The 115343-nt window shown below is 64.3% G+C and carries 96 protein-coding genes and 1 tRNA gene (2 of these 97 running past the window's edge); 54 read left to right on the top strand and 43 right to left on the bottom strand.

The features are described from left to right. From raiA to ET21_RS0106850, 6 genes are all read right to left on the bottom strand, one after another. On the bottom strand, nucleotides 1-57 hold the start of the coding sequence (gene raiA / locus ET21_RS0106825) for a ribosome-associated translation inhibitor RaiA (RefSeq protein ID WP_021238572.1). The gene continues 537 nt to the left of window position 1, outside the view; the window shows 57 of its 594 coding nt (coding positions 1-57); its start codon is at nucleotides 55-57; its stop codon lies beyond the left edge, outside the window. An 81-nt stretch (nucleotides 58-138) separates the two neighbouring features. Beyond that, nucleotides 139-831, bottom strand: coding sequence for a DNA polymerase III subunit epsilon (gene dnaQ / locus ET21_RS0106830; RefSeq protein ID WP_030539058.1), 693 nt, complete (start codon nucleotides 829-831; stop codon nucleotides 139-141). Between the two features lie 33 nt (nucleotides 832-864). Beyond that, on the bottom strand, nucleotides 865-1458 hold the full coding sequence (coaE, locus tag ET21_RS0106835; RefSeq protein WP_030539059.1) for a dephospho-CoA kinase: 594 nt from the start codon (nucleotides 1456-1458) through the stop codon (nucleotides 865-867). A 3-nt stretch (nucleotides 1459-1461) separates the two neighbouring features. Further along, nucleotides 1462-2283, bottom strand: a complete 822-nt coding sequence (gene aroE, locus ET21_RS0106840; protein WP_030539060.1) for a shikimate dehydrogenase — start codon at nucleotides 2281-2283, stop codon at nucleotides 1462-1464. After that, nucleotides 2280-2873, bottom strand: coding sequence for a nucleoside triphosphate pyrophosphatase (locus tag ET21_RS0106845; protein WP_021238576.1), 594 nt, complete (start codon nucleotides 2871-2873; stop codon nucleotides 2280-2282). The genes aroE and ET21_RS0106845 overlap by 4 nt, the downstream gene beginning before the upstream one ends. After that, a complete protein-coding gene (locus ET21_RS0106850; RefSeq protein ID WP_021238577.1) occupies nucleotides 2870-3697 on the bottom strand; it encodes a pyruvate, water dikinase regulatory protein in 828 nt (275 codons plus the stop codon). The genes ET21_RS0106845 and ET21_RS0106850 overlap by 4 nt, the downstream gene beginning before the upstream one ends. Nucleotides 3698-3983: 286 nt before the next feature. Here ET21_RS0106850 and hemE point away from each other — a divergent pair, with 286 nt between their 5' ends. Continuing rightward, the gene (gene hemE, locus ET21_RS0106855) at nucleotides 3984-5045 is read left to right on the top strand and encodes a uroporphyrinogen decarboxylase (protein WP_030539061.1); all 1062 of its coding nucleotides are present in this window, start codon (nucleotides 3984-3986) and stop codon (nucleotides 5043-5045) included. Next, nucleotides 5045-5485 carry a CopD family protein gene (locus tag ET21_RS0106860; protein WP_030539062.1) on the top strand — a complete coding sequence of 147 codons (441 nt, stop codon included), beginning with the start codon at nucleotides 5045-5047 and terminating at the stop codon, nucleotides 5483-5485. Before hemE ends, ET21_RS0106860 begins: the two co-directional genes overlap by 1 nt. 15 nt (nucleotides 5486-5500) lie before the next feature. On the opposite strand, the gene panC is transcribed toward ET21_RS0106860, so the two are convergent. Beyond that, a complete protein-coding gene (gene panC, locus ET21_RS0106865) occupies nucleotides 5501-6349 on the bottom strand; it encodes a pantoate--beta-alanine ligase (protein WP_030539063.1) in 849 nt (282 codons plus the stop codon). Between the two features lie 112 nt (nucleotides 6350-6461). Here panC and ET21_RS0106870 point away from each other — a divergent pair, with 112 nt between their 5' ends. From ET21_RS0106870 to ET21_RS0106920, 11 genes are all read left to right on the top strand, one after another. Beyond that, nucleotides 6462-7268: a division plane positioning ATPase MipZ gene (locus ET21_RS0106870; RefSeq protein WP_021238581.1), complete on the top strand. Its 807-nt coding sequence runs from the start codon at nucleotides 6462-6464 to the stop codon at nucleotides 7266-7268. Next, nucleotides 7268-7717 carry a molecular chaperone DnaJ gene (locus ET21_RS0106875; protein ID WP_021238582.1) on the top strand — a complete coding sequence of 150 codons (450 nt, stop codon included), beginning with the start codon at nucleotides 7268-7270 and terminating at the stop codon, nucleotides 7715-7717. Before ET21_RS0106870 ends, ET21_RS0106875 begins: the two co-directional genes overlap by 1 nt. A gap of 20 nt (nucleotides 7718-7737) precedes the next feature. Further along, entirely contained in the window at nucleotides 7738-9108 is a 1371-nt protein-coding gene (pgmG, locus tag ET21_RS0106880; RefSeq protein ID WP_030539064.1) for a phosphoglucomutase/phosphomannomutase PgmG, read from the top strand. Between the two features lie 324 nt (nucleotides 9109-9432). Continuing rightward, nucleotides 9433-10731, top strand: coding sequence for an OmpP1/FadL family transporter (locus ET21_RS0106885; protein WP_030539065.1), 1299 nt, complete (start codon nucleotides 9433-9435; stop codon nucleotides 10729-10731). A 51-nt stretch (nucleotides 10732-10782) separates the two neighbouring features. Beyond that, nucleotides 10783-11943, top strand: a complete 1161-nt coding sequence (ispG, locus tag ET21_RS0106890; RefSeq protein ID WP_021238585.1) for a flavodoxin-dependent (E)-4-hydroxy-3-methylbut-2-enyl-diphosphate synthase — start codon at nucleotides 10783-10785, stop codon at nucleotides 11941-11943. Between the two features lie 21 nt (nucleotides 11944-11964). Further along, entirely contained in the window at nucleotides 11965-12915 is a 951-nt protein-coding gene (locus ET21_RS0106895; RefSeq protein WP_037470403.1) for a DMT family transporter, read from the top strand. A gap of 59 nt (nucleotides 12916-12974) precedes the next feature. Further along, nucleotides 12975-15296 (top strand): DNA translocase FtsK, encoded by a 2322-nt coding sequence (locus ET21_RS0106900; RefSeq protein ID WP_030539067.1) that lies wholly within the window; start codon nucleotides 12975-12977, stop codon nucleotides 15294-15296. Between the two features lie 322 nt (nucleotides 15297-15618). Beyond that, a complete protein-coding gene (locus ET21_RS0106905; RefSeq protein ID WP_021238588.1) occupies nucleotides 15619-16257 on the top strand; it encodes an outer-membrane lipoprotein carrier protein LolA in 639 nt (212 codons plus the stop codon). Between the two features lie 404 nt (nucleotides 16258-16661). Further along, the gene (xth, locus tag ET21_RS0106910) at nucleotides 16662-17459 is read left to right on the top strand and encodes an exodeoxyribonuclease III (RefSeq protein ID WP_021238589.1); all 798 of its coding nucleotides are present in this window, start codon (nucleotides 16662-16664) and stop codon (nucleotides 17457-17459) included. After that, nucleotides 17459-18517, top strand: coding sequence for a GTP cyclohydrolase II (ribA, locus tag ET21_RS0106915; RefSeq protein WP_030539068.1), 1059 nt, complete (start codon nucleotides 17459-17461; stop codon nucleotides 18515-18517). The genes xth and ribA overlap by 1 nt, the downstream gene beginning before the upstream one ends. Then, the gene (locus ET21_RS0106920) at nucleotides 18514-19014 is read left to right on the top strand and encodes a L,D-transpeptidase (RefSeq protein ID WP_030539069.1); all 501 of its coding nucleotides are present in this window, start codon (nucleotides 18514-18516) and stop codon (nucleotides 19012-19014) included. Before ribA ends, ET21_RS0106920 begins: the two co-directional genes overlap by 4 nt. 126 nt (nucleotides 19015-19140) lie before the next feature. Here the strand turns inward: ET21_RS0106920 and ET21_RS0106925 are convergent, their stop codons facing one another. After that, a complete protein-coding gene (locus ET21_RS0106925) occupies nucleotides 19141-21903 on the bottom strand; it encodes a [protein-PII] uridylyltransferase (protein ID WP_030539070.1) in 2763 nt (920 codons plus the stop codon). A gap of 9 nt (nucleotides 21904-21912) precedes the next feature. Further along, the gene (mutS, locus tag ET21_RS0106930) at nucleotides 21913-24564 is read right to left on the bottom strand and encodes a DNA mismatch repair protein MutS (protein WP_030539071.1); all 2652 of its coding nucleotides are present in this window, start codon (nucleotides 24562-24564) and stop codon (nucleotides 21913-21915) included. Between the two features lie 127 nt (nucleotides 24565-24691). On the opposite strand from mutS, the gene ET21_RS0106935 reads away from it, so the two are divergent. The 3 genes from ET21_RS0106935 (at nucleotide 24692) to ET21_RS0106945 (ending at nucleotide 28540) form a co-directional block, all read left to right on the top strand. After that, nucleotides 24692-26953: an NADP-dependent malic enzyme gene (locus tag ET21_RS0106935; protein ID WP_030539072.1), complete on the top strand. Its 2262-nt coding sequence runs from the start codon at nucleotides 24692-24694 to the stop codon at nucleotides 26951-26953. Between the two features lie 29 nt (nucleotides 26954-26982). Next, a complete protein-coding gene (locus ET21_RS0106940) occupies nucleotides 26983-27480 on the top strand; it encodes a flavin reductase family protein (protein ID WP_030539073.1) in 498 nt (165 codons plus the stop codon). Between the two features lie 61 nt (nucleotides 27481-27541). Beyond that, the gene (locus tag ET21_RS0106945; RefSeq protein ID WP_030539074.1) at nucleotides 27542-28540 is read left to right on the top strand and encodes a hypothetical protein; all 999 of its coding nucleotides are present in this window, start codon (nucleotides 27542-27544) and stop codon (nucleotides 28538-28540) included. Between the two features lie 74 nt (nucleotides 28541-28614). Here ET21_RS0106945 and ET21_RS26465 read toward each other — a convergent pair whose 3' ends face one another. Beyond that, nucleotides 28615-29262 carry a TetR/AcrR family transcriptional regulator gene (locus ET21_RS26465; protein ID WP_051768032.1) on the bottom strand — a complete coding sequence of 216 codons (648 nt, stop codon included), beginning with the start codon at nucleotides 29260-29262 and terminating at the stop codon, nucleotides 28615-28617. 172 nt (nucleotides 29263-29434) lie between these two features. On the opposite strand from ET21_RS26465, the gene ET21_RS0106955 reads away from it, so the two are divergent. The 4 genes from ET21_RS0106955 to ET21_RS0106970 all read left to right on the top strand — a co-directional run bounded on the left by ET21_RS0106955 (nucleotide 29435) and on the right by ET21_RS0106970 (nucleotide 34016). Next, nucleotides 29435-31990, top strand: a complete 2556-nt coding sequence (locus ET21_RS0106955; protein ID WP_030539076.1) for a TonB-dependent receptor — start codon at nucleotides 29435-29437, stop codon at nucleotides 31988-31990. 53 nt (nucleotides 31991-32043) lie between these two features. Next, a complete protein-coding gene (locus ET21_RS0106960; RefSeq protein WP_030539077.1) occupies nucleotides 32044-32811 on the top strand; it encodes an SDR family oxidoreductase in 768 nt (255 codons plus the stop codon). A 102-nt stretch (nucleotides 32812-32913) separates the two neighbouring features. Beyond that, complete coding sequence (locus tag ET21_RS0106965) at nucleotides 32914-33369, top strand: VOC family protein (protein ID WP_272945211.1); 456 nt, start codon at nucleotides 32914-32916, stop codon at nucleotides 33367-33369. A gap of 221 nt (nucleotides 33370-33590) precedes the next feature. After that, nucleotides 33591-34016: a DUF2147 domain-containing protein gene (locus ET21_RS0106970; RefSeq protein WP_030539079.1), complete on the top strand. Its 426-nt coding sequence runs from the start codon at nucleotides 33591-33593 to the stop codon at nucleotides 34014-34016. An 82-nt stretch (nucleotides 34017-34098) separates the two neighbouring features. Here the strand turns inward: ET21_RS0106970 and ET21_RS0106975 are convergent, their stop codons facing one another. Further along, nucleotides 34099-35367, bottom strand: coding sequence for an MFS transporter (locus ET21_RS0106975; RefSeq protein ID WP_237751509.1), 1269 nt, complete (start codon nucleotides 35365-35367; stop codon nucleotides 34099-34101). Continuing rightward, nucleotides 35262-36704, bottom strand: coding sequence for a TetR family transcriptional regulator (locus ET21_RS0106980; RefSeq protein WP_051768034.1), 1443 nt, complete (start codon nucleotides 36702-36704; stop codon nucleotides 35262-35264). The genes ET21_RS0106975 and ET21_RS0106980 overlap by 106 nt, the downstream gene beginning before the upstream one ends. Nucleotides 36705-36820: 116 nt before the next feature. On the opposite strand from ET21_RS0106980, the gene ET21_RS0106985 reads away from it, so the two are divergent. Together ET21_RS0106985 and ET21_RS0106990 are read left to right on the top strand one after the other, a co-directional pair. Continuing rightward, nucleotides 36821-39121 (top strand): TonB-dependent receptor, encoded by a 2301-nt coding sequence (locus tag ET21_RS0106985; RefSeq protein ID WP_237751502.1) that lies wholly within the window; start codon nucleotides 36821-36823, stop codon nucleotides 39119-39121. A 14-nt stretch (nucleotides 39122-39135) separates the two neighbouring features. Continuing rightward, a complete protein-coding gene (locus tag ET21_RS0106990; protein ID WP_030539083.1) occupies nucleotides 39136-39999 on the top strand; it encodes a tyrosine-protein phosphatase in 864 nt (287 codons plus the stop codon). Between the two features lie 198 nt (nucleotides 40000-40197). On the opposite strand, the gene ET21_RS0106995 is transcribed toward ET21_RS0106990, so the two are convergent. After that, nucleotides 40198-40290, bottom strand: a tRNA-Ser gene (locus ET21_RS0106995). Nucleotides 40291-40524: 234 nt separating this feature from the next. On the opposite strand from ET21_RS0106995, the gene ET21_RS0107000 reads away from it, so the two are divergent. Beyond that, nucleotides 40525-41325, top strand: a complete 801-nt coding sequence (locus ET21_RS0107000) for an EipA family protein (RefSeq protein WP_030539084.1) — start codon at nucleotides 40525-40527, stop codon at nucleotides 41323-41325. 4 nt (nucleotides 41326-41329) lie between these two features. Here the strand turns inward: ET21_RS0107000 and dinB are convergent, their stop codons facing one another. The 3 genes from dinB to ET21_RS0107015 form a co-directional block, all read right to left on the bottom strand. Next, nucleotides 41330-42418 (bottom strand): DNA polymerase IV, encoded by a 1089-nt coding sequence (gene dinB, locus ET21_RS0107005; RefSeq protein ID WP_030539085.1) that lies wholly within the window; start codon nucleotides 42416-42418, stop codon nucleotides 41330-41332. 65 nt (nucleotides 42419-42483) lie between these two features. Continuing rightward, nucleotides 42484-43014 carry a DUF177 domain-containing protein gene (locus ET21_RS0107010; protein ID WP_030539086.1) on the bottom strand — a complete coding sequence of 177 codons (531 nt, stop codon included), beginning with the start codon at nucleotides 43012-43014 and terminating at the stop codon, nucleotides 42484-42486. Beyond that, on the bottom strand, nucleotides 43011-43526 hold the full coding sequence (locus ET21_RS0107015) for a ubiquinol-cytochrome C chaperone family protein (RefSeq protein WP_030539087.1): 516 nt from the start codon (nucleotides 43524-43526) through the stop codon (nucleotides 43011-43013). The genes ET21_RS0107010 and ET21_RS0107015 overlap by 4 nt, the downstream gene beginning before the upstream one ends. A gap of 141 nt (nucleotides 43527-43667) precedes the next feature. Between ET21_RS0107015 and ET21_RS0107020 the strand changes: the two genes are divergently transcribed. Continuing rightward, nucleotides 43668-44189 (top strand): outer membrane protein assembly factor BamE, encoded by a 522-nt coding sequence (locus tag ET21_RS0107020; protein ID WP_030539088.1) that lies wholly within the window; start codon nucleotides 43668-43670, stop codon nucleotides 44187-44189. A 56-nt stretch (nucleotides 44190-44245) separates the two neighbouring features. On the opposite strand, the gene ET21_RS0107025 is transcribed toward ET21_RS0107020, so the two are convergent. The 11 genes from ET21_RS0107025 to ET21_RS0107075 all read right to left on the bottom strand — a co-directional run bounded on the left by ET21_RS0107025 (nucleotide 44246) and on the right by ET21_RS0107075 (nucleotide 56225). Further along, on the bottom strand, nucleotides 44246-44941 hold the full coding sequence (locus ET21_RS0107025) for an HAD family hydrolase (RefSeq protein ID WP_021238742.1): 696 nt from the start codon (nucleotides 44939-44941) through the stop codon (nucleotides 44246-44248). Continuing rightward, complete coding sequence (locus ET21_RS0107030) at nucleotides 44925-45962, bottom strand: ATP-grasp domain-containing protein (RefSeq protein ID WP_030539090.1); 1038 nt, start codon at nucleotides 45960-45962, stop codon at nucleotides 44925-44927. Before ET21_RS0107030 ends, ET21_RS0107025 begins: the two co-directional genes overlap by 17 nt. Before the next feature lies 1 nt (nucleotide 45963). Continuing rightward, nucleotides 45964-46647, bottom strand: coding sequence for a PIG-L deacetylase family protein (locus ET21_RS0107035; RefSeq protein WP_030539091.1), 684 nt, complete (start codon nucleotides 46645-46647; stop codon nucleotides 45964-45966). Further along, nucleotides 46644-47567 (bottom strand): methionyl-tRNA formyltransferase, encoded by a 924-nt coding sequence (locus ET21_RS0107040; protein ID WP_030539092.1) that lies wholly within the window; start codon nucleotides 47565-47567, stop codon nucleotides 46644-46646. The genes ET21_RS0107035 and ET21_RS0107040 overlap by 4 nt, the downstream gene beginning before the upstream one ends. Continuing rightward, nucleotides 47564-48709 carry a glycosyltransferase gene (locus ET21_RS0107045; protein WP_051768035.1) on the bottom strand — a complete coding sequence of 382 codons (1146 nt, stop codon included), beginning with the start codon at nucleotides 48707-48709 and terminating at the stop codon, nucleotides 47564-47566. The genes ET21_RS0107040 and ET21_RS0107045 overlap by 4 nt, the downstream gene beginning before the upstream one ends. 50 nt (nucleotides 48710-48759) lie before the next feature. Further along, nucleotides 48760-49896 carry a glycosyltransferase family 4 protein gene (locus tag ET21_RS0107050; RefSeq protein ID WP_030539094.1) on the bottom strand — a complete coding sequence of 379 codons (1137 nt, stop codon included), beginning with the start codon at nucleotides 49894-49896 and terminating at the stop codon, nucleotides 48760-48762. A gap of 119 nt (nucleotides 49897-50015) precedes the next feature. Then, complete coding sequence (locus tag ET21_RS0107055) at nucleotides 50016-51248, bottom strand: outer membrane beta-barrel protein (protein ID WP_051768036.1); 1233 nt, start codon at nucleotides 51246-51248, stop codon at nucleotides 50016-50018. Further along, the gene (locus tag ET21_RS0107060) at nucleotides 51248-51823 is read right to left on the bottom strand and encodes a polysaccharide biosynthesis/export family protein (RefSeq protein ID WP_021238735.1); all 576 of its coding nucleotides are present in this window, start codon (nucleotides 51821-51823) and stop codon (nucleotides 51248-51250) included. Before ET21_RS0107060 ends, ET21_RS0107055 begins: the two co-directional genes overlap by 1 nt. A 124-nt stretch (nucleotides 51824-51947) precedes the next feature. Then, nucleotides 51948-52790, bottom strand: coding sequence for a sulfotransferase (locus ET21_RS0107065; RefSeq protein ID WP_030539096.1), 843 nt, complete (start codon nucleotides 52788-52790; stop codon nucleotides 51948-51950). Nucleotides 52791-52810: 20 nt separating this feature from the next. Continuing rightward, nucleotides 52811-54055 carry a DegT/DnrJ/EryC1/StrS aminotransferase family protein gene (locus ET21_RS0107070; RefSeq protein WP_030539097.1) on the bottom strand — a complete coding sequence of 415 codons (1245 nt, stop codon included), beginning with the start codon at nucleotides 54053-54055 and terminating at the stop codon, nucleotides 52811-52813. A 19-nt stretch (nucleotides 54056-54074) separates the two neighbouring features. Next, on the bottom strand, nucleotides 54075-56225 hold the full coding sequence (locus ET21_RS0107075; protein WP_030539098.1) for a polysaccharide biosynthesis protein: 2151 nt from the start codon (nucleotides 56223-56225) through the stop codon (nucleotides 54075-54077). 370 nt (nucleotides 56226-56595) lie between these two features. Between ET21_RS0107075 and ET21_RS0107085 the strand changes: the two genes are divergently transcribed. From ET21_RS0107085 to ET21_RS0107100, 4 genes are all read left to right on the top strand, one after another. Beyond that, entirely contained in the window at nucleotides 56596-57786 is a 1191-nt protein-coding gene (locus ET21_RS0107085) for a glycosyltransferase family 4 protein (RefSeq protein WP_030539100.1), read from the top strand. Then, the gene (locus ET21_RS0107090; protein ID WP_030539101.1) at nucleotides 57783-58379 is read left to right on the top strand and encodes a sugar transferase; all 597 of its coding nucleotides are present in this window, start codon (nucleotides 57783-57785) and stop codon (nucleotides 58377-58379) included. The genes ET21_RS0107085 and ET21_RS0107090 overlap by 4 nt, the downstream gene beginning before the upstream one ends. A gap of 478 nt (nucleotides 58380-58857) precedes the next feature. Continuing rightward, complete coding sequence (locus ET21_RS0107095; RefSeq protein WP_051209666.1) at nucleotides 58858-59604, top strand: response regulator transcription factor; 747 nt, start codon at nucleotides 58858-58860, stop codon at nucleotides 59602-59604. A 35-nt stretch (nucleotides 59605-59639) separates the two neighbouring features. Next, nucleotides 59640-61019, top strand: coding sequence for a lipopolysaccharide biosynthesis protein (locus tag ET21_RS0107100; RefSeq protein ID WP_030539103.1), 1380 nt, complete (start codon nucleotides 59640-59642; stop codon nucleotides 61017-61019). Nucleotides 61020-61060: 41 nt separating this feature from the next. On the opposite strand, the gene ET21_RS0107105 is transcribed toward ET21_RS0107100, so the two are convergent. Then, nucleotides 61061-61774 carry a LuxR C-terminal-related transcriptional regulator gene (locus tag ET21_RS0107105; protein ID WP_021238727.1) on the bottom strand — a complete coding sequence of 238 codons (714 nt, stop codon included), beginning with the start codon at nucleotides 61772-61774 and terminating at the stop codon, nucleotides 61061-61063. Between the two features lie 13 nt (nucleotides 61775-61787). Then, the gene (locus ET21_RS0107110; protein ID WP_030539105.1) at nucleotides 61788-64073 is read right to left on the bottom strand and encodes a Wzz/FepE/Etk N-terminal domain-containing protein; all 2286 of its coding nucleotides are present in this window, start codon (nucleotides 64071-64073) and stop codon (nucleotides 61788-61790) included. A gap of 312 nt (nucleotides 64074-64385) precedes the next feature. Here ET21_RS0107110 and ET21_RS0107115 point away from each other — a divergent pair, with 312 nt between their 5' ends. Next, on the top strand, nucleotides 64386-65369 hold the full coding sequence (locus tag ET21_RS0107115) for a 2OG-Fe(II) oxygenase family protein (RefSeq protein ID WP_030539106.1): 984 nt from the start codon (nucleotides 64386-64388) through the stop codon (nucleotides 65367-65369). Nucleotides 65370-65380: 11 nt separating this feature from the next. On the opposite strand, the gene ET21_RS0107120 is transcribed toward ET21_RS0107115, so the two are convergent. Continuing rightward, on the bottom strand, nucleotides 65381-66703 hold the full coding sequence (locus tag ET21_RS0107120; RefSeq protein ID WP_021238724.1) for an O-antigen ligase: 1323 nt from the start codon (nucleotides 66701-66703) through the stop codon (nucleotides 65381-65383). A 286-nt stretch (nucleotides 66704-66989) separates the two neighbouring features. Here ET21_RS0107120 and ET21_RS0107125 point away from each other — a divergent pair, with 286 nt between their 5' ends. After that, nucleotides 66990-68426, top strand: a complete 1437-nt coding sequence (locus ET21_RS0107125) for a pectate lyase (RefSeq protein ID WP_337587952.1) — start codon at nucleotides 66990-66992, stop codon at nucleotides 68424-68426. Beyond that, nucleotides 68427-69629: a glycosyltransferase family 4 protein gene (locus ET21_RS0107130; RefSeq protein WP_237751503.1), complete on the top strand. Its 1203-nt coding sequence runs from the start codon at nucleotides 68427-68429 to the stop codon at nucleotides 69627-69629. 7 nt (nucleotides 69630-69636) lie between these two features. Here the strand turns inward: ET21_RS0107130 and ET21_RS0107135 are convergent, their stop codons facing one another. Genes ET21_RS0107135 through ET21_RS0107155 form a run of 5 tightly spaced genes read right to left on the bottom strand, consistent with a single transcriptional unit; the run spans nucleotide 69637 to nucleotide 74534 of the window. Beyond that, nucleotides 69637-70764 (bottom strand): Gfo/Idh/MocA family protein, encoded by a 1128-nt coding sequence (locus ET21_RS0107135; RefSeq protein ID WP_030539109.1) that lies wholly within the window; start codon nucleotides 70762-70764, stop codon nucleotides 69637-69639. Next, nucleotides 70757-71617 (bottom strand): sugar phosphate isomerase/epimerase, encoded by an 861-nt coding sequence (locus tag ET21_RS0107140; protein WP_030539110.1) that lies wholly within the window; start codon nucleotides 71615-71617, stop codon nucleotides 70757-70759. Before ET21_RS0107140 ends, ET21_RS0107135 begins: the two co-directional genes overlap by 8 nt. A gap of 3 nt (nucleotides 71618-71620) precedes the next feature. Then, nucleotides 71621-72028, bottom strand: coding sequence for a VOC family protein (locus ET21_RS0107145; protein ID WP_030539111.1), 408 nt, complete (start codon nucleotides 72026-72028; stop codon nucleotides 71621-71623). Nucleotides 72029-72031: 3 nt separating this feature from the next. After that, nucleotides 72032-73273 carry a DUF1214 domain-containing protein gene (locus ET21_RS0107150; protein WP_030539112.1) on the bottom strand — a complete coding sequence of 414 codons (1242 nt, stop codon included), beginning with the start codon at nucleotides 73271-73273 and terminating at the stop codon, nucleotides 72032-72034. Between the two features lies 1 nt (nucleotide 73274). Then, a complete protein-coding gene (locus ET21_RS0107155) occupies nucleotides 73275-74534 on the bottom strand; it encodes a sulfotransferase (protein WP_030539113.1) in 1260 nt (419 codons plus the stop codon). Nucleotides 74535-74685: 151 nt separating this feature from the next. Here ET21_RS0107155 and ET21_RS26470 point away from each other — a divergent pair, with 151 nt between their 5' ends. After that, on the top strand, nucleotides 74686-75609 hold the full coding sequence (locus ET21_RS26470; protein ID WP_021238715.1) for a helix-turn-helix domain-containing protein: 924 nt from the start codon (nucleotides 74686-74688) through the stop codon (nucleotides 75607-75609). Between the two features lie 478 nt (nucleotides 75610-76087). Next, entirely contained in the window at nucleotides 76088-76666 is a 579-nt protein-coding gene (locus ET21_RS0107165; protein WP_021238714.1) for a LuxR C-terminal-related transcriptional regulator, read from the top strand. A 149-nt stretch (nucleotides 76667-76815) separates the two neighbouring features. Here ET21_RS0107165 and ET21_RS0107170 read toward each other — a convergent pair whose 3' ends face one another. After that, the gene (locus ET21_RS0107170; protein WP_030539115.1) at nucleotides 76816-77166 is read right to left on the bottom strand and encodes a hypothetical protein; all 351 of its coding nucleotides are present in this window, start codon (nucleotides 77164-77166) and stop codon (nucleotides 76816-76818) included. 149 nt (nucleotides 77167-77315) lie between these two features. On the opposite strand from ET21_RS0107170, the gene ET21_RS0107180 reads away from it, so the two are divergent. Then, nucleotides 77316-78221: a site-specific integrase gene (locus ET21_RS0107180; RefSeq protein ID WP_030539116.1), complete on the top strand. Its 906-nt coding sequence runs from the start codon at nucleotides 77316-77318 to the stop codon at nucleotides 78219-78221. Between the two features lie 4 nt (nucleotides 78222-78225). Then, nucleotides 78226-79419, top strand: coding sequence for an IS91 family transposase (locus ET21_RS0107185; protein WP_030539117.1), 1194 nt, complete (start codon nucleotides 78226-78228; stop codon nucleotides 79417-79419). Between the two features lie 217 nt (nucleotides 79420-79636). Here the strand turns inward: ET21_RS0107185 and ET21_RS0107190 are convergent, their stop codons facing one another. The 4 genes from ET21_RS0107190 to ET21_RS0107205 form a co-directional block, all read right to left on the bottom strand. Continuing rightward, nucleotides 79637-80230: a M23 family metallopeptidase gene (locus ET21_RS0107190; RefSeq protein WP_051768037.1), complete on the bottom strand. Its 594-nt coding sequence runs from the start codon at nucleotides 80228-80230 to the stop codon at nucleotides 79637-79639. Further along, nucleotides 80208-83057, bottom strand: a complete 2850-nt coding sequence (locus tag ET21_RS28745; RefSeq protein WP_051768038.1) for a calcium-binding protein — start codon at nucleotides 83055-83057, stop codon at nucleotides 80208-80210. Before ET21_RS28745 ends, ET21_RS0107190 begins: the two co-directional genes overlap by 23 nt. A 286-nt stretch (nucleotides 83058-83343) precedes the next feature. Then, nucleotides 83344-85563: a calcium-binding protein gene (locus tag ET21_RS0107200; RefSeq protein WP_051768039.1), complete on the bottom strand. Its 2220-nt coding sequence runs from the start codon at nucleotides 85561-85563 to the stop codon at nucleotides 83344-83346. A gap of 261 nt (nucleotides 85564-85824) precedes the next feature. Beyond that, nucleotides 85825-87135, bottom strand: a complete 1311-nt coding sequence (locus ET21_RS0107205) for a TolC family outer membrane protein (protein ID WP_030539121.1) — start codon at nucleotides 87133-87135, stop codon at nucleotides 85825-85827. A 425-nt stretch (nucleotides 87136-87560) separates the two neighbouring features. Between ET21_RS0107205 and ET21_RS0107210 the strand changes: the two genes are divergently transcribed. Genes ET21_RS0107210 through ET21_RS0107220 form a run of 3 tightly spaced genes read left to right on the top strand, consistent with a single transcriptional unit; the run spans nucleotide 87561 to nucleotide 91887 of the window. Then, nucleotides 87561-88709 carry a helix-turn-helix transcriptional regulator gene (locus ET21_RS0107210; protein WP_156029028.1) on the top strand — a complete coding sequence of 383 codons (1149 nt, stop codon included), beginning with the start codon at nucleotides 87561-87563 and terminating at the stop codon, nucleotides 88707-88709. Between the two features lie 30 nt (nucleotides 88710-88739). Then, nucleotides 88740-90509 (top strand): type I secretion system permease/ATPase, encoded by a 1770-nt coding sequence (locus tag ET21_RS0107215; RefSeq protein ID WP_162180688.1) that lies wholly within the window; start codon nucleotides 88740-88742, stop codon nucleotides 90507-90509. 13 nt (nucleotides 90510-90522) lie between these two features. After that, nucleotides 90523-91887, top strand: coding sequence for an HlyD family type I secretion periplasmic adaptor subunit (locus ET21_RS0107220; RefSeq protein ID WP_051768041.1), 1365 nt, complete (start codon nucleotides 90523-90525; stop codon nucleotides 91885-91887). Nucleotides 91888-91984: 97 nt separating this feature from the next. On the opposite strand, the gene ET21_RS0107225 is transcribed toward ET21_RS0107220, so the two are convergent. Then, nucleotides 91985-92638 (bottom strand): LuxR C-terminal-related transcriptional regulator, encoded by a 654-nt coding sequence (locus ET21_RS0107225; protein WP_021238708.1) that lies wholly within the window; start codon nucleotides 92636-92638, stop codon nucleotides 91985-91987. A gap of 712 nt (nucleotides 92639-93350) precedes the next feature. Between ET21_RS0107225 and ET21_RS28750 the strand changes: the two genes are divergently transcribed. The 16 genes from ET21_RS28750 to ET21_RS26985 all read left to right on the top strand — a co-directional run bounded on the left by ET21_RS28750 (nucleotide 93351) and on the right by ET21_RS26985 (nucleotide 113708). Beyond that, on the top strand, nucleotides 93351-98816 hold the full coding sequence (locus tag ET21_RS28750) for a VCBS domain-containing protein (RefSeq protein WP_162180689.1): 5466 nt from the start codon (nucleotides 93351-93353) through the stop codon (nucleotides 98814-98816). A gap of 69 nt (nucleotides 98817-98885) precedes the next feature. Next, nucleotides 98886-99581, top strand: coding sequence for an OmpA family protein (locus ET21_RS0107235; RefSeq protein WP_030539126.1), 696 nt, complete (start codon nucleotides 98886-98888; stop codon nucleotides 99579-99581). A gap of 14 nt (nucleotides 99582-99595) precedes the next feature. Beyond that, nucleotides 99596-100990 carry a TolC family protein gene (locus ET21_RS0107240; RefSeq protein ID WP_030539127.1) on the top strand — a complete coding sequence of 465 codons (1395 nt, stop codon included), beginning with the start codon at nucleotides 99596-99598 and terminating at the stop codon, nucleotides 100988-100990. Nucleotides 100991-101044: 54 nt separating this feature from the next. Continuing rightward, nucleotides 101045-103201, top strand: a complete 2157-nt coding sequence (locus ET21_RS0107245; protein WP_030539128.1) for a type I secretion system permease/ATPase — start codon at nucleotides 101045-101047, stop codon at nucleotides 103199-103201. Between the two features lie 80 nt (nucleotides 103202-103281). Continuing rightward, on the top strand, nucleotides 103282-104247 hold the full coding sequence (locus ET21_RS0107250) for a cell wall hydrolase (RefSeq protein WP_051768055.1): 966 nt from the start codon (nucleotides 103282-103284) through the stop codon (nucleotides 104245-104247). After that, nucleotides 104244-105518 carry an HlyD family type I secretion periplasmic adaptor subunit gene (locus ET21_RS0107255; protein WP_030539130.1) on the top strand — a complete coding sequence of 425 codons (1275 nt, stop codon included), beginning with the start codon at nucleotides 104244-104246 and terminating at the stop codon, nucleotides 105516-105518. The genes ET21_RS0107250 and ET21_RS0107255 overlap by 4 nt, the downstream gene beginning before the upstream one ends. A 35-nt stretch (nucleotides 105519-105553) precedes the next feature. Beyond that, nucleotides 105554-105931 carry a hypothetical protein gene (locus ET21_RS27590; protein ID WP_156029030.1) on the top strand — a complete coding sequence of 126 codons (378 nt, stop codon included), beginning with the start codon at nucleotides 105554-105556 and terminating at the stop codon, nucleotides 105929-105931. 213 nt (nucleotides 105932-106144) lie between these two features. Continuing rightward, a complete protein-coding gene (locus ET21_RS0107260) occupies nucleotides 106145-106879 on the top strand; it encodes an SDR family oxidoreductase (protein WP_030539131.1) in 735 nt (244 codons plus the stop codon). Nucleotides 106880-106926: 47 nt separating this feature from the next. After that, nucleotides 106927-107382 (top strand): VOC family protein, encoded by a 456-nt coding sequence (locus tag ET21_RS0107265; RefSeq protein WP_030539132.1) that lies wholly within the window; start codon nucleotides 106927-106929, stop codon nucleotides 107380-107382. Nucleotides 107383-107404: 22 nt separating this feature from the next. Continuing rightward, the gene (locus ET21_RS27595; RefSeq protein ID WP_156029032.1) at nucleotides 107405-107548 is read left to right on the top strand and encodes a hypothetical protein; all 144 of its coding nucleotides are present in this window, start codon (nucleotides 107405-107407) and stop codon (nucleotides 107546-107548) included. 1 nt (nucleotide 107549) lies between these two features. Continuing rightward, on the top strand, nucleotides 107550-107762 hold the full coding sequence (locus ET21_RS0107275) for a hypothetical protein (RefSeq protein WP_030539133.1): 213 nt from the start codon (nucleotides 107550-107552) through the stop codon (nucleotides 107760-107762). Between the two features lie 298 nt (nucleotides 107763-108060). Next, nucleotides 108061-110307 carry a TonB-dependent receptor gene (locus ET21_RS0107280; protein ID WP_051585430.1) on the top strand — a complete coding sequence of 749 codons (2247 nt, stop codon included), beginning with the start codon at nucleotides 108061-108063 and terminating at the stop codon, nucleotides 110305-110307. A gap of 52 nt (nucleotides 110308-110359) precedes the next feature. Beyond that, nucleotides 110360-111439 (top strand): aromatic ring-hydroxylating dioxygenase subunit alpha, encoded by a 1080-nt coding sequence (locus ET21_RS0107285; RefSeq protein WP_051768042.1) that lies wholly within the window; start codon nucleotides 110360-110362, stop codon nucleotides 111437-111439. Continuing rightward, on the top strand, nucleotides 111436-111987 hold the full coding sequence (locus ET21_RS0107290) for a hypothetical protein (protein ID WP_030539136.1): 552 nt from the start codon (nucleotides 111436-111438) through the stop codon (nucleotides 111985-111987). The genes ET21_RS0107285 and ET21_RS0107290 overlap by 4 nt, the downstream gene beginning before the upstream one ends. Continuing rightward, entirely contained in the window at nucleotides 111987-112970 is a 984-nt protein-coding gene (locus ET21_RS25665; RefSeq protein ID WP_051768043.1) for an MBL fold metallo-hydrolase, read from the top strand. The genes ET21_RS0107290 and ET21_RS25665 overlap by 1 nt, the downstream gene beginning before the upstream one ends. 135 nt (nucleotides 112971-113105) lie before the next feature. Next, nucleotides 113106-113708, top strand: coding sequence for a cytochrome c family protein (locus ET21_RS26985; RefSeq protein WP_081856625.1), 603 nt, complete (start codon nucleotides 113106-113108; stop codon nucleotides 113706-113708). Nucleotides 113709-113767: 59 nt separating this feature from the next. On the opposite strand, the gene ET21_RS28755 is transcribed toward ET21_RS26985, so the two are convergent. Then, on the bottom strand, nucleotides 113768-114466 hold the full coding sequence (locus ET21_RS28755) for a TetR/AcrR family transcriptional regulator (protein ID WP_051768044.1): 699 nt from the start codon (nucleotides 114464-114466) through the stop codon (nucleotides 113768-113770). A 179-nt stretch (nucleotides 114467-114645) separates the two neighbouring features. Beyond that, nucleotides 114646-115343, bottom strand: the 3' portion of a protein-coding gene (locus ET21_RS0107310) for a fumarylacetoacetate hydrolase family protein (protein WP_030539140.1). Its footprint extends 328 nt past the window's final position; 698 of the gene's 1026 nt are visible here — the last part of the coding sequence; its start codon lies beyond the right edge, outside the window — the gene reads right to left on this strand; its stop codon occupies nucleotides 114646-114648.

Raw genomic sequence — 115343 nt, forward strand, 5'->3', positions numbered from 1 at the left:
ATGCTGCTTGAGCGCATCGCCCGTGTCGACCTGATGTCCGGAAACACGAATATCCATATGCCTTCTCCTTATTCTTGCGGGCCGCTGGACAGCGGCCCGGTGGCCGAAACTCAAAGGTTGGGCTTCACGGCCCCGCCTTCAAGCGTCCTCCAGCCAGAGCGGCTTTTCCAGCGTCGCGACGAACGCTGCATGCCTTTCCAGCTCCACCGCGCTCGCCTGAAAAACGCGCGCGGGACGAACAGGGCGAACCGCGACAATCGCCGCAAGTTCCACCTGAACCGTGTCTTTCTCCTCCTGCTGTGCAAGACCAAGGCCGATCTGACGCCCCCCGGTCAGTTCGATGTAAAGCTGGGCGAGCAGTTCGGCGTCGAGCAGCGCGCCATGCTTGATCCGGTGGCTGCGATCTATGCCATAGCGGCTGCACAAGGCGTCCAGGCTGTGCTTCGCGCCGGGATGAAGCTGCCGCGCTATGGCGACGGTGTCGATCATCCGGTGCATGCCCACTTCGGGCAAGCCGCACAGCCTCAATTCATGATTCAGAAAGCCGAAATCGAACCGGGCATTGTGCGCAACGAGATGACTGTCCTCCAGAAAGTCGAGCAGTTCCTCGACTCCGGCCGAAAAGAGCGGCTTGTCCCTCAGAAAGACGTCCGACAGGCCATGCACCGCCTCGGCCGCCGCGGGCATGGAACGTTGCGGATTATAATAAGCGTGGAAGGTCCGTCCGGTCGGCACGCGGTTGAAAAGTTCGATACAGCCTATTTCCACCAGCCGATCGCCGGACGCCGGGTCAAGGCCGGTCGTTTCGGTATCAAAGATAATCTCGCGCATTGGCCTCTTTAACCGATTCTGGCCGGATCTTCCTTATCGGCCCCTCTTGGCCTCAAGGCAAGCGACCAGGCGCCGCACCTGCGCGCGCGTGGCCGCGAAAGTGGTGCCGGTGTCGATGATATGATCGGCGCGCCGCCGCTTTTCGGCATCGGGCGTCTGCAAATGCAGGATCCGGCGGAATTTCGCAGGGGTCATGCCGGGGCGCGACAGCACGCGCTTACGCTGCTTCCAGGCGGGGGCGGTGACGACGATCACCCCGGCTACCTTGCGATCATGATGCTTCTCGAAGAGGAGGGGGATGTCCAGCACGACGAAGCTGCGCGCCCGGTGCCGCCGCAGAAAGGCCATGCGCCGCTGCTGCACCGCCGGATGAACGATCGCCTCAAGCGCCTTCAGTTCATGCGGATGGCCGAACACGGCCGCGCCCAGCTTCACCCGGTCGACGCCCATGGGACCGGTCGTGCCGGGGAAGCGCGCCTCGATCGCGGGAAGCAAGGCGCCATCTGGTCCTTGCAGCCGATGCACTTCGGCATCCGCGTCGAACACCGGCACGCCTTCCCGCCGCAGCATGCGCGCGACAGCCGACTTGCCCATGCCGATCGATCCGGTCAGCCCATAGATCTTCATGGCTCAGGCGGCGAGGAGCAGGGCGCGCAGCTCATCGTCCCGCTCGCGCGGCGCCTGCGCGTCGAAAAATATGTCGAACGCCAGCGCCGCCTGCCCGATCAGCATCTCCAGACCGTCGAGCAGCTTGAACCCATGCTCCCGCGCGTTTTTCAGCAGCGGCGTCTCCAGTGGCGCATAGACGATGTCATAGACCGTCGCTCCAATGGCCAGGGGCGTCAGGTCGAGTTCCAGCGGCGGCTGTCCGGCCATGCCCAAAGACGTGCTGTTGACCAGCAGGTCAGCGGGCGGAAGCACATCGGCCATGCCGATGACCCGGCCCTTGATTCCCGCACGGTCGAGCAGCGCCTGTCCCTTCGCCGCATCGCGCGCCATGATGGTGATGTCCGGCACGCCAAGGCTGGTGAGCGCGAACAATATGGCGCGCGCGGCCCCGCCAGCCCCCACCAGAACAGCGCTTTCGCCCTTCCACTTGTCGCGCAGCAGCGGCTGGAGGAAACCGCCCGCATCGGTGTTCGTGCCGATCAGCGGCCCGCCGGTCTCGCTGGCGATCGTGTTCATCGCTCCGATCCGCTCGCGAACGCCGCCCGGATCGTCGGTATAATCCATGACGGCGATCTTGTGCGGGATGGTGACATTGCACCCAAGCCAGTCGGGATCGGCCCGCCGCTCCAGAAAATAGGCGGCAAGGCCCTGGCTGGTCACATGCGTCTTGCGATATTCCGCCTCGATGCCCAGGCAGTCGAGCCAGAAATTATGGATGAGCGGCGATTTGCTGTGCGCGATCGGGTCGCCGATCACTTCGGCATAGGGGAGCGTGTCGGTCATGACGGCAGAACGCCCCGTGTGCGCAGAAAGTCAAGCAGCGGCAGCAGCGGCAGGCCCTGGATCGCGAACTGGCTGCCTTCGATCCTGCTGAACAGCTGCGCGCCGGGCCCTTCGATCCGGTAACAGCCCACGCACCAGCGGCACTCATCCCATTCCCGGTCGAGATAGGAGGCGATGAATTCATCGGACAGCGGCCGCACGGTCATGCGCACCCGTTCGACATGCCGCCAGATCGGCTCTCCGTTGAGGACGATGACGGCGGCGCTGTGCAGATGATGCACCTGACCCGACAGCAGCTTCAATATCCGTTCGGCGTCGGCCCGATCGACAGCCTTGTCGATCATGCTTCCGTCCCCCAGGCTCAACGTCTGGTCGCATCCCAGCACCAGCGCCCCGGCGACGCGGCGCGAAACGCGAAGCGCCTTCAACTCCGCCAGTGCATCCGCCAGCGCCCGCGCGTCCAGCCCGTCGGCACGCAGCGCGCCCTTCGCCGCTTCTTCGTCCACGCCGGGCGACAGCGCCTCGAACGGCACCTGCGCCGCTTGCAGCAGGGCCCGGCGGCTCGCGCTTTGGGAAGCCAGCACGATCATATGTCATTTCCTTCCGCCAGCACGCGGTCGTTGAACAGGTTGATGATGGCCGCGGCGGCTTCCTCGATCGACCGGCGGGTCATGTCGATCACCGGCCAGCCATTGTCGGCGAACATGCGGCGGGCAAAGGCCAGCTCCTCCTGCACCTTCTCTATGTCCACATAGCTGGTTTCCGGCGCCTGGTTGAGCGACAGCAGCCGGTTGCGGCGGATCTGCACCAGCCGTTCGGGACTGACGGTAAGGCCGACGACCATGGGATGTTTCAGCGAAAACAGGCTGCGCGGCGGGGGCGATTGCACCACCAGCGGGATATTGGCGGTCTTGTAACCCCTGTTGGCAAGGTAGATGGACGTTGGCGTCTTGGACGCGCGCGACACGCCCGCCAGGACGATGTCGGCCTCCTCCCAATTTTCATGTCCCACGCCGTCATCATGGGCGATGGTGAACTGGATCGCCTCGATCCGTGCGAAATAGGCCTCGTCCAATATATGCTTGCGGCCCGGCCGGTTGCGGGTTTCCTGCCCCAATATGTTGGACAGCGCGTCCGTCACGCTGTCGAGCGCGGCGACATGGGGCAGGCCCAGCGCCCGGCACCGCGTCTCCAGCCGCCGCCGCAACTGGTGATTGGACAGGGTGAAAAGCACCAGGCCCGGATTGGCGGCGATCTCCTCCATGATCCGGTCGAGATGGACATCGGACCGCACCATGGGCCAGAAATGCCGTACCGCCTCCACATTTTCGAACGCGCCGATCGCCGCCTTGGCGATATTTTCCAGCGTTTCGCCGGTGGAGTCCGACAGGAGGTGAAGGTGGATGCGCGACATGGAGCATATCTCTGTGTGGAGGCTGTGGATAAAGCAAGGGATAGGTTGCGGAGCAAATCGCCTCCTTTTCCCTCTCTGCGCTCCGCCTTTTTTTACCCACAGCCCTTCAACAAGCCCGTAATTTCATCCACATGCTGTGAGTAACGGGGACAAGCCCATTGAATCGACCGGGTTGGCCTAGCTCGAAAGAGTCAAGCTGTTGGCAAATCCGGGCGTAGCGCATAAACCCCGCTGCCAAGCGCCCAACTATCTCCATCATCCTTTTAGAATCTAAATAAGAGAGTTTATGACGGGACCAGATGCCGGCCAGTCCGCCGGGCCTTCCAAGCCGCTGCTTTCCGTCCTCAACGGTGAATGCCCCGCCGTGCCGCCCATGTGGCTGATGCGGCAGGCGGGCCGTTACCTGCCCGAATATCGCGCGCTGCGGGCCGAAAAGGGCGGCTTTCTGGAACTGGTCTATGACAGCGCGGCGGCGGCCGAGGTGACCTTGCAGCCGCTGCGCCGCTTCGGCTTTGACGGCGCGATCCTCTTTTCCGACATATTGATCGTTCCCTACGCCATGGGGCAGGACCTCTGGTTCGAAGCGGGGGAGGGACCCCGCCTCGCGCCCACGCTGGACCAGACGGATCTTGCCGCGCTGAAACCCGATTTCAGCCGCTTCGACGCTGTCTATGAAACGGTGCGGCAGGTGAAGGCGGCGCTTGATCCCGCCGTCACCTTCCTTGGCTTTGCGGGCAGCCCCTGGACCATCGCCACCTATATGGTCGCGGGGCAGGGCAGCAAGGATCAGGGCGCGGCGCGGCGGCTCGCCTATAACGGCCCGGAACGCTTCGCCGCCATCATCGACGCCATCGTGGATGCGACCGTCACCTATCTGTCCGGCCAGATCCAGGCGGGGGTCGAAGCGGTGCAGCTGTTCGACAGCTGGGCGGGCAGCCTTGCTCCCTTGCAGTTCGACCGTTGGGTGATCGCACCCAATCGCGCGATCGTGGAACGGTTGAGGCAGCTTCATCCCGGCATTCCGGTGATCGGCTTTCCCAAGGGCGCGGGCGCGAAGCTGGCGGACTATGCGGCGGGGACCGGCGTCGATGCGGTGGGCATCGATGAAACCGTCGATCCGCATTGGGCCAACCGCGTGCTTCCAGCGGGGCTGGCCGTACAGGGTAATCTCGATCCGCTTGCGCTCATCGCGGGCGGACGCGCGGTCGAAGAGGCGGTGGACAATATCCGCGCCGCCTTTGCGGGACGCCCGCACATCTTCAACCTGGGTCATGGAATCCTGCCCGACACGCCGGTTCCGCATGTCGAGGCGTTGATCACCTATCTCCGGCAAGGAAAGGACGGCTGATGCCCTATCTTGGCGCTGCCTATCTGTGGGTGAAGGCCGCCCATGTCATCTTCGTCATCTTCCTGATGGCCGGGCTGTTCATGATGCCGCGCTTCTTCGTCTATCACCATCAATGCCCCGCCGGATCGGACGAAGACCGCAAATGGATCGACAGGGAAAGGCGGCTGCTCAAGATCATCCTCAACCCGTCGCTGATCCTGGTGTGGGTCTTCGGCCTGATGCTGATGGTGGAGATCGGCGCGTGGAACTTCGGCTGGTTCCACCTGAAACTGCTCTTCGTCCTGGGGCTGTCAGCTTATCATGGCTGGATCGCTGGCTATACGAAGAAGCTCGCCAGAGGCCTGCGGCCGATGAGCGAGAAGAAATTGCGGCTGCTCAACGAGATTCCGGGGATCGCCGCGGCGGTGATCGTCGTCGCGGTGATCGTGAAGCCCTTTTGACAGGCAGCGGCGCTATCATTCAGCCGCCGGGTTGACCGGGATATTGTCGATCAGCCGGGTCCGCCCCAGCTTCGCCGCGCCGAGCAGCCGGGCAGGGCGGTCCAGCACGCGCATCGGCTCCAGCGTCGCCGCGTCGCACAGGCTGACATAATCGATGGGGTCGAATCCATGGGCGGCCAGCGTCGCGATCGCCTTGGCCAGCGCCGCTTCCACCGCCATTCCCTTCTCCATCTGCCGCGCCGCTTCTCCCAGCGCGCGGGGAAGGGCGAGCGCCTCGCGCCGTTCCTCTTCGCTGAGATAGGCGTTGCGCGAAGACAGGGCGAGCCCGTCCTCCGCCCGCTGGGTCGGCACGCCGATGATCTCGACCGGCAGGTCAAGGTCCTGCACCATGCGGCGGATGACGGCGAGCTGCTGATAATCCTTCTCGCCGAACAGCGCCACATCGGGCTGGACCTGGTTGAACAGCTTGGTGACGACCGTGGCGACTCCGTCGAAATGACCGGGGCGCGCCGCTCCATCCAGACCCTCGGTCAGGCCCGACAGGCTGATATTGGTCGCATAGCCCGCCGGATACATGACCTCGACGCCGGGCGCCCACAACAGGTCAACCCCTGCGGCCTGGAGCATTTGCGCGTCTTTCGCCTCGCGCCGGGGATAGGAATCCAGATCCTCATTCGCTCCGAACTGGCGCGGATTGACGAAGATCGACACGACGACATGCGCCGCATGCCTGCGCGCTTCCTCGACCAGCGCCATATGGCCCTCGTGGAGCGCCCCCATGGTCGGCACGAGCGCGATCCTTCCATCGCTTTTCATCGGTTTGAGAGCGGATCGCAGGGCGGGAATATCACGGAAGATTTGCACGGGACGAGGGGCTCCGATAAGGCATCAGCCAAGGGGATTATCCTTGCTAAGGCATGGCCGGGCAAGGCGGTCAAGAATCATTGCGGCACATGAACGGGGTTATTGAGGTCCGATGGCGAACGCCCAAACGCATCATATCGTCTTCGCCAATGAAAAGGGCGGAACCGGCAAATCGACCACGGCAGTCCATACGGCGATCGCGCTGACGGCGCTGGGGCATCGCGTCGGCATGATCGACCTTGATCCGCGTCAGCGCACCGTGACCCGCTATATGGAAAACCGCGCCGAAACCGCGCGGCGGCGCGGTATCGACCTGCCCGCGCCCGACTTCACGGTGCTGAAGGGCGACAGCATAGAAGCGCTGGAGGAGGAAGCCGCGGCGGTCGCGGAGGGCAAGGATTTCCTGGTCGTGGACACGCCCGGCCGCGACGACCTGTTCGCACGGCACATGGCGGCCCGCGCCCATACGCTGGTGACGCCGATGAACGACAGCTTCGTCGATTTCGACCTGATCGGCCAGGTGGACGCCGAAACCTTCAAGGTCCGCCGCCTGTCCTTCTATTCCGAACTGATCTTCGAAGCGCGCAAGACGCGGGCGAAGGCTGATGGCGTGTCGATCGACTGGGTGGTGCTGCGCAACCGCGTCCAGCATCATGACGCGCGCAACAAGAAGCGGGTGGGCGACGCGCTGATGGAATTGTCGCGCCGTGTCGGCTTCCGCGTGATCCCCGGCCTGTCGGAGCGCGTGATCTTCCGTGAACTTTTCCCGTCGGGCCTGACCCTGCTGGACAAGGGCCATCTGGGCGATCTGGGCGTCAGCCACATCGCCGCGCGGCAGGAACTGCGTGAAATGGTGGCGGGCCTCGCCTTGCCAGCCAGGGAAGAAACCGCGCCTGTCGATCTGCTCGGCGCGGCCTGATGGGGCTGTTCGCCCTGTTGCTTGCCGGGCTTGCGGCCTGGCTCATCTGGACGGGACGGTTGCAACGCATGAGCGCCAAGGATGGCATGGCATTGGGCGTGGCGCTGGTTGGCGCGGTGATGGCGGCCAAGGGAAAGCCCCTGCTGGGCGCCCCCTTGCTGCTGGGCGCGACGCTTTTCTTCTTTGTCGAAGGTCAAAAGGGAAAGGCAAGCCGGACCAGGATCAAGGCGCAGCCCCCTTCCGGCGCGGATGATCTGGCGAAGGCGCGTGCGCTACTGGGCGTTGCGCCCGATGCCGACGCCAACGCAATCCGGGCGGCGCATCGCCGGTTGATCGCGTCCGTTCACCCCGACCGGGGCGGGACGGAGGCACTGGCCGCCCAGCTCAATGCCGCGCGCGACCTGCTGCTTGCCCAGCGCGCTGAACAGGGCAGGGCCTCGCGCCCCTAGGCGGAAGGAGGGGAGGGACCATGGCGCATCGCTTCCATCCCTCGCTGCTGCGCGAATATGACATGCGCGGCGTCTTCGGGGCGACGTTGAGCGCCGCTGACGCCTATGCGCTCGGCCGCAGTTTCGCGACCGTGGTCAGGGATAATGGCGGGTCAAGGATTGCGACCGGTCATGACGGCCGCTTGAGTTCACCGCTGCTTGAATCCGAACTGGTTCGCGGTCTTGCGGATGGCGGCGTGGACGTGCTGCGCATAGGCCTCGGCCCGACTCCAATGCTCTATTATGCCGAAGCGGTGCTGGACGTGGACGGCGGCATTCAGGTAACCGGCAGCCATAATCCCCCCGATCACAATGGCTTCAAGCTGACACTTGCGCATCAGCCCTTTTTTGGGAGCGACATCGCCCGGCTCGGCGGCATCGCCGCGACGGGAGCGTGGAGTGAAGGCGCGGGCTCGGTCGAAACCATGGACATCATGGACCGCTATGTGGCGCGCCTTGTGGAAGGGTTCGACGGCCCCGCCTGCCGCATCGGCTGGGACGCAGGCAATGGTGTCGCCGGGCCGGTGATCGAAAAGCTCGTCAAACTGCTTCCGGGTGAGCACCACACGCTTTTCACCCAGGTAGATGGCTATTTCCCTCATCATCACCCCGATCCTACGATTGACGCCAATCTGGAGGATCTTCGAACGCTTGTCCTCCAAAATAATCTCGATTTCGGACTGGCTTTCGATGGCGACGGCGACCGCATCGGCGTGATCGACGGCAAGGGACGGCCGATCTGGGGCGATCAGTTGCTGGGACTGTTCGCGCAGGTCGTGCTCCAGCAAAGGCCAGGCGCAACGATCGTCGCGGATGTGAAGGCCAGCCAGGCTTTGTTCGACCGCGTGGCCGATCTGGGCGGGCAACCACTGATGTGGAAAAGCGGGCACAGCCTGATCAAATCCAAAATGAAGCAGACCGGCAGTCCGCTGGGCGGGGAGATGACCGGGCATATCTTCTTCGCGGACGATTATTACGGCTTTGACGATGCGCTTTACGCGGCGGTCAGGCTGATCCGTGCCCTCGGCCTGCTTGGCGGCAGCGTCACTGCGCTGCGCGACGCCATGCCAGCGCTGCTCACCACCCCCGAACTTCGCTTTCCGGTGGAAGAGGAGCGCAAGTTCGCGATCATTGCCGAGATAATGGACCGGCTGCACCATGCGGGCGCCGATGTCGACCGGACGGATGGCGCACGGGTAACGACTCGTGATGGATGGTGGCTGCTGCGCGCCTCCAATACGCAGGCGGAACTGGTCGCGCGAGTCGAGGCGCGGGATCAGGCGGGGCTTGACCGGTTGATGAAGGACGTCGAGTCGCAGTTGGAAAAATCCTGCGTTCCCCTCGGGCGCTGACACCGGAACAGAAAAAACATCTGTTTTTTTCTCGATGGTTGCTGAACTGACGCTACGGAAAGCATCGGCCTGCGAAGCGATTGCATCAAACGCAACCATAGGCGCATATTTCGCATTTGCGACAATCTACGCTGCGACGCAAAAGGAACGGGCCTTTCAGGCATCCTCTCCTAAAAACTTCCAAGCCGTCCTCCGGGGCGGCTTTTTTTTGCTTCGGCGGCATGGCCGGGAAATGTGCGAACGGGAATTTAACCATGTTCGCGCTAGCGAAACGGCAGAAGCGCGGCGCCTTGCTGCCGCTCGCCAGCGTTACGAAGGAACATCATGCCCCTGCGCCGTCCCATCATTGCCAGCCTGCTAACCCTGGGAGTTTCGCTGGTGCCTGCGCCAGCCTTTGCGGGCGGCTTCTATCTACAGGAACAATCCCCGTTGGAAACTGGCCGCGCCTTGTCCGGCGGAGCCGCGGCGGCGGATGATCCATCGACGGTCTATTTCAATCCTGCGGCCATGACCGCCCTGCCCGGCACGCAGATGTCGATGGGCGGCGTGCTCCTGTCCGTCACCGCGCGCCAGAATAATATCGGCAGCAGCAGAAGCATCCCCGGCAGAGTCAGCGAAGCTGCCGTGGGCGGCAGTTCGGGCGGCAATCCCTTCGCCAGCCTGATCGCCGTCCCCAGCCTTTATGCGACCAGCGCCGTGACGGACCGCCTGTGGCTCGGCCTTGCCGTCACCGCGCCGTTCGGGCTGAAGCTCGATTATGATGCGGATTTCTTCGGACGGTATGATTCCCTGCATACCGACCTCAAAACCTATAATGTTCAGCCTTCCGCCGCCTTCAAGCTGACGGATTCGCTGTCGATCGGGGGCGGCGTGGATGTTCAATATGTTAAGGTCACGCTGACCAACGCGCTGCCCAATCTGTCGCCATTGGCCGCGGACGGGCTGGCGCGGGTGAAGGGGGACGACCTTTCCGTCGGATGGAATGCCGGGCTGTTCTACGATGGCGGCGATACCCATGTCGGTCTCCACTATCGGTCGGGCATGGACCACCGGATAGAGGGGCATTCGACGCTGTCGGGTCTTCAAGGTCCGCTCGCCGCCGTCAACGGCACCACGGATGCGACCGCGCCCCTTCATCTGCCCGATATCGCGACGGTCAGCATCATGCACCGGCTGACGCCTCGCGCACGGGCGATGCTGACGGCCCGCTGGTATAACTGGTCGGTGTTCAAGGATATCGCGATCACCTCCGGCACGGGCACGTCCGTCAAGGAAGTGCGTTATCGCGACAGCTACAGCGTCAGCGCGGGCGGCGAATATGATGTGAGTCCCGCCTTCACCTTACGCGCGGGCGCGATGTTCGATCGCACCCCGACCAATCCGCAATATCTCACCACGCGGGTGCCCGATGGCGACCGGGCGTGGCTGTCGGGCGGGGCGACGTGGAATATGTCGCCCTCGCTCGCGCTCAACCTCAGCTATGCTCATAATTTCATTGAGACCGTGACGATCCTGCGCCCGGATCACTTTTATTCGGGCGCTGCGGCCGTGACGGCCACGACGCGCTCGCGGGCCAGCGGCAATGCCGACCAGCTTGCCGCATCGCTGACGGCACGGTTTTAACCCGCGCGATAAATCACTATAGGGGCTTCATCATCCTGGAGCCCCATTTTCATGTCCGATCACAATCCCGGCCTGCGTCCCTGGCGCGACATAGCGCGGCGGCAGAGCCGTCAGATCATGGTCGGCGATGTGCCCGTGGGGGGCGGCGCGCCGGTCACGGTGCAGACCATGACCAATACGCCGACATCGGACGCGCGGGCGACGATCGACCAGATCCGGCGCTGCGAAGAGGTGGGCGTCGATATCATCCGCGTATCCTGCCCGGACGAGGAATCGACGGCGGCGTTGAAACAGATCGTCCGCGCCGCGCGCGTGCCCATCGTCGCCGACATTCATTTCCACTATAAGCGCGCGCTTGAGGCGGCCGACGCTGGCGCGGCCTGCCTGCGCATCAATCCGGGCAACATCGGGTCGGAAGCCCGCGTCAAGGAAGTGGTGGACGCGGCCAAGGCCAATGGCTGCGCCATCCGCATCGGCGTCAATGCGGGCAGCCTGGAACGCGACCTGCTCGAAAAATATGGCGAGCCTTGTCCCGAAGCGCTGGTGGAAAGCGCGCTCGACCATATCAAGCTGCTACAGGACCAGGATTTCCACGAATATAAGGTCGCGGTGAAGGCGAGCGACGTCTTCCTCGCGGTCGCGGCCTATATGCAGCTTGCCGACGCGGTCGATTGCCCGCTCCATCTTGGCATTACCGAAGCGGGCGGGCTGATCGGCGGCACGGTCAAAAGCGCGATCGGCATCGGCAATCTGCTCTGGGCCGGCGTCGGCGACACGATCCGCGTCTCCCTGTCCGCCGAGCCGGAAGAGGAAGTGCGGGTCGGCTACGAAATCCTCAAGTCGCTGGGCATCCGCACGCGCGGGGTCAAGGTCATCTCCTGCCCCAGTTGCGCCCGTCAGGGCTTCGACGTCATCCGCACGGTGCAGGCGCTGGAGGAACGGCTCCAGCATATCCACACGCCCTTGTCGCTCTCCGTCCTTGGCTGCGTCGTCAACGGTCCGGGCGAGGCGCGGGAAACCGACATCGGCCTCACCGGCGGCGGCGCGGGCAAGCATATGGTCTATCTGTCCGGCCTGACCGATCACACGGTTCAGGACGAAGGCATGATCGACCATATCGTGCGCCTGGTGGAAGCCAAGGCGGCGGAGATCGAGGCGGCCCGGCTGGAAGCCGAGACAACCGACGCTGGCCGGGCGCAGGCGGCGGAATAGCGGGTCCGGACCCGTCGCAACGTGCCGGACTCCCGCGCCTTCGCGATTCCCTTTGCCGTCTGCTGCGCGGCCGTCGCTCTGTTCGCGATCATGGACGCGACGATGAAGGGGTTGAGCCTCTCCATCGGCCTGTTCAACGCGCTGGTCTGGCGGGCGCTCGCGGGAACGCTGCTGGGCGTCGCGCTCATGCTGCTGATGCGTCAGCGCTGGCCGTCGCGGGACGTGCTGCGGCTGCATCTGCTGCGCGGGACGGTGGTGGCGGTGATGGCCAGCCTGTTCTTCTGGGGCATCATGCGCATGCCCCTGGCCGAAGCGATCGCCCTGTCCTTCATCGCGCCGCTGGTGGCTCTCTATCTCGCCGCGCTGCTGCTCAAGGAACGGATCAGCCAGCGCGCCGTGCTCGCATCGCTGCTGGGGCTCGCCGGAGTCGCTGTCATCCTGTCCGCGCGCCTGGGCGGCTCCTATGACGGCGGCGCGCTTGCGGGGGCGATCGCCGTCCTGCTTTCGGCGCTGCTGTTCGCCTGGAACCTCATCCTTCAACGGCAGCAGGCGCAACTCGCCTCGCCGGTCGAGGTCGCCTTCTTCCAGCATCTGGTGATGTTCGCCCTGTTCGCCCTCGCCGCGCTCGCAAGCTGGCTGACGCCCGCGCCCATCGCCCTTGCCGGTCTTGCCGAAAGCCTGCGGATACCGGACGCGCGGAGCTGGATGCTGGTCCTGCTCGCCACGGTTCTGGCCTTCACCTCGCTCGCGTCCTTCGCCTGGGCCTATGCCCGTGCGGAGGCGCAGTCCCTCATCCCGGTCGAATATAGCGCCTTCCTGTGGGCGGCGCTGCTGGGCTGGCTGATCTTCGGCGAGCGGCTGACTCTCTCCACCATTGCAGGGGCGGCGCTGATCGTCGCCGGGTGCCTGATCGCGGCGGGCGCTGGTCCGGTGCGACGCCGCGCGGGACGAGACGTTCGGGCGGACTCTTGACGCGGACTCCCCGCTCGGCGCATTGTGCCGAAACGGAACATTTGGGGGACATCCAAGCCATGGCGGTCAGCCGCGGAGCCAAGCGCACGCCGGAATGGCGCGAAATGCTGAAGCGCAGCCTTATTCGAAGCGGCGCGCTGATCAGCGCTATCACGCTTATGCTGGCGACATTGTTCCTGGCGCTGGCGCTGCTCAGCTTCCGTCTCAGCGACCCATCGATGATGACGGTCGCCGACAATCACGTCCAGAACATCATGGGCCTGCCGGGCGCATGGGTGTCCGCCTTCCTGCTGACCTTGCTGGGCGTGCCCGTCATCCTCCTCCTGCCGCTGCTGGCGATCACCGCGCGCCGCCTGTGGGGGGATCAGGACATGGCGGGCTGGAAGGGGCAGTTCGGCAAATGCTTCCTCGGCATCGTCCTGGTCGGCATCGGCCTTGCCATGTTCCAGCCCGATTCGCTGATCGACCTGCCGTCCGGTTGGGGCGGCCTGGTAGGGCTGGCGACCGCCAACGGCGTGCGTAGCCTCACCGCGCAGGCCCCGGCGGCGCAGGGATGGATCACCGGCATCCTCGTCGCCCTGATGCTGATCAGCGGTTTTTTCATCTGGTATCGCAGCCTGGCGCTGGAAAAGCCGATCATCGCCCTGCGGCGGCCCAGCCTGCCACGGCTGAGCCTGCCCAAGCCAAGCTTCGCGCTCGCAGGCGCCGCCCCGGCCGCGCAAGCCGAAGATGCGGAGGAGGCGGAGGATCGCGTCATCGCCCCGCGCCGCGCCGTCAGCAACGAACCCAAGCCCCCGATCAATATCCAGACGCCCAGGCCCGCACCCGCGCAACGGCAGATGGCGCCCGTGTCGCAGGACGATCTGTTCGGCAACAGCTCGCTGCCTTCCCCGGACCTGCTGAACCCCATTCCCGCGAGCCAGGGGCAAAAGATCGACAAGGCGGCGCTGGAGCGCAATGCGCGGCTGCTCGAAAGCGTGCTCGACGATTTCCATGTGAAGGGAAACATTGTCGAGGTTCGCCCCGGCCCGGTCGTCACCATGTACGAACTGGAACCCGCGCCCGGCATCAAGGCCAGCCGCGTCATCGCGCTCGCCGACGACATCGCCCGCAACATGTCGGCGCTGTCCGCTCGCGTCGCAACCATTCCGGGGCGCACCGTGATCGGCATCGAATTGCCCAACGCCAATCGGGAAGGCGTATCATTCCGCGAACTGATCACCAGCGAGCAATTCGGTCAGGAAGCGACGCTGCCCATCATCCTTGGCAAGAATATTTCGGGCGAGCCGATCATCGCCGATCTCGCGCCCATGCCGCACCTGCTGATCGCGGGCACCACCGGATCGGGCAAGTCGGTCGGCCTCAACGCCATGATCCTGTCGCTGCTCTACCGCATGACGCCGGATCAGCTGCGCCTGATCATGATCGATCCCAAGATGCTGGAACTGTCGACCTATGACGATATTCCGCATCTCCTCTCGCCCGTGGTTACCGAACCCAGCAAGGCGATCCGCGCCCTCAAATGGGCGGTGGAGCAGATGGAGGACCGCTATCGCATGATGGCGTCGATCTCCGTTCGCAACCTCGCCAACTATAATGAAAAGGTGCGCGCCGCGAAGGCGAAGGGCAAGCCGCTGGGCCGCCGCGTGCAGACCGGCTACGATCCCGAAACCGGCAAGCCGATCTATGAGGAGGAGCAGCTCGATTTCCAGCCGCTGCCGCAGATCGTCGTGGTCGTGGACGAGCTGGCCGACCTGATGATGACGGCGGGCAAGGAAGTGGAATTCCTGATCCAGCGGCTCGCGCAGAAGGCGCGCGCTGCGGGCATCCACCTGATCCTCGCGACGCAGCGTCCCTCCGTCGATGTCATCACCGGCGTCATCAAGGCGAACCTTCCCACCCGGATCAGCTTTTTCGTCACCAGCAAGATCGACAGCCGCACCATCCTGGGCGAGCAGGGCGCGGAGCAGCTGCTGGGCAAGGGCGACATGCTCTACATGCATGGCGGCAAGGGGCTGATGCGCGTGCACGGCCCCTTCGTCTCGGACGATGAGGTGCGCGTGGTGGCCGATCACTGGCGCGCGCAGGGCCAGCCCGACTATATCGCCGCCGTCACCGAAGAACCCGAAGAAGGCAGCTTCGCCCTCGACGGCGTCGACCTGGGCGATGACAGCCCCGATGCCCAGTTGTTCCGCAAGGCGTGCCAGCTCGTGTTCGAGAATCAGAAGGCGTCGACCAGCTGGCTGCAACGGCAGTTGCGCGTCGGCTATAACAGCGCCGCCCGGCTCATCGAGCGCATGGAGGAAGAGGGGCTTGTCGGCCCGCCCAACCATGTCGGCCGCCGCGAAGTGTTGCGCGATGAGAATGGCAACCCGCTTTAAGGGCAAATGAACGCCATCGTCCATTTGGTTGCAAAAAGCGCAATCGTGGTTGATCCCTTCGCATTTGCGGCAGGGACCGGATTCGGGGAAAAGGGACCTGCCTTTCAGGCATCCTCTCCTAAAAACTTCAAAGGCTGGTCTTTGGACCGGCCTTTTTTTTGCCCGGCGCTCATGTCTGCCCGCAGCAATCGCAAGTCGGGAAGACGGCGGCATCACCGTTGCTCTTGCGCCCAACCTGTCTCAAAGGGAACGAGCCAGTTCAGAGCGGGTTCAAACCGGACCCGTTACCAACCATCATCCTGAACATAGCGGAGAAGATTGCATGAAGCGCATGATTGCGCCCCTTATCCTGGGCCTGGCCGCTGCTCCTGTCCTGATGCCTGCGGCCACCGCCTTCGCGCAGCAGCAACAATCGGACCTCAGCCGGGTCAGCGCCTATATTCGCGGCGTCACCACGATGACCGCGAATTTCACCCAGACCGACCGCAACGGCCAGACGCTGACCGGCAAGCTGACGATCAAGCAGCCGGGCAAGATCCGGTTCCAATATCAAAAGGGGGTTCCCCTCCTGATCGTGGGCGACGGCAAGGCGCTGACCATGATCGATTATGAGGTGCGGCAGGTGCAGCGCTGGCCCATCGGCAATTCGCCGCTCGGCGCGCTGATCGATCCAAGCAAGGATCTGTCGAAATTCGGCAAGGTGATCCAGACGGGCGATCCGTCAGTGATCAGCGTCCAGGCCCGTGATCCGCGCCGTCCCGAATTCGGCACGATCACGATGATCTTCAAACGCGATCCGTCCGGTCCGGCCGGACTGCAACTCTACGGATGGGTGGCGCTGGATTCGCAGAACAACCGCACATCGGTGCGGTTATCCAACCAAGCCTATGGCGTGCCCGTGGCTGATTCGACCTTCCGCTGGACCGATCCCCGGCCAAAGGGGCGCGCCGCTGGCGGGTGAATTGCTCCGGGCGCGCGGTGGATGGAAAATCTGACCCGACCGTTCATCTGCCGCTCATATGAGGAGCCCTAAGAAGAAACCCACGGCGCGAGACGAAGACCGGGATTTCCCCCCTGTTACCCGGAACCCCGCTCTCGCCGCGAAGCGCTTCAAGGGCGCGATCGAGACCCCCGTTCCACGCCCCCGGAGCGGGGGTCTTACTTTGTGGCCGCGCGACGTTCAGCCCATGCGGGCCTGCGAAGCGCGATTGGCTGTGCTTCGGTGCTCACGTGCTGCAAGCACGCTGCGCGCCGGTGCTCGAAAACTTCCATTTTCGCCTCGCCCTGAGCAGCAGGACAGCATAGCCATGCCCTGCGAATGGCGCGGACTTGCGCGCCCGGTCGCAGGCTCCTAGTGGATTTCGCATGCCGCAGACACTCAGCATCGCGTCCTGGAACATCAACAGCGTCCGTGCCCGGCTCGACATTGTGGAGCGTTTCCTGACCGAGGAAGCGCCCGACATATTGTGCTTGCAGGAAACGAAGGTGGTGAACGAGACATTCCCCACCGAAATGTTCAAGCGTCTGGGTTACGTGCATCAGGTGCTGAATGGCCAGCGCATGCACCATGGCGTCGCGATCATGAGCAAGGTGCCGGTGTGGGAGGATGACCGGCTCGACTGGCAGGCCAATGGCGAAGCGCGCCATGTCGGTGTGCGGCTCGACAATGGCGTCAGGATCGAAAATGTCTATGTGCCCGCTGGCGGGGACGTGCCGGATCGCACGATCAACCCCAAATTCGGGCAGAAGCTCGACTTTCTGGAGCGGATGATCCAATGGTCGTCCCAGCTTGAGGACAAGCCGACCATACTGACCGGCGATTTCAACATCGCGCCGATGGAATGCGACGTGTGGAGCCACAAGCAGCTTCTGAACGTCGTCAGCCATACGCCAATAGAATGCGAGATTCTGGCCCGGTTGCAGCAATCCAATGATTGGGTGGACATTGGCCGCAAATTCTTTCCCGCGCCCGGACGGCTCTACACCTGGTGGAGCTATCGCGCGCGCGACTGGGCGGAATCGGACCGGGGGCGGCGGCTGGACCATATGTGGATGACGCAGGATGTGGCGGACAAGGCGGTCGGCCACCGCGTCGTCGAACCCGCGCGCGGCTGGGTCAAGCCGTCCGACCATGTCCCCATCATCACGGAATTCGCTTTCTGATGAGCGGACGCGCAGCAGCCCGCGCCATCGACGCGCTGCGGCGGGGCTGGGCCGTCACCGTCCGCGCCAGCGATGGCGCGATCCGCCTGATGGCGGTCGAAGGGGCGGATGCGATTACCCTGTCCGCCTTCGACCCTGCGGGAGAGGCCGATATATTGGTGGCGGCCGCGCGTGGCGAGACGCTGAAACTCGCCAACCAGCTTGCCGCCGCCGATCCTGACATGCCGGTGCTGATCGCCCGTGCGCCCTGGATCGACGCGGATGTGGCGATGGCGATCGCCGATCCGGTGCTGGACCTTGCATCTCCGCTGAAAGGGCCGTTCGCCGCCAAGCCGCTGGCCGCGCCGCTGGCGGCCAAGGCAGCGCTGCGGCTCGCGCGGCTGGCGGGAATCCTGCCTGCCTTCTTCGTGACGGCTGCTGGCGGCAGCGACGCAGAAGTCTCCGCCGGGGATGTGGACGCCTATGACGATGCGGCCCATCTGGCGATAGCGACCAGGGCGCGGCTTCCCGTGTCGGCCAGCGAGACGGCAGAGATCGTCGCTTTCCGCAGCCCCGACGAACCGCGCGAGCATGTCGCCCTCATCATCGGCAAGCGGGATGCTTCGCTTCCGGTCGTGCGGCTGCACAGCGAATGCCTGACCGGCGACGTGCTTGGCAGCCTGAAATGCGACTGCGGACCGCAACTGCATCAGGCGCTGCACCAGATCGCCGATTCCCGCTGGGGCGTGCTGCTGTACCTGCGGCAGGAAGGGCGGGGCATCGGCCTCATCAACAAGCTGCGCGCCTATGCGTTGCAGGATCAGGGCTTTGATACGGTCGACGCCAATGTCCGTTTGGGCTTCGCCATCGATGCGCGCGACTTTTCCGTGGCGGCGCGGATGCTGGACCTGCTGGGCGTCGGCGAAGTGCGGCTGCTCACCAACAATCCGAACAAGGTGGCGGGGCTGGAAGCCGCTGGCATCAAGGTGGCCGAGCGCCTGCCCATCATCCTTCCCGCCAACCCCCATAATCAACATTATCTCGCCACCAAGCGGGACCGCACCGGGCATCAGCTATGACCGTGATCCGCGTCGATGGCGCGGCCGGGCGGCTGCGTTGCGGCGCGATCGGCATGCCCTGCACGATCGGGCGGAGCGGCGTCTGCCCTGCGGATGACAAGCGGGAGGGGGATGGCTGCACGCCGCTGGGGCAATGGCCGGTGCGCGGCGTGCTGTTGCGGCCGGGCAAGGTTTCGCCGGACGGCCTCCGCCTCCCCTGGCGCTGGATCAGGGAAGGCGATGGCTGGTCGGACGATCCCGCCGACCCGGCCTATAACCGCCCCGTTCATCTGCCGCGCCGCTTTTCCGCCGAGACGCTGCTGCGCGACGATGACGCCTATGACGTGATCGTCGTGCTGGGCCATAATGACGCGCCGCCGGTGCCGGGCCGGGGGAGCGCGATCTTCTTCCACCTGTCGGAAGGGCGGCCGACGGCCGGGTGCGTGGCCGTGGAGCGGGCGGACATGCTCAGGCTGCTGCCGATGCTCATGCCGGGCGACGTGATGGAAATCATGTAGGCCTGGCGCGGCGTCCTTTCCATTCTCATGAGCGAAGTAGAAGGCTGTGAAGGCGTATGAGGCACTTTGCCGCACTCTTTCAAAGCTTCGACTTCACTCAGTAGAAAAGGTCCGCGCCGGGGACGTTCAGGCCCGCTCCAGCGTCTCGCCGATCACCCCGCCCGCCGCGTCCAGCAGCCTGCGCTCCAATGTCTGGAGCCGTCCCTTGCTCTCGATCTTGCCGCCCAGAAGGTCGGTCACATAGAATGTGTCCACCGCGCGTTCGCCATAGGTGGCGACATGGGCGCTGTGCACCGTGACCTTCGACTGGAACAGGGCGTTGGCCAGGCTGAACAGCAGCGCTGGCCGGTCGCGCGCATTCACCTCGATCACGGTGAAGCGGTTCGACGCCTTGTTGTCGATCAGCACATTGGGTTCGATGCGGAAGGCTTCGGCGCGGGTGCGGGGCAGGGGGCGCGCTTCCAGCTTGGTGATCATGCGATGGCGGTTCGACAGCGAATCCTCGATCGCGGTGCGGATCCGCTTCAACTGGTCGGGACTGTGGAAAGCGCCGCCCAGCGGGTCCTGCACCAGGAAATTGTCGATCGCCACGCCATCGCGGGTCGTATGGATGCGCGCGTCGATGATGTTGCCGCCCGCCAGATGGATGGCGCCGGCGATGCGGTAGAAGAGGCCGGGATGGTCGGCCGCGTAAACCGTGACCAGCGTCGCCCCGCGCTGGGGATAATATTGCGCCGCGATCGACAGCTGCGACCCGGACGACGCCAAGATATGCTGGGCATTGTGGATCAATATGTCTTCGGGCTCGGCGATCCAGTAGGATTCGGGCAGGCGCTTGACCAGATCGGCGAAGTCGGGGGCGGACAGGTCGAGCGCCATCCGCAGCGCTTCCTGCTTGGCGATGACCCGCTCCTCCCGGCCTCTTTGCTTATGGCCAAGGCGCAGCACCTCTTCGGCCGCTTCATAAAGGTCGGCCAGCAACTGCCGCTTCCAGCTGTTCCACACCCCCGGACCCACCGCGCGGATGTCGACCACGGTCAGGCAGAGCAGCAGGCGCAGGCGCTCAGGGCTTTGCACCACCTCCACGAAGTCGAGGATGGTCTTGTAATCGGCCAGGTCGCGCTTGAAGGCGGTGGCCGACATCAGCAGGTGATAGCGGACCAGCCAGGCGACCGTTTCGGTTTCGGCGGCGGTCAGGCCCAGCCGCGGGCAGAGCTGTTCGGCGACCTCCGCCCCCAATATGCTGTGATCGCCTCCGCGCCCCTTGGCGATGTCGTGCAGCAGCACCGCCACATAGAGCACGCGGCGGGAAATGAGCTTGCCCATAAGCTCGGTCGCCACCGGATGATCCTGCGCCAGTTCGCCCTTTTCGATCCGGGCGGTCAGGCCAACGGCGCGGATGGTATGCTCGTCCACCGTATAATGGTGGTACATGTCGAACTGCATCTGGGCGACGACGCGGCGGAAATCGGGAATGAAGCGGCCGAAGACGGTGGACTCGTTCATCCAGCGCAGCACCGTTTCAGGATCGCGCGGCGATGTCAGCACATCCATGAAGGCGGCATTGGCGCGCGGGTCGCGGCGGACCTTCGCCGTGATCAGGCCAGCGTCCCGGCTGGCCGCGCGCATGGCGCTGGGGTGGATGGCCAGTCCATGGCGGTCCGCCAGCGCGAAGATTTCCAGCAGCCGGACCGGATCAGCCTGAAAGAAATCGTCGCTGGGCAGGGCAAGCCGCCCGCGATCGAGCACGAACCCGTCCAGCTTCTTGGGCCGCCGGAAGAGGGAGGGGATATAGCGGCGTCCCTTCGCCCCCAACTGGTCATCCAGATGGGCCAGGAACACGGCGGTCAGGTCGCCCACCGTCTTCGCATTGAGGAAATAATAGCGCATGAAGCGCTCCACCCCCGAACGGCCCTGCCGCCCGGTGAAGTGCATGCGCGTCGCCGTTTCCAGTTGCAGGTCGAAGGTCAGCCGGTCCTCGGCGCGGCCGGTGATCATGTGCAGGTGGCAACGCACCGCCCACAGGAAATCTTCCGCCTTCTGGAACTGCCGCAACTCGCTTTCGGTCAGCAGGCCCACATCGACCAGCTGGTCCACGGACGGCACGCGATTCACATATTTGCCGATCCAGAACAGCGTGTGCAGGTCGCGCAGCCCGCCCTTGCCTTCCTTCACATTGGGTTCGACCACATAGCGGCTGTCCCCCATCCGCCGGTGGCGCTCGTCGCGCTCCTCCAGCTTTTCGGTGACGAAGGCGCGCGCCGTGCCCTGCATGATTTCGGTATCGAAGCGCCTGGTCGCTTCTTCATAAAGGGCGCGGTCGCCCCAGATATAGCGCGCCTCCAGCAATGCGGTGCGGACGGTCAGGTCGGATTTCGCCATGCGGATGGTTTCGTCGAGCGACCGGCTGGAATGACCGACCTTCAGGCCCAGGTCCCACAGCGAATAGAGCATCGATTCGATGACCTGCTCGGTCCAGCCGGTGGGTTTCCAGGGGGTGAGGAAGGCGATGTCCACGTCGCTGTGCGGGGCCATTTCGCCACGCCCATATCCGCCGACCGCCAGCAGCGCCAGCCGCTCCCCGGTGCTGCGGTTGCCCGCGGGATAGAGGTGATGGGTGGTGGCGTCGTACAAAAGGCGCAATATCTGGTCGATCAGGAAGGCGAAGGCCGTAACCGCCTCCCGCCCCTTGGTCGGCCGCGCCTCAAGGCGGCGGGCGACTTCCTGCCGCCCGGCGTCGAGAGCGTCCTTCAGTTCCGCGACGATCAGGCCGCGCAGCATCATCCCATCGCCCCGATGCGCCTGCGCCAGGGCGTTGATGCGGTCGGAAATCGCGCGGCGGTCGATGATCGCCCGGCGTGATCCCAATGTGGGAAACTGCATGACCATGGGGCTTATCTAGTCCTCGCCGGATGCGGCGGCCAGTTGTTTCAACCGATATAATTGATCGAGCGCGTCACGCGGGGACAAGGCGTCGATATCCATCGCCTCCAGCGCGTCGCGCAGCGGATCGCTTTTCTCTTCCTCCAGCGCGGCGGCGGCGGCGAACAGCGGCAGGTCGTCCAGCCCCGCCGCGATGCCCCCGGTCTTCGCCTTGCCCGCCTCCAGCCGCGCCAGCACGTCCTTGGCGCGCTTGAGCACGGGCGCCGGAAGCCCCGCCAGCCGCGCTACGGCAAGGCCATAGCTGCGATCCGCCGGACCTTCCGCCACTTCATGCAGCAGGACGAGATCGCCCTTCCATTCGCGCGCGCGGACATGATGGAGCGACAAGGCTCCCAGCGTTTCGGCAAGCCGCGTCAGCTCATGATAATGGGTGGCGAACAGGCAGCGGCACCGGTTGATCTCATGCACCGCCTCCACCACCGCCCAGGCCAGCGCCAGACCGTCATAGGTGGATGTGCCGCGCCCCACTTCGTCCAGGATCACGAAGCTGCGCTCCGTCGCCTGGGCGAGGATGGCGGCCGTCTCCACCATCTCCACCATGAAGGTCGAACGGCCGCGCGCCAGATTGTCCGACGCGCCCACGCGGCTGAACAGCCGGTCGACCAGCGTCATGGTCGCCGACTGGGCCGGAACATAGGACCCCGCCTGCGCCAGGATGATGATCAGCGCATTCTGCCGCAGGAATGTGGACTTGCCGCCCATATTGGGGCCGGTGACAAGCCAGAGCCGGTCAGCCGCGCCAAGGCGGCAATCATTGGCGATAAAGGGCTGGCCATCCCGGCGCAGCGAATCCTCCACCACGGGATGGCGGCCGCCGATGATTTCCAGGCAGGGGCCTTCGCCCTCGGCCGGAAGGAAGTGGGGCCGCGCCCAGCCACCCTCCGCCGCGCGTTCGGCCAGCGCGGCGGCGACGTCCAGCCGGGCAAGCGCGTCCGCAGCCAGCGCAATCTCCGCCTTGCGATCTAGGACCGATGCGACCAGCTCCTCCAGATGCGCGGCCTCGGCGATCAGGGCGTGCGCGCCAGCCTGCGCGACGCGCCCCGCCTGTTCGTGCAGGTCCACCGAATTGAAGCGCACCACGCCCGCCAGCGTCTGCCGGTGGGTGAAGCCGCTTTCGGGTTGCATCAGCGGGTCGGCCGCGCGCGCGGGAACCTCGACATGATAGCCAAGGACGCCATTGTGGCGGATCTTGAGGCTGGAGATGCCGGTCTGCTCGCGATATTTGGCCTCCAGCGCCGCGATGGCGCGCCGCCCGTCGCCCGCCAGACGGCGCAGTTCGTCCAGTGCGGGGTCATAGCCATCGGCGATATAGCCGCCGTTCGCCGTTTCCGTCGGCGGGCTGGGCACCAGCGCGCGGGACAAGGCATCCACCAGCGCGCCATGGCCGTCGAGTGCGGGGAGAAGCTGTTGCAGCATCGGCGGCAGGTCAGGCAAGCGCGTCAGCCGCTCACGCAGCACCCGCCCTTCGCCAAGGCCGTCGCGCAACTGGCCAAGGTCGCGCGGGCTGCCCCGGCCGATGGCGACGCGGCCCAGGGCGCGGCCGATGTCCGGCAAGGCGCGCAACGCCGCGCGCAATTGATCGCGCAGGATGGGATCGTCGTGGAAAAGCTGGACCAGCCCCAGCCGCGCCTCGATCGCGGCCTGATCCATCAGCGGCGCGGATATGTCCTGCGCCAGCAGCCGCGCGCCCGCGCCCGTCACGGTGCGGTCGATCGCGCCTAGCAGGCTGCCCGCGCGCGCGCCGCTCATGGTCGCGGTGATCTCCAGGCTTTCGCGCGTCGCTGCGTCGATCGCCACATGCGCGCCGCTCGCCTTGCGGACCGGCGGCGCCAGGAAGGGCAGGGTGCCCTTGCCCGCATGGTCGAGATAGCTGATCAGCCCGCCCATGGCCGACAATTCGGCCCGGCTGAACTGGCCGAAACCGTCCAGCGTCGCAACGCCGAACAGCTTTTTCAGCGCGGCTTCGGCGCGGCTGCTGGAAAAGGCGGCGCGGTCGAACGGATGCGCCTCCGCCAGGCCGATCTCCAGCCCTTCTGGCACCACGATCTCGCTTGGCCGCAATCGCGCCAGTTCGGCGGGCAGGTCAGCCGCCGCAAGCGTCAGCGTTTCGAACCGTCCGGTGGAAATGTCGGCAGCGGCAATGCCGGCTTCGCCCGATGCGTCGCCGCCGGTCCGGCACAGCGCCACCAGCATGTTGTCGCGCCGGGAATCGAGCAGCGTCTCCTCGGTCAGCGTGCCCGCCGTCACGTAGCGGACGATGGCGCGGCCGACGAGCGCCTTCGACCCGCGCGCCTTGGCCTGCGCTGGCGTTTCGGTCTGTTCGGCTATGGCGACGCGGTGGCCCGCCTTGATCAGCCGGGCGAGGTAGCTTTCCGCGCTGTGCACCGGCACGCCGCACATGGGGATGGGCGCCCCGCCATGCTCCCCACGGCTGGTCAGCGCGATGTCAAGCGTCGCCGCCGCCGCCTTCGCATCGTCGAAGAACAGTTCGAAAAAATCCCCCATGCGGTAAAAGAGCAGGCAATCCTGCGCCTCCGCCTTGAGCGAAAGATATTGCGCCATCATCGGCGTCGGCTGCGAGGGGGCAAGATCCTTCGGCGCGGGCATCACTCCCAAGCCGATAGCCTTATGCACCCGATGAGGGAATGCGCGAAAAAAGCCCTTCTCGCGCTTGCCCACAAGCACGCCATGACGCTAGGGCCGGGGAGATCAGAGAAACCGGATGGATGGGACTATGGCCGACAAGTCGAATGTGGAATTTTCAGAGCGCGAGGCGCTGTTCTTCCATTCGACCGGCCGGCCGGGCAAGATCGAGATTATCGCGTCCAAGCCCATGGCGACGCAGCGCGACCTGTCGCTGGCCTATTCCCCCGGCGTCGCCGTGCCGGTGCGCGCCATCGCCGAAGATCCGGCGACCGCCTATGACTATACGGCCAAGGGGAATCTGGTCGCGGTGATTTCGAACGGCACCGCCATTCTGGGCCTGGGCAATCTGGGCGCGCTGGCGTCCAAGCCGGTGATGGAGGGCAAGGCGGTGCTGTTCAAGCGCTTCGCCGACGTCGATTCCATCGACATCGAGCTGAAGACCGAGGAGGTCGACAAGTTCATCGACGCGGTCGAACTGATGGAGCCGAGCTTCGGCGGCATCAACCTTGAGGATATCAAGGCGCCCGAATGCTTCATCATCGAACAGACGCTCAAGGAGCGGATGAACATCCCCGTATTCCACGACGACCAGCATGGCACCGCCATCATCGCGGCGGCAGGCGTCATCAATGCCGCGATGCTGACCGGCCGCGACTTCAAGGACATGAAGGTGGTGGTGAATGGGGCGGGCGCCGCCTCCATTTCCTGCACCGAGCTGATCAAGGCGATCGGCGTGCCCCACGACAATGTCATCATGTGCGACAGCAAGGGGGTCATCTATCAGGGCCGGACCGAAGGCATGAACCAGTGGAAGTCGGCGCATGCGGTGAAGACCGGCGCGCGCACGCTGGGCGAAGCGATCAAGGGCGCGGACGTGTTCCTGGGCCTGTCCGTCGCGGGCGCGGTCAGCCAGGACATGGTGAAGGACATGGCGGACAGGCCGATCATCTTCGCCATGGCCAATCCCGACCCGGAAATCGCGCCGCCCGACGTGCTGGAGGTCCGCCCGGACGCGATCGTCGCCACGGGCCGGTCGGACTATCCCAACCAGGTCAACAATGTGCTTGGCTTCCCCTTCATCTTCCGCGGCGCGCTCGACGTGCGGGCGACCGGGATCAACGAGCCGATGAAAGTTGCCGCCGCCCATGCGATCGCCGAACTGGCGCGCGAGCAGGTGCCGGAGGAAGTGGCGAAGGCCTATGGCCGTTCGCACAGTTTCGGCCCGGACTATATCATCCCCGCGCCCTTCGACCCGCGCCTGATGGAGGTCGTTCCCGCCGCCGTCGCGCAGGCCGCGATGGAAAGCGGCGTCGCGCAAAAGCCGATCGCCGACATGGCCGCCTACCGCCAGTCGCTGAAAGCCCGGCTCAACCCCACTACATCGGTCCTGACCACCGCCTATGAAGTGGCCAAGGCCAATCCCAAGCGCGTGGTCTTCGCCGAAGCGGAGGAAGAAGTGGTGCTGCGCGCCGCGATCCAGTTCCGCGACCTTGGCTATGGCACGCCGGTGCTGGTCGGGCGGCATGATGTGGTCGACAAGCTCAGGGCGCTGGGCGTGCGCGACCCGGAAAGCTTCGAACTGCACAACAGCGTCAATTCGCCGCTGGTGCCGGAGATGGTGGACACGCTTTACGCCCGGTTGCAGCGGCGCGGCTATCTGCGCCGCGATTGCGAACGGATGGTGAACCGGGATCGCAACATCTTCGGCGCGCTGCTGGTCACCATGGGCGTCGCCGACGCGATGATCACCGGCATGACCCGTCCCTTTGCCCAGACGCTGCGTGAGGTGAAGCGGGTGATGGACCCGGCGCCCGGCCGCACGCCCTTCGGCATCCATGTCATCGTGTCCAAGGACAAGACCGTGTTCCTGGCCGACACCACGGTCAATGAACGGCCATCGGCTCACGAACTGGCCGACATCGCTGAGGGCACGGTCGCCGTCGCCCGCCGCATGGGGCATGACCCCCGCGTCGCCTTCCTGTCCTATTCCAATTTCGGCAATCCGCCCGGCGCGCATCTGGAAAATGTGCGCGACGCCATCAAGGTGCTCGACGGGCGCGATGTCGATTTCGAATATGAGGGCGAAATGACGGCCGACGCGGCGCTCAATCCCGCCGTCATGAAAAATTATCCGTTCAGCCGCCTGTCGGGCCCGGCGAATATTCTGGTCATGCCGGGGCTGCAATCGGCCAATATCTCCGCCAAGCTGTTGCGTGAGGTGGGCGGCACGACCATGATCGGCCCGATGCTGGTCGGCATGGACAAGTCCGTGCAGATCGCGACCATGGCGTCGAACGCATCGGAACTGTTGACGCTGGCGGTGCTGGCATCGGCGGGCGTGGCGCTTTAGGTCCGGGAAGACGGAACAGGCAGGGTAGAATGACGGCAATATCGGCGATCGACAGCGGCACCTTCCGGCGGGTGCTGGGCCATTATCCGACCGGCGTGTGCGTCGTGACGGCGCTTGAACCGGGCGGCGCGCCTGTCGGCATGGTGGTGGGTTCCTTCACCTCGGTTTCGCTGGACCCGCCGCTCGTCGCCTTCTTCCCGGCCAAGACATCGACCAGCTGGCCGCAGATCGAACAAGCGGGCCGATTTTGCGTCAATGTGCTGGGCAGCGACCAGCGGCCGCTCTGCCAGCAGCTTTCCGCCAAGGATGGCGACAAGTTCGCCGGAGTGACGCATCGCGCATCGGCGAACGGATCGCCGATCCTGGATGGCGTGGTGGCGTGGATCGATTGCACGCTGGAGGCGGTGCATGAGGCGGGGGATCATTATATCGTCGTCGGCCGCGTCATGGCGCTGGAGGTGGAAAGGCCGGGCAGGCCGCTGCTTTTCTTTCAGGGCGGTTATGGCGAATTCGTCCCCTTCGCCTGATCCGCGTCCGCTTCGTTCAACGGTTACAGCTCCTTAAGACCCGGAAGCTAAGCCATGGGGCATGCTGTCTTCGCCTGCCTCGACCGCCTTGCTGATCACCGTCGACACGGAACTGTCGGCGTTGCTGCACCAGCGCGGCCTAAGCCTGGACGATAATGTCCGCAGCTCCATCTGGGGAGAGGCCAAGGGCGGGGCATACGGCATCGGCTGGCAGATGAGTCAGTTGGAGCAGCATGGATTAAAGGGCGTCTTCTTCCTCGATCCCATGCCTGCCCTTGTTCACGGCCCTGAATTTCTGAAACCTGTCGTCGCCGCGATCGCCGGGCGCGGCCATGAGGTGCAGTTGCACATTCATAGCGAATGGCTGGCATTTGCGGCGCGGTCGCCTGTGGGCGGGCGGACCGGGCGCAACATTGGCGACTTCGCGCTGGATGATCAACTGATCCTTTTGGACATGGGGCGAAAGTGGCTTGAGGCTGCGGGCGCGCCCAGGATCAGCGCCTTTCGCGCGGGCAATTTTGGGGCGAATGACGACACGCTCCGCGCGCTGGCGCAATTGGGCTTCGCCTGGGACAGCAGCGTGAACCCGGCCTATCACCGCCATGGCTGCCGCATCACCGGCGCGCGCGACCTCACTGGACTGACGCGCTGCCAGGGACTGCCGCAGGCTCCGGTAAGCGGCATCAACGATCGCCCCGGCAACTTCCGCCCGGCACAGGTCTGCGCCATGTCGGCCAGCGAGATGCGGCAAGCCATCAGGCATGCGGCAGGGGAAGGGCATAGCGCCTTCATCGCCGTCACCCACAGCTTTGAAATGCTCTCCCGCGACCGGCAGCGCCCCAACCATGCGGTGATGCGGCGCTTCACCGCGCTCTGCAAGGAAGCGGCGAACCTTCCAGCCATCCGCAGCGCCGGTTTCCACAACCTGTCCACTGAACTGGCATCCGCCGAATCCACCGCGCAGTCGCGCCTCGCCCCCAGCCATGCCCGCACCGCCTCCCGCCGCGTGCAACAGGTGCTGGCCACCTGGCGCTATGAAAGGCGGCTGTTGCCCGCTTGATCTTTTTTCAGCTCTTGAGCGGAGCGAGCGGCAACAGACCTACAGGGCGAATCTCGCGGACAGATGTGTCTGGACTATGAGGCCGCTCCTTCCGCGGAACCAGCGGCGAAGGCTGCGACCATCATGTCGAGGAGCATGTTCAGGAATGTTTCGCGTGGCAGAAGGGTCTTCCCGGACTTGCGCTCGCTATCCAGCCTGACCATGGACGATACGAACATTCCGTTCAGCACATATAGACGCGCAAAAGCTTCGTCGTCTCCAAGTCCGGGAACCAGCGCCTTCAGCCGGTTCCACGTCAGGACATGCCCATGGATATCCCAGCCGAAGCCGGACGATTCCGGCTTGAATTCGGGATGATGCATATATTGCAGCAGAAACGCCGCATAGCTGTGATCGCCATGGCTGTCCGTCACTTCCCAGACGGGCAGGAACAGGATTTCGATCAATGCCCTCATGTCGTCGAGACGACCCTGCGTTCCGGCGGCCTCGTACATTTGGTCGATCCTGGGTTCCATCATCTTGGACCGGCGCTGTATGATCGCCTTGGCCAGCCCTTCCTTGCTGCCGAAATGATATTGAATGGCGGTCTTGTTCTTCTGACCGGCGTCTTCGCCAATCTGCCTTAAAGATACGCTGTCGATGCCATGCTGCCCGAACAGGCGTTCAGCGGTGTCGAGGATGCGTTCGCGATTACTGGCGGCCACATTGGGTGAATTGGACACATATACTCCCTCGACCAGGCATCAATGCAGCCGAGTAACGGCATTTACGCCGTTCGCCAACCAGCTTGCCATGGCGGTTCGCGAACAGGCGCTCTGACGATTGACAGAGATGAGGCAGATGCCTTATTAAGGCGATCACCTTAATTATAAGATATGTTTAGGGGAGAGAGTGATGAAATCGCAAAAGGGCAAGCTGCGCATTTGTCTGGGCGTTAGCGTTATCGGGTTGCTGTCGACGGCCGCTCATGGGCAGGAACTGGCACAAACCGATCCATCTCCAGCCATTGCCGACATCGTCGTGACGGCGAACCGGCGGGAGCAGGCGCAGCAGAAGGTGCCGACCGCGATCACGGCCTATGACGCCAACAGGCTGCGCGAACAGAGCGTTGCAACGGCGGCCGATCTGGTCGGCAAGGTGCCGTCAGTGCAGGTAAGCAGCAACGCGTCGCAACGCAGTACCGAAATCATCGTTATTCGCGGGCAAGGGCAGACCTATCTCTCGCCCATCGGCGTGGTCCAATATTTTGGCGAGGTGCCGCTGATCCAGGGCGGGATCGTCGCCGTGCAGGGCGGGCCGGGCACCTTTTTCGACCTTGAATCGCTTCAGGTTCTAAGAGGTCCGCAAGGTACGCTGTTCGGCCGCAATACCACCGGAGGCGCGGTCCTGCTGGGACCGAAAAAGCCCGGCAAGGAGTTTGGCGGCTATGTTCAGGCGCAGTTTGGAAATTACAATGATCGCGAATTTGAAGGCGCGATAGATTTGCCGGTCGTGTCCGATCGACTGCTCGTTCGCATTGCGGGCAAGAAGGTGGATCGTGACGGCTTCACCAAGGATGTGGGACCTGCGGCCTATGGCCTTTCCGACATATGCATCTCCAACCCGGCCGGTTGCTTCGGGCCGCGTTCGCCGGGTTTTGCGGGGAAGGATTATGACGACAGGCATTATTGGCACGCGCGTATCGGCGTGACTTTCCGGCCGGTGGACGGGGTGGAGAACTATCTGGTCGGCTATTACGCCAAGTCGCACGACAATGGCACCGGCTTCGTGTTCGACAATATTTCCACGGTGACGCCGCTAAACGTCACCAATATCGCGGCTAATCTCGCCTATCAGCGGCCGCTCGGAAACATTTTCGACCCCGCCATCGCGGCGCAGGTGCTGGCGGCGCAGAAGAGGCTGGGCGTCCGCAAGACAGCCATGAACACGGATCAATTCACGCGTCTCAAAAGCTGGGGGCTGATAGATACGTTAAGCGTCGATCTGACCGACAGCCTCACCTTCCGTAACATCGTCAGCTACCAGCGCCTGACACAGGACTATAATTGGGACCTGGACGGTTCGCTATTGCCCATTCTTTCGCAGCAGGCGCCCACCGTTCCCGCTGGCAGCCCGTGGGCGCCGGCCGGATCGAAGGCGCATATCACGAACCTCAGCCAGATCACGGAAGAAGCCCAGATTCAGGGCAAGTTCCTTGACGGCAAGTTGAACACGGTCGTGGGATTCTATTATTCCTATGTGAAGCCGGAAAGCGTGCAAGGGACGGGGTCGTTCAACTCCGCCTCCTATAATCCGGGCTCCTTCTACGACATCCGCACGCGAAGTCTGGCCGGTTACGCCCAGGCATCGCTCGACCTCGGCGCCGTCACGCCGGGTCTGGATGGCCTGACGGTGACGGGCGGCATCCGCGTGACCAATGACCGCATCAAGGGATCACGCTATGCCACCAACTTCCTGCTTCTGCCCGGTGGAGCGGCAACGCTCGACACGACGGAGCCGACCTGGACGATCGGACTGGATTATCAGGCGACGTCGCGGGTGCTGCTCTATGGCAAGGTCACGCGTGGCTACAAGGCGGGCAGCTTCAACTATGCGGCGCCCAGTCAGGAATCCCTCACGTCGAAGCCGGAATTCGTGACCAATTACGAAATCGGCGCGAAGACCGATTTCCAGGTCGGCGGCGTTCCGGTGCGTGTCAACGTCAACGGCTATCATCTCGACTACAAGGGACTCCAGCGGGCCCAGGCATTCAGCGTCGCCAACGGCAATCTCGTCAATGGCGTATGCATCGGTTTCGACGGCCAGCCCAACGGCAGTTCAAGCTGCGTCGATCAGGGTGCGATCGTGGTCAACGCCCAGGCAGCCCGCATCAACGGGATCGAGGTGGAGACGGCTATCAGACCGGCCCGCGGGCTGGAGATCGCCGCCAACTATTCCTACATGGATGCCAAATATAAGCGATACGCCCTGCCGCTTGCGCCCGATCCGCTGGCGCGGGTCGTGCAAGGCTGCGGCGGCCCCGTTGCCGTTCCCTTCCCCGGCCAGCCGACGGCTTCGGTGGACCTGAGCTGCGCCCCGTTCCAGTTGGCGCCCAAACATCTGTTCAACCTTAACGGGCGTTACTCCTCAGCCCTGCCGAACAGCGCCGGTACGCTCGTGCTGGCCGCCAGCTACTCCTATGTCGGGCGCACCTATAACAGCTCAAGCACCCTGCCTTCGGACGATCCCAACGTCTGGGTGAAGGCTTATGGGCTGGTCAACGCCTCGATCGAACTGAACGGCATCGGCGGTTCAGGCCTGGACGCGCGGCTGTTCGTCACGAACCTGACTGATAAGGTCTACCGCGTGAACGCCTATAGCGGCCTCAACACCGCGACGGGCTTCACCAACTCCACTTATGGAGAACCGCGCATGTACGGCGTGTCGCTGCGCTATCGCTTCGGAGGCTGAACGCTTTCTCGGGCCCCGGAGCAGGGACTAGCCTGCTCCGGGGCCGGTGGATAATGGAAAGCGAAGCAGGAACGATCCTTATCACAGGAGCCGCCTCAGGCATTGGCCTGGCGACACGCCGCCGTTTCGAAGCCAGGGGATGGAAGGTGATCGGTGCGGATCTGCGCGACGCTGAAATATGCGCCGATCTGGGCACGGCCGCCGGAAGGACGCAGATGGTGGAGCGCGCAACCGCTCTGGCGGCGGACGGCCTTGACGCCGTCATCGCCTGCGCTGGGCTTTCCATCCCAAGTACCGCCACATTGGCCGTGAACTATTTCGGCGCGGTCGCCACCCTTGAAGGGCTGCGCCCGCTCCTGCTCCGGTCGCCACGTCCCCGCGCCGTGCTCGTCGCGTCGAGCGTGTCCATCTACCCCGGCAACGAAGCCGTCATGGAAGCCTGCCTCGCTGGCGACGAACAGCGCGCCCTTGCCCTTGCGGAAGATGGCGACCCCTCCATTTACGTCACGTCCAAACGAGCGGTCGCCCGCTGGATGCGCCGGGCAGCGATTTCAGCGGAATGGGGCGGATCGGGCATCCTCCTCAATGGCGTCGCGCCCGGCGTCGTCGAAACGCCCATGGCCCTTTCCACCATGCAGGATCCTGCGATGCGAGAAGTCATCGCGCAGACCAACCCGCAAGTCCCCGATGGCCTTATCCCTCCGGATGAGATCGCGGAACTCATCGAATTCCTGGCTACTTTCAAAGGGCGCTTCCTGATGGGCCAGATCGTTTTCGACGATGGCGGCACGGATGCGATCAAACGGACAGATCTTTTCTAGCCAGCCAGGCTTAGCCGACAAAGGTTGACGTGAGGATTGCCGCTTAGCTCATGGCTGCCACCTGGTGGTGGTTCGTCAAGAATTTATCATCGGGGGGCGCTGGTGGCCGTCAATGGAATAAATCGCATAATGATCGCCGTCCGCGATCTGGAAAGCGCCAAGAAGAAATATCATGACCTGCTTGGGGCCACTTTCCTGGACGCGCATTGGACTGGCGAACCGTTCGGCATAGCCGTGTCGATCGCGTGGGACGCCGGGATCGAACTGTGCGCACCACTACCCGGCCGAGAAGACAGCAGCGCGGTCTCCGGCTTCCTTGCGGCTCACGGAGAAGGCGTGATGAATGTCTTTTTCAACGTCTCTGATGGGGAGGCCGCGATGGATCGCGCAATCGAGCACGGCTACAATAGCGTGCACTCTCTTGATTATACGCAGGGCGAGATCGACCAGCATCTGGGGGGCTTGTTCAGGCGATATCAGGAGTTCAACCTCGACACGGCCGAGCGCTGCGGATTTACAGTCAGCCTCGCCCGAATTGAAGCCAAGAAAGAAATTTAACGGGGAAACGCAGTTCCACGGCCGCAATTTCCGGCCGTCGCGGTAATCCGGCGCCTGTTTTTCGCCGTGGCATGGTTGCGATTTCGCTGCACGATTGGAACAATGGCCTGAGATTGCGCAGGGGAGCGAGGGGAAGTTCCTTCGCGAGGAAGATCCTTGAACCGGAGCGCTTCGCTGCGGGTGCGCGGAAAGAGGTCTTCGAACCAGCCATGAGGTCGTTCATGCCGTTTACGCGAACATCCCTTGCCTACATCTGCGCCGCAGTTTCCTGCGTTTTGCTTGTGTCACCCGCCAGCCTCGCCGCGCAGGACCGATCCTTCGGCATCTGGCGAAATCCGTCCGGCAGCGTTCATGTCCGCGCTGAACCGTGCGGCGAGCGCATGTGCGGGGTGGTCGTGTGGGCGAATGACAAGGCGAAGAACGATGCGCGGCGCGGCGGCACCGATCCTCTCGTGGGGTTGCGGCTGTTCCGGGATTTCGTGCAGGAACGGCCCGGCGTCTGGCGGGGCCGGGTCTTCGTGCCCGATATCGGCAAAACCTTCTCAGGAACGGTCAGCATCATCGACGATGACACGCTGATCGGGAGGGGGTGTCTCCTCGGCCGCGTCGGATGCCGGTCGCAGCAATGGACCCGGATCGCGCAATGACATGGAAGGGTTTGCAGCCGATGGCGAACATTCCCGATCATCGAACCTGAGCCGTTCGGAAGTGGCTTGTTCGCCGGATCGCTTATCCGATGAATGCTGGACCGGATCGATCCGGGGAGGCGCGGACCTCAGGCTCGCCGGACCCGTCAGCATCATAGCAGCGCCACAAAATCAGAAGCGCCAGCAGCCCGGCCATCCCTGAGGGGAGCGCATAGGACAGCCGGACGGCTGCGCCATCGTCCATACCGGCCGCCACCCAAGAGGCCGGGAGCAGCCCGATCAGGGAGAGCGATGCGAACGCGCCGATGCCGAATGCGAATTTCAGTGTGATATTGCTGACCGCATAGAAGCTGGCGCCATTTCGCACCCCGGCATCGGCCGAGGCGCGGACCATGCCGGCCACAATGGCGCGCAGGAACAGGAAATCGATCCCCGCGAAAAGCCCGCGCAGGACCACGAAAGCCACCGCTCCGCCGAGACTGGCGGCGGGAATGGCCAAGGCTGCCAGGGCCATCGCGGCGCTCCAGCCATAACCCGTCATCAGCAGCCTGCGGCGGCCGATGCGTTCGCTCACGGCGCTCCAGAAGGGAAGGGTGGCAAGCGCAAGGACGGCCTGGACGACGATCAGCGTGCTTCCCCACCCTTTGAGGCCAAGCGCGTCATCGATGAAAAAGAGGAAGACGGCGGAAGCGGCCGCCTCCGCGAAGCCGGAGCAAAGATAGAGCAAAAGGACAGGAAGCATCGCCGGTGTGCGAAGGATGCGTGCGAACAGGCGCAGGGGATTGGCGGCCTGGGCCACATCCGCGCTCTGCAACCGCGGTTCGGCTATATTGGTCAGGACCAGCAGCACCGCGAAGGGAAGGAACAGCATGATGAGGACGCCAAGCGCCGCGACCTGCCCCTCGCGTCCGATGCCGAAGCCCCGCTCCAGCAGGGCGGGCACGATCGGGACCAGGATGGCCCCGGCGATCCCGAACCATGTCTTGGCGGCGATGATGCGGAGCCGCGCGGCAGGGTCCGCGCCGAGTTCAAGCGCCCAGCCGCCATGCGGGGTCACCAGCATCATATAACCAAGATGGGCGAGCAGCGAAAAGGCCGCCAGCGAGATGATGCTGCTCCCCGGCCAGCCAAAGAATACGCCCGGAATGCCGATCAGGACCGGCACGAGCCCTGCGGCCATCCAGGGACGCCGATGTCCGAAGCGCGTGGGAAAGCGATCGCTGGCCCATGCGATGACGGGGTCGATCACGCTGTCGAACAGCCGCAGCGCCATGATGAGAAAGCCGGCGGCGGCAAGCGAAAGCCCGTATGCCGTCGCGGTATAGGCTGGCAGATAGACTCGCCAGGCGATTTCGAACGCCTGCACCCCGACCATGGGCGATGAAAAGGCGGCGAGCCTCCAGAGACTGGTGTGGATGTGCGGCTGGGCGCGCAAATGCTTGGTCCCCCTTCGCATCCCCTTTGCGACGAGGTGTTGACATCCACATGACGGCCGGGCCGGTCAGGTCCGGCCAGAGGCGAGCCGCCGGGGCAGCGGCGCGGGGGGCCGGTGCTGTTGCATGCCTGTCCCCGGCCGCCCAGAACTGCGGAGAGGATTGCGCCATCGACCGGCGAAACGGCGTGATCGCGGCCCAGCGCGCGTTCAAGGATGCGCGCCGACCCCCGGCCGCGCAGATAGCGCAACTGCGCTGCGAAGGGTTGGAACGCCGGATTGCGCGCGGTGGCGATGCAAAGCTCGCCCGAACCGAGCATGTCGGCGCGGCTTGGCGCGCCCTGCTCGGCCAGGGCGATGACCTCTTCCACTGTCATCGCCGCGCTCTCGCCCAGCCGGACGGGAGAGCGCGATTGCATTCGCCGGTATATGCCGTCGAATGCGGCGCGCATAAGGTCGGCGCTCGTGCGGAATTTATAGGAGACCGTACCGAGCGTGACGTTCGCCGCGGCGGCAACGGCACGATGGGTCAGCGCCGTTACGCCGCTTTCCGCGACCACCTGCGCGGCGGCGTTGGCGATGGTTTCGGCAACGCTATCGGACGGCTCCGGCGTCGCGGCGAGCATCTGCGCGTCTCTCTGCCCCGTGTCGAACCAACCGCCCTGCGGCGCAAGCTTTCCGCCAAGCCAGGCCGCCCAGCCATTGCAGAGTTCTTCCAGCGCCGAACGATCAAGCGGACGGCGCCATCGCAGTATATGCAGCCCGCTGGCCCCGTCAAAGAACCAGGCGGTCAGCGTCGCGAATTCCGAAAGGCCCATCCCAGCGCATAGCTGATCGAAAAATCCCTGCCACATCTGGTCCCACTGCCTGGCCGCCCAGCAGCGATCAGGATCGCGCAGCGCCATCAGCTGCCCCTCACGCCAGGCGAAGGCCAGACCGCGCTGCATTTCGCACCAATCATCGATGAGGCAGGCCAGCAGCGGTCCCAGCATGTCCGGCGATATGGCGGCCTTGCCGATCGCTTCCTGCTGCGCTTCGCACCATGCGCGGGCAGAAGCGATGGCATCTGCCTGCGCTGCGTCCAACAATTGTCCTAATCCACCGAAGTGATAGTGGATCGCAGACACGGGGAGGCCTGCTGCCGATGCCAGCATACGGGCGGAAATCGCTTCCGCGCCATCCCCCTCCCACGCAGACAGCACCGAACTTACCAGCCTTTCCGGCGCTTTTGCGGCTTCTCTGCTGGTGTTCGGCATCTTCCTGCTCCTTCGGCTTCGACCCCATTTTGCCGCAGAAAGCGCAAGATACAAGTGTCACATCTATTACATACAAACGGCCTATTTCCGCCGCGACTCAACGGAAAGGGGCTATCGTGAAACCGAATAAACTGAAGCTGCCGCATGGATGGATGCTGACCGGGACGGCGATGGGCATGCTGCTCTGCCCGATCGCTGCCCATGCCCAGATGCAGGCCGCGCCGGACGCCAGGCTGGTCGCGGATGAAACCGGGGCTGGGGGGCTCGACGAGATCGTGGTCACTGCCGAAAAGCGGGAAACCAACCTGCAAAAGACTCCGATCTCGATCTCCGTTCTGGGCGAACAGGCGCTCGCCAACCGCCATGTCCAGAGCCTTCTCGATTTGCAGGACGGCGCTGTTCCGTCACTGCGGATCGGGCCGAACTTCACGCGCAATTCGGCGCTGTCCGTCGGCATCCGCGGCATCACCGGCGGCGATTCCAATCAGCCCAGCCGCGATGCGGGCATCGGCGTCTATATCGACGGCGTCTATCTGGGCCGCGCGCAGGGGCTGGGCATGGCGCTGATGGATATCGAACGGATCGAGGTGCTCAAGGGCCCGCAGGGCACATTGTTCGGCCGCAACTCCGTCGGCGGCGCTGTCAGCATCGTCTCGAAGAAACCATCGGGTGAATTCGGACTGCGCCAGACGCTGGGCCTTCGCAACTATAACGGCTATTCAAGCGAGACCCATCTGGATCTTCCTTCCTTCGCCAATATCGCGCTCAAGTTCGACGCGGTGTTCCTGAAGCGTGACGGCGTGGTGGAAAACAGGCTCGAAGGCGCCGACGATTTCAACCGGTTCGATCGCCGGGGCGTGCATGGCGCGGCGCTTTGGGAACCGAGCGCCGATTTCAGCGCGCAGATCGATGCAGACTACAGCTATGACGTGACCACGCCTTATTATGTTCAACTGCTGAACCTCAGCCCCACGGCCTATCCGCTCGCGCCCCTCGTCAAGGTGCAGCCTGATCGGGCGAAGACCGCTGATATCGGCGTGCCGCAGCGGGAAAATGTCGGAGAGACCTACGGCGTCAGCCTCCATCTCAAGTGGAAGGTTTCGGACGCGGCTGAACTGCGATCGATCAGCGCCTACCGGCATCTGGAGCAGGACCAGTGGGACAATGGCATCGGCGCGCATGCGGGCACCGTTTTCCAGCCCAACGCCACCTTCGCCCGTTACAGCCTCGCCTCGATGAGGCAGGAACAATATAGCCAGGAATTCCAGCTGGTGGGTGATGCCGGCCGGCTGCAATATGTGGCGGGCCTCTTTTATTATCATGAATCCGGTGACGACGACGCCTGGAGCCCCAACACCATGCGCTGGAACGCGGATGGCACCGTGGCAACGCCGTTGCCGTCGCTGGAGGCCGGAGCCAGGGCGCCATTCCCGGACCGCGCCAGCACGGCGAAAGCGGACAGCTATGCCGTTTATGGGCAGGCGAGCTGGAACCCGCCCGTGCTTGACGACATGCTGCGCCTGACGCTGGGCGGGCGTTTCACGCACGACAAGAAAAGCGGCCGCCTCTACAAGGTCAACGGCGCGGATACGCCCTACAGCTTCACCTTCTCCAAGGATCATTTCGATCCGCAGGTGACTGTGACGTTCGACCCCAGCAGGGATGTGCAGCTCTACGGCAAATGGGGGACCGCCTACCGCGCCGGTGGCGCCAACTCGCGGTCGCTGACTTACCGCGCCTATGGCCCGGAAAAGGTCTCGACCTTCGAAGCCGGTCTCAAGACCAGCTTCTGGGACCGGCGCGGACGGTTCAATATCGCCGCCTATACGACCCGCTATACCGATATCCAGATCGACTTCTATGCGCCCAATACCGGAACCAACCGCACCACCACGGAAACCCTGAACGCGCCCGGACATGGCAGGATCAAGGGTATCGAGGTTGACGCGTCGCTGGCCCCGCTTCCCGGCCTAACCCTGTCGGCAAGCTATGCCTATACCGATGCCAGGCTTCCCCAGTCCGTCAATCCGTTCCTGCCCGCAGGGTCGCCGCGCCAGACCATTTACGTGACCAGCACGCCCAAACATGCCGGCAGCGCCGCGATCGACTACACCCTGCCGCTGGCCGGAGAAACCGAACTGCGCATGCATCTCGACGCCAATGCTGCGTCGCGCTTTCACGCGGTCGCGGGAGAGGAGACGCTTTCGGACAAATCCTTCATCGTCAATGGCCGCCTAGCCCTGGCCGGAATCGGCCTCAGCCGGGGCGCGAGGCTGGAACTCGCGCTCTGGTCGCGCAACCTCTTCAACGAACAGCATGTCTTTTACCGCAGCCGGGCGGCCTATTCCGTGGCAGGCGAGTACGGGATTTTCAACGAGCCGCGCACCTTCGGCATCGACGGCACGCTGCGCTTCTGACCGGGAGGATAGAGATGACCATCCGCAAACTCATCATCGCGGGCGCGCTCGCATTCACTGCATCCGGGGCTGCTCTGGCGTGGCAGGCCGCGCCCCAGTCGCCCGCCGTTCAGGAGGCGCACAGCCGCCTCCTGCCGCTCCAGGGCGGCCAGAATTTTCGTGACCTCGGCGGCTATCGCACGCGCGATGGGCGCACCGTTCGCTGGGGCGTCCTGTTCCGTTCGGGCGCGATGAATGGCCTGACGCCAACAGATTTCGCTTATCTCGGCAAGCTGGGCATCAGGACCGTCTGCGATTTCCGCAGCACGCAGGAGCGCAATGCCGCGCCGGTCCGCTGGCCCGGCAATATGACGCCCAAGATCCTCGCCGACGATTACAGGATGGACATGGCCGGGCTCGACTTCAGCAATGCGGCTGGCTGGACGGGCGAGCAGGCCCGTGCGGCCATGGCGTCAAGCTATCCGCGCATCCTGGAACAGTTCAACGGCCAGTATCGCCGCATGTTCGAACAGTTGCTGGCCGGGCACGTGCCGCTGGCGTTCAACTGTTCCGCGGGCAAGGACCGCACCGGCGTCGCCGCTGCGCTGATCCTGACGGCGCTCGATGTCCCTCGCGAAACGGTGGTGGAGGATTATCTCCTCAGCAACCGCTATTTCGATCCCAAGAAGGCGATCGTGGGCGACGGCGCTGCAATGCAGGCATGGAGCAAGCTGCCTCCGCAAGTGCTGCAAGCGCTGATGGGCGTCGATCGCAGCTATATCGAAGCCGTATTCCGCGTGATCGATGCCCATCCCGGCGGTGCGAAAGGCTACTTGCGGGACAGGCTGGGACTCGGACGGACCGAACTCGCCCGTCTGCGGCAGCGTTACACGGAATAGGCATGGGACGGGCGCCGATCCGATGGGACACGGCGCCCATAAACTCTTGCGGGATTCGTCCGGGGAAGCACGGTCGTCCGAAATAAGGTGAGGGCGCGGCTCTTGTCGCGCCTAAACTCCATCCATGCAAAAAAGCACGTTGGGCGAGCGCCTTCGCTGTATCGAAATTCGATCAAATCGATACTTCAACGGGAAAAATGGCGGAGACGGAGGGATTCGAACCCTCGGTACCGGATTTACCAGTACGACGGTTTAGCAAACCGTTGGTTTCAGCCACTCACCCACGTCTCCAAACATGGCCTGAACGCCCGCTTGAGGCGGGACAGCGGCTAGGCGAATTGGGCTATAGCGGCGGCTTTCGTGCATGGCAACGGTCCTCTGGCACGAAAATTGGCGCGCTGGCCTTTCGACGATTCGTTCCGGCGCGGAATCGACTCCGGTCACCGTTCGTTCATTGTCGTTTCAGCTTGAACCCGGATAATCTGCCGGATGATTGACGAGCGGGCAGATGGGGGCATGGCGGGGATGATCGGGACGATGAAGCGGGCGGCGGCGCGCATCACGCGCATGGGCGCGGTGGCTCTGGCGATTGGCGGGGTCGCGCTGGCGCCTGTCGCGGCGCAGGCGCAGGTGCGCACCGTCGATCCCAATACGGCGATCGATGCCGATCTCGCCCCGGTGCCGCCGCAGAACAGCACGCCCACCGATCCCGGCGTCGATACCAGCGTTCCGCCCGCACAGACGACGACCGATCCCGCCGCGCCGCCGCCGGTCGCGTCGGGCAGCACGGCGACCGGCGCGCCCGTCACCGCCAATTCCCCGCCCGCTGCTCCGGCGGCAAGCGAATCCTATCAGGAAGACGATCTGATCGGCGCGGCCGAAGGCGTGTTCGGCAAGGGAGCGGAGGGTCTGGCAGGCATTATCGAGAAGATCCTGAAGGATCAGGGCCGCCCCAATGCCTATATCGCCGGGCGGGAGGCGTCCGGCGCGTTCGTCGTCGGCCTGCGCTACGGATCGGGCACGCTCAACCACAAGGTGGAAGGCGCGCGTCAGGTATATTGGACCGGCCCGTCGATCGGTTTCGACGTGGGCGGCAACGCGGCCAATACCTTCGTGCTCGTCTATAATCTCTACGACACGCAGGACCTTTACCATCGCTTCCCGGCGGCGGAGGGCACGGCCTATCTGGTGGGCGGCTTCACCGCCAGCTATCTGCGCTGGGGCAGCGTCGTACTCATCCCGATCCGGCTTGGCGTCGGCTACCGGCTGGGCGTCAATGCGGGTTATATGAAGTTCACCGAAAAGCGGAACTGGCTGCCCTTCTGAGCCGCTAGAGGAGAAGGCTGAGTTGCGGGCCTTCTTCACTGGCTTCCTGATGATCGAGATTGTGGACGCCTAGACCCAGCAGCCGCGCACCCATGCGCAGCGGCAGTTGCGCCTGGAGCAGGGCGCGGCCCGTTTGCGCCAGCAGGTCCGGTGAACGCACCGGCGCGGCGAAGCTTTTCGAGCGGGTGATGATGCGGAAGTCGGCGAACTTGATTTTCAGGACCACGGTGCGGCCATAGGCGCTGCTCTTTTCGATCCTGCCCCACAGATTGGCGGCGATGCGGTCAACCTCGGCGACCAGCGCATCCTCCGTGACCAGATCGTCGAAAAACGTGTCCTCCACGCTGACGGACTTGCGCTCCTGCCGTTCATGGACCATCCGGTGATCCTCGCCCCGCGCGGCGCGATAGTAGAAATCGGCGGCGCTGCCGAAATGCTGTTGCAGGAAGGGCAGGTCACGGGCGCGCAGGTCCGCCCCGGTCTCTATGCCCAGCGCCTGCATCCGCCGCGCGGTCACCGGGCCTACGCCGTGGATGCGGCGGACCGGCATCTTGGCCATGAACGCCATCCCGTCCCCCGGCCGGACCACGCACAGCCCGTCTGGCTTGTTCTGATCCGACGCCAGCTTGGCGATCAGCTTGTTGTAGGACACGCCCGCCGACGCGGTGAGGCCGGTTTCCTCCCGGATCATGCGGCGGATTTCCTGCGCGATCACCGTGGCGGACGCGATGCCGGGCTTGTTGCTGGTCACGTCCAGATAGGCTTCGTCCAGGGAGAGGGGCTGGATGATGTCGGTGAAGCGGGCGAAGATGCCCCGCACCTGCGTTGAAACGGCACGGTACACGTCGAACCGGGGCTTCACGAACAGCAGGTCCGGGCATAGCCGCCGCGCCCGCGCGCCGGGCATGGCGGATTTCACCCCGAACACACGCGCTTCATAGCTGGCCGTGGCCACCACCCCGCGCGGCCCGCCGCCGCCCACCGCGATGGGCTTGCCGCGCAGGGAAGGGTCGTCGCGCTGCTCGACCGATGCGTAAAAGGCATCCATGTCGATATGGATGATCTTGCGCGTGCCAGCGGCCGGAGTTTCCATGGCGCGCGACTATGGCACAGTTGGAATGCAGGGAAAATGTGGAAGGAGGCTGCTGGACGCGCCGATCATTTCTTCTTGTTCTGGAGCGATAGCAGCGCGGCGAAGGGGCTTGCCTGCTCCTCCGTCAGCACCCCCGCGTCGCGCAGATAGGCGTCGGCGTCCGGCGAGCGGGGGTAGGGCGCCATCGCCAGCGCCATGGTTTCGGCGACCGCCTCGCCCATGTCGATGACCTGCCCGTCAAAGCCGATGACGTCGCAATCGTCCGAATCGATCTCCAGCTCCTCGCCTTCTTCGCCGGTTCCGCTTTCGGCGACGAAGCGCAGCAGGAAGTCGGTGTCGATGCTTTCGGGCACGGGCAGGCCGGTCGCGACGCAGGGCTGCGTCAGTTCCGCGCGCACATGGCCGCGCGCCAAAATGCCGCCCGCTTCCTCGGTCAGCCCATATTCCGCCTCCAGCCGGTCCAGGCTCAGAAGGTTGAAGCGCCGCGCCAGCGCCTCGCGTTCGGCGGGTTCGGCGCTGATGGTCACGCCCTGCGCATGGAGGGCAAGCTGATCGGCGCGGACGGGGCGGGAAAATTCCGGTGCGGGCGCGGTCATCCCAGCTCTCCCGCCATGAGCGCGTCGCGCGTCATCGCGCCAAGCCGGACCCAGCGCGCGCGCAGCCGCGATTCGACATGCGCAAGCGCATCGGCCGATGGAGGCGCGCCACGATAAAGGTTGCGCGCCAGCGCCTCGCTCAATTCCGCTTCCCCTGACAGGGCTTCGCGATAGGCGGAAAGGCGCCCGCCCAGCGCGCTCACCATCCGCCCGATATGCTTGCCCACCACGACGTCGCCAATGCCTTCCTGCCGCAACTGCCCGTCCATGTCGTCGACGAACAATTCGGTCAGCCACACGCTTTCCTGCGCCGCGTCCAGGCTTTCCAGCCGCATCAGCACCTGGGCGAGGATGGCGACGATCATGTCGAACCGGCCGTCGATCGTGTCGGGAACCTGGCCTTGCAGATACCAGTGCGGCTCGCGGCCTTCCTGAACGATGGCGTTGTATAGCGGCTGCATCGCATCCTTGGGATCGCGGCTTGCGAACAGGCGCCGGAAGAGGTTGGGCATGACGTGGACGTTTCCTGGCTGAACCGAACGAGGCCCCTCTTGCCGGGGTCCGCTCAATTCCATATTGATCGGCGGGCCGCCCGATGCAATGGCGGCGTCAGCTTTAAGGATTTCCGGGGCCCGTCCCGGCAGGAGAAGTGCATGCGCCAGTTCAGCCGACAGTCCCGCAGCGGGCGGCTCTTGCTCGCGGGGGGCCTTGTGGCGCTTGCGCTGGGGATGTCGGGCTGCACCCGCATCCGCACCCATCAAGGGTATCAGGTCGACAAGCTGCTGGTCGATTCCATCCAGCCGGGCATCGACAACCGCGCGTCGGTGGAAGGCACGCTGGGCCGCCCGACCTTCGCCGCCCAGTTCGGCGATCAGGACTGGTATTATGTGTCGCGTGACATGCGTGCGCTCGCCTTTTCCAATCCCAAGCCCGTGGCGCAGACCGTTCTCCGCGTCCGTTTCGACGCGGCGGGCAATGTGACGGCGGTCGACCGCATGGGCCTGGAACAGGTCGCCAGAATCTCGCCCTCCGGCGACAAGACGCCGACGCTGGGCCGCCATCGCAGCCTGCTGGACGAGATTTTCGGCAATATCGGCGCGGTGGGCGCTGGCGGCATGGGCGGCATGGGTGGCGGCGGCGGCAGCAACACCGGCGGCGGCCCGAACGGCAGCTAGGCTTTGCCCTGATCAATGGGGAGCATGGTTAAGCTTCGCCAAGGTCAGCTCTCGCCTCAAAACTCCTCCAGGGTTTCGATGATCCTGTCAGCATCGACGCGGTCGGGATGGATGCGATCATGGATGCGGTTGGGCCGGGCGATCTGCACCGTGTCCCAGCCCATGGCGCGCGGCGCGGTAAAATCCTTGGACGGATTGTCCGCGACATAGGTCAGCGCCCCGCCTGAACGGCCGAAAATATGTTCGATATGCTGGAAGGCGCGGGGGTTGGGCTTCCAGCATTCCCTGCCCCAGCGGTCGGTGCAGACGCCCAGATGAACGCCGCGCTGGTACAGGGCCAGGGCCCTTATCTTCCGCCTTTGCGCGTCCAGGAAACCATCGGTGATCACGGCGAACCCGGTCGCGGGATCGCGGCGGGCAAGGAATTGTTCCGCATCGGGCGCAAGCCGGATGCTGGGCCGATGCTGCCGGTAGGCGGTGAGCATGCGCGCGATGAGGTGCGGATGCGGCTCCAGCCCCATGTCCCGCAGGCTGTCGTCGAAGATGCGGGTGCGATGCCCCGCCTCGAACCGCTCGCGCATCACCCTGCCGAGGCCGTCGAGCCCCAATATGGCGCGCGCCCACAGGCCCACGGCTTGCAGGCCGCTCAGGACATAGTCGCGCTCCAGATAGAGCGTGTCGTCCAGATCGAATATGATGACGCGGTCGAACCGCCCCCGATATGCGCCGGGCCTGTCAGATGAAGACAGCATCGTCGAAACGCAGCATCAGCACGTCCTCGCGCCAATCGTCCCCGGCGGTGCAGGGCAGCCCCAGCCGCTCCTCCAGCAGCCACTGGCTGAAGCGCGCGCCTGCCCTGTGGGCCAGTGGATAGCCGCCGCCGAACCGGGCGTTGATTTCGAATATGGAAGCGCCGCCGTCCTCGTCCATGCGCGCCTGGAAGCACATCGCCCCGCGCGCGCCTTGCAGCGCCTGCCCCAGCCGCCACGCCATGTCCTGCAACAGCGGATCGCGCAGGGTGACGCCCTTTTCCACCTCGCCCGACCGCACACGCAGCCGCTCGTGCGGGATGGCGCACCGCATCTTCCCCGCACCGTCGAAATAGAGGCTGACGGTGAATTCCCGTCCATGCAGGAATTGCTGCAATATATAGGGCTCGGCCCGGCTCAGCGCCTCCAGTTGGCCGCGTTCCTCCACCATCATGATGCCGCGGCTGGAACTGCCGTGACGCGGCTTGGCGAGCAGCGGCAGGGAAAGGTCACTCCGGCCGTCGAGAAAGTCATCCAGCGCGACGGTCGCGGGGGAGGGGATGCCAGCGCCCGACAGGAATCGCGCCGTCGCCAGCTTGTCGCGCGCCATGTGGACCAGCGCAGGATCGCTCACCGCGACATGGCAGCCGATCGCGCTGAACCGGTCCCGCGCCTCGCTATAGGCGATCAGTTCGGTGTCGATCGTGGGGACGATCAGGCCGATCCGCTCGCGCTTGCAGATGTCCAGCATGGCGGGGATGAAATCCTCGCTGTCCGCAGGCGGAGCGGCGAGGCCCATGTCCGCTTCGACGCAGGCCGCGCTCCATTCCGGCATGAGGTCCGACGCGTAGAGCCTGAGGCCGACGCCCAGCACCGCCGCGGCTTCGCGGAAGCTGCGCAGCAATCCGACGCGGCGGCCCGCCGAACTCAACAGCATGCGCAGCGACCGGCCCGGCTGCGGCGTGGCGTGTTCCGTGCTCACATGCGCTGCGCCTTCTCTCTGGCTGGTGACGGGCAGGTCCATGTCAGGCGACCTCTCTGATCAGGATGAAGGCTTCGGCGGCTTCCCGGCTGACGCAGCTTCCCCGCACCTGGGCCAGGGCGCGCAGGGTTTCGACCGATCGCTCGTTCGGGAAAGGCCGCACCTGCGACGCGAAACAGCCGAACGCCTCGATCTTGCGGGCGATATGGCCGCTGATGTCCACGAATATGTTGGGTTGGAAGGACGGCGCGAGATAGGGCGCGGCCCAGTTGGTTTCCGACACCGTTTCATAGGCCAGAATGCGCGTTGGATAATGCGCGCCCAGCGGCCGCGCGGCGACCATGGCGGCGTCGAACACCAGATGATGGTCGAAATGCAGGTCGCCCATAAAGGGCAGGAACAGCGCGTCCGGGCGGCATTGCGCCACCAGCGCGGCTATCCCGGCGTTCAGCTCCGCGCGGGGCACCCGGTCCAGTTCGGCGGCGGGAAAATCCAGGAAGTGCGTGCGCGCGACGCCCAGCAGCGCATGGGCGCTGCGCGCTTCCGCCTGCACCTGCTCCACCTGCGCCGTGTCGAAGCGGGGCGCATGGCCGCGCGTCGCGATCACCACGTCGACATGCCGCCCCAGCGCCGCCAGCCGCGCGATGGTGCCGCCGCAGCCCAGCACTTCATCGTCGGGATGCGGCGCGATCACCATGGCGCGCTGGATCGTGTCGATCATGCTCATGCCGCTGCCGCGTCCCGGCCAAGGATGGCGTGGTTGGGCAAAGGAGCCTCCCGCGCCGTGCGCCATTGCGTGACGCGCAGGCCCTGTCCGTCGCCGCATTTGACGGTGAAGCTCTCGCCCGTGCGCTCGACCACCTGCCCGGCCATGGCGGCGGCATGATGCCCAAGCGGTACGGGCACCGCCGCTTCTATGGTGATGCGATCGCCGCCCAGGCTCGTCCAGGCTCCGGGATAGGGATCGCCGCAGGCCCTGACGCAACGCCAGATGAGCGACGCCGGTTGCGCCCAGTCGATCAGCGCATCTTCGGGCCGCCTGCGCGCGGCATAGGTCGCGCAACGCTCATCCTGAACGGACAGGGCGGGCGCGCCGCTGGCGATATCGTCCAGCACGCCGGGCAGCATCTCCTCCAGCTTCGCCATATGCTTGGCATAGAGGGTCGCCGCCGTCTCGTCCGGCGCAAGGTGGAAATAGCGCTGGGCAAGCAGCGGTCCGCTGTCCACGCCCGCATCGATCAGGAACAGGGAGGACGCCGAAATCGGCTCGTCCAGCAGGATCGTCCACGGGATCACGGCCCGCCCCCGCAGGCGCGGCAGCGGGGCGGGGTGATAGCCCACCACGCCGCGCTTCGCGCTCGCCATGAACTGCCCGCCGCAAATCTGCGACCAGCCGATGACGAAGATATAATCGGGCGCGATGTCGTGGATCGCCGCCAGCGCGGCCTCCGAATTGATATTCTTCACCCGCACGATGCGGGAACCCGCCTTTTCCGTCTCCGCCGCCAGGTCGATGAAGTCGGAATGGCGGCTGGCAAGGTCGAGGGGCAGGGTGAAGACGGCGGCAAGATCCCATCGCGGCGCGGCGGCAAGGCAGCGCAGGGCGATTCGCGTACTTTCGACCGCGCCAATCAGTATGGCCCTCATGCGCACTCCCTATCGATGCTCAATCTTCCATGTGCGGGGTAGCCAGAGCGGTTTCCGCGCAAGCGGCCATAGAGCGCCAGATGCGCGCCGGCGCAGCGCTCGATGGAAAAGCGCCCCGCGCTTTCCAGCGCTCCGGCGGACAGGCGGGCGTGGCGGGCGTCATCGGACAGCATGGCCGCCATGGCCGATGCCAGCGCTTGCGCATCGCCTGGCGGCACCAGTTCGCCGTTCATTCCCGGCACCACCATTTCCCGGTTCCCGGCGACGCGCGTCGCCACCATCGGCAAGCCGCTGCTGGCCGCTTCGATGAGGGAGATGGGAAATCCCTCCCACAGCGAACTGTTCACGAACAGGTCCGCCCGCCGCATCAGCATGTCGACATCGCCGCGCGCGCCCAGCAATTCCACGTGGCTGCCCGCGCCGCTCGCCTCGACCAGCGCCTGAAGCTCGCCCAGCATCGGCCCGCCACCGGCGATGCAGATGCGGGGGCGGCGGCCCTGTGGCGCAAGCGCAGCCGCCAGCAGCCGCGCGGCGCGGATCAGCGTTGGATAATCCTTCTGCTCCGACACGGTGCCGACAGCCAGTATCATGGGATCATGCGCCACCGGCTGACGGGGCTTCGATGCCCGGAAACGCGGATTGGCTGCGTTCCAGATCAGTTGCACGGGCTTGCGGCTATGGGCGCGCAGCATCGTCTCGCATTGCTCGCTGATCGCCACATAGCCATCGGCGATCCGGTTGAAGAGGTGGAAGGCGGCGGGCGGGAAGGACAGGCGGCTGTTATGGTGGGTCAGCACCACCGGCACGCGCGGCCGGGCCAGCGCGACGATGGGAAGCGCGCGGGCGGTGTGGCAGTGGATCACATCGGGATTGATCGCGCGCACCATGCCGCGCAGCGCCCGCGCGCCCCTGATCCAGGCGTTGCGGTTCGCAAGGCCCAGCGACAGCGCCTGTCCGCCCGCTTCACAGATATGCGCCATCATCGCCGCTTCCGTCTCGCGATCGTTGCCGATCTGCGCGGCGTCGCTCAGCGCGATCACGGTGGCGTCATGGCCGGTCGCCGCGAAGCGTTCGGCAAGGTCCCTGACCAGCATTTCCGCGCCGCCCGACGTGAAGCTGGTGATGATGGAGCAGATGCGCATCGATCACCTCCCCGGAAGAAAAGGTTGCAGGCGCTGGCGGATGGCCCCAGTCATCGCTCCACCCCCACGGGATGGTCCTTCAGCACCTCGAAGATGACGGCCTTCCAGCGGGCGAGGATATGGTCGAGGTCGAACAGGGCCATGCGCGCCTTCGCCTCGGTGCCGAGCGCCCCGCGCCGCGCGGGATCGCGGCAGAGCGCGGCGATGGCGTCGCCCAGGGCCGCGATGTCGCCATTGGGGACCAGCATGCCGCTGCGCCCCTGCTCGATCATTTCGGCAGGACCCCATGGACAGTCGAAGGAGACGACCGGCAGGCCCGCCGCCATCGCTTCGCCCACCACGATGCCCCAGCCTTCGAAGCGGGAAGACAGGACGAACATATCCGATTGGGCGATCCACTCGCCCGGCTGGCGGGTGATGCCGGGCAGAGCGATGCGGCCGGTCAGCCCCAGCCTGTCCCTTTGCGCTTCCAGCGCCGCGCGGTCGGGCCCTTCGCCCCAGATCACCAGGCGCCAATCGGGAATATCCGCCGCCACGCGCGCAAAGGCGTCGATCAGCCGGTCGAACCCCTTTTGCGGCACCAGCCGTCCGACCGCGCCGATCGTCCGGCCATCGGAGCAGCGCGGCAGGGCGGCGGACGGCGGCGGCGCGGGATTGGGGATGACCCATCCCTTCACGGCCATCGTCCGGGCGAAATAGTCCATCGCGCCCTGTGTCATGGTGACCAGCCCCGCCGCGCGCGGATAGGCCCAGCCGCGCAGCATGTTCCACAATCGCCCGACGGTTTGCAGCTCCGGGTTGTTGCGTTCCGAAACGATCACGGGAATGCCGCTGCGCCGCGCGCTCAGCACCGACAATATATTGGTCCGGGTCAGGAAGCTCACCACCAGGTCGGGCGCGGCCTGCTCCAGCGCCGCTTGCAGCCGCCGTTCGCGCTTCAGCATCGCCAGCGCTCCGGCGGCTGCGCTGCGGCGCTTGACCGTCATGCCCAGCCGCACGATCCGCACCGCCGGATGGTGGCTGTAATAGGCCGGGGCAGCTTCATCCTCGAACGCGATCAGCCTGACGGTCCAGCCCAGCGCCGCGAAGTGATTGCACAAAAGGCTTACGATATGCTCCGATCCGCCTGCTCCCAGCCCTGGAAGGACGAAGGCGATGTTCGGCGGTCGGCTGGCGCGGACGAGCATCAAGAATCCCTGTTTACAACATGATGTCGCTGCCAAGTTTCCGTGCCGGGCGCGGTCAAGTCCATTGCGCGAAGGGATTAGGCGGCGACCCTTCGGATGAAAGGGCCGCCACCCCATGGTCAATAATGGAGACGCAGCGTCAGGCCCGCGCGGACCCGTTCGAACTCGTCGAACGGGTCGCTGCTGGTGCGTTTGGAATAGCGCACGTCCGCGCCGATCGCGACGCGGCGGTTGAGCGAATATTCCAGATCGCCGGTGACGCCGTAGATTTTCTGGACGTCGCCCGCGCCGAAGAATTTGCTGCGGCGGTAGACCAGCCCGGCTTCGCCGCGCAGGTTGTGGCGGATTTCCTGCTGCACGCCCAGGCGGAACCGCATGTCCTCGCGCGATTGCGCTCCGGTGCGGTAGGTCGCGACATTGCCGATGAATCCGTCGAGCGTGATCGCCGTGCGCGGTTGCGGGGAATAAGTGAGGCTCGCCTGCGCTGACAGGCGGGTGCGCGCTTCGATCAGCGGGTCCTTGGGATTGAAGTGATACAGGCCGACCGCCGCCTCCCCGCGCACCGTGCCCCCCGGATCAATGGATACGCCGACGCGGCCGCCATAGGTGGTCGAATCGCGATCGGGGAAGCCCGGCGGCGTGATCCGGTAGTCGCGCTTCGACACGAACCCTTCGACAAAACCGTTCAGCAGCGGCGCGGCGCGCACCAGCACCCGGCCCAGAAGGGCGTAATTGTCGATGTCGCGATCCTCGTCGAAATCGCTGGTGTAGCGGAAACGGCTCGCGCTCCCCCGCACCATGAAGCCCAGCCGGGCACCCTGGCGGCTGTAGGACAGGTCGCCGTCCAGCACGTTTAGCTTGCGCGGGCCGATGGATGTCACGGTCCGTCCTTCGGGCTCGCCGCGATCCTCGATGACGTGGCTCCAGCTTGCATTCGCCGTCAGCTTGTCGGCGGCGGACGGTGTCCAGACCGCGCCTAGCGCAACTTCTCCCGCCTCGGCATTTTCGCGCTCATATTTGAAGTAGCGGCGGACGCTGCCCGCCGCCCGCGCGGAAAGCTGCAACCTGCTGCCGGGCTTCACCACTTCGACATAGGGGCTCACCAGCAGCTTGAAATCGTCCTTCTCGCCGGACGATTGCGCATAGATGTTGCTGTCATATTCCAGCTTGCCGTCGATGCCGATCGTGGCGGTGGCGCTGCCCAGCCGCAGCGGCGTGGGCACGAACACCGCTTCGGGAACGTCCAGGAAGGTCTTGCCGGATCGCAGATCCTGCGCATGTGCGGCGGCGGTGGGAAGGCCCCCCGCGACTGCGATGGCGATGGCGGCCCGCGCCGTGGAGCGGGCTTTCATCAGAACCACTTCTCATAGATGCGGATCGTGTCGCCCGGCTGGATCATGTCGCGTTCGCTGGCGCGGCCTTCGATCTGCCTGCCTTCCACCATGCGGGTGATGCCCACATCGCCCTGCTGCGCGCGGAAGGTGTAGCCGCCCGCCGCCGATACCGCCGCCAGCACCGACATGCCCGCGCGATACTGATATTCGCCGGGGCTCTTGACCTCGCCCAGCACGTAGAAGGGGCGCAGCTTGACCGGCTGGACGCTGACCGTGGGCGTGTTCAGCAACTGGCGCTGGGTCAGTTGCTGCGCGATGCTGGCCTGGAGTTCGGGCACCGTCTTGCCGCTGGCGGGAACGTCGCCCAGCACCGGAAGGGCGATCTGGCCGCGATCGTTGATCACATAGCTCGCCTCGCTCGTCCCTGCGGGCGTCAGGCCGGGGATGGAAACCCGGATCTCGTCACCCGCGCCCAGGCGATAGGCGACGGTCGGCGCTGGCGGCAGGCTCGACAGGTTGGAAAGACCGCTGGAACAGGCCGCCGTCAGAACGAACATGCCCAGGCACAGACTATGGGTGAACCGCTTGTTCATCTGCTTCCCCTCTCAACTGACCGGGCTTCAGTTTAAGCGGTTCGGGCATCGCGTGGTTGAACGATTCCGTATCGGACGCAGGCGAAAAGGGGACAGCGCGCCAGCGCTTTTGGGATGCTTCCTTTTATGCCGCCAGGCGGGAGCTTTGTCTCCAATGGCTAAGGTCGCGGCCGATCAGCTTCTCCAGATCCTCGATATCGCGCGCATAATAATCCATCATGCGCGCGCGCAGGGCCTCTGGCAGCGGCGGATATTGGATCTGCCGGGCAAACAGGCCGCGCACCTTCTCGAACATGGCGTTGCCGCGCAGTGGCCTCGCCGCATCCTTCAGCGGAGCCAGCGCGGTGCGGACGGGCAGGGGCAGGAACCGTTCGCTGCTGTCGTTGCGGGGGCTGGCGCCTACCTCACTGGAATAATGGCAGGGCGCGCCGATATGGGCGCTGACGGTCGCGACCGTCGCCTCAGGCGACCTCTTCACATCCTCGAACAGGATGACCTTGATCTGGGCCGCGCTGAAATGGTCGAGCCAGCGCCGCAGGTGCCGGGCATACAGACCGTCCTCCAGGAAGCGCGGCTGATCGTTGGCCCGCCCGTCCAGATAGGCCTCCGGCCCCTGCGTCACGGTCCCGCGCCGGAACAGCATCTTATAGTCGGAATAGGCCCGCTCCACCGGATTGCGCAATTGCATCACCAGCCTCGCCTGCGGCAGCACGGGGGCCATGCGCGCGGCCGCCAGCGGATGGGCGAGATAGTCGGCGGACTTTTCCCCCAGCATCTGCCCGGCCGCCGCGCCGTCGAAGAAGCGGCGGTAATGATCGATCCCGCGATCATATTCCTGGCTGAAGAAATGCGGTTCGGGCGCGGGCAGGTACACCGCCGGATTGTCCCGCAACTGGTTGTGTATCCAGGTCGTGGCGCCCTTGACCGCGCCGATGATGATGAATTGGGGCAGGCGATGATTGATCATGGGTCTCTTGCGCCCTCCTTTCAGGATTCCAGTCCGGCCAGCGCGGCGCTCAGGCATTGCGCCATGCGCCGCATATCCTCTTCGTCGAGCAGATGATCGACGGGAAAGGCTATGCTGCGCCGTCCCGCTTCCTGCGCGGCGGCCAGATCGCCGTCGCGGCGGGGCGGCGCATCGGCGAATGCCGCCTCCTTCGACATATCGGCGCATGAACCGCTGCCCACCGGCATGCCCATGCGGCACATGCTGTCGATGACGGCCACAGTCGATCCGGCCTTGCCCAGCCGTTCGGGATCGATCGCCGCATAAAGCCGGTAGAAGGCATGGCCCACATGATCGGGAATGGGCGGAACATGGACGCCCGGCTCGCCCGCCAGATATCCGCTCAGCGCCGCCGCATTGCGCCGCCGCCGCGCGACCCAGCCGGACAGCTTGGCCAGTTGCGCCCGGCCGATCGCCGCCTGCATCTCGGTCATCCGCCAATTGGTGCCGAAACTGTCGTGCAGATAGCGGAAGCCGCTTTCGGGGGACGGGCTGAAGAATTTGTCCGGGTTCTTGCCATGGTCCTTATAGGCCCAGGCGCGCTTCCAATGCGCCTCCTCGCGCAGCAGCAGCATGCCGCCTTCGCCGCCGGTCGACATGATCTTGTCGGTGCAGAAGGAAAAGGCGGCGGCGTCGCCCCAGGATCCCGCCATGCGGCCGTGCAGGCTGGCCCCATGCGCTTGCGCGCAATCCTCGACCAGCCACAATCCTTCCTCATCGGCCAGCGCGCGCAAGGCCAGCATATCGCACGGCCAGCCGCCCAGATGGACGCAGATTATGGCCGCCGTCCGCGGGCTGATCATCCTTCGGGCGGACTGCGGGTCGATGCCGTTGCTCGCCGGGTCGATGTCCGCGAATACCGGCGTCGCGCCAACGGCGGCGACGCAGGCGGCGGTGGCGAAGAAGCTGCGGCAGGGGACGATCACCTCGTCGCCCGGCCCTACCCCCAGCGCGCGGAGCGCCAGTTCCAGCGCGACCGTGCCGTTCGACACCGCAATGCCGTGCGGCATCCCGCAAAAGGCGGCGAACTCCGCTTCGAACTGCCGGGTCTGCTCGCCATGCATCATCGAATTGACGCGCCCGGCCTCCAGCAGGCGGACGACGGCGGCGATCTCGTCCGGCTCATGCTGCGGCCAGCGCAGTTGGGGATGGTCGAGCGGGCTTCGCCTGTCCCCCGCGGATGACGCCTGGACGCTGGCAAGCGAAGCGGCGGCGGCTTGGATCATATCTGGCTCCCCGGTGAGGTCAGGCGACGTCGCGCGGCATGGATGGCGGCGATACCGGCAGCGCCGGGGCGGGTTCCGGCCCGCGCGGCGGCATCATGAACACCGTGTCCTGGCTTTCGGCGGCCAGGCGGCGCAGTATCTCCGCCCAGCGCGAGCTTGCGGACGCCGCGACCATCTCGTGGGTCAGGCGCATCAGCTCCCGCGAATCCCCCGCCGCGATCAGCCGGGCGAGCTGGCCGAAGCCCTCCACCAGCATCTCCAGCGGGATCGGGGACGGCATCGCTTCGAAAATGCCGGGAATGGCGCTTTCGATCTTGTCCTCCGACGTGTCGAACAGTTCCTCGAACAGCTTTTCGCCGGGACGCAGGCCGATGAACTTGATCGGCACATCGATGTCGGGGCGAAGGCCCGCCATGCGGATCACCCGGCGGGCGATCTCCACGATCTTCACCGGCTTGCCCATGTCGAGCACGAAGATGGTGCCGCGTTCCGAATCGGTTTCCAGCGCGCGGGCGCTGCTTTGCAGGATCAGCAGAACGGCCTCCTGCACCGTCATGAAGAAGCGTTCGATGTCGGGATGGGTGACGGTCAGCGGCTTGCCCGCGGCGATCTGGTGCTGGAACAGCGGGATCAGCGACCCGCTGGACCCCAGCACATTGCCGAACCGCACCGTCAGGAAACGGGGGCTGTCGGGATCGCAACTGCCGATCAGGTCCAGCGCCTGGCAATAAAGTTCGCCCAGCCGCTTGGTCGCGCCCATCAGGCCGACGGGGTTGACCGCCTTGTCGGTCGACACCTGGATCATGGCGCGCGCCTCGAACTCGCACACCGCGTCGGCGACGTTGCGGGTCCCCAGCACGTTGGTATGCACGCCCGCGCAGGGATTCGCCTCCACCATCGGCACATGCTTGAGCGCGGCCGCGTGGAAGACGATTTCGGGCCGCCGCCGCTCGAACACCTGCCACAGCGCCGCGCGCTGGCGGATGGAGCAAAGCTCGGCATGGAAGCGGACGTCGGGGAATTTCTCCCGCGCCTCCAGTTCGATGGCGTAGAGATTATATTCGGCGTGATCGAGCAGCACGATCTCCGCCGGGCGGTAATAAGCGAGCTGCCGCACCAGTTCTCCGCCGATCGTCCCGCCAGCGCCCGTCACCATGATGCGCGCGCCGGTGACGACGCGCTCCAGATAGCTGTGCTGGACCGTGATTTCGGGACGGCCCAGCAGTTCGGCGAGCGGCATCTTCTCGATCGAAAGCCGGTCGCCCTTGTCCGGTTGCGGCCCGGTCCACGGATTGCGGAAGCGCGAAACGGTCAGGTTTTCCTGTTCCGCCGCCGCGGCGATGCGCAGGATTTGCTGACGGTCCAGCCGCTCGCTGCTTTCCTGCACCACCAGGCTGACCGGCCTTTTGCCCGCGCGGTCCAGTTCGGCGACGATCTGCGGCAGCATGTCGGGCGATCCCAGGATCGGCAGGCCGCCGACCTGGAGCCGCCGGTCCCGCCCGTCGAAGGATATGACGCCGACGATCTCCAGGCCCGACTGCACGTCGGTGGGCACCAGGTCGGCCATCACGCGGGCCCAGTCCAGCTCGCCCAGCAACAGGATGCGGCGGCGCGCCTGCGCCGATTGCCGCAGCCGCGCCGACCGGAGATATTGGAAGAACGCCCGGCGCGCGACGCGGGCGCCCAGCAGCGCGGCGACGGTGATGGGGATGTCGACGGTCAGGAATGTCGTCATCATCACGCGGTACATCTGCTGCGGGATGATCAGGCCCACCGTCACCATCCAGATGAGCCAGGACGTGACGAGCAGGCTCGCCGACAGCCGCAGCGCGTCGCGCACGGACACGAACCGCCAGCTTTGCCGGTAGGTGCCGATGGCGAACAGCACCGCCAGATTGATGCCCACGAACGCCGCCGCGAACCGCAGGTCGTACATGGTCGGCGACATTTTCAGGTTGGAAAGGATGGCCAGCGACAGCTGGAAGGTGGCGAACATCACCAGCGCGTCGACCATCAGGATGGTGGCCAGCCGGATCGCGCGGGCACGGGCGGGGCTTTTTTCGACGAAGGCCCGCCCGATCGCCTCCAGCCGCGCGGGCAATGCCGTCGCGCGAACGTCTCGCTGGACCTCTCCGGTCAGATCCTGCCTGGTGGACGCAACATTCGACATTCCGGGCTCCCGTGGCGATCATGTCTCAGCCTGGAGCGGGGGAGCCGATAGCCATCGAAGGCAGGTGCGCGGCGCCGCCCGGCATTCGGCCGGTCAGCATCCAAGCTATCGGAAGCATCGCCCGCCGGTAATCGGTCGATCAGACACTATCCTTTATCCCAACATCATCCCGCCTGAAGCAGATGGCGGCGCTTTTTGGTTATTCGCCGCCTTCCGGGCGCGCAATTTCGCGGGTTGCGGGGCGCGCGCGCGCCGCGGGCCTGCCTCAAAGGAGTAATCTACCGATGCACAGGCTGCTGCCTGCGACGCCTGTGATACCCGCGACAGGGCGGCCCGCCATCGGCCGTGCGTCACGAAAGGGCAGTGCAGCATGAAGGTCGTCATCCTTTCCAGCCTGTCCTGGTCGCTCATCAACTTTCGCGGCGCGCTGATCGCGCGCATGGTGGCGGAAGGACATGATGTCGTCGCCTGCGCGCCCGACGAGGAGCCGGAGGTGCTGCGGAAGCTGGCGGACATGGGCGTGCGCTTCCGCCGGACGCCCATGGCGCGGGCCGGAACCAATCCGCTGCATGACGCCCGCACGCTGCTGCATTATCTGCGCCTGTTCCGGGCGGAACGGCCCGATGTCGTGATCGCCTACACGCAAAAGCCGATCATCTACGGCGGCATGGCGGCGCGGCTGATCGGCCGCCGCCGCTTCTTCGCGATCATGAGCGGGCTTGGCTATGTCTTCAGCGATGAAGCGCGGCAGCGCCGCTGGCTGCGCGCCGCCGTGTCGCGCCTCTACCGCATCGGGGTCCGGCGGGCGGCGTGCATCTTCGTCTTCAATGGCGACGATCATGGCGACATGCTGGCCAGCGGCATCGTCACCCCCGGCCAGCGCGTCATGCAGGTGCCGGGATCGGGCATAGACGTGCGCCATTTCGCGCAAGCGCCCTTGCCCGGCGGTCCCTTCACCTTCCTGCTGGTCGGCCGGTTGATGCGCGACAAGGGCGTGGGCGAATATGTGGAGGCCGCGCGCCTCATCCGGCGCAAGCGCAAGGATGTGCGATTCCTCCTGCTGACCCGGCCCGAAACGGAAAATCCCACTGGCTATACCGCTGCGGACCTGCGGCAATGGCGGGAAGAGGGATTGATCGAGCTGCTGCCCGAAACCCGCGATGTCCGGCCGTTCCTTGCTTCCGCCCATGTCTTCGTCCTGCCCTCCTATTACCGGGAGGGCCTGCCGCGCACGATCCTGGAGGCGCTGGCCACCGGCCGCGCCGTGATCACGACCGACATGCCCGGATGCCGCGAGCCTGTCCGGCCCGGCGTCAACGGCCTGCTCGTTCCTCCGCGCGATGCGGCGGCGCTGGCGGCGGCGATGGAGCGCCTGTTGAGCGACCCCGGCCTGATGGAGTCCATGGGCCAGGCCGCGCGGCGCACCGCTGTCGAGATTTATGACGTGGACAAGGTGAACGCGATGCTGATCGATGCGATGGGGTTGGGAAGCGGGCCTCGCCCGTCCGCCGCCCCCGCGCCCGATCCGGCGGCGGCACGTCTTGCGCCAGAGGCCGCATGAGGAACGCCTTGCGCCCCGCCGCTCTGGTGGCGATCATAGGCCTTGTCCTTCTGTCGCCGCTCCTGCTTCTGCTCGCGTTGCTGGTGCGGGCGGATCTGGGCAAGCCGGTGCTGTTCCGCCAGATTCGCAGCGGCCGGGGCGGGCGTGCGTTCGTCATGCTCAAATTCCGCAGCATGCGCGAACTGACCGGTGGCAGCGGCACGCCCTTGCCCGACGAACAGCGTGTGACCGCCTTCGGGCGTTTCCTGCGGCGGTCTCGTCTCGACGAGCTTCCGGAGCTGATCAACATCGTGCGGGGCGACATGGATTTCGTCGGGCCGCGTCCTTTGCTCCCCAGCACGATAAATGCCTTGCGGGAAGACGGCGCCGTGCGCGGCCTTGTCCGTCCGGGGCTGACAGGTCTTGCGCAGGTCAGCGGCAACACGCTGCTGACGGTCGAGGAAAAGCTGCGCTTCGATCTCTGGTATGTGCGCAACCGATCGCTGGCGCTGGACGCGCGAATCCTGGCGCGCACGGTCGCCGTGGTGCTTTGGGGCGAAAAGCGGATCGACTGGCAGGGCGACGAACTGCGCCCGCCGCACTGGGGCAACTGAGCGCTCCCGCCGGCGGGAGTCATGCCTTTAGCGGCACAAAGCCCGTTTTCAGGCGAGTCTGGCGCAATGCAGCAGCGGCATCGGCGCTGCCCTCCGCGATGAGCGGAAGTCCTTGTTCTCCCCGCACAATCCCGCGCCGCCGCGACTCTGGTTAACGAAGAAGCAGAGGCTATATCTATGCGGAAACGGAACGGGATAAACCGTTCGCGGTAAGTCAAAGGTAGTAAATACCGGATCAGTTCACCGCCTTACACCCTGTCCCGTACAGAAAAATCATTTTTTTAACAATCGGTTAACGAAAATTTGTCCTAACTCAAAATTTCCACCGCTCTTTTCGGGACTCTTGGGGGAGAAGTATGCTAGTCATAAGTTGTTGAAACAAAAGAAAGGGTTGCACTGCAGGCATTTGAACACTGGTCTTCCATGCTTCTTCGGGGCCTGCGAATGAAGATGGGAGGGATCATGAGGGGAATACCCAATGGCTTACCCAGTCAATGTGCGTCTGTTGTGCGGAAATGCTATCGTCAGGGAGGGACTTAGCAGGATCCTCATGGATCGCGAATTCCGGGTTACACAATATGCTACCATCGCCGCCGCACTGGAAACGGCGGAACTCCCCGATGAGGATTCGGCGCCTTCGCTGCTCCTGATCGACAATGGAATGGAAGAGCTGGACGAGGACATAATGTCGCTCCTCAAAAAGCGCTTTTCCTGTTCCTATCTGGTCCTGCTTTCGGACCGCTTCGATTTTCAGATCATGTTGAAGGCGTTCCAGCTGGGCGCCATGGGATATATCGTCAAAGAGATTTCCTGCGACCGGCTGGTCGCGACTCTTCGCCTTGTTGCGATGGGGGAAAGGGTGCTTCCGCCCCAATTGGCTGACGAATTGCAATCCCGCCCCAGCCTGGCCGATGTTCTGGAGGTGGAACGCCCGGTCGATGCGGCCTGCCTGTCGGACCGCGAACTTGAAATATTGCGCTGGCTCATCATGGGATGCCCCAACAAGGTCATTTCCAAGCGGATGGACATCAGCGAAGCCACGGTGAAGGTTCATGTAAAGGCGGTGCTGCGCAAGCTGCGCGTCAAGAACCGGACCCAGGCGGCGATCTGGGCAGCCAATCACGGCATGCGCGGGCGCGTGACGGAAGTGGAGCCGGACCTGCCAGGCGGCATGCCCATTCCTCATCCGGTCAGCCATGCGCCAATGGAATTGACTGCACGGTGATCCGTCCCTGACACTTCCGGCCCAAAGGGGTCATTATGACATATCCGGCTCAACAGGGCGCGCATCGCGCCCTGCGGATGCTGCACGACAGGTTTGGCGCGTTCCTGGTCAAGGGAACGCGCGCACGCCTGATCGCGGTCGGGCATCTGTTGTCAGGTAATTTCATCAACGCGCTCATCATGCTGGTGAGCGTCGCCATGGCCGCCCGGTCGCTGGGACCGGCGACCTATGGCGTCATGGTCCTCGTCCTGTCCTATAATCGCGTCGTCGAACGCATCATCCGCTTCGAATCCTGGCAACCGCTCATCCGCTATGCCGTCCAGGAAGAAAATCGCGGATCGATGCGGCGGATGCAGCGGCTCTATTGCTACGGACTGATGATCGACATCGGCGCGGCGGCCCTGGCCGCGGTGAGCGCCGTCGTGCTGGCGCTGCTCTTCGGACCGTTGTTCGGGTTGAAAAGCGTGCATGTGCAGCTTGTCGCCATCTATTCGATCGCCACCCTCTTCAACGTCGCTGGCGTGCCCGTGGCCGCGATGCGCCTGGCGGGCCAGTTCAAGATGCTGGCCTATGCGCAGGTGGCGGGTAACGTGCTGCGCATAGCGTTCGCCTTTTACTGCATGGTGGCGGGGGCGGGCGTGATCGGCTTCATGATCGCGTGGACCGCCGCGCAGGTGCTGGGGTCCGTCATCGTCTTCTGGCTGGGCTTTCGCGCCCTGCGGCAGACGGGCATTCCCAATCCGCTGCATGCCCGGCTCAAGGGGCTGGTGAAGGATTTTCCCGGCTTTTTCGGCTTCGCCTGTTCCACCAACCTGTCGCTGACCCTGCGGGTCATCACCACGGAGGCGGATTCGCTTTTCGTCGGCGCGGTGGCGGGGACGAGCGCGGCCGCTGTCTATTATCTCGCCAAGCGCATCGCCAAGGTCGCGATGCAGGTGGGGGCGCAGGTGCAGGCCGTGATCTATCCCGATGTCAGCCGCATGTGGGCCAAGGGCAATGTGCAGGCGTTCAGGGCGACCACGCTACAGGTGCAGGCGGCGCTGTTCACGGTCGGGGCCGCCATGCTGGCGGGCGCCTGGCTGCTGGGGCCGCTTCTGATCCGCATGGGTCCGGGCGAAGCCTATGCCGACGCCTATATCCTGCTGCTGACTCAGATGATCGCGGTGATGCTGGCGCTCCATTCGGCGCCGTCCCGGTCCGCGATGCTGGCGATGAACCAGTCCTGGCTGGTGCTGGCGATCTCCGGCCTTGGTACCGCTGTCTTCGTCGCGGTCGCAAGCTATTCGGTTCCGCATTATGGCGCCCTGGGCGGGAATATCGCCCATGTGGTCCTTGGCGTCATAACAGCGGTGCTGATGGACATATGCTGGCTCCGCAAGTCGCGCAGGCAGCAGATGGCGGCTGGCGTGAATTGATGTCCGGTCGCCGCCGCAGCGGCCAGCCTGAACCCCGCACATCAGGATTCCAGATCGCCGCCCTTCAGCAGATGGGCGACGATCTGCGTGCGGTTGGACGCTCCCTTGAGCGCCATGATCGCGCGCACATGCACCTTCACCGTGCTTTCGCTGATGTTCAGGCGGTTGGCGATATCCTTGTTGGATGCGCCCTGGGCCAGCAGTTCCAGCACGTCCCTCTGCCGCCGCGTCAGCGCCGCGAGCTGATCCACGGCCGCCCTGACCCGGTCGTTCGATCCGCCGCCAGCGCTCGCGTAAAGATTGAGGCGGGTCTGGATCATCTTGCCCACCGATGCCGGGAAGATGGATAGCCCGTCGCTCAGCAGCGCCAGCGCTTCCTGGATGCGCGGCAGGCTGATGTTGGATGTCAGCACGCCATGCGCTCCGGCGGCGACTGCCGACAGCATCAGGCGCTGATCATGATGATCGGCGATCACCAATATCGCCGCGCCCGGACAGCTCTGCACGGCTGACGCGATCTGTTCCGTCATGGATTCGGCATCGTCCGGCCCGTCCCCCGCCTGGAACAGGATGACGTCCGCCTCGCACTCAAGGGAACGGTCCCCCATCGAAGCGAGGGACGTGACCTTGAGGCCCGCCGATTCCAGGGCCACGGCCATGCAGGCGCGGCGCAGGGCGCTGGGGTCGACGATCAGCAGCCGCAGCGGCCCGGTCTCGTCCCTGACCTCCTGGGTCTCAAGGCCGATGGATTCCAATGTCCCGCCGCCTTCACGCGGCTTCGCGCGTGAAAACTCTGCGGACCCGGTCGCTCGCGGCCTTCGTCCACTTCTGCCGGACGGGGAAGCTGTCCGAATAATAGGCTGCGGATCCCATGTAGAACTGCACCGCGTCGCCATAGCCGCGCCGCGCATGTTCCTCATAGTCCACCTGGTTGAAGACGGCGCCCGCGACCTGATTGTTAACCATCTGCAACGATGCGCGAAGCTGCTCCACGGTGGTCGAACCCCAGCGCACGACCATGATGGTCGAATCGGCCAGGCTGGACAAGGTGCGGGCGTCGCGGACGGCCAGGATCGCCGGGGCGTTGATGACCACAAGGTCGAACTGCTCGCGCAGCTCGTCCAGCAGGCGCGCCACCTGCCACCCCTGCACCAGCGCGGCGGGATTGCGGATCTGCTCGCGGGTGCTCAGCACCACCGGCAGCAGCGCGGCGGGGGCGGCGCCATAGGCCGGGTCATGTTCGACATGCGATTCGACCTGCGGGATCAGCTTGCGCGTCTCGCCGCTGTGGGTCAGCACGTCGATCAGGTCGGGCAGGTTCGAATTGTCCTGAATGCTGCGCAGCACGCTGGGGCCGGGCCGCCGCAGGTCGAGGTCGACGACGATCGCGCGCCGCCCCATGGAGGCCGCCGCCGCCGCCAGCGTCAGCGCCACGCTGGACTTGCCATCGCCCGGCAGCGGCGATGTCACCAGCACGCGCTGGCTGCCTTCCAGCCGCGGCAAAGCTTCTACTTCACTCGCCAGATTGCGGGCGACCTCGGTGAACAGCGACTGGGGCTCCGTCACCACCGGATTTTCCTCGATCGAAGGGCCGATCGGGTCAGGCAGTCCCGGCAGCATCGCCAGCGTGCGCAGCCCGAACAGGCGGCGCAACTGGTCGCCGCTGCGCAGCCGGTTGTCGAACATCTCGATCCCCAGCACGATCAGCAGCGCCAGCATCGAAGAACCGACGAAAGCCGCCAGAGCCATTTTCTTGGGCGCTGGCGCTACCGGAGTGAGCGGCACGGGCGCGGCCGACATCATGGTCGAATTGACGCCCGTGCTTTCCAGTTCGGCGCGCACCGTCTGCGCCCGCTGCGCCGTGGTGAGATAGGCCTGCCGCGCGACCTCGGCCTTGCGTTCCAGGATCGACAGGTCGACCGAATTGGCGTTGTTGCGGAAGGCCGCGCTGGTGATGTCGTTCAACCGCGCCTGCAACTGGCCCGCGCGCGCCGCCGCTGCGTTGGCCTCCGCCATGGCCATGGCGCGCTCTCGCCCGGCATCCGCATTGTTGCGGGCCTGCTGGGCGGCGATGACCGAAGCGCGTTCCTGCGTCATGGCGTTGCTGACCTGGCTGATTTGCGCCGTCAGCGCCTGCATCTGCGGATGGTTCGCCCCCATCTGCACCGCCATTTCGGACCGCTGGCGCGACAGGTCGTCATATTGCCTTTGCAGATTGTCGAGCGCCGGTGAGGTCGCGCCCGCGACCGTGCGCATGCCCGCCGCGCTGCTGACGCCCGCCGCCTGCGCCCGCATGCCGGAACTCAGCGCCGCGCTGGACGCGGCTTCCACGGCCAGCCTGTTCATCTGCTGATAGTCCTCCGCGCTTCCCGCGCCGACGGGCATGGCATGGTCGCGCCGGAAATCGGCGACCGCCTGCTCGGCGCGCCACGCTTCGCTGGAAAGCCGTCCAGCCTCGTTCGCCAGCGCGCGGGTCACTTCATCCCGCCAGACCTGACGCCGTTCCGAACGCAGTTTCTGAAGGCTCTGGACGAAGCGGTTGGCGATCCGCGCCGCAAGTTCGGGGTCACCCGACTGTACGGTGATGTCGATGACGTCGGAGTCGGTCGAGCTTGCGACCTGCGTGTCGTTCAGCAGATGCGACGCGGCCAGCGGCACCTTCATGGTGACGCCGTTGTTGAAGGCGGGATTGCGATGCAGCTTCAGGTCCCGCACCACCTGTTCGGCCAGCGCCTGGGACCGGTACATGCGCGCTTCGTTGGCGACGCGCTGCTGGTTGCGGACCGCATCCGCCTGGTTCGACCCGCTCGAATCGTTGAGCTGAACCTGCACGGTCGCCGTCGCCTGATAGCGTTTGGGCAACTGCAACTGGATCGCCAGCACGATAAGGACGCAGGTGATCACGATGCCGGCCACCAGCTTTATATGCCGCCGCAGCAGGAACCAGATCTGCCGCGCGGTCATCTGCTGCAATTCGAAGGACAGGTCGCGGGGCCTGGCATGTCCGCCCGCAGAACCACTACCATCGGTCAATGTCAGCTGAGCGGACGCCATGCCAATCTCCCTCATCTTGCGGGGCACGCGGGCCGTGCCCGGCCCAATGGCCGTTCCCTTGACCATCGGTATGATTGTTGCCGTCCGGCAGTGCAAAAGCGCATCGGGGGCCATCAGTGCGCATTGTAGCTAACACTTAGGATGAAGGCGGCTTTGCGCGGGACCGGACATGCCTTGGCGTTCAGCCAGTGCCATCGGCACGGTCCCAAATGGGCCATGTTTCTGCTTTGTAACTATTTCGGAGTTGGCCTTCCCGGTAATTGCATCGTGAAAATCCAGACATAAAAACATCTGGCCGAGGAGGGGACGCGCATGATCACCACCATTGACTTGCAGGAGGTGACGGCGGGATCGCTCGCGCGGCTTTTTTCGGCGGGTCATGTGGCCGTGATGGTCGAATGTCCCGATCTTATCGCATCGCTCTGGCGCGAACTGCTTGAAAGGAAGGAAGAACAGCTTCCCTGGCAGGCGCCCCTGGTGGACATGGCGCGCAACTATCATGGCTGCGGCGATATCACCGCCAGCCTTGGCGACCTCTTCTACTTTCAGCCAGGGCGGCACGGCTATATCGCGCGCAAGATGGCGCTGGCGCAGCAGGAGGAGGCTGGCCGCGTCGCCGCCAAGCCGTCCTCCTTCTTCCAGAGCGGAAGCAGCTATGCGCCAAGCCAGGAGGTGATCGATCAATGCTGGTCGCTGGGCCAGCTGCTGATGACGGCGATGATCCCGGAGGGTGAGCTGCCCGGCCGGTTCGAAGTCGTGGTCCAGCGCCTCAAATATCAGGAGACGGCGGCGGATTTCGCCAATCTGGGCGCTCTTGCCCGCAACTCCATGGGCCGTTGGGGGCGGGCGGGCTGCGCTCTGGACGAGCAAAGGTGGAACGCGGCCGGGCCGCTCAGCCCGCGCGGCCTGTCGGACCTTTACGGCTTGACGATGCTGTTGCCAGCGGTGCGGCAGGTCGCGAAGCGCGTGAACGGCCTGATGCTGCGGCGCGACCCGTCGCGGCGGCTTGAACCGGGGCAGCGCCTGATCGAGGGCGCGCATTACGACTACAGATATCTGACGGCCCTGTGCGGCAAGCGCGACAAGACCCTGACTCAGGTGTTCGCGGCGGGAAAATGGTTCGATCTGCCGATCGATCTCACGACGCTGGCGGTCTTCCCCGGCATGATGGCGAGCCGCGCCTTCGGCCTGCCCAATGTCCTGCACCGCGTCGTGCATCTGGAAAGGGAAATGGCGGCGGATCGTCCGCGCGATCCGCGCACCGATGACGTGACGCTGCTGATCGGCGCGGCCTGACGCCGCCGGGATCAGAGATCCGGCAGCTGCTGCGGACCGGCCGGGGCGGAATAGATGAGCTTGGCATGCTGCTGATCGTCCGCCCTGCGGGGGCCGTAGAGCAGAGCCAGCATGACCATGACGGGCATGACCCACATGCGTGAATACATATGGGGATAGGACATGGTGTAGATCAGGAAGACGATCAGCACCGCCATGGCTGGCGCGCCGCGCTCGCGGTCCCGCAATCCCACCACCGCCATCAGGCCGAGCAGCGACAGCAGGATGATCAGCCCCGCAAAGGCGATGATGCCGCCCTCGTTCCAGATCAGCAGGTAGAGATTATGCACCGGATTGTCATAGGCGCTTAGTTGCCGGTAGCGGTCGACGCCCATGCCGATGATGCTGTAATCCTCGGTGAAGGTCCATGCTTCCTTGATCAGGTTGGACCGGCCGATGAACGTCCCGGCCTGTGACAGGTCGCCCGATTCCACCGCATTGCCCACGCGCTCCTGAAACACTCTGGGCAATGGCGCGCCGGACACCATGAACAGGCTGAACGCCGCGCCCAATGTAACCGCCAGCCCTGCTATGTAACGGAATCCGCCCATCAGGGCCATGCAGATGAAAAGGGTCAGCAGCGCCGCTGAAAAGCCGGTGAAGGACGCCGTCAGCAACAGCCCCCAGACCAGCAGCGCCAGGCAGATGAGCCCGGCATAGAAGGAAATCTGCCGCTGCCGCACGGAATAGAGCAGCATCGGTATGGCAAAGGCGATCACGGCGCCGTTGCTGTTGGGTTCGCCCGACATCGATCCCAGCCGCTGATTGCCGGTGTAGAATCCGTCTCCGAACCAGGGAAGCGTGTCGGCGGGCGTCAGGAAGATGGTCACGGCGATGCCGATCACTTGCGACAGGACGATGCCTAGCATGAACAGTAGCGGCGCGATCCGCCGTGTACGGTCATCCTGCTGCATCAGCACCATCGGGATCAGCAGGAAGGACACGCTATATTGCAGGGCGATGTTCACCCAGCGCAGCGGATCGCCGTTCATGATCGATCCGATGAACAGTCCCCCCAGCATCATCGCCAGCCCGGCCACCCAATAAGGGGTAAGGGAACCGAAGGGCATCGCGCCCAGCTTTCCGCGCATCGCGGTGATGACGATGCAGATCAGCAATGCGACATCGGAAAAGGTCAGGTTGATCGACCCGACGCGCAGCGCGAACCAGCCGCTGAGGAAGATCGACGTCAGCAGCGCATAATGGGCGATCTTGTCCCACAGGTCCACCGTTCGCGGGATGGGCATGCCCGGAAGGCCATGCGATGCGCCCGGCGCGGCCGTGGAAATCGTCATATCTCGCTCCTGCTGCCGCCTGGGCCAGCGCCTTGCGACCGTGCCCGCGCGCCCGGCATGCCGCAATCGGCCTTCGGGACATTGGCGGGCGCATAATGGCTAACCCCAAGGGCGAGTGGCCGGGCGCGGCTGCTGCGGCCATATCAGCCATGATGAACCCGGCGCAGATACCCAAATTTGCCGCCTGCTCAGCCGCCTGCTCCGTTGATCCGGCCTTGGCGTGACCGGATAAGGAGTGGCTGTGAGCGGCTGCGCAGGGCAGCGGCATGTCGAACGAGGATCATCTGTGACGGACGCGACTCATCCCCGCCACGATGACGATCCGCCGCCCGGCGCGGGAGGAAAGGGCAGCGGCGTGGCGAGCCGCATCGGCGCGGCGCTGCGGGCGGCCGTCAGCCTTCTCCTCCCCGCGGCGATCGTGATCGCGGGCTGTTCCGGGGCGACCAACGCATCGCAATCCGCGCCTCAGCCGGTGAAGGGGCAACCCGCCTTTCCCGGAGCCGTGGGCTATGGCGCGGCCAGCAAGGGCGGGCGCGGCGGGCAGGTGATAGCGGTCACCACCCTGGCGGACAGCGGCCCCGGCTCCTTGCGCGCCTGCATAGATGCGCAAGGGCCGCGCATCTGCGTCTTCCGGGTCGCGGGGTTGATCCGCTACACGTCGAAACCGCCCATCATTCGCAACCCCTATCTGACGATCGCGGGCCAGACCGCGCCCGGCGGAGGCATCACGCTGGCGCATGCTGGCGGGCCGATGGGATTTACCCCGCTCGCCATCAAGAACACGCATGACATCGTGGTGCGGCATATCCGGGTGCGAAACGACCGCATCGGCGGATTTCGCGGTGCGGAAGACAGCTTCACCATCGAAAACAGCAGGCAGGTCATCCTCGATCATGTCAGCGGAAGCTGGGCGCGGGACGAGATGGTCAACGGCTATGGCGACAATGACTGGATCACCGTCAGCAACTCGATCTTCGCCGAGGGGATTCCCCGGCACGACAAATGCGCGCTGCTGGCGAGCGATCCCAAGGGGCCGCAGCATTTCAGCTTCATCGGCAATCTGTGCGCGCATAATGGCGACCGCAATCCAGACGTCAATTTCCCGCCGGGGTCCTGCGCGGAGGTGATCAACAATGTCTTTTACAACGCCCAATCGGAATTTGCCGAAATCTGGGAAAGCTATGGCGGCGTTCCTGTCTCGCTGATCGGCAACAGCTTCATCGCGGGCAAGAACACCCATGCCGAAACCATCGGCATCACGCGCAACATCGTTGGATCGACGGGGCTGGCGAAGGTCTATGTGGCGGACAACCGGTTCGAAGGCGATTTCGTCCGCACCTCGCCTTTGCTCAAGGAGGCGGAGGTGGCCGCGCCACCCTGTCCCTCGACCGTCGCGCCCCTGCCCGCCGCCCAGGCCTATGATCAGGTGCTGCGCGAAGCGGGCGCTTTCCCGCGCGATCCGTTCGATCGCAGGACCGTCAGCCAGCTTCGCGAGCGCCAGGGCCGGATCGTTCACCAGCCGGGGACCATCGACCCGATCCCTTCGGGCGCGCCCTACCCGGACGCGGACGGCGACGGCATGGATGACGGGTGGGAGGCGCGGCATGGCGCAAACCCCCATCGCGCCGATGCGTGGGAGGATGCCGACGGCAACGGCGTCGCCAATCTCGACCAGTATCTCGACTCCCTGTCCCGGGTGCTGATCGAAAGGAACGATCCCTAGATGAAATTGCTGTCGCCTTCGCTGACGCGGATGAACGGGAATGACGGGCGGGCTGCGCGCAGGGACAGGCAGGTGCGGCTATGCTTTCCCTTTTCCGGCGACACGATCGGCGGCAGCCACATTTCGGTAAAGGGCCTGCTGGATCATCTGGATCGCGGGCGATACCGGCTGGTTGTCGTGCCGGAAGTGCCAGGTGGCCGGATCGCACAATTCTTCGCCGGTCATGAACAGTTGCACGATCCCGGCAGCCGTGGACTGTTCGTCCCCGGCGAACGCTTCAACCTGCGCAAATTCGCCCGGACGCTGGGCGGGCTATGGTCGCGAACGCGCTTCCTGCGGCGCAACCGGATCGACATCGTTCATGTGAATGACGGCCAGACCAACGCCAATTGGGCGGTCGCCGCGCGGCTGGCGGGCGCGAAGCTCGTCTGGCACCACAGGGGCGATCCCGGCGCGCTCGGCCTGCGGCTGCTCGCTCCCTTGCTCGCCAATCAGGTGTTGACCGTCTCCTCCTTTTCTTTGCCGCCGCCGGGCCCCTGGTCGGCGCGCAAGAAGGCTGCGGTGGTGCATAGTCCCTTCGACGCCACCATGACCGTTGATCGCGAACAAGCGCGCGAAACGCTGGTGCGGGAATTGGGGATTGCGCCGGACACGCTGATCCTTGGCTATTTCGGCGCGTTCATCGCGCGCAAGCGGCCGCTGCTGTTCATCGACACGATCGCAGCGCTGAAGGAAAAGCTCGATCGCCCCGTCATCGGCGTCATGTTCGGCGAATCGGTGGAGCCTTCCATGAACGTGGCGTTGCAGCGGCGGATCGACGGGAATGGCGTCGCCGCTCAGGTGAGGCTGATGGGCTATCGCACGCCGGGGGCGTACTGGATCGCTGCCTGCGACCAGCTTGCCGTCCCGGCCGTGCGTGAGCCCTTCGGCCGCACGCTGGTGGAAGCGATGCTGGCCGGAACGCCCATCGTCGCCGCGCGATCAGGCGGCAATATCGAAGCGCTGGAGGGCGGCATCGGCATATTGGCCGACCCGGACGATGCGGGTGCGCTGGCGGAGCAATGCGCCCGCCTTGCCCGTGACCCGGCCGCCGCCTCCGCCATGGCCCGCCGGGCGCAGGCCGACGCCCGCCATCGTTTCAGCGAGGCGATGCACGGCCGCAAGGTGAGCGAAGTCTACGAACGCCTCTGCCCGGCGGCTTGAGTCCCCGTCAGACCGCCTCCACTTCGACCCAGCGGCCTTCCGCGGCGGAACGGCGGGCGGCGTCCAGCACCGCCTGTCCCGCCGCCGCTTCGTGGAAGGTGCCGCCTTCGTCGGGCAGCGGCGGCTCAATGCCCAGCATCCGCGCCTTCATCTGGCCGAACAGCTTGGCATAGGGCGCGACATCGAATCCCTGCGTATGCCACCTGTCCATCTCCGTCTGGATAAGATCGGTGATGGGGAATGGTTCGGGCGCGGGGTTGACCAGTTCGGCGGGCATGGGGATGCGGCGCGCGCCCTGCGCGTCTTTCAGCCACACCTCCTCCGGGTCGCCGAAGGCAGCGCCGGATTGAATCCAGGCCGCGCCCTTCGTCCCGGCCACCTTCGTCGCCATGACGAACGGGCCGGGGAAGTTCATCGCCGCCTCGATCACACCGCGGCAGCCGCTGCGGGTGACGAACTGGACATTATAATAATCGTCGGAGGTCATTTCCGGCCGGGTGGTGGACAGCTTGCGCAGGATCGCGCTGACCGCCGCGACCGGGCCAAGGGTCGAAAGCACCTGATCGATCATATGCGTGCCGAAAGCGCCCAGAAAGCCGCCGCCCTGCTTCGCGTCGGTCCACCAGTCCGCCAGCGGTTCCTCTTCGCCCTGTCCCGGCTGCTGGTAGATGCGGCTGAACATCAGCGGATCGCCGATCATGCCGCCCTTGACCACGCGGCGCAGCAGCGCCTGCGCGCTGTCGAAGCGGAACTCCGCGCCCAAGGCATGGACCACGCCCGCTTCTTCTGCCGCAGCCAGCATCTCCCGCGCCTGGGCGAGATCCCTGGCGAAGGGCTTTTCGCACATCACCGCCCGGCCCGCCGCGATCGCCTGCATGACCGGCGTGTAATGGGCGTGCGGCGGGGTGGCGACCGTCACCAGCCGGATTGCTGGGTCGTTCGCCAGAACCTGCTCCAGATTGTCGGACGCCAGCGGAATGTTGAGCGGGGCGGCCCGCTGCGCCGTGCGCTCGCGATTGCGGCCGACGATGGCGCGCACCTCGAACCCCGCGTCGCGCAGGGCGCGAACATGGGTGAACAGGCCAAAGCCCGTGCCCACCACCACCGCGCCGGCCGGCTGACCATCATCACTCATCTTGTTTCCTCGCCTCCTCGATTATCGCTTGCGCCGATGACGCCCATGCCTGTGCCACCTCGTCCATCGTCTGCCCCGCCTGCGCCTGGGAAAAGACCTCAACGCCGATAGGCGCCGTGCTTCCGATCCGGTCGAGCGTGCGGATCAAGCCGGCAAGATCGAACGCGCCTTCGCCGGGCAGCAGCCTGCCGGTCATCGTTTCCTCGAACAGGTCAGCGCCCTGCTGGGCTGGGCCATCGTTGATCTGCACGGTGCAGATGCGCTCGCCCGGTATTGCCGCAAGCTGATCCAGCGTCGATCCGCTGCGAAACAGGTGCCAGCTGTCCAGCGTCAGCCCGCCATTGGGCCGCCCGGCCGCCTCTATAATGGCCGCCGCCGCCGCAAGGGTGGGGATGCCGCCAAAGGGCAGGAATTCGATATGCACCGGCAGGCCATGCTCCGCCGCCAGATCGCAGACGCGGGCGAAGGCTTCCGCCGCCTCGTCCAGCGAAGGGCTGACGTCCATCATCTCGACCGCCACGACCGACCGCGCGCCTGCTTGCGCCGCAAGGCCGATCACCCGCTCCGGCGTCAGCGTCATCAGCAGGCCGCGAAAGCGCGCACCGGCGGGCGCACGGGCATGAGACGGCAGCCAGCAGCCGATGCAGTCGACTTCCGCCAGTTCCAGCCCATGATCCGCAAGCCGGTCCGCAAATTCGCGCAGAGACGTGCCTTGCTCCTCCAGCGCCCACAGGTCTCCCGGCGTCACCGAGATCGCGGCGAACCCTGCGTCCCGTGCGGGCGCGAGCCGGTCCAGCAGGGGAATATGCAACAGCGGCGGCCCGCACAGCACAAGGTCGGAGGAGCCCAGCATCCCTCAACCCTCCCGGAAATTGAGTTCGAGCAGGATGCCATTGGCTTCGGTCACGAACAGCTGCCGCAGCCCGATCGATGGAATGTCGTTGCGCGCGATCGTCAGCCCGGAACCCTCCAGCCTTGCCGCCATCTCCGCATAGCCGTCGCATTCCAGCGCCACATGATGGACTGACCCGCCGCCGCGCACTGGTGTGAAGGGCGCGATGCCGTCGCTGGGATAGCGGGCGTCGGCGGGGCCAATATGAACGATCGCGCGGTCCTGCCCATCATAGATCCAGCAGCCCGTATCGATGGAGGCCGCGCCCGGCGCCACGCCCGCGCGCAGCCCCAGCAGGTCGCGGAAGAAGGCCGCCGTCGCCGGAACGTCGGCCGTGCGGATGTTGACATGGTCAAGGGACAGGACAGCCATGGCTCAATCGACGAACTGGCCGGTGCCGATGGCCGCCGCGGGGTCAAGCGCGTCCCTGCCTTGCCGTTCCAGACTGGCCAGCGGCACGCGCCACAGCTTGACAGGCGCGGTCTCCTCCGTGCGGATCAGGCGCAGGCCCCACAGGCCCTTGTCATGGCCGAACGTGTCGATCCAGTTGCCGCCAATGCCCGGATCGCGCGCCGCGATCACGATCCGCACGCTGCCGTCCGCCTCCTGAACCCGCTTGAACTTGGTGACATAGCCGCCGCCGTCTTCGAACGTGTCCAGATTTTCCTGCCAGATATTGCACAGCTGGAAATTCCAATATTCGCATTCGGGCGGCGTGAATTCCAGCACCAGCGCTTCGTCCGCCTTCACCTGCCAGCTGCCAAAGGCGAAATGCCGGTCGGGCACGCCGCCGTTCGACAGATATTGCGCGCGGCTATAATCCAGCCGGTTGGGCCGGGACGCGAAATTGCCCTGGCTGCCCTGCCACCAGTTGCGCACCAGTTCGGCATAGCCCAGCACGCCTTGCGCCGCCCAGGCGAGGTTGTTCGCCATCAGCGCGGGTGTGATCGGCACTGGCTGCGCCCCATCCATGCGTTCGATCCGCATCTCCGGCGCGGTTTCCTTGCCCCGCTCATGCCAGACCAGGCGGATCAGGATGCAATTGGTGCTGGCATCCAGCTTCAGCCAGTTCCTGCCCTCGCCCGGATCATTTTGCGACAGGATGATCTCGAACGTGCCGTCCTCCTCGACATGAAGCTGCTGGCTGCCCAGGAAAGCGGTGGTCTTGAGGTTGGATGGATCGAACGTCTTGAGGCCCGCAACCCCTTCTGGCGCCCAATCCCTCGCAGCCGCATCTTCGGGGGCGGGGGCGGTCAGCACCGCCAGCACGAAATAGGGAATGGTGCCCCGTGTGCCGGTGATGCGATAATCCCGCGCCTCGTCGAACTGGCACATCAGATGATCATGGTCAGGGCATTGCACGTTGATCGACTGCCGCCATACCATGTCGCGCAGGCGCGGCCGGGTGGGCTCCGCATTTTCGACCAGCCGCTCCAGGCTCGACCGCGCGACGCGGGAGAGGAAACGATAATATTCCGCCCGGTCCAGTTCGGACGGCTGGTCCCCGAACGCGTCGATCATCCGCCCCGCCACTTTCAGCACATCGCAGAAATCGTCCCACGACTGCCCGGAAAGCAGGCGATCGGCTGCCTTTGCGTCGATCTGCGCCTTGTCCATCTCAATCCTCCCACTTCACCGGGAAACGTTCATAGTAAAAGGCGAAGCGCTCCCGCAGGGCGGCGGTATCAACGCCGAACACGCCCTCCAGATCGTAGATCACCCGGCCATGCCGGTTGCGCGGATTTTCGTTCAGATAGGCAAGCAGCGCCCTTTCCGCGTCCGCCGTCAGCGGCAGGCCCGCAAGATCATAGACCTGCCGCATCACCCTTTCCTGATCGGCCATATAGTCGTGGAACAGCAGGTCGGCGGACTGGTCCGCGGGCCAGGCGGCGCGCTGTTCGATACAGGCGCGCAGCAACCTTTCGATCCGGCCGATCCACAGGCTGGCGAGGCCCGGCGGATCGACGGGATCGCGGCGGATGCGGTCGGAATAGCTCAGCATGGTGGTCAGCGACCGGATCACGGCCACCGGATCGCGATGGGTGATGATCATGGCCGCGTCGGGGAACACTGACCGGATCGCGGCCAGATTTTCCATATGCTGGGGTGATTTCAGCAGCCATCGATTGGGTCCCCGCTGCCAGGTCAGCACCTGAAGGACCTTCTTTTCATAACGGTAGCTGATGGTGCGGTCGTGCGCGAAATAATGGTCCGTCCAGCGCGGGATACGCGCCTGCCATTCCCAATTATAGGAATTGACGTCCATGTAGAGCAGCTCGTTATCTTCATGGATCGACGCGGCGTCCATGCCGTGCATCGCCGCCATATGAGGCAGCATCGCTTCGAAATGCCCCCACATTTCGGCCGATCGCAGGGCGCGCGGATCGGGCGCGCCCGGCGCGGGCGGCGGGCCGGAGGGCACGGGTTCTTCCGATTCCCACAGCGTCAGGGACCGCAGCCGTTCGTCGCGGGCCAGCCAGTTGACGAGGTGGGTGGTGCCCGACCGGGGCAGGCCAGCGATGAAGATCGGCCTGTCGATCTGGATGTCGAGTATTTCGGGATTGCGCTTCACCAGATGCTCGATGCGCAGGCGGTTGGCCATGACGCGGATCGCATGGTCGATGATGGTGATGCGCCCGCCGCGCGTCAGCCCCCTGTCCTCCGCCAGCGCTTGCAGGACGATGCCCAGCCGCTCGCGAAAGCCGGTCTCTTCGCCGAAATCATCCAGGCCGCCCGTCAGGTCGACGGCACGGGACAGGACCTGATCCACGCCCATCTCTTCGTCAAAGCCGGGCGGACCGGCCCGCGCCGCTTCGATCGCGGGGGTCAGGCGCGGCTGGGCCAGATCATCGATCACTATTTCGCCGGACTTGCTCATTCCGGTCCTCGATCGGACGAAGCGCGGCCCGCTCGCCGCCGGTTGCGCCTGTGCATCGATGCTGCCACACTCCTCCTCCGTAAGACCTTGTTCTTGCATCGCGCGTCAGCAGCGCGCGGCCGGTCATTTTTCGATGAAGATAGAGCGACGCATGCATGCCAGCAATTGTCCGGCCGTTATCAATCCCGCCACCGGCGTATATCTTCCCGACACCACGGACAGCGACCGGGATCGCGCGTCCAATGTCGTCACCGCCAGCGGCCGCAACCTCTATTTCGAATATGGCTGCTTCGACTGGCCTGGGTTCGAAGACCGGCGTGTCGTCTATTCCAGCCATATTATCAGCATGGTCGAATGGGCTTCGGCCAGTACCGCCGAAGGATGGCATGAAGGTCCGGCGGGCTTGACCGAGCCGAGCCGGATCGGCTCCGTCCTGATGACGCCCGCTGGCATCCCCTTCCATGCACGCGGGAAGGCCGGGCAGCTCAAGGTGGCGCGGCTGCTGTTCCGGTCCTGCGGCGATGATCTGGACATGCTGTCGCGCGAACTGGACGCCTCCCGGCTCAAGGATTGCCTCGACATCCGCTGTCATGACGTGATCGCGGGCATGCGGCGTCTGGTGCGGGAAACCGCGGCTCCGGGTTTTGCTTCGGACATCGCGCTCGACGCCCTGGGGTCGCTGATCCTTGTCGATGCCGTGCGCTATCTCCGCCGCTCCCCGCCGCCAGCGCGGGCCGTTCAGCGCCTGTTGCGCCGGGACGTCAGGCGGATCGGCGACTATGTGGCGGCCAACCTTGCCCGGCGTATCACGGTGAGCGAGCTTGCGGCGCTGACAAACATGAGCGAGCGGCATTTCATGCGCCTCTTCCGCGCGACGACCGGCGAAACCGTCTACCGCTTCGTGGAACGCCAGCGGTTCGAAAAGGCCAGGCTGCTGCTGGACGAGCAGGACCGTCCGCTCAAGCAGATCGCGCATCTGCTGGGCTTTTCCAGCCGTGTCGGCTTCACTCTCGCCTTCCGGCGCATGGCAGGCCAGTCGCCGCTGGAATATCGCCGCCGCGCGAGGCGGGATTGACGGCTGCGCTGACCTGCGGGGAACCTGCGCGCCGTTCGGGCGGATCGATCATCATGGGACGGTTCTGACAGTCCGCCGGAACTGGCGGAGTGAGGGGGGCCGCAATCGGGATGCACCCTGTCGTCGGCCCTTAACCTGCCAATTGACAACGCCCGCAGGGTGAGCAACATTGATTTTATATTCGGGGGTTAAGAATTTCAAATAATCGGGGGACTGCCAGATAGTCTAAACGCAAGAGCGGGGGTAACGAACGCAGGCGTTTTTCTGCCACAAAGATGAATTTTAACAAACTTGTCTTTTTGGCGAACGGTATCGCATGCCACAGTTACCTTCGTTCTCGCCTTTCGGGGCAGTAGAGGGGGGAAGGATCGTGAATGGTGATCCACAGGGGGGTCTGCCTGTTCACTTGCCGCACAAGGCTGTCGTGGAATTAGGCTGCCAATACGCGCAGCCTTTGGCTGGTGGATCTCAGCCGGATATGGTGAGCGGCATAATTGACGCTCTGGAACTGGCTTTGATCGCGATCGATGATGATGGCCATTTCGCCGGAGCCAATGAGGCCGGGCTCTGGCTGTTGCAGCAGGCGGATGGGCTTAAGCTCGATGGTCCCGTCATCATGACGCATTCGGCCGCGGAATATTCGGATTTGAGGAACGCCATCGATCAGGCGATCGCCATGCCGGATCGCCTTCAGGAATTGCGCGTGATGCTGGTCTCGCGCCCCGGCCGCCAGCCGCTGACGGTGGCTGTCGTGCAAGGCGGAAACGGGCTGTTCCGCAAGGCCGCCGCCCATCTGGCCGTTGTCGATCCAGAAACCCGGATTGACGACCGGATCGACGAAGTGTGCCGGTTGTACAGGCTCAGCAAAACCGAAACCACACTTTGCAGGCAACTTGTAAATGGCCGGTCGCTGCCGGAGATTTCCGGGGAATTGTCGTTAAAGGAAACGACTGTCCGCGCTTATCTCAAGCAGATATTCGCCAAATGCGGGGTCCACCGGCAATCCTCCCTCATTCGCCTGCTGCTCACCAGCCGTATTCCCATGCAGCTGCGTTAGGCGGAGCAACGGGCAGAGCGCAGTCACTGGACGGCGAACTCCATGTCCCTCGCATCGATCATTTTCCCGTCCCGCCACAATTCGTAGCGGCCCGCATATCGCCCCGGCGCCCAGTTCCCGCCCTTGTTGGGCACGCCGCTGAAAGCGAACTAGGCGAGGCCTCCGCCCTCGACCCTTGATCGCCGTTCGTGGATGACGCGCCCGTCCGGCGAGCGGATCGCGAACCGCTGTTCATCGCCAGCGGCAACACCCAGCGCATCGGCCCACAGGATAAGCGCGGGCGCGTCCTTCGCCAGTGTCGTGGTCGCATATTTACCCGCACGCGCATCCGAGGCGGTGGGCCGCTCGCTCGCGATTCCCACGGAAATGACCGCAGCCGGGCGGTAGGCGAGCATCTTTCGCGCGGACGCGCTCCAAAGGCTGGAGGAGGATGTGGCGGCACAGGCCACCGGGGGCGTGAGCCCGCTGAACGGATCGACCGTCGCGCCATTGTGGCGCAATTCGAAATGCAGGTGAGGGAAGGCGGCACAGCACGAACCCGCTCCGCGGGAGGGTCGCTTGGGGTGACGTAGTGTAGTATTTGTGAGGCTTTCAGTGGGGCGGCGTCGCCCGCCGACGGTGGAGTTCCTTCAACGGAGAGGAACTTACCATGGATGCTATCACGACTGCTGCCCCGACCCATTCGCTGCGTGAGCGGATGTTGCAGGACATGACAATGCGTGGCTTCGGGGCGCACACGCAGAAGGACTATATCCGACATGTCCGGAACTTTGCCGCGTTTCTCGGCCGCCCCCCGGACACGGCCACGGTGGAAGACCTGCGGCGTTATCAGGTCGACCAGCACGAGCGCGCCGTTGGTCCAGCCACGATCAATGGCGCGGTATCGGCACTGCGGTTCCTCTTCGGGATAACCCTCAGACGGCCGGAGATGGCCCTAGCGCTGGTCGTCGTTCGCTTCACACCCAAACTGCGGGTGGTTTTGAGCGTCGAGGAGACAGCGCGGCTGCTCGAGGCTGCGCCAGGCATCAAGTACAAGGCGGCCCTCAGCGTGGCCTATGGCGCGGGCCTGCGGGTTTCGGAGGTTGCCCACCTCAAGGTCGATGACATCGACAGCACCCGGATGATGATCCGCGTCGAGCAGGGCAAGGGACGCAAGGACCGCAACGCCATGCTCTCACCGCACCTGCTGGACTTGCTCCGTCAATGGTGGCGCGAAGGCAAGCGGCGCGGAGTGATGCTACCTCATGGCTGGCTGTTCCCCGGCCGCAGCGGCACGGATCCGGTCTCGGCTCGCCAGTTGCACCGCGTCGTGCAGGAAGCGGCTGAGCGCGCCGAGATCCACAAGCGGGTAAGCCCGCATACATTGCGCCACTCGTTTGCCACTCACCTGCTCGAGCAAGGCGTCGATATCCGGGTCATCCAGGTGCTGCTGGGACACGTGAACATCAACACGACCGGCATCTATACCCAGGTCTCGAGCAAGACGATGCGGGCGGTGGCCAGCCCGCTCGACCAGATCGTGGCCGTGATGGAAGGCAGGGCACCTCCCGGTTGAGCCGGTGCGCACCTCACTCGAGGTCGCCGATATCTTCCGGAGCAGCGGGCCGGCCTATCGCGCGGCCCATGCCGGGCATCTCAGCCTCGGCCAGCTCAAGGTCATGACGGCCATCGAGAACTGCCGCACCGCCGCGCTGGGCGGTCACGTCGAGGCCTGCGACGACTGCGGGCACTGGCAGGTCGCCTACAACTCGTGTCGCAACCGACACTGCCCCAAGTGCCAAGGCGCCGCTGCGCGCACTTGGCTGGCCGCGCGCGAGGCCGACCTGTTGCCGGTTGGCTACTTCCACGTCGTGTTCACCTTGCCTAGCGAGGTCGCAGACATCGCCTTCCAGAACAAGGCGGTGGTCTATGACCTGCTGTTCCGCGCTGCCGCGGACACGATGCTGATCATCGCCGCCGATCCCAAGCACCTTGGCGCGCGGATCGGCATCACCGCCGTGCTGCACACCTGGGGATCGGCACTGACCCACCATCCGCACGTGCACATGATCGTGCCTGGCGGTGGCATCGCGCGCGACGGCACGCACTGGATCTCGTCGCGCCCCGCATTCCTGCTGCCAGTGCGTGTGCTTGGCGCCTTGTTCCGCCGTCTGTTCCTCACTCGCCTGTTGGCATTGTTCGATGCCGGCAAGCTTGTCTTCTTCAGCACCTTGGCTGGCCTCGCGACACGCAAGGCCTTCCTGCGGCATCTCTCGCCGCTCCGGAAGAAGCGCTGGGTCGTCTATGCCAAGCCGCCCTTCGCCGGGCCGCAGGCGGTGCTGGCCTATCTCTCGCGCTACACGCACCGGGTTGCCATCTCGAACCGGCGGCTCCTCGGCTTCGACGAGACCGGCGTGACGTTCCGCTACAAGGACTATCGCCGCCCTGCTGCTGAACGCCAGCAGGTCATGACGCTGGCGACCGACGAGTTCGTCCGCCGCTTCCTGATCCACGTTCTGCCGCGCGGCTTCCACCGCATCCGGCATTACGGCCTGCTCGCCAGTTCGACCCACAAGGACACCATGGCGCTGGCCCGCAGCCTGCTGGGCGTTGCCGTACCGGTCGAGGAGCCCGAACCCGACGAACCTCCCGACCATCGCCCGCCATGCCCATGTTGCGGCGGGCACATGACCATCATCGAAGCCTTCGCCCGCTGGTGCCAGCCCCGCGCGCCACCATCATCGGCATCGCCAATCCGGGGGAATGCGCCATGATCCGGCATGGCTCAGACTGCACGACGGTCACGCCCATGGCGGCCTGGCCGATGACCCAGTGTATGCCCATTCCGGAATCGAGCCCAGCGCAGGGCACACCGACCAGCAAAACCGCCACCGTCGGCACTCTGACGCCGCACAAAGTCACGTTGATCTGGCCAGAACCGACACTTCCGGATCGGCATCGCTTACCCGTCCAAACCACCCCTAAGCCGCTTTACCCATAGACCAGCGCATGGGGCCCGCGGGTTCCTGCACTGGAGGCTTTCGTACGCAAGCGCCCGAAACCCTTCACATTGCCCGACATGCCGACCAGGCCAAGCACCTGTCCGGCCTTTACCCTATCGCCGGGGCGCACCTTCACGCTGCCCATGCGCAAATGGCTATATTGTGTTTCCCAGCCATTTCCATGATCGATGATGACCGCGTTCCCCGCCATCAGGCTTGGCGGCACCGGCTGTTCTTCGGCGTTGCGGTCGGCCTTTCCGTCTCGCGTCCGCAGGACCCGGCCCGCCGCCGCCGCGAGCACCGCGACGCCCGCCCGCATATCTGCAAGGGTGCGAACGCGAAAGTCGATGCCGTCATGATCGGCCATGGTCAAACGGCCGCAGCTATAGTCGCTGATCCCCTTGCCGCGCGCGACGTTCACCAGCTTGTGGATCAGGCACTGTCCGCCGATCTGGCAATCGACAGGCAAATCCAGCTCCGGCGCGCCTTGGCGGGATTGGGCGCCAGCGAGTGGCGCGCAGAGGGCAAATGCGGCGGCCGCCGCGAAAATGCCCAGCCTCTCAAGCAAATTGAATGAGGTCATAGCCCGCCACGCCCTGGCTCCACCCGTTGATATCCTCCACCGTCATCAGGCCCAGTGTTGCAAGCAGCCCATTGGTGAAGTCCGGCATGGTGATCGTGCCCATATCCGGCACATCTATGATCAACAAATTGTCGGCGGCATCATATCCGATGAAGATCAGCGACAGATCGAAATCATCCGGCTCGTCGACTTCCAGCAGGATGATGTCGCGGTTCGCGAGGCTGAGGCTTAATATCTCATCGTCGCCGAATTCGGCACGCAGGTCGAAGACGAAACGATCCTTGCCGGCGCCACCCAGCAGGCTGTCATCACCTTCGCCGCCATAAAGCCAGTCATTGCCGTCGCCGCCCCGCAATATGTCATTGCCCTCTCCGCCAAAGAGCCTGTCGTCGCCGGAGCCGCCTTCGATGATGTCATCGCCTTCATCGCCATAGAGCGTGTCCTTGCCGTCCCCGCCGCTCAGCCGGTCGGTCCCTTCGCCGCCATGCAGCGTGTCGGCCCCGGCCCCGCCGTCAAGCTGGTCGTTCCCGGTCCCGCCCCACAGGTTGTCGGCGCCTGCCTCGCCGGACAATTGGTCGTCCCCTTCGTCCCCGTAGAGGTCGTCGTCCCCGCCATTGCCATGCAGTTCGTCATCGCCAAGGCCGCCGTGCAAGCCGCCGAACGGGCCATGATCATCACCCGCGCCGCCGACCAGAAGATCGTTGCCATCGTCGCCATAGAGCAAATCGCGGCCATCTCCGCCGGACAGGGAATCATTGCCGTCGCCCCCGCGCAGGACGTCATCGCCCGCCCCTCCGAACAGGCCGCCGCTCAAGCCCTCGACAACGACCTTGCCCGCAAGTTGTTCGGCGGTCAGGCCAGCATTGTCGTCGCCCGCTCCGCCGTCCAGAATGTCATTGCCATCACCGCCCAGCAAGAGGTCGGCGTCTGCTCCCCCGTCGAGGATGTCGTTGCCCAGGCCTCCGTGCAGTTGATCCCGGCCAGCGTCGCCGGATATGATGTCATGACCATCATCGCCATGCAGGATGTCGTTCCCGGCGCCTCCCGATAGCTGATCATCGCCATCGTCGCCATTGATCAGATCGTCGCCAGCTTCGCCGTCTATCCTGTCGTCATCCGCTCCGCCGCGCATGAAGTCATTGCCATCGCCGCCTTGCAGATAATCGTTCCCGGCATCGCCCAGGACATAATCCTCGCCGCCGCCCGCGATGATATGATCATCGCCCTCCCCGCCGTCGAGCATGTCGTCCATGCTCGATCCGGCCAGAAGATCATCGCCGCCAAGGCCGAAGAGGGTGGCCGGAAAGTTCGCAGCCAGATAATCATTTCCGATAGTGCCGAAAATCTCCATGCGTTCGAAGGGCGATTGACCGTCATCCGGTTCGCTCTCGCCGGACCCGCCGTCATCCTCCCCGCCATCGCTAGGATCGCCGCTGCCCGGATCGTCCTCACCATCGTCTCCGCCGCCCCCAGCGCCGCCGTCACCAGAGCCTCCGGGCTCACCATCATCCTGCCCGCCGCTGCCGGGGTCGCCACCGCTGCCGGGATTGTCCTCGCCATCGTCTCCATCGCCTGCGGGATCGTCGCCGCCGGAGCCTCCGGGCTCGCCGTCATCCTGCCCGCCGCTGCTGGGGTCGTCGCCGTTGCCGGGATTGTCCTCGCCATCGTCTCCGCCGCCTGCGGGATCGCCGCCGCCACCGTCATCCTGCCCACCGCTGCCGGGATTGTCCTCGCCGTAGCCTCCACCGCCTGCGGGGTCGTCGCCGCCGGAGCCTCCGGGCTCGCCATCATCCTGTCCGCCGCTGCCCGGGTCGCCGCCGCTGCCGGGATTGTCCTCGCCTTCGTCTCCACCGCCTGCAGGATCGCCGCCGCCGAAGCCTCCGGGCTCGCCATCATCCTGACCACCGCCGCCGGACTCACCGCCATTGCCAGGGTCGTCGTCCCCCTCATCGCCTCCGCCTGCGGGATCGCCATCACCGGAGCCACCGGGATCGCCGCCGCTGCCGGACTCATCGCCATCGCCAGCACCGCCGCCTACCGGATCGCCGCCGCCGGAGCCGCCCGGACCAGCATCATCCCCGCCATCATCTCCCGTGCTTCCATCGCCGGGAGGATCGCCTCCATCGTCAGGATCGTCCCCGCCACCTGGATTATCATCGCCGCCTCCGGGGTCCGGGCTGCCGCCGGTTCCGCCCTGTGCGCCGTCCTCTTCCCCGTCCCCGTCATCGTCTGGAGCGCCATCCCCGCCGGAGCCGCCATCATCCGTGGAGCCGTCTCCGCCGCCGGTGTCTTCGTCCGTTCCGTCATCCCCGGACTCTCCGAAGTCGTCATCGTCGGCACCTGTCTGCTGACCTCCGCCGGGATTGGAGGTGTCGGGCGGCTCGCCTGTCGCATCGTCTTCCCCAGGGGTGGGCAGCGGATGTTCCTTGGTGGGATCGCGCGGTTCTTCCTGCTCCGAATCATCCTCTTCTGGATCATCCGTCTGATCTTCCGGTTCCTGATCCGGGCGATCCTCCGGCGTTTCGGGGTCGGCCTTCGCCGATGCCCCCGTGATCCGGGTGATGGACGGATGAGGGTCAACGCTGCCGTCCAATCGCAGCAGCGAAGGCGAATCGGCGGACGCATCCGCCGGGATCACATCAGCGCCGCCGCTTTTCGCTGCGGCCGGATGGCCATGGCTGCGGGCGGATGTCGTGATTTGCGCCGCCGTATCCGTGACAGGCGGCATCACGCCTGCCGGACGCGCGGCCAGCATCTTGGGTTTAGCCCCGGTGTCCACCAGCGATACCAGGAGGACAGGACCGACCTTATTGGGATCGGTTGGCATAGGATTTGCCCACTCCGCTAAAATCTACCGTTTTTTAACCGGCGACATTTATGCTTTTAGGATGGGGCAGGGCAGCCCGATCGCCTGAGAGGGTGGCTCGTTCAGGGCTGCGGCCATACTCCCCGTTGGGGACAATAAAGCAAAAAATAAATTAACCATAAGATGATAAGCAACAGAAAATAGAAAAAGAGGGAGAGCCGCAAGCAGCCCTCCCCCCAGTTGCAGTGCCCGGCTGAGCTGATGTCCCTTTTCTTAGCGGACGAAAAAGGACCTCAACCGAACTTGATCAAACGTCGAAAACGATCATGTCGTATCCGCCGTTGCCCTGGCTGTAGCTGTTGACGCCATCGACCGAGTCGAAGAAGCCAGCATTGACCAGAGTGGCGATCGGCGCCGATACACCTTCCCAGAAGTCGGCGATCACGACCGATCCGTTGCTGGTGTCGATCTGAAGGTCGAGGGCTGTGCCGCCCACGCCGAAGTCGCCGCTGGTAACGGTCACATCGACTTCAGGATCAAGCGAGTCGCTCAGGTGGATTTCGTCCTTGTTGGCAAGGCTGAAGTCCCGTCCGCCGACCGGCGAGATGATGAGGTCGCTGCCGAAGCCATCATCGTCCGAGTCGAAGTAGAACTTGTCCTTGCCCGACCCGCCCGAAAGCGTGTCGTCGCCAAGTCCGCCGGTCAGCTTGTCGTTGCCAGCTTCGCCTTCGATATAGTCGTTGCCGTCGCCGCCAAACAGATTGTCGTTGCCGGTATCGCCGAAGATGGTGTCGTTGTCGTCACCGCCATCGATGGTGTCGGCTCCGCCGCCGCCCTGGATGAAGTCGTTTCCGGCTTCGCCATAGAGGGTGTCGTTGCCATCGCCGACGCTGCCGACCCCATCATAACGGTCATCACCGGAAATGAAGTCATTGCCGTCACCGCCATGGATGACGTCATTGCCCTTGTCACCAGCGAGGTCGTCGCTGCCGTCATTGCCTTCGATATAGTCGTTGCCGTTGTTGCCGTTGATGAAATCATTTCCATCATTGCCATACAGCGCGTCGTTGCCGTCATTACCAGCGATCACGTCATTGCCGCTGCCACCGGAAATGACGTCCGAGCCTTCATTGCCGCTCAGATTGTCATTGCCGTCGTCACCCCAGATGTAATCGTCACCCGATCCACCCGATACGGTGTCGTTGCCGGCGTCGCCATGAATTTGATCCTGGCCTTCATTGCCGTAGATCGTGTCATCGCCGTTGCCGCCGCTGATCGTATCGTTGTCGGTGAAGATGTCGTCGGGATCGGCCGGGTCGCTGAAGGTGTCGCCATTGCCGTAGATGGTGTCGTTGCCATCACCGCCATTCAGCGTGTCGTCGCCGGTCTGACCGGCGATCAGGTCGTCGCCGCCATCGCCGTTGACCAGATCGTTGCCGTCATTGCCGTTCAGCACGTCATCGCCCGCGCCACCGCCAATGTCGTCATTGTCAGCGCCGCCGACCACATAGTCGTTGCCCAGACCGCCACGGATGACATCTTCGCCAGCATCACCGTTCAGCTCGTCGTTGCCGTCGTTGCCGTTGATGATGTCGTTGCCTTCGCCGCCGTCGATCGAATCTTCGCCGTCGTTGCCGCTCAGCGTGTCATTGCCGTCGTCGCCCCAGATGTCGTCGTCGCCAGCGCCGCCGGTAACCAGGTCATCACCGCCCTGGCCGAAGATCTGGTCGTCGCCAGCGCCGCCGTCGATCACGTCGTTATTGCCCTGGGTACGGCTGTAGCGGTTGCCGATATTATAGGCATAGTCGGGGTCCGATTCACGGCCGCCAACAGGGTTCGTGCCGTTGCCGGAGCCCAGGTTGGTGGTGTTGGTCGTGCCCTTGCTGTGGCCGTTGTCGCCGAACAGGATGTCGTTGCCGTCGCCACCGCTGATGGTGTCGACGCCCACGGCGTTCAGGCCGCCTTCGACATAGTCGTCGCCGTCATTGCCGTTGATGGTGTCGGCGCCGGCCTGACCATAAAGGTCGTCATTGCCGAGGCCGCCGGTGATGTCATCATCGCCGTTGCCGCCGACGACCTTGTCGTCGCCATCCTGGCCGCGCAGGCGGTCATTGCCGTCGCCGCCGTTGAGGTAGTCGTTTCCGCCACCGCCCCAGACGCGGTCATTGCCCGCGCCGCCGAGCAGCGTGTCATTGCCGTCATTGACGGTGACGAGCCCCTGGAAGGTGCCATCGAGCGGATCGTTCACGACAACGCCGAAGGTGTCGCCCACCAGCACGTCGTCACCGGCGCCGCCTTCCACGCGGTCATTGCCCAGCAGAGCCGCGACGGTGTCGTTGCCGTTTTCGCCATACAGGTCGTTGTCGTAGTTGTTGCCGAAAACGAAGTCGTTTCCGCCGCCAGCCTTGGCGTTGGAGGGGATGTTGGCCGTTGATGTGATCGCGGCCAGGTCAATCGTGTCCTGAGCATTGGTGCCCAGAACCTGCGCGCGGTTCACCGCCGCCTTCGGATTAGTCGGAGCTGCCATGTCCGTGTCCTTCACTGGTGTTTCGAATCGGGAAGCAGCTTTCGCATTGCCACCCCCGCTGCATGGCAACCTGTGGCCGCCACGATCCGCAAACTATGGTGAAGAAAAAATGAACTATATCCCTCCTTGGGGACAGGCATGCGGAAATATCCTGTGGATCGATAAGGTAAAAACTGACCTGAAATGAAACAGCCGCCTCTGACGCGAAGGACAGAGGCGGCGGTCCGGCAGGCTTGCGAAAGTGGTAGGAGGAAGGGGCGGCTATTGCGGGATCGCCGCCAGTGTGAGCCGCCCGATCGCCGCCAAAACCGCCGCCCGCCCCACATATTCGTTCCGAATCGCGCGCTCCAGTGTGGCGCGTGAATTTAGTAGTTCAGTCTGGGCATCGAGCACGTCGAGCAGGGTGCGGTTGCCCGACAGGGACTCCTTCCGCACCCCTTCGGCTGCTCGCTCATTCGCTGCCACCGCGACCTTCGCGGCCTCTATGACGCTGACTGCCGATTGCCACTGCGACCAGGCAGTCTCCACATTGCGCGTCACGTCCCGTTCCGCCTGATCTTCCTCGAAACGGCGCTGATTCTCCAGGGCGCGGCTTCGGCGGATTTCCGCATATTCCCGGCCTTGCTGAAAGATAGGCACGCGAATCTGGACGCCCCCATACATGGCCGAACGGTCGTCGGGCAGCTTGCCGGTGAAGACGTTGGTGACGCCGCCGGACAGATATTGAGCGCCTGTCACGATCTGAATGCTGGGCGCGAGCGCACCTTTGGCAGCCGCCTTGGCGCGCCGTGCGGCTTCCACATTCTTCGCGGCGGACAATAGTTGCGGATTGTTGACGAGCGCGATCTGCCTGGCTTCGTCCAGGGATGCGGGCAGGCCATCAAAGGGGGCAGGCGGCGGCAGATTGTCCGCACTCCGCCCGGCAACCGCCAGGAAAGAACTGCGGCTGACGGCCAGATCCTGGTTCGCCGTAAGAATGTTGGTCTTCGACGAAGCAAGGCGCGCCTCCGCCTGAGCCGAGTCGGTCTTGGTCGCCTCGCCAAACTGGAGGCGGCGGTTGGTGGCGTTTTGCTGGTCGGCGATCGCTTCATATTGCTGCTGCGCATATTCCTGAATCCGCCAGTCCCGCCTGACATCGGCATAGGCGGAAATCAGGTCCAGAAGCACCTGGGCGGCCGCCGCGTCGAACGAGGCGCGGCCCGCCTGCAATTCGGCGATTCGCGTCTTGATCGCATTATTGGTGACAAAGCCGTCGAAGACAGTGACCCGCGCTTCGATATCGGCCTGCTTCGCCGTGAAAGTGGCGTCGCTATTATCCTTTTTGCCATCTTCCACGATCAACCGCCGCCGTTCGATGACCCCATTGGCCTCGATCTGGGGCAGATATCCGCCGCGCGCTTCAGACACGCGCGCGGCCAGTCCGTTGATCACCTCCCGCTGCGAAGCGATTTCAGGATTATCCACGAGAACCTGGGCCGCCAGTTCATGGAGGCTTGTCTGTGCCTGCATTGGCGGATTGATGATGATGCTGCCCGCGAGCAAAAGCACCGCGCTGCAAACCGGATTTCGCATGTTTCCCCCTGATTGCCTGAAATGCACATGACGGTTTTTGAAAAGGAGGTATTTCTTCTACCTCTCCGCAAATATACTACCAAATAGATATGACCAAATGGCAGTATGGTTCGCGAATCTGTAAGTCGTATTACATATATCTTACGGTTGATAACTTCTTGACTCAATATCTTGCGCGATGCATGCAGCGGAAAGCCTCGGGCAATCAGGATGTTTGCGTGAGTCGTGGGGGTGTTAAACGACTGGATACGTCTAATTAATACCCTCCAATAAATAATTGGTCGCTAATTTAATAAGTCCTGCGCCAGAAACGGAAAGTTCCGTCTTGGCGCTGGCTTATATTAGCGGAGGATAATATGGAATTCACAAGATCCGAGAGCAAGGCGCTCGGTTTATCTGGTGAAATTGACAATTTTATTGGATATTTGCCTTCCAAGGCCAGCCACCTAATCTCCTCCTCGAACAGCACGGCCGATGCCCTTCGCGTCGTTGGTCAAAATAATGACATCGGGCTGCGCGAGACGTTGCAGGAAATTGGCATAGCCGGGGCGGTCATTTCCTATACGTCCGCCACATTGGCCATGAAGCATGGCTATCTGGTCGGCTTTGATCAACTACGCATGGATCCGGTAAGGACAGGCAATCTTCTATCCTATGCATCATTGATCTGGCAGAACCGGTCTGAAGACTTCAATGCAGATGCACTTGCGGATAAGGCAGTCTTTACCGGGGAAAATGCTATAGAAGCATCGCGAGCATTGCTTGCATGCCATAGCGAGCTTTCCCTGCGTTTCGGATATTTCGCCGTTGTCCAGGTGCCCGGCATCGGCGGTGCTACCTTGCGGGCGCTGTTGTTCCGCACTCGCGACGATGGCCCCTTCACGGCAGAGATCCAGCGCAACTTCAAGCTGACCCTGCCCCTGATCACCCATATCGCCGAAACGGAGATGCAAACCGCCGCCGAAAGCCGGCATATGGAGCGGCTCGAAACACTGCTCGACCGTGTCTCGCTGGCGATCTTCATGCTCGATGGCCAGGGGAAGCCGCATTATTGCAACGCGGCTGCACGCGCCATGCTGCTCGACAAGACGATGATGCGCTTGTCCCCCGAAGGCACGGTTCGCGGCGCTACCCTGGCAACGACCCGGTCCTTGCAGGAAGCGATCAAGGCGGCCGTCGCAAGCGGCGAAGACCGGACGGAAATCGCCGTGCGGCTCGAAGGCCCGGACGGATGGCTGCTCGGTTTCGTGGTCACGGCCTCGCACAGCCTCGATGGCAGCCGCAGCGCCATGTTGCTGGTCAATCTGCAACGGTCGGGCGACGCCTCAGGCGCGATGCTGGAAGCGCTGGGCCTGCTGCGTTCCGAACAGCGGTTTCTCACCCAGTTCCTGGAAGCGAAAAGCCTCAGCGAGGCGGCGCAGCGCAGTGGTCTGTCCGATGAAACGGCCAAGACCTATCTCAAGCGCATTCGCGCCAAACTGGGCGTCCACCGGCAGATGGAACTTGCCCGCCTGATCTATGGCCTGATCCCGCCGCTTCGCGCGGATGAGAAGATCGCCAAATCGGCAAATTAGGGGGACAGGACGATGTTCACGCGAAAGCAGATGACGGGGCGAATCCCAGGCGCGCAATCGCCTTTCGCCGCGCTTGTTCGCCCTTATTCCTCCATCGTGCTGCGGGTGGTGATCTTCAGCGGCATCATCAACTGCCTGACGCTGGTGACGTCGCTGTACATGATGCAGGTCTATGACCGCGTCCTGACCAGCCAGAGCAAGGACACGCTCCTGTTTCTGACCATCGCCGTGATCTTTGCCATCGGGCTCAGCGCGGTGCTGGAGGGGGTGCGCCAGAAGGTAGCGAACCGGATCGGCACCTGGATTGCGCAAAAACTTGGACCGGTCCTGCTGGAAAGATCGCTGGAGCAGCGCCTGACGATGCCGGGCATCCGCCTGGAAGCATTGCGGGAGATGAACTCGATCAAGAACTTCGTGTCGACCCCGTCCGTCTTCAATATCGTGGATATGTTGTGGGTGCCGATATATCTGTTCGCCGTTTTTCTTTTGAGTCCATGGTTTGGTCTTGTCGCATTGGTGGGCGCGGGGCTTCTATTCTCCCTGGCCTACATCAACGAACGGGCAAGCCGTCAGGATATCCGCGACACGCAGGCCCAGTCGAACGCCAATATGCAGTTCGCCGAAAGCCTTTCTCGCAACAGCGAAGTCATCGACGCAATGGGGATGGGGCGGCAGGTCGTCGAACGCTGGTCGGCCGCCCAGATCGCCGAAACCGAAGCTGTGGATGCAACGCAGCGGCACAGTTCGACAATCCTCGCTGTTTCGAAGTTCACGCGATATACTATCCAGATAGTCCTCATGGCCACTGGCGCGCTGTTGATCCTTGATCTTCAGCTGACCGGCGGCGCCATGATCGCAGGTTCGACTATCGTGGCGAGGCTGCTGGCTCCGATCGAAGCGTCCATTGGATATTGGAAGCAATTCGTGCTGGCACGCCACAGCTATGCCAAGCTTGAACAATTTTGCCTGCTTCCGCGTCCTCGAACATCGGAAATGGCGTTGCCAGAGCCGACCGGCTTGATCGAGGTCAACAATCTGACATTCGTTCCTCCGGGATTGCAGGCGCCGATCGTCCGCAATGTCAGCTTCACGGTACAGCCGGGCGAACTGGTCGCGATCGTCGGCCCATCCGCGTCTGGAAAGACGACGCTCTCGCGGCTGCTCGTCGGTGTTCTCAAGCCCAGCGCGGGCAATGTGCGGCTGGATACGGCCGATGTGTTCGAATGGAAGCGGTCGGACTTCGGCCGCCATGTCGGCTATTTGCCCCAGGATATCGAACTTCTGCCCGGCACCATCCGCGACAATATCGCGCGTTTCCTGCCGGACGCAGCGGACAGCGACGTCATTGCCGCGGCCAAGCTGGCCGACTGTCATGAGATGATCCTGCGCCAGCGCAACGGCTATGAACTGTCCTTGAGCGAAGGCGGCGTCCAGCTTTCCGGAGGGCAGCGTCAGCGCATCGGGCTGGCAAGGGCGATGTTCGGCTCGCCCCGGCTGGTCGTTCTCGATGAACCCAATGCCAGCCTTGATCAGGTGGGCGATGCAGCGCTGATGCGCACATTGCGGCAACTTCAGGCGAACAAGGTCACGACCATCGTCGTGTCGCACCGGCGCAACCTGCTCCAGATCGCCGACAGGATTCTCATCATGCAGGAAGGGCGGGTGGTCACCTATGGACCAGGCCCTGCCGTCCTCGCTCAACTTGAGGGGAGCGCGCAGCCGCGTGAGCAAAGGCATGTGGTCGCGGCATCCCGCACCAATGCCGGGGGCGAAGCGGGCCTCGTCACCGCCGCGGAATAGGGGAGAGAATTACGTGAAGCTGGTCAAATTCTTTCCAGAACGGCGACTGCTCCTTGCTGGCGGAGGGGAGATTACTGCCGGGGAGCGCGTCGATCCGCAGGTCTTTCCCATCATGCGCGCCGCTTACCGTGCGATCGCCCTGTTCATCGCGATTTTCGCCCTCTGGGCTTTTCTCGCGCCGATGAACAGCGCGGCGATCGCGCCGGGAATCCTGCGCGCGGAAGGCGGCGGCCGCAAGGTCATCCAGCATCTGGAAGGGGGGATCATCGCGCGCATTCTGGTCAGGGACGGCCAGCATGTGCGCGCCGGGCAGCCGCTCGTTCTTCTCGACGGAACGCAGGCGGGGGCGCGCGATGCTGCGTTGCAGGCAAGCTATGATTCCCTGCTGGCTCAGGACGCAAGGCTCAGCGCCGAACGCGAAGGGCGCAGCGCGGTGGTCTATCCGGCGGAACTGCTGAGCCGCAAGGACGAACCAGGCGTCGCGCAGATACTGGCGTCGTCCAACTCCGTCTTCAACACGCGGCGCACGGCCATGAATGCGCAGATCAACATCTTGCAGCAGCGCGTCGGGCAGGGCGGATCCGAAATTTCCAGCTATATGGCGCAGGTTTCCGCGCTGGGCGAGCAGCAAAAGCTGCTGGCGCAGGAAAATGAAGGCGTCAAGGCGCTGGTGAATGAAGGGCTGGAACGCCGGTCACGCCAGCTCGCGCTTCAGCGGCAGGAATCAGCGACGGCCGGGCAGCGGGGTCAGTTGATGGGCAATATCTCCCGCGCCCAGCAATCGATCAGCGAGACGCGGGCGCAGATGGCGTTTCTGCGCAATCAGCAGTTGAGCGAAGTCGCGGCGCAGCAGCGCGAAGTGCAGAACGCCCTGGCCGATGTAAGGGAAAAGCTTGCTGCTTCCAAAGATATCAGCCGCCGCCAGCAAATTGTCGCGCCTGTCGAAGGAACGGTGGTCAATCTGCGCAAGGTGACTCTTGGCGGCGTTGTTGGTCCGGGCGAACCGATCCTCGACCTTGTTCCCACGAACGCGAAGATCGTGATCATGGCAAGGCTAAAAGCGCTCGACATCGATGTCGTGCATGAAGGATTGCGCGCCGAAGTCCGGCTAACGCCCTACAAGGCGCGAATTCTGCCGATGTTGCGCGGCCAAGTGCGCAATGTCAGCGCTGACGCGACTTTGGATCAAGCGACTGGGGCGCTTTATTATGAAGCGGAAGTCGTCCTCGACGAAAAGGAACTCAAGGATTTGGCGGATGTACAGCTCTTGTCTGGCATGCCCGCCGAAGTATATATCAATCTGGGAGCACGCTCCCTGTTCCAGTATCTGGTGCAGCCCGTCATCGACAGTTTCCATCGAGCGATGCGCGAACAATAGAAAGTTGAGGGTCGCCTTCTCCTGGTAGATCGTGGAGGCGGCGGATGGTCAAATCGGTATCCATGCGCACTGGCGAGCATCATCTTGCCAATGAAGGTTAAGGACACCGCATCTCCTGCGATCCAGGAGCCATCCCGATCTTGGCGACGATCAGTTCACTGCGGGATCGAATGCCGAGCTTTTGAAAGACATTGCGCAGGTGCACCTTGACGGTGCCTTCACTCACGCCGCAACGAAGGGCGATGGCGCGATTACGCATGCCGTTGCAGGCCAGTTCGACTATCTCCCACTCCCGTTGCGTCAATGCGGAATTGAGGAGTGAGAAGTTTTTGGTGCTGTCGATGCTGTGAAGATAAACCTGATGCGTTATCAGGTGATCGACATAGATATCGCCCGCCAATATCGTATCTATACAGGATAGAATGTCATTTGGATCGCCTTCCTTCAGGAGAAGGCCATTCACCCTCAATCCTCCAAGGGCGATGGATTGTTCCGGGAAGATGGTGTTGGTCATCAACATGATCGGAACGTCCCGGCACGACTCCCGGACCTCTTTAAGAAGGTTCAGGCTGTGGTTGCCGCGCATGCTTGCGCCGAAAAGAAAGATGTCGGGGTTCTCTTCCTGGATTTCGGCGAGGATCTTGGGAGCTGAACATTCGCATGTCACGACATCATGTCCCTGCGCCCGCAAGAACGCACTGATACCGGTTACAAAAATCGAATATTGGTCAGTGGTGAGAATTTTCGCCATCGAGCACAGCCCCCCGTCCCCGCCTGCAACTTAATGCCAGATGCAGAAGGTGCATTTTATGTTAACCGGTTAATAAGTCAACGGAGAGTGGCAATAATACCCCTATATAGGGACGTGCCATGAAAGTTAACGATTTTGCGGATAATTTTACGTCCAAGAAAAAGCACCGATCTTATCCATGTCCTTAAATGGGGACATAAGAATAAAGCTCGCCGTAACATCTTTGCACTTCATCATCCTTGTTGGAAGGGGCCAAGTGAAAGATGGGCATGCGGCTATAGTTCAGATCAACCTTAACCGTTATGCCGATTCGCGAAATTCGCCTCTCTCCTTTTGGTGCTGATGAAGCCGTCGCGACTGTCTGGAAGGGGTGACATACCTCCTTTGGTCAGTCATGAGCCGAATTTTATATGCCTAAAGTAATAGGGCGGGATTAATTTGCGATAAAATTGGTTAATTCTCTGTAAAGAGGTAATAAGTTCGAATATAAATAAGGGATGAGGAAGAATTGCCATAGTGCATTCAACACCGGCAGGGTGGAGCGTGGCGCGCTCGGTCATGCCGGGAGACGGGGGATTTTCTAAAGGCGTAGTCAGCGCCGCAAAAGGCCTGAAGCAAGGGAATGTAGATGCCAGGACCGGTGCGGACCGGTTTTGGATGCCTTCTCCTGCTGCCAGCGGTCCACCGTCTCCTTTTATTGCGGAGGTGCGTCATGAACGTCGATCAAGCACTGAAGGCCGGAGGAATGGGCAGCTTCGAGGCTCTGGACGCCCATCTGCCAGAAGCGGCCTTTGTCCAGTCTCCTCACGCAGATGAAGGAGCAAGGGGGCTAGGGGCGGCGTCGGGACGTGTCGAGCGTGCAGCGGCAGGTCCTGATGGAATCCTGGTGCTGCCCGCTGGAACGGATCTCAACAGCATTCATGTCGCCGGGCGGGATCTTGTCGTGACACTGCCCGACGGAACGTCGCTGGTGATTGTCGACGGGGCAATAGCGCCTCCCCAGCTGGTCGTCGGGGATGTGGCCGTTCCGGCGGCCAATCTGGCGGCTCTGCTGTTGGCGGAGCAGGTCGAACCGGCCGCCGGGCCGCCGCGCAGTTCCGGCGGTAATTTCACGGAAGCGGCGGGAACCATAGGCGATGGCTTGTTGCTGGGTGACCTCCTGCCTGAGACGGAGTTGAGTTTTTCCGCTTCTGTGGAGGAGGAAGTCATCCTTCCAGCTTCGGACCTCCGGCCCAGCCTGGAAATCGTGACGCTCGACCAGCCAGCGGGTGCGGTGTCGGCGACGGCTTCAGCTTCGGAGGCTGGATTGCCCCCGCGCGGGTCTGAGCCCGCAGGCTCCGACCCCTCGTCCGGTTCTGAAACGACGAGCGGCATCATCCGGTTCGATGCGCCGGACGGCGTTGCTGCCGTGACGATCAATGCTGTCGTGATTACGGCGGTGGGACAGGTGGTGCAGACGCAGTTCGGCACTTTGACCATCACCGGCATGGGGCCGGATAGCATCGACTATATATATACTCTCACCGACAATGTGCTGAGCGCTAATCCCAGCGAGGTTGTCACCGTAACAGTTACAGACCGGGATGGAGATGTTGCGACCGCAACTCTTACCATATCGGTTGCGGACGATGCGCCGCGCGCTTTGGCGGACAGCGATGGCGTGAGCGAGGATGGTCCGCTTGTGGCGGACGGCAATGTGCTGACGGGCATCGGCGGCAGCGACGGCGTGGCGGACGTGCAGGGAGCGGATGGTGCGGCTATATCCAGCGCCGGTACGTTCGAGGGTGTCTATGGCACGCTGACGCTGGAGGCCAGCGGGCTCTACAGCTACAGGCTCGACAATGAAAATCCCTTGGTCCAGACGCTCAGCCCCGGCGAAACGCTGACCGACAGTTTCAGCTACTCCATCACTGATGGCGACGGAGATGTGTCGTCGTCCACCCTCACCATCACTATATCGGGATCGGATGACGGCGTAGGGATCAGCGGCCTTGATGGCGAAGGCGCCGAAGTCCTTGTATCGGAAGCCCATCTGGCGGATGGGTCCGCCCCCGATGCAGCAGCGCTCACCCGTACGGGCAGCTTCAGCATATCCACCCCCGACGGGCTGGCGGCGGCGAGCGTGGAAGGGGTTTCCATCTTCGCGGGCGGCGCGTTCAAGGCCGCTGCGATCGTCACGGCGGAAGGCACGCTGCGCATCACCGGCTTCACGCCCGTGACGGGCCCTGATGGCTCGGTGACCGGCGGCAGCTTTGCCTACAGCTATGAACTCACCGGCAACAGTCTCGCCCATGGCCAGCCAGGGACGGATAGCATCCTTCAATCCTTCACCGTCACCGTCACCGATGGCGACGGGTCGGCCGACAGCGCCTCGCTCGACGTCCGCATCAGCGACGACATCCCCGATGCGCGCGACGATAGCGCGGTCATTTCAGGCTCTGCCACAAGTGTCGCGGTCGATGTCAGCGGCAATGACGTGAGCGGAGCGGATGGGCTGGGCAGCGTGACCTTTGCCAGCACAGCGGGCATCTATGGCGATCTTGTCTCGCAGCCTGACGGAAGCCGGCATTATGTTCTGAACGCAGCCGGGCTCGCCAAGATCGCGGCGCTCGCTCCTGGTGCGAGCGTGATCGACAGCTTCGCCTATAGCCTGACCGATGGCGATGGCGACAAGGATAGTGCCACGCTGACCATCAGCCTGGTGGGAGCTGATGACCCGGTCAGTGTGACTGGCCTGACCGCTGGTGGCGATGTCGTTGTTGACGAGGATGACCTGATCGCAGGAACGGACGGCGACAAGGAACCGCTGACGCAGACAGGAGATTTCACCATCTCCGCTCCCGATGGGGTGGATAGCCTATTGATCGACGGCCATGCAGTAATTTCGGCTGGCGTTTTTTCGCAGGTCAGTTTCATTTCGCCGCTTGGGAACAGGCTGGAGATCACCGGCTATGACCCGGTGAATGGTAAGGTCAGCTATAGCTACACGCTGCTGGGAGCAGAACAGCATCCGGCGGGCGGGGGCGAGAATGCCCTGATTGAAACCTTCCCGATCATTCTGACCGATACCGACGGGGATTCCAGCCCGGCAAATCTTGAGGTCAAGATCATCGACGATGTGCCGGTGGCGGCACCGGAAACCGCAGGGGTGGCTGTTGGAGCGACCAGCTTCAACATAGGCCTGATCCTCGATTTCTCCGGCAGCATCGACAAGGGCGAACTGAATGCCATGTTGAGCGCCGTCAAGGGCGCGATGGGGGACCTGTTCGCCACGTCCACTGTGACGGTGAGCCTCACGGTCTTTTCGAACGAGGCGATGAGCTTTGGACCTTTCACCAGCTATGCGGCGTTGGAGGCGCAGATCGACGCCCTCAATCCCACGGCTGGCGGCACCCGTCCCTATAATGGCGGGACGAACTATAGCGCCGCGATCACCGAAGCGATGGAAAGCTTCGCGCCTGATCCCAGCGCGAACAATCAGATATTCTTCCTGAGTGACGGCAATCCCAATCAACATACCGGAACCGGCGGCCATTCGTTGGCCGATGCCGTGGCCAGTGTGTGGGCGAGCTTCGTCGCTGACAATGACATCACGATCAGCACGGTGGGAGTGGGGGCAGAGGTCAATAGCCCGCGCCTTCAGGACGTCGACGTCGACGGGGAAGGAGCCCCTATTCTGGTCGATGACTTCGCTGCGCTGGTGGATGCGTTGGGAGAGATTGTCGGCAACCTGGGCGCTTCGGGCAATCTGCTGGCCAATGATCATCTGGGCGCGGACGGCGGCCGTTTACTGTCGATCACGGTTGATGGCGTAGTCTACACTTGGGACGGCGCCAGTTCGATCATCAAGTCGGGCGCGGCGAGCGGCGTGATCAGCGGGCACCAGCTGTTGATCGATACCAGCGCGGGTGGACGTTTGACGCTCGATTTCGCATCGGGTGCGTGGACCTATGCACGCCCGAATGGCGGCGAGGCGGCCGACGAGCGATTTGATTACAGCATCATCGACAATGACGGGGACAAAGCTCAGTCTTCCCTGACTCTCACGGCTCAGCCCGACAGTGCGCCAGTGACAGCGGTGGTTTTTGCGACGCTCGATGAGGATGGGCTGCCTGGCGGTACGGCAGGCGGGACCGGGGATTATACTGGTGCATCTGGCGAGGCGCAGGTCAGCGGAACGCTGGGGATCGCTTATGGCGCGGATGGGCCCGGCCTCTATGGTCCGGGAGGCACCGGTACGGTCAGTTTCGCGGCCATGCACAATCTGACCGCTGTCGTGGGCATCGAAACCGTGCGCTACAGCTGGTCGGGCGCGACCCATATCTTGTCCGCGATCGTGGACGGCGGAGCGCGGACCGGAACGACCTTGTTTGAAGTCCAGATCACTGATGCGGTGACTGGAGCCTATAAGGCGACTCTTGTGAACAACGTCCTTCATGCCGGGGGAGCGGACGAGAATGACGCCGGTCCGATCAACCTCACCTATCGCGTGGGAGATGGAAACGGCACGGTGTCGGCCGGTGTGCTCACTCTGACGATAGATGACGACACGCCTTCGCTCGGTTCGATCCAGAACGGCTTTGCCAGTTCCAATGTAAATGCGGCCGCGGCCGTGGGAGTGCTGCATTTCCATGCGGGTCCTGACGGGACGGGCGCGGTGACGGATGTGACGATCCTGTCGAGCGACATGCAATCGGGAAGCAGGCCTATCCTAGGTCAACTGGAAGGCAACATCTTCACTGCTTACCGGGACAGCAACAACAACGGGCTGTTGGAAGTCAGCGAGAAATTAGCCTCAAATTCTGTCTTCACGCTGAAGATCGATCCCGCAGGGGGTTCGTCAGGGCTCTACACTTTCGATCTGACGCGAGCGATCAACAATCCCGATACGGGCGCGACCGTGACCTTTGCGGTCACGCTGACCGATGGAGATGGCGATGCGGTCACTGGGAACTTCTCCGTCAATGTGAAGCAGGGGAATACGCCTTCCACCCCGGTTGCGCCCGTCGTCTTCGACCTTGATGGGGATGGAATTTCGTTTCTGTCATCATCCGCGGGCGTCCTCCACGATTATGGGACGGGCGCGGTGCCGACAGCATGGATATCGCCAGCAGACGGGTTATTGGCGCGCTGGGGCGGCGGGCGCTTCGACATCGTCTTTTCAGATGATGCGCCGGGCGCCGTTTCGGATCTCGATGGCGTCCGCCTTGCCTATGACAGCAATGGCGACAGTGTATTGAACGCGGCAGACAGCAGCTATGCGTCCTTCGGCATCTGGCAGGATGCCAACAGCAACGGCCTGGTCGATGCGGGGGAATATCAGGCCTTGGCCACGCGGGGGATCGTCAGCATCGGCCTGGTTACGTCTGGGCCCAGCTTTAGCGCTGCGAACGGCGATGTCGACGTGACAGGCACGGCCAGCTTCGTGCGGAGCGATGGCACCGCGGGCATGTTGGCCGACGCCATTTTCGCGACCGGCGGCGCCGCCAGTCTTTTTCAGCAGGAGCGCCACTCTTTCACCAGCCAGAACCAAGCTCTTGTAGCAGCCGGATTGGTGGCTGTGTCGGGTGTTGGGGTTGTGGGCGAGGAGGGGTCTGCGCCTGTTCTTGCGGCGGAGGCAGCGATCGTAGCGGAGCCTGTTCAGGCGGGCATGGCGGCCTCGGAGCCGGTCGACGTGGAGGAGGGGCGCGCAGCGCCGCTGGCTCCTGCCGGGGACCGGGGTGAGCATATCGAGCCGTCCGTGCCGCAGCGGGGTCATGGCGGGGAGGAGGCTGTAGTGGATCATGCCAGCCTTGGGGATGGTGATGACGCGGCGGCGGCTTCGCCGGATGGGCCTGAGGCGCCGCAGCCTGATCTGGGGGACCATGGGGGATTGCTGGCGCAGTCGGTCGAGTTGCCCGGATTTGACGGCACTGCGGCGGTGCTGGCGGCGGCGGCGCAGGAGACTGGGCCTGGGCAGGTGGCGCAAGTGGTGGGCGAGGCGCTGGGCACGGCGGCGGGGCCGGACATCGATGCGCTGCTGGCGGCATTGCCGGGCGGGGAACATGCCCCGGCGCCGCTGCTGTTCAACGTCCTTGCCGTCGAGCCGGTGGTGGATGCCGGGCACATGGCGGCTGCGGCTGCGGTGTTCGATGCGGCGCTGGCGGCGCATGAGGCGGTGGCGGCCGCGCATGGCTGAGCGTCCTGGTCAGCGGGATCTTGCGGTTGGAATTTGGGGGAGAGGATGATGCGGAACGGGTTGAGGAGCATGCTGTGCTTCGGCCTTGCGGCGGGGATGGTTCCGGCGGGAGCCTGGGCGGCGGCGGCGTCACCGCTGTTGCAGCTTGGCAAGGCGGAACTAAAGAGTGAACTCGAAGGCAGATACGACGTGGCGGTAAAAGCCGTGGGCGATGCGGGGCTGCGGGCGGCGCGGGACAGCCGCTGGACCTGGGCGGTGGAGGCGAAGAACCAGTGCGGCATCGCGCTTGGCTTCCTGAAATCGGGTACGAAGGATGCGGAGAGCATCAGCAAATGCGACGCATTTGCAGCACGCCTGTCAGCGCCGCCGCTATCCGACGGGGCATCGGCCGTGGTTGCGGCGTCAGCGCCGGCGGCGCTGGACTGCACCGCGCCCGCGGTATCGGTCTTCTTCGACTGGAACATGGACACGCCCGTCCCGGAAGGGGCAGCGGCGATCGGGCAGGTCGCGCAGTCTGCGGCGCAGTGCGGCTGGAGGCGCTTTGGCGTCACCGGCTATACCGACACGTCAGGGGGCACGGGCTATAATGACGGGCTGTCGCTGCGGCGGGCGCGCAATGTCGCCGCGCTGCTGAGCCAGAGCGGCATCGCCGCGGAGGCGATGAGCGTCAGCGGCCTGGGCGAGACGCAGCTCAAGATCGAGACGGCCGACAATGTGCGCGAACCGATGAACCGCCGTGTCGAGATCACGGCCAGCGCGAACTGAAGGGGAGAGGCATCATGACAATCATGCGCAAGAGTTGCGGCAGCCTGATGGCCCTGTGCGCGGCGGCGATGGGGCCGAGCGGCTGGGCCCAGACCACGGACCTTAAGAGCGCGATCGCGGCGGCGATCGACAGCCACCCCGAGATCAACCAGGCGATCCAGAACAAGGAAGCAATCGAGTTCGAGCGCGAGCAGGCCAGGGGACTGGACCTGCCGCGGATCAGCGTGGAGGGATCGGCGGGCATCCGGCGGCTGGAGAACAACCCCCGCCGCACGCTCGGCATCGGCGACCAGACGCTCTATCCGCTGGAGGCGAGCGTGCTGGCCGAAGAGACGCTGTTCGATTCAGGCTATCGCAGCGCGGAGAAGCGGCGGCAGGCGGCGCGGATCGACGGGGCGGCGCTGCGCGTGGGCGAGCGTTCGCAGTTCGTGGCGCTCAACGTCGCGCGGCAATATCTGGACTATATGCTCCAGCAGCGGGTCGTGGCGGCGGCGGAGGACAATATCGCCTTCCACCGCAAGTTGCTGGGCGACCTTGGCGAGGGCGTGTCGAAGGGGTCGATCAGCATCGCCGACCAGCAGCAGGCCGAGGAGCGGCTGCAATCCGCGCTGGTGCGCAAGAGCGAGGCGGAGCAGGACCTGACCAATGCGGCGATCAGCTTCCGCACGCTGACGGGGCTGTCGATCGATCAGGTGGCGATGCCCGATCCGGTGACGGGCGCGGTGCCGCCGACGCTGGAGGAGGCGATCGCGAGCGCGCGCACCCATAATCCGCTGATCCGGGAGGCGGAGGCCGATATCCAGGCCGCCCATGCGGTCGTGGACGAGGCGGAATCGGAACTGGGTCCCAAGGTGACGCTGGAAGGGCGGGGGCGCATCGGCGAGGATGTGGACGGCTTCCGGGGCAGCACCAATGACGTGCAGGGCCGGGTGGTGCTGCGCTGGCAGCTGTTCAACGGCGGCATCAACCGGGCGAAGGTGCAGGAGATGACCCGCCGCGCGAGCGAGGCGCGCTTTCGCCTGAGCCAGCGCCAGCGCGAGGCGGAGGAGGATGTCCGCACCGCCTGGAACCGGTGGGACACGGAAAAGAAGCGGCTGACCGACCTGTCGCGGCAGGCGGCCGTTTCGGACTCGCTTTTGATCTCCTATCGCGAGCAGTTCAATGTCGGGCGGCGATCGCTGCTCGACGTGCTCGACAGCCAGAACACCCGGTTCAACACGCAGGTGCGGACGGAAACGGCGCGCTTCTCGGAGATCTTCGCGCAATATCAGATATTGGCGGCGGCCAACCGGCTGCTCGACACGCTGGGGATCGCGCCGCCATCGGGCGCCAATCCCTATGCGCGCCAGAAATATGACGTGCCTGACCTTCCGCCCGCCGAATTGCAGCGGCGGCGCTATCCGGGCTGAGCTTCCCTCTTTTAAGGCCGCTCCGGCAGGGGCCGGGGCGGCGCAGGGCCGACAATGCTGGAACGAAGCACATTGAGCCTGTCCGAATGGCTGGACTGCCAGGGCATGGCGGGGGACGAGCTGAGCCAATGCATCGCCCATGTGGCGCGGCACTTCGGGCGTGCGCCGGGGATCGTGGCGCTGCGGGCGGGGCTTGCCGTCGATGAATCCGGGCGGCTGCCCTTTCATCAGGCCGAATCCGCGCTCGACCAGATCGGCCTGCTGAGCGATCCGGTCCGCGGGCGGCTGGACAAGTGGCGGCCGGGCAACCTGCCCGCCATCCTGCCCTTGGCGGGCGGCCGCTTCCTGCTGCTGCTCGACATCCGGGAGGGGGACGCGCTGGTGCAGCTCCCTCATGCGAGCGAGCCCATATGGACGCCCCTTGGCGGCCTGGAGCCCGTCTTCACCGGCGAGGCGCTGGCGGTGATGGCCGACCATGGCCGCGAGCGGGCGGAGGAACGGCCCTGGGACGAGCGGGCGCGGCAGCACTGGTTCTGGCGGGAGGTGTGGCGGGCGCGGGGCGCCTTTGGCTATGTCATGCTGGCGGCGGGGATCATCAACCTTCTGGCCTTCGCGCTGCCGCTGTTCACGATGAACGTCTATGACCGGATCATCCCGAACAAGGCGGCGTCGAGCCTGTGGGTACTGGGCGCGGGCGTCATGCTGGCGTTCGCGCTCGACTTCGCGCTGCGGCTGGCGCGGGCGCGGCTGGTAGATGAGGCAGGGCGGGAGATTGACGAGCGGCTGTCGCAGCGCCTGTTCGAGAAGGTGATGAACGTGCCGCTGGCGAGCCGGGCGGGGAGCACGGGGGCGCTGGCGCGGCGGGTGTCGGAATTTGAAAGCGTCCGCGAGTTCTTCACCTCGACCACCGTGGTGCTGGTGGTGGACATCGCCTTCCTGTTCCTGTTCGTGGGCGTCATCGCGCTGCTGGGCGGCTGGCTGGCGGCGGTGCCGGTGGTGATGATCGGCATCATGGGCACGGCCGGCTTCTTCCTGCAACGTTCGATGGCCGGCCTGTCGCGGGATGCGCAGGCGGACGCGAGCTTGCAGAGCGCCGCGCTGGTGGAGGCGATCGGCGGTATCGAGACGCTGAAAGCCTGCCGGGCGGAAGGGCGGATGCTGGAGCGCTGGCGGCGCTATGCGCGGATGAGCGCCATGACGCAGGAGAAGCTGCGGCGGCTGAGTTCGGCAAGCGTGACCCTGGCGTCGCTGTGCCAGCAGGTGACGAGCATCGCGCTGGTGATCGGCGGTTTCTATATGTTCGCGGCGGGCGAGATCTCGATGGGGGCGATCATCGCCATCGTCATGCTGGCGGGCCGGTCGCTCGCGCCCGTGGGGCAGCTTGCCTTCGTGATCGTGCGGGCGCGCCAGGCGCTGACCACGCTCGCCAGCCTCCAGACGCTGATCGACCAGCCGGACGAGCGGCTGGACGGTGCGCGCGGCATCATCCCCAAGGTCCGCAAGGGCGCGATCGCCGCGCGGGCGCTGGCGTTCAGCTATCCGGGCGCAACGCAGCCGAGCCTGAAGGGCATCGACTTGCGGATCGAACCGGGCGAGCGGATCGGCATCATCGGGCGCGTGGCGTCGGGCAAGTCGACGCTGGGTCGGGTGCTGTGCGGCCTTTATCCGCCCAGCGGCGGCATGCTGGCCATCGACGATGTGGACAGCCGCCAATATCATCCGCACGAACTGCGTTCCGCCTTCCGCTATGTGGGGCAGGACGCCGAGCTGTTCAGCGGGTCGGTGCGGGAAAATCTGCTGCTGGGCGCGCGGGACGCGGATGACGCACGGCTGCTGGAGGCGCTGGAGCGTTCGGGCGCGTCGCGCTTCTTCGGGCGGGATGCGGCGGGGTTCGACCTGCATATCGGCGAGCGGGGCAGCCGCCTTTCCGGGGGGCAGCGCAGCTTCCTGGTGCTGGCGCGCGCGCTGGTGGAACCGGCGAGGCTGCTGTTCCTGGACGAGCCCACCGGGGCGATGGACAATCAGACGGAAAATCTGTTCGTCGATCATCTGGCAAAGGCGCTCGACCCGGATCAGACGCTGATCGTTTCGACCCACCGCCATGCGCTGCTGCGCATCGTCAAGCGGCTGATCGTGATCGACCAGGGGACGGTGATCGCCGACGGGCCGCGCGACGAGATTATCGGGCAGTTGCAGAAGGGGGCGGCGTGATGGGCGCGATGGAACCCGTCCCTATGGACAATCGGGCGGGAAGATGGGGCGCTGCGATCTTGTGCGCAGGCGTTGGAGCGATGGTTCTTGCAACTGCGATGCTCTGGCCCCAGGCGCCCCGGCGGCCCGCCGTGCAGGCGAAGGTGGTGGAAGCGCCCGTGGCGATCCCCCGGCAATATCTGGCGCTGGCCGCCATGACGGAGCAGGCGGGGCCGGTGGCGCAAGGGGCAAGGGCGCGGGAGGAGAATGAGCGCCTTGGCTTTGCGGGCGGCGCGGTCCCGGCGGCCAGACCCTTCCACGCGCTGGCGCAGGCGGGCGAGGATCATGCCCGCGCGCTGCAATGCCTGACCCAGGCCATCTATTATGAAGCGGCCACCGAGCCGGAAAGCGGGCAGCGGGCGGTGGCGCAGGTGGTGCTCAACCGCGTGCGCCATCCCGCCTTCGCCAAAACGGTGTGCGGCGTCGTCTACCAGCGCTTCGACGCTTCGGTGTGCCAGTTCAGCTTCGTGTGCGACGGATCGCTGGCGCGGCGGCCGGTGGCGTCCCTCTGGAACCGGGCGCGGCGGATCGCGGCCGGGGCGCTGGCGGGCGCGGTGGAGCGGAGCGTGGGCACCGCGACCCATTATCATGCCGATTATGTGTTCCCCGGCTGGGCGCCGCATCTGGCGAAGCTGGCCAGGATCGGCGCGCATATCTTCTACCGCTGGCCCGGCGTCTGGGGCCTGCCGCCCGCCTTCACCGGCCGCTATGCGGGCGGGGAGCATGTGCCTGCCTTCGATCCTGCGGGCGTGACGGCGGCGGCGCGGCCGGAGATCGATTATCCGCCCATAGCCGCGCTGCCCGAACGGCGGGCCGCCAACGATCTGGGCGGGCGGATGGACCCGGCCAAGGGGTGGACGCTGTCCATCCCGGACCCGCCGCGCGATGGCGGCGCGCTTGGCCGCATGCTCGCGGCGCAGGAAAGGGGCAAGGACGAGGTGGGGGAAAGGACCGGGACCGTCGCTCTGGCGGCCGGTGATTATGCCATGGGGGAGGGCCAGCCATGATGAGGCGCTGGATCGGCTGGCTGCGGGGGCAGCCGGGCAACAGGCAGGTCATCCTCTATAGCGGGGGCGGCATGGTGGCGTTCCTGCTGTGGGCGAGCCTCGCCCCGGTGGACGAGGTGACCCATGGCCAGGGCCGGGTGATCCCGTCCAGCAAGGCGCAGGTCATCCAGTCGGCCGAGCCCGCGACGATCGAGGAGATCCTCGTCCGCTCGGGTCAGAAGGTCGGCAAGGGGCAGTTGCTGGTGCGCCTGGACGATGCGCTGCTGGCGTCGGAACTGGGGCAGTTGCAGGCGGAGACCCGCTCGCTCACCGCGCGCGCCGGGCGGCTGGAGCAGGAAGGCACGGGCACGGGCGCGGTCTGCGCCACGGGCGGGCCTGAATGCCAGCAGGAACAGGCGCTGGCCGCGGTCCGCCAGTCGGCGCTGCGCAGCAAGCAGGACGCCCTGTCCGCCCAGGTGGACCAGCGCCGCCGCGAACTGGGCGAGGCGCAGGCGACGATCGACAGCCTCACCGGCAGCGTGCAACTGGCGCGCCAGCGGGTCGGGATGCTGGAGCCGCTGGCCGCCAAGGCGATCATCCCGCAGACCGAACTGCTTGATGCCAGGCGCGACCTGGTCGACGCTCAGGGCCGCCTCAACGCCGCCCAGCAGCAGGCTTCCCGCGCGTCCGCCGCGATCCGCGAGGCGCAGGCGCAATTGTCCGAGGCCCATTACCAGTTCCGTCAGGACGCGCTCAACGAACGCAGCCAGCTCGAAGCGAAGATCGCGGTCAACAGCGAATCGCTGCGCGGTGCGAAGGGCCGGGCGCAGCGCGCCGAAATCCGCTCCCCGGTCGACGGCGTGGTCAACGACGTGCAGGTGACCACCATCGGCGGGTTCGTCACCGCCGGGCAGAAGATCATGCAGATCGTCCCCATCGGCGACAAGCTGCTGGTGGAAGCACGGGTCAAGCCCAACGACATCGCATTCATCAAGACCGGCGACCGTGCGGTGGTGAAGGTAACCGCCTACGACTTCTCCATCTATGGGGGCCTCACCGGCACCGTCCAGCAGGTCTCGGCCGACAGCGTCTATGACGAAGCCACCCGCGAAGCCTATTTTACCGTCGTCGTGGAAACAGACCGCGCATGGCTCGGATCAGGCACACGCAAACTCCCCATCACTCCAGGCATGGTCTGCGATGTCGAAATCCTCACAGGTCAAAAATCCGTCCTCGCATACCTCCTCAAACCCATCATCAAAGCAAGAGAAGAAGCTCTGAGAGAACGGTGATTTCATGTGATAGATAATTCCGGGGGAGAACTGAGATGAAAACACAGTCAAGGGGCTTTGTCCAGCTCATAGGGCGAGATGATCTTTTTACGGCCTGCATCAGCCATTTACTGGAAGAGAGCGGGTTTGAGCTATGCGACTATGTGAAGCAAGTGGATGATTTCCAGGAAGTGAACAGGCCCTTTTTAGAGGGAATAACTGTAATATTAACCGGCAATGAAGTTGACAGCGGCATAATAGCTAATATCGGCAAGGCTTATCCAAAATCATCTGTAATTATAATGACAGATGCCCCGAGGGAGTCTTACGCTCATTGGCAGCATGTGGTGTGTGTTGAGAACAGCGTCACAGTGGATGGGTTAGTCGAAACGATTGATAAGTCGCAGCCGGTAAGGCCTCTGGCAGGTTGCTGAGATCCATTTGCCGCTGACGCACCCATTTCACAATGGCTTCTCAAGGAAGGCCGCGGTGCCCCATGGCCAAATGCAGTTGTTGTACCTCCGGGCATAAGCGATTGCGATACCATTCATGCCGACATCTGATTTTCCGCTGCCGGGGCGGACGGCTATCATTTGGGGCCTAAGACGCGCCTCCAATGGGCGAGCGCGGCGTGAACGGGAGCGGAGATGAAGGCGGACAGTCTGGCGGGAAAGCATGTCGTCGTCGTAGGCGGGAGCCAGGGCATTGGGCTGGCGGTGGCGCGGCTGGCGGGCGATTGCGGCGCGCGGGTCACGATCATGGCGCGTAATCCGGGCCGGCTTGCCGAGGCCAAGGCAATGATCGGCGGCAGCGCGGCCGCCGTCTGCGACATCGCCGACGAGGCTTCGGTCGCCGCCGCCTTTGCCGATGTTCCTGAAATCGACCACCTCGTCGTCACCGCAGGCACTTTCGGGGTGGAAGGGCCGAAGCGATCTTTCGTCGAAACGCTGCGCGAAGATCTGGAGCAGGTCGTAAGCGTGCGGATCTGGGGGCATTTCAACGTAGTGCGCGGCGCGCGGGCTAAACTGGCCGAGCGCGCGACGATCACGCTGTTTTCGGGCGCCGCCGCATGGCGACCTGTGCCAGCGCTGGGGGAGGCGGCGAGCACCATGGCTGGGATGGACAGCTTCGCCCGCAATCTGACAGTCGAACTGGCGCCGGTCCGCGTGAATGTGATCGCGCCGGGCCCTGTCCAGTCTCCGGCGCTCGCGCGTCATTCGGGCCCTGCTTATGAGAAGATGCTGGCCCATTTGGCTTCCACCTTGCCAAGCCGTTATGTCCCGACGACCGGGGATATTGCCGACGCGGTGCTGTTTGCGATGCGCAATCCCGCGCTGGCGGGCGCGGTTCTCCATGTCGATGGCGGTGCGACGCTGGTCTGACGCGGTACGCTGGCGCGGCTTGCTTCGATAATCAGGAGGATAATGCCATGTTGTTCGAGCGGGTGGATCGCGTCATCGCTGTGGTGGATGATATCGAAAAGGCGAAGGATTTTTTCAGCGACCTGCTGGGGTGGCAGTTCGATGATGTGATCCGGGACGAAGCGCAGCAACTCGCCGTCGTCCATGCCGCGCGCCATGGTTTCGAACTGGGCATGCCGATGTCGGACCGACATCCGATCGCCGCGATGGAAAGCAAGTTCCTGGCCGAGAATGGGCCGGGCCTTCGTGCCTTTGTCATCAAGGTTTCCAACCTTGACGATGCGGTGGCCCATTTCCGCGCTCGCGGGATAGAGCCGGTTGCGATCAACGCGATCGGTACGGCGCGTGAAGCCTTTTACAATGCGAAGGACACCTATGGCGTGTTCTTCATCCTCAACGAATATCCTGATCCTCACCCGATGACCCGGATTGGCATGGAAGCGCAACCGCACAAAGCGGAATGACGCAGCCGAATGAGGGGAAGAGATGTTCAAGATCCTGATCCTGCCGAAAACCGGGAGCGGCATGAGCCGGCACGCGATGCAGGACCATTTGCTGACGGTGCATGGCCCATTGTCGATGCGTTACGCCATGGATGACGGCGTCGGAGTGGCGCGCGCGTCTGGATAAAGTGTCGCGGCGGTTTCCCGGAACCTCCTATTGCCACAATGTAGTGACCGGGCCGGACGGCGCGGCGGCCGAGTGGGATGCGATCGATGAAATCACCCTTCCGTCCGGCGGCGTGGCGGCGGAAATCGGCACGGCGCTTTCCGAATCTGCATCCGGCCTGTTCCGAACGGCGGCGACGGCGGCCATGGTGACGCACGCTAAAGTCTTCGTCTGAACCGGCACGTTCATATCAAAATCGCGGCGATGCTGGTGAAGGTTCCCGCAATTCTTGCGCCGCATTCCGATCAATGTCGCAATAGAGCTACCATCACTGTCATTTATATCTACTGCATCACATTGCAATTTGCTGGGCAAATTGATCGTCCATAAAATCGATGAAGAAAGAAAGCGGGATTGGAAGCCGAATGCATCGTCATTCGGTGACCTTGATCATCGTTCGTGAAAAAATGGGGAGGATGACAATGAACAGGGCATTGTTGCTTGCAACGGTTTCTCTTCTGGGAGCTGCCGGAATGGCGCGAGCTCAGGAAGCGCCGCCTTCGGACTCTGCGCATGTCAATGAAGCGGGCATTCAGGAAATCGTCGTTACCGCAGCGCGGCGTGCGGAGAGTGCTCAGCGCGCCGCTCTGTCGATCCAGGCGCTGTCGTCAGAGGATCTTTCGCGCGCTGGCGTGGTCCAGCCAGAGGATATTTCCAGCATCGCGCCGGGCGTCAGTATCGGCGCGGGCGGCAATTACCCGCAAATCTATGTTCGCGGTGTCGGCAGCAGCGGGAACAATGCCTATGCCGAAGCGGCGGTCGCCTTCCACATCGACAATGTCTATGTCGGGCGTCCCTGGCAGCAGCGCGGCGCATTCTTCGACCTTGATCGCGTGGAGGTGCTGAAAGGGCCGCAGGGGACGCTTTATGGACGCAATGCGTCGGGCGGCGCGATCAACCTGATCTCTGCGCGGCCGCGTCTCGGCGAATATGGCGGCTTCGTCGAAATGGAGGCCGGGAATTACGACCTGATGCGCGGCACGGCGGCCGCCAACATTCCTCTGGGCGGCACTCTGGCCCTGCGCGCGGCGGGGCAGATCATCCACCGCAACGGCTATCTGAGCGACGGCACGGACGATGACAAGGCGCAATCGGCACGACTACAGTTGCTGTACCGCCCTTCGGACGATTTTTCACTGCTGCTGCACGCCAGCTATCAGCATGTGGGCGGCCGGGGCGGTGGATCGACGATTCTTCCGTTCGTTTCGGGCGATCCCTGGACCAGCAATACCGATCCGGCGATCCTGGCGGTCTATGCGGCCGATCCTGTCCCGATCCTGACGCGCCCCACGAACCAGTTCATGCTCGATATTAAAGCCTATCAGTTGTCGGCCGAGCTGACATGGAATTTTGGTCCGGCGACGCTGACCGTTATTCCCGCCTATCGCGGCGGCGAATATCACGACCTGCACAACAAGCCGGGTTTCCCCACGGGCGACAATGAAAAGACATCCCAGCTTTCACTGGAAGCGCGCCTTTCCGGCGAAAGCGACCGGCTGAAATGGGTGGCCGGCGGCTATTTCTTCGACGAGAACCAGGACCCTGTCGATGGCGAGCCCGTGCTTTTTGCCGATCTCGGTCCTACCGTATCCTATCAATATCCAAGCGCCCGTGCGCGCAGCTATGCCGCCTTCGGGCAAGCGACGTTCAGCCTGACCGACACGTTCCGCATGACCGGCGGGCTGCGCTACACGCGTGAGAAAAAGCAGCTTGGCGGCTATTCGGATGCGTATTCGGCGCCGCGTCCGGGGTGCAGCCCGCCCTATATCTTCGATCCGGCCGCGCCCAATCCCCCGGCATTCTGCTTCTTTTCCTTCCCCCTGACCGGGAGCAGGACATTCAAGAACCTGTCGTGGAAAGCGGGCGCCGAACTGGATGTCGGGCCGCGATCCCTGCTCTACGTCAATGCGAGCACCGGATTCAAATCGGGCGGCTTTTTCCCCGCGCCCGCGCCGGACAACAGTTTCGGCGCGGAAAAGGTGCTGGCATTTGAAGTCGGATCGAAGAATCGTTTCCTTGACAACCGGCTGCAAGTGAATGTGGAAGGCTTCTACTGGCGTTACACCGATCAGCAACTACCGTTCCTGAAGTTCACGTCCACGCCCGGTTATCTGTCGCAAGTTGTGGAGAATGCAGGCAAGGCGCGCATCTACGGCGCCGACGCCGATATTGTCTTCCAGCCGACGGCCCAGGACAATTTCTCGCTCAAGGTGCAGTATCTCAATACGCGGTACAAGCAATTCACCTATGAGGGCGTCGTCATTCCCTCGCCGCCGGTCACCAGCTGCGACATGGGGCCGGTCGTTGGCGTCACGGTGCAGGTGAATTGCACTGGCAAGCCGCTGATCAAGTCGCCCAAATGGAGCGGAACGGCGAGCTACCGCCACACATTCGAACTGCCTTCGGGCAGTTCGATCGAACCGGGCGTCTATGTCCAGTTCGAATCCAGCAGCTATCAGGCGGCCGAATATCTGAAGGCGGAAAAGCAGGACGCTTATGCGATGCTGGACGCCGATCTCACCTTTTATGGGCCGGAACGCCGCCTTTCCATAGCCGCTTATGTCCAGAACATCACCAACAAGGCGGTGATCAACCAGGCGTTCCGCCATCCCGTCGCGAGTGGAGCGCCCGCCAATCCGCGCGCGACGGATGACGGCCTCATCACGGTCGGTCTGCGCGCACCGCGAACCTATGGCGTCCGGTTGCGCGCCGAATTCTGATCAGTGCCGGATGTCCTTGGGGCATCCGGCATGAGGCAGCGGAGAGATACGAATGAAGGATGACGAAGAGGCAGGCGTCCGCTTCATACGGAACCTCTGGTATGTGGCGGCGTGGAGCAAGGAGCTTGGGCCGGACTCGCCGATAGGCCGGTTGATCATCGGCGAGCCGCTGGTCCTGTATCGCGCCAGCGACGGCAGGCCTGCATGCCTTGAGGATCGCTGCCCGCACCGCCGCGCTCCGCTGTCGATGGGACAGGTGATCGGCGACAATCTGCAATGCATCTATCACGGTCTGTTGTTCGACCGGACGGGGACATGCCTGTCCGTTCCGGGCAGCGAGGCCGTGCCGCCGCGCTGCAACGCGCGATCCTTCCCGGTGGAGGAACGGCATGGCTGGATATGGGTATGGATGGGCGATCCGGCTAAGGCCGACCCGTCCGCCATTCCCGAAATTGCCAGCATCTATGGCGATCATTTCCTGAACCGGGAAAGCGCGCTCGATTATGATGCCAACTATCAATTGATCCACGACAATCTGTGCGATCTTTCGCATCTGGATTATTCACATGCGACGACGCTGGGACGCGCGAGCGGGGCCAAATGGTCGTTTGATCACCCCACAATTAAGCCGATCGAAAATGGCGTACTGATCGAACGCTGGTTGAAGCAGGATGAATCGCTTCACAATGCCCGGCCGACAGACACCTTCAGCTCATACCGTTTCCTGCTGCCCGGATTGTTCCTGATGGAGACAAAGAGCTTTCCGCCCGGCGTCGCCGCGGCGTCGGGCTATGGCCGGCCTGATGGCGACCCGCTCTTTCACCAGATCGACCAGCAAGCCGTCACCCCGCAGGACGCCAAGCTGTCGCGCTATCTCTTCGGAGTGGGTCTCGACGGCAGGCGGGGCAGCCCGGAAATATTCGAAACGGCGTTCGAGATCGTCAAAGCCGCATTCTTCGAGGACAAGGCGATCATCGAGGGGCAGCAGCGGATCTGGGATCGCACCGATCCTTCCCGGCGCATGGGGTTCATCGCCCAGGACAAGGCGCCCGCAATGGTCCGCAAGATCATCGCGGACCGCCTGCGCGCCGAAGAAGCGGCTGCACCTGCGATCGAAAGGGAAACCGTGTGACCGACATGCCCTCACAAGCCGCCGCCGAAGCCGCCGGAACGATATCCCCGTCCGCCTATGTCAGGCGCGAGGCAATGGTCAGCGGCGTCATGAACGCCTTGCTGAACAGTGTGGCCTTTTTTCTGCTGTTCGGTGGGAGCGACCCGGTGCCGGTCTGGGGGAGGGGCAATTTCGCCCTGGATTTCCTGCCTCAGGCCTGCTTCATCAGCCTGCTCGCGTTCGCCGTGCCCGGGCTGCTCGCCCGGCAGGCGCGCAGAAAGGGGAAGCTGGCGGGGCTTTCCGCCGAGGGTGCGCCTGCCGCCCAGGCAATCTGGACCGGGGCGCTGCTTCAGGCCGTCGCGGCGCTGCTGCTGTTCGCGGGCGGCGCGATCCTTTTGCTCTGGGTTCTCCAGCTTCAAGGCATCGCGTTCCTGCCCGGCCTCGCGATCAAAATAGCATTCGGCACAGCCGTCGGCGTACTGGCGACATGGCGAGGCGTCAGGCTGGCGCTGCGTCCTGGTATCGGAGCGGCCGGGAACGCGCGCGCAGCCACGGCGGAGGCGGGCTGATGACCTTCCGGTTCCTGCTGGTCCCGGGCGCTATACTCTGCCTGCCGGGCCTTTCGTCAGCGCAGGCGGCGGAAAGCTGCCCCGCATTCCGCTGGATCACGCTTGGCACGGCGGGCGGCCCCATCCCTCGCGCCGATGCGGCCGAACCATCGAACCTGCTGGTTGCAGGCGATGAGCATATTCTGGTGGATACCGGCGATGGCACCGTCAACCAGCTCGCCCGCAAGGGTATCGGCTTGGGTCAGATCAGGACGGTCTTCATCAGCCATCATCACCTCGACCATACCGGCGGCCTCGCGGCGGTGATCGGTCTGCGCTGGATGGTTCAGAATCCAGGCAGACTCACCGTCTATGGTCCTCCGGGCACCAGGGAAATGGTGGACAGGATATTGCGCTCCATGGCTCCTCAGGCGCGGGTCGGTTTCGGCGTGGGTTCGGCTGTTCCCGCCCCGGCGGATTCGGTGGAGGTGGTCGAACTTCGCGGCGGCGGCACCGCGCGCCTCGGCGGCCTTACCGTCGAGGCGGCGAGGAACAATCATTTCGACGAGGACGGCGTGGAGCGCAAAGGCGGCGAGCAGTCGCTCAGCTACCGTTTCACGCTGGGGAAGCGTTCGATCACCTATACCGGCGACACGGGGTCCAGCGCCGCCGTGACGCGGCTGGCTGCGGGCAGCGATCTGCTGGTCAGCGAAGTCATCGACATCGACCCGCTGTTGCGGGTGATGGCCCCCGGCGTTCCGCCAGCATTCGCCGCCAGCATGGAAAAGCATTTGCGCCAGCATCACCTCACCCCGGCGCAGGTGGGCGAGATGGCGGCCGCAGCCGGGGCCGGGAGCGTCGTCGTCACTCATATCGCGGGCATAGGTTCTCAACAGATGCTGGAAAGCAGGATCGCCGCTGGCGTGCGGACCAGCTATGCAGGGCCGTTGGCCGTTGCGACGGATCTGGCGAGCTACGATGCCGGGTGCCGCGCAGGCCGTTGAGGAATCAGGCGGTTGATGAATGTTGCCCCGCCTCTCCCGATCGTTGCAATCACGGACATCATTGAGACACACTCTATTTCCCAGCCGCTTTGCTCGCCGTAGAAGGCGGCGGGGCGCAGTTATGAGGTTTCCTGTATGAATGTTGCCAAGCCAGCCTACATCCCTGCGATCGCGGCCCTGCTCCTTGCATCCTGTTCGCAGGGCGATGAGCAGGAGCGCGCCGTTTCCAACGAAGCGAACGTGACGGCTAATGCCGCCTCGCCAGCGCCCGCAGCGACGCCTGCCAGCGGTTCGAACGAGGCAGAGGCTCCGGCTGAAAATCAGTCATCGGCAGCGGAAGCGGCACCCGATAAGCCATTGACGGCGGCGGCGGAGGGTAACAGCGATGCGGTTGCGGAAGCTCCACCTGCCGCATCTTCCACCCTAGCGGCGGCAGCGCCCGCGAAGCCGCCAGCGGCCTTTGCCATATGCACCACCTGCCACACGGCCAGCAAAGGCGGAGCGCACGGCATCGGCCCCAATCTTTACGGCGTCTATGGTGCCAAGGCGGGCGAGGGGTCGTTCACCAGATTTTCGCCAGCGATGAAGGCGTCAGGGATCATATGGGACGACGCGAAGCTGGATGCCTGGATCGAAAAACCCTCCGCCGTCATTCCGGGCACGACGATGGCATTTGCCGGGATCAAGGATGCGGAGAAGCGCCGCCAGATCATCGCCTATCTTCGCGCGCAGAAATAGCCTTGCGCCGCCGCCGCCTTCTCCTCCGGGCGAGGGGGCAGGCTGCGGCCGGGAAGAACTTAACGCTGGTCGATGTTCAGCAGACGGCACATGCCCGCGGTGCAGAAAACCTCCATATCCTGTATGAGCGGCAGGATGCTGTCCGCTTCGAAGCGGCCCTTGGACAGGAGCTTTTCGCGATCATTGCCGGTGTAGATGTTGAGCAGGAGGCCGACCATGAACTGGAAGCAGTGCAGGGCTTCCCGATATTCGATATGTGGCGCGATCGCCATCAGGCGTGAAATGATGTCCGCGCCGATATGGTCGAACATCGGGCTAACATATTTCTTCACCCAGAGCCGGTGCACGGCTACCCGCGCGATCAGCCTGCTATAGTTTCGCCAGCCCGGATCGCCCGACATATAATAGTCGCTCAAGGGCGCGCAGAAGGCCTGGATGATCGTTCTTATCTTTTCAGCGCCCGATAACGCCATCCATTCCTTGTTCCCCGGATCGCAGGCGCGCAGCAGCTTCTCACGCGCCGCGTTCAGGCTGGTGGCGCGCCGCTCAAGAACCTTTTCGAACAAGCCTTCCTTCGTGCCGAAATGATAGTTGACCGCAGCGAGGCGAACGCCGGCCTTTTCGGTGATCTCCCGCACCGACACGCCGAAGAAGCCCCGCTCCGCGAACAGCTCCTCCGCCGCGTCCAGAAGCTCGCGGCGCACCTGGTCTCCGGGCGCTTCGGCGCGCTCTTTCGTTTCGACAGGCTGTGCCGTCATGCTTCGCGGGTCTTTTGGCGTTCAGCTTGGGAAGACGGCCTCGCCGCGATAACCTTCATTGACATAAGAGCGCCCGTAGGATGAGGTTGCGAATTGCACCCTTCCCCTTATCGGGCGAGGAAGGCAAGCGGCGATATCGCCGATGGCGCGGCGGCTCAGCCGCTCGTGCGGGGAGCGCGCTATTCCTGTTCGCAGATGTTGCGGATCGTGCCCAGCCCGGTGATGCGTCCTTCCACGACATCGCCCGGCCGCAGGAACCGCCCGTACATCGTGCCGTTTCCCGATGGCGATCCGGTGCAGACGACATCGCCGGGGAGCAGTTGCACACGCTGCGAAAGATATTCGATCTGCCGCGCGATATCGAAGATCATGTCGCCGCTATTGCCATCCTGCATCGTCTCTCCGTTCAGCAGAAGCTCGATGCGCAGATCCTGCGGATCGCCGACGAAGATCGCGGGGGTGATCCAGGGGCCGAAGGGCAGGAATGTGGGCGGCGACTTTCCGGCAAGCGGATCGCTGGCCAGCGCGGGAATGTCGGGGCGGTAGAAATGATCGCGCGCGCTCACGTCATTGGCCACGGCATAGCCAGCGATATGATCGAACGCCTGATCGCGCCGGACATGGCGCGCGGGACGGCCAATGACGACCGCCAGTTCCAGTTCCCAGTCCGGCTCGGCCACATCGGCGGGCAGCCGGATGGGGTCGAAGGGACCGGTGACGGCGCTGGGCAGCTTGCTGAAGGCGTAGGGTTTTCCGTTCCGCGCGCGCTCATCCATCATCCTCGCCGTGCGTTCGCGCCCTTCCTCTTCGGAAAGCGCTTCCTCGCCGGGGGAGGGCTGATGCGCCAGCATCTCGATGACATGGGTGCGATAGTTCG

It is taken from the genome of Sphingobium sp. DC-2 (assembly GCF_000722555.1).
Lineage (GTDB): Bacteria > Pseudomonadota > Alphaproteobacteria > Sphingomonadales > Sphingomonadaceae > Sphingobium > Sphingobium quisquiliarum.

Excerpts from the sequence above, each read along its gene's own strand:
- dnaQ (WP_030539058.1), bottom strand. The coding sequence starts at position 831 with ATGCGCGAGATTATCTTTGATACCGAAACGACCGGCCTTGACCCGGCG.
- coaE (WP_030539059.1), bottom strand. The coding sequence starts at position 1,458 with ATGAAGATCTATGGGCTGACCGGATCGATCGGCATGGGCAAGTCGGCT.
- aroE (WP_030539060.1), bottom strand. The coding sequence starts at position 2,283 with ATGACCGACACGCTCCCCTATGCCGAAGTGATCGGCGACCCGATCGCG.
- ET21_RS0106845 (WP_021238576.1), bottom strand. The coding sequence starts at position 2,873 with ATGATCGTGCTGGCTTCCCAAAGCGCGAGCCGCCGGGCCCTGCTGCAA.
- ET21_RS0106850 (WP_021238577.1), bottom strand. The coding sequence starts at position 3,697 with ATGTCGCGCATCCACCTTCACCTCCTGTCGGACTCCACCGGCGAAACG.
- hemE (WP_030539061.1), top strand. The coding sequence starts at position 3,984 with ATGACGGGACCAGATGCCGGCCAGTCCGCCGGGCCTTCCAAGCCGCTG.
- ET21_RS0106860 (WP_030539062.1), top strand. The coding sequence starts at position 5,045 with ATGCCCTATCTTGGCGCTGCCTATCTGTGGGTGAAGGCCGCCCATGTC.
- ET21_RS0106870 (WP_021238581.1), top strand. The coding sequence starts at position 6,462 with ATGGCGAACGCCCAAACGCATCATATCGTCTTCGCCAATGAAAAGGGC.
- ET21_RS0106875 (WP_021238582.1), top strand. The coding sequence starts at position 7,268 with ATGGGGCTGTTCGCCCTGTTGCTTGCCGGGCTTGCGGCCTGGCTCATC.
- pgmG (WP_030539064.1), top strand. The coding sequence starts at position 7,738 with ATGGCGCATCGCTTCCATCCCTCGCTGCTGCGCGAATATGACATGCGC.
- ET21_RS0106885 (WP_030539065.1), top strand. The coding sequence starts at position 9,433 with ATGCCCCTGCGCCGTCCCATCATTGCCAGCCTGCTAACCCTGGGAGTT.
- ispG (WP_021238585.1), top strand. The coding sequence starts at position 10,783 with ATGTCCGATCACAATCCCGGCCTGCGTCCCTGGCGCGACATAGCGCGG.
- ET21_RS0106900 (WP_030539067.1), top strand. The coding sequence starts at position 12,975 with ATGGCGGTCAGCCGCGGAGCCAAGCGCACGCCGGAATGGCGCGAAATG.
- ET21_RS0106905 (WP_021238588.1), top strand. The coding sequence starts at position 15,619 with ATGAAGCGCATGATTGCGCCCCTTATCCTGGGCCTGGCCGCTGCTCCT.
- xth (WP_021238589.1), top strand. The coding sequence starts at position 16,662 with ATGCCGCAGACACTCAGCATCGCGTCCTGGAACATCAACAGCGTCCGT.
- ribA (WP_030539068.1), top strand. The coding sequence starts at position 17,459 with ATGAGCGGACGCGCAGCAGCCCGCGCCATCGACGCGCTGCGGCGGGGC.
- ET21_RS0106920 (WP_030539069.1), top strand. The coding sequence starts at position 18,514 with ATGACCGTGATCCGCGTCGATGGCGCGGCCGGGCGGCTGCGTTGCGGC.
- ET21_RS0106925 (WP_030539070.1), bottom strand. The coding sequence starts at position 21,903 with ATGGTCATGCAGTTTCCCACATTGGGATCACGCCGGGCGATCATCGAC.
- mutS (WP_030539071.1), bottom strand. The coding sequence starts at position 24,564 with ATGCCCGCGCCGAAGGATCTTGCCCCCTCGCAGCCGACGCCGATGATG.
- ET21_RS0106935 (WP_030539072.1), top strand. The coding sequence starts at position 24,692 with ATGGCCGACAAGTCGAATGTGGAATTTTCAGAGCGCGAGGCGCTGTTC.
- ET21_RS0106940 (WP_030539073.1), top strand. The coding sequence starts at position 26,983 with ATGACGGCAATATCGGCGATCGACAGCGGCACCTTCCGGCGGGTGCTG.
- ET21_RS0106945 (WP_030539074.1), top strand. The coding sequence starts at position 27,542 with ATGCTGTCTTCGCCTGCCTCGACCGCCTTGCTGATCACCGTCGACACG.
- ET21_RS0106955 (WP_030539076.1), top strand. The coding sequence starts at position 29,435 with ATGAAATCGCAAAAGGGCAAGCTGCGCATTTGTCTGGGCGTTAGCGTT.
- ET21_RS0106960 (WP_030539077.1), top strand. The coding sequence starts at position 32,044 with ATGGAAAGCGAAGCAGGAACGATCCTTATCACAGGAGCCGCCTCAGGC.
- ET21_RS0106970 (WP_030539079.1), top strand. The coding sequence starts at position 33,591 with ATGCCGTTTACGCGAACATCCCTTGCCTACATCTGCGCCGCAGTTTCC.
- ET21_RS0106980 (WP_051768034.1), bottom strand. The coding sequence starts at position 36,704 with ATGCCGAACACCAGCAGAGAAGCCGCAAAAGCGCCGGAAAGGCTGGTA.
- ET21_RS0106990 (WP_030539083.1), top strand. The coding sequence starts at position 39,136 with ATGACCATCCGCAAACTCATCATCGCGGGCGCGCTCGCATTCACTGCA.
- ET21_RS0107000 (WP_030539084.1), top strand. The coding sequence starts at position 40,525 with ATGATCGGGACGATGAAGCGGGCGGCGGCGCGCATCACGCGCATGGGC.
- dinB (WP_030539085.1), bottom strand. The coding sequence starts at position 42,418 with ATGGAAACTCCGGCCGCTGGCACGCGCAAGATCATCCATATCGACATG.
- ET21_RS0107010 (WP_030539086.1), bottom strand. The coding sequence starts at position 43,014 with ATGACCGCGCCCGCACCGGAATTTTCCCGCCCCGTCCGCGCCGATCAG.
- ET21_RS0107015 (WP_030539087.1), bottom strand. The coding sequence starts at position 43,526 with ATGCCCAACCTCTTCCGGCGCCTGTTCGCAAGCCGCGATCCCAAGGAT.
- ET21_RS0107020 (WP_030539088.1), top strand. The coding sequence starts at position 43,668 with ATGCGCCAGTTCAGCCGACAGTCCCGCAGCGGGCGGCTCTTGCTCGCG.
- ET21_RS0107025 (WP_021238742.1), bottom strand. The coding sequence starts at position 44,941 with ATGCTGTCTTCATCTGACAGGCCCGGCGCATATCGGGGGCGGTTCGAC.
- ET21_RS0107030 (WP_030539090.1), bottom strand. The coding sequence starts at position 45,962 with ATGGACCTGCCCGTCACCAGCCAGAGAGAAGGCGCAGCGCATGTGAGC.
- ET21_RS0107035 (WP_030539091.1), bottom strand. The coding sequence starts at position 46,647 with ATGAGCATGATCGACACGATCCAGCGCGCCATGGTGATCGCGCCGCAT.
- ET21_RS0107040 (WP_030539092.1), bottom strand. The coding sequence starts at position 47,567 with ATGAGGGCCATACTGATTGGCGCGGTCGAAAGTACGCGAATCGCCCTG.
- ET21_RS0107045 (WP_051768035.1), bottom strand. The coding sequence starts at position 48,709 with ATGCGCATCTGCTCCATCATCACCAGCTTCACGTCGGGCGGCGCGGAA.
- ET21_RS0107050 (WP_030539094.1), bottom strand. The coding sequence starts at position 49,896 with ATGCTCGTCCGCGCCAGCCGACCGCCGAACATCGCCTTCGTCCTTCCA.
- ET21_RS0107055 (WP_051768036.1), bottom strand. The coding sequence starts at position 51,248 with ATGAAAGCCCGCTCCACGGCGCGGGCCGCCATCGCCATCGCAGTCGCG.
- ET21_RS0107060 (WP_021238735.1), bottom strand. The coding sequence starts at position 51,823 with ATGAACAAGCGGTTCACCCATAGTCTGTGCCTGGGCATGTTCGTTCTG.
- ET21_RS0107065 (WP_030539096.1), bottom strand. The coding sequence starts at position 52,790 with ATGATCAATCATCGCCTGCCCCAATTCATCATCATCGGCGCGGTCAAG.
- ET21_RS0107070 (WP_030539097.1), bottom strand. The coding sequence starts at position 54,055 with ATGATCCAAGCCGCCGCCGCTTCGCTTGCCAGCGTCCAGGCGTCATCC.
- ET21_RS0107075 (WP_030539098.1), bottom strand. The coding sequence starts at position 56,225 with ATGTCGAATGTTGCGTCCACCAGGCAGGATCTGACCGGAGAGGTCCAG.
- ET21_RS0107085 (WP_030539100.1), top strand. The coding sequence starts at position 56,596 with ATGAAGGTCGTCATCCTTTCCAGCCTGTCCTGGTCGCTCATCAACTTT.
- ET21_RS0107090 (WP_030539101.1), top strand. The coding sequence starts at position 57,783 with ATGAGGAACGCCTTGCGCCCCGCCGCTCTGGTGGCGATCATAGGCCTT.
- ET21_RS0107095 (WP_051209666.1), top strand. The coding sequence starts at position 58,858 with ATGGCTTACCCAGTCAATGTGCGTCTGTTGTGCGGAAATGCTATCGTC.
- ET21_RS0107100 (WP_030539103.1), top strand. The coding sequence starts at position 59,640 with ATGACATATCCGGCTCAACAGGGCGCGCATCGCGCCCTGCGGATGCTG.
- ET21_RS0107110 (WP_030539105.1), bottom strand. The coding sequence starts at position 64,073 with ATGGCGTCCGCTCAGCTGACATTGACCGATGGTAGTGGTTCTGCGGGC.
- ET21_RS0107115 (WP_030539106.1), top strand. The coding sequence starts at position 64,386 with ATGATCACCACCATTGACTTGCAGGAGGTGACGGCGGGATCGCTCGCG.
- ET21_RS0107120 (WP_021238724.1), bottom strand. The coding sequence starts at position 66,703 with ATGACGATTTCCACGGCCGCGCCGGGCGCATCGCATGGCCTTCCGGGC.
- ET21_RS0107130 (WP_237751503.1), top strand. The coding sequence starts at position 68,427 with ATGAAATTGCTGTCGCCTTCGCTGACGCGGATGAACGGGAATGACGGG.
- ET21_RS0107135 (WP_030539109.1), bottom strand. The coding sequence starts at position 70,764 with ATGAGTGATGATGGTCAGCCGGCCGGCGCGGTGGTGGTGGGCACGGGC.
- ET21_RS0107140 (WP_030539110.1), bottom strand. The coding sequence starts at position 71,617 with ATGCTGGGCTCCTCCGACCTTGTGCTGTGCGGGCCGCCGCTGTTGCAT.
- ET21_RS0107145 (WP_030539111.1), bottom strand. The coding sequence starts at position 72,028 with ATGGCTGTCCTGTCCCTTGACCATGTCAACATCCGCACGGCCGACGTT.
- ET21_RS0107150 (WP_030539112.1), bottom strand. The coding sequence starts at position 73,273 with ATGGACAAGGCGCAGATCGACGCAAAGGCAGCCGATCGCCTGCTTTCC.
- ET21_RS0107155 (WP_030539113.1), bottom strand. The coding sequence starts at position 74,534 with ATGAGCAAGTCCGGCGAAATAGTGATCGATGATCTGGCCCAGCCGCGC.
- ET21_RS26470 (WP_021238715.1), top strand. The coding sequence starts at position 74,686 with ATGCATGCCAGCAATTGTCCGGCCGTTATCAATCCCGCCACCGGCGTA.
- ET21_RS0107165 (WP_021238714.1), top strand. The coding sequence starts at position 76,088 with ATGGTGAGCGGCATAATTGACGCTCTGGAACTGGCTTTGATCGCGATC.
- ET21_RS0107180 (WP_030539116.1), top strand. The coding sequence starts at position 77,316 with ATGGATGCTATCACGACTGCTGCCCCGACCCATTCGCTGCGTGAGCGG.
- ET21_RS0107190 (WP_051768037.1), bottom strand. The coding sequence starts at position 80,230 with ATGACCTCATTCAATTTGCTTGAGAGGCTGGGCATTTTCGCGGCGGCC.
- ET21_RS28745 (WP_051768038.1), bottom strand. The coding sequence starts at position 83,057 with ATGCCAACCGATCCCAATAAGGTCGGTCCTGTCCTCCTGGTATCGCTG.
- ET21_RS0107200 (WP_051768039.1), bottom strand. The coding sequence starts at position 85,563 with ATGGCAGCTCCGACTAATCCGAAGGCGGCGGTGAACCGCGCGCAGGTT.
- ET21_RS0107205 (WP_030539121.1), bottom strand. The coding sequence starts at position 87,135 with ATGCGAAATCCGGTTTGCAGCGCGGTGCTTTTGCTCGCGGGCAGCATC.
- ET21_RS0107215 (WP_162180688.1), top strand. The coding sequence starts at position 88,740 with ATGACGGGGCGAATCCCAGGCGCGCAATCGCCTTTCGCCGCGCTTGTT.
- ET21_RS0107225 (WP_021238708.1), bottom strand. The coding sequence starts at position 92,638 with ATGGCGAAAATTCTCACCACTGACCAATATTCGATTTTTGTAACCGGT.
- ET21_RS28750 (WP_162180689.1), top strand. The coding sequence starts at position 93,351 with ATGAACGTCGATCAAGCACTGAAGGCCGGAGGAATGGGCAGCTTCGAG.
- ET21_RS0107235 (WP_030539126.1), top strand. The coding sequence starts at position 98,886 with ATGCTGTGCTTCGGCCTTGCGGCGGGGATGGTTCCGGCGGGAGCCTGG.
- ET21_RS0107240 (WP_030539127.1), top strand. The coding sequence starts at position 99,596 with ATGACAATCATGCGCAAGAGTTGCGGCAGCCTGATGGCCCTGTGCGCG.
- ET21_RS0107245 (WP_030539128.1), top strand. The coding sequence starts at position 101,045 with ATGCTGGAACGAAGCACATTGAGCCTGTCCGAATGGCTGGACTGCCAG.
- ET21_RS0107250 (WP_051768055.1), top strand. The coding sequence starts at position 103,282 with ATGGTTCTTGCAACTGCGATGCTCTGGCCCCAGGCGCCCCGGCGGCCC.
- ET21_RS0107255 (WP_030539130.1), top strand. The coding sequence starts at position 104,244 with ATGATGAGGCGCTGGATCGGCTGGCTGCGGGGGCAGCCGGGCAACAGG.
- ET21_RS27590 (WP_156029030.1), top strand. The coding sequence starts at position 105,554 with ATGAAAACACAGTCAAGGGGCTTTGTCCAGCTCATAGGGCGAGATGAT.
- ET21_RS0107260 (WP_030539131.1), top strand. The coding sequence starts at position 106,145 with ATGAAGGCGGACAGTCTGGCGGGAAAGCATGTCGTCGTCGTAGGCGGG.
- ET21_RS0107265 (WP_030539132.1), top strand. The coding sequence starts at position 106,927 with ATGTTGTTCGAGCGGGTGGATCGCGTCATCGCTGTGGTGGATGATATC.
- ET21_RS27595 (WP_156029032.1), top strand. The coding sequence starts at position 107,405 with ATGTTCAAGATCCTGATCCTGCCGAAAACCGGGAGCGGCATGAGCCGG.
- ET21_RS0107280 (WP_051585430.1), top strand. The coding sequence starts at position 108,061 with ATGGCGCGAGCTCAGGAAGCGCCGCCTTCGGACTCTGCGCATGTCAAT.
- ET21_RS0107285 (WP_051768042.1), top strand. The coding sequence starts at position 110,360 with ATGAAGGATGACGAAGAGGCAGGCGTCCGCTTCATACGGAACCTCTGG.
- ET21_RS25665 (WP_051768043.1), top strand. The coding sequence starts at position 111,987 with ATGACCTTCCGGTTCCTGCTGGTCCCGGGCGCTATACTCTGCCTGCCG.
- ET21_RS26985 (WP_081856625.1), top strand. The coding sequence starts at position 113,106 with ATGAATGTTGCCAAGCCAGCCTACATCCCTGCGATCGCGGCCCTGCTC.
- ET21_RS28755 (WP_051768044.1), bottom strand. The coding sequence starts at position 114,466 with ATGACGGCACAGCCTGTCGAAACGAAAGAGCGCGCCGAAGCGCCCGGA.